Below are 115,343 nucleotides of genomic sequence, written 5' to 3' on the forward strand. Positions count from 1 at the left end.
TTGCATAACGGTTGCATTCGAGATGACAACATTACTCGTCATCAGCAACTCATCAAATTTTTGTATCGCAGCGTTATAAACTTTCTGCACGCTGTCTAATTGCCGTTGATAGGAACTGATGACATCGCGGTGCTTTTTGTTTTCAAAAGTTTTTTTCTGATAGCCCGCTAATTCTGCCTCCATCACTTTTTCTTGTTGTGCCAGCCTGCTTTCAACAGTCAACTGGGATTGAAATGCCGTTGCCGATTCCTTTTCCAGCTTATCCATCAAAGCTTTTCGTTCATCCTGAATCGCGATGTAACGGGGGTGTCTGACTCCCAAAGTGGTTTTAGCGTTAGCCAGTTGCGTATCAAGAGAAATCAGGGCTGCCTTCAGGCCAGATATATGACCAATACCTGCGATTTCGGGGATATCAGAATTTAAATTACCCTGCTTCAGTAATTTTTCTAAAGATTGTCGCTTTGCCTGCGCCTCAAGCTTTTGCAATTGTATTTCCATCAGCTTGGTACTCAACGCTGACATTTGCCGGGATTCCAGATCGGCACGTTCGTCAACGTCAACGATCTGAAATTCCTGTTGATATGCGGTCAGTTTTTTTTGTATCTCATCCATCTGACGACTTAAGGTTTCCAGTTGCGCGTTGTACTGATCTTTGCGCGCACGCGCCGGTGCGTTCATCATTTCCAGTGATAAATCAATATAAGATTTCACCACCGCATTCACGACTTCTTTTGCATGCTGCGGTGTACCGGCGGAATACTGAATACCAATGACACGACTATTTTTATGCGGTGCGACTTCGATATTTTTTGCGATCGACTCTGCGAGTGCACGTAAACCACCCTGCTCGCCATATCGGGCAATCAGACGCCGGCTGTCTGCTGAATTTTGCAGATGTAACTCGGCAATCACACGTTCAGCCACCTGCACACTTTTAATGACGTCAAACTGCGTCTGCAAATAGCTTTCATCCTGCAGAGGATGAAACTGACGGCCGCCGATAGGATCATTAACTCTGTAATCAATGAAAATATCTGCTGTCGCCACATACGTTTTCGGCAGTAACATGCTGGTGACACCTGCGCCGAGCACCGCAATCATCGTCACAATGAAAATCAAATAGCGACGGGCACGCAGCATCGCGCCTATTTGTGTAAATGAAAGTATTAATTCAACCGAAGGATTTTTCATCTTATTCATTAAAAAATCCGTTCTTTAATCATGACCACATCACCCGGCAATACAGTATCTGATATCTGTGCCGGAATTTCTTTCAACTCTCCGTTATCTGATTTTCGATGAATAATAATTCTCGAAGCAGAGCCACGCTCGGTAACGCCACCGCCGATAGACAATACGCGCACGATATTCAGATCATCCTCCATCGGATACATTCCGGGACGGCGGATCTCTCCGTACACATAGAAATTCTTTTGCTGCCCGATGATCAGCACATCATTCGGCAGAATTTTTTGCATCAGACTGTCATTGTTTTTCTCATCGTCAAAATCGAGCTTCAGCGAAGTAAACTCGCGCAACTCTGTGTGACCGTTCTGACTAGCCCTGCGCAATACCTTCAGATGTTTATCCGCTCTTGGAGTAACGCCACCAGCGAGACTCAACGCTTCTACAATACTCATCTGCCCCTGCAGAGGGAAGCGCCCGGGACGCAGCACTTCGCCTATCACTGAAAAACTGCGACTGACTTGCTGGTTGATTTTGACTGAAACTTTCGGATTCAGTAAGTATTGGCCCTGCTCCAGTTTGCGGGAAAAAATACTGGCTACCTCATTTGCCGTCTTTCCTTTTATGTCTATCGTTCCCACCAGAGGCAAGGTGATAATACCGGTAGGACCAACGATCACATCAGCGCTCAGATCAGGTTGCCCGAACACGGTAATCAACAGTTGATCGCCTTCTCCTACCAGGTCGGAAGAGAAATCAGGTACAGATAAAGCAGATTGTTCCTGCTGAATGGCGGGTGTTTTCTCTGCGGGCAAAGTGGAGAGTTGGCTTTCCACCTTCAGCTTTGGACTGATCGCTTGCTCAGTCTCTTGTGCAAAAACATTAGCAAATAATGAAATCAGCAGAATTCCGGCACAAAAACGCCTTAAAAATTTTGCTTCAAATTTCAAAATAGAAGTAAAAATCATTTAAACCTAAGCTTAGAGGGAAAACCGTTTTATTTTATATTGCCAGAGTAAATAAAGATGCAAATTTTTGTCATACACACAAAATATCTTGCGTTTGAAATGCATCCGCATATCCATGACTTAAAACACAAACATAACAATTATTAACTATTAACAATTGTTCGCACGACACTCGCTACGTTAATATTGCACAAAATGAATGAAAGCAAACTATGGTTCCATCCACAACAGAGCAAGTCCCGCAGCATCCCGTTTTGAATAACAACATCAAGGTTGACTCCAGTGGCTATCAGACAGTACCGCTGGTCATTATCGCTCCTGTTCGCGACGAAGCAGACTTAATCCGTCTGACTCTCGATTCTATGGTTCGCCAAACCATACGTCCTGTTGAGTGGATCATCGTCGATGACGGATCACAAGATGCAACGCCAGACATCGTTCGTGAGTATGCAGAAAAATATGATTTCATCCGTCTGGTGCAAAGACCGGACCGGGGATTCCGCAAAGTCGGTGGCGGCGTTGTTGCCGCCTTCAAGTATGGCGTATCGCAGATCAAACACCAGGATTATCAATACATCGCGAAATTAGATGGCGACATGTCATTTGGGTCGCGCTACCTGGAAATGATGTTTGATCAGTTTGCGAAGGATGAAAAGTTAGCCGCGGTTTCCGGTAAAGTCTTTCGCGAGGAAGATGGAAAAAAAATTGAAGAAATCATCATCGACGAACATGTCGCAGGTCAGTTTAAGTTGTACCGACGTGTCGCGTTCGAACAGATAGGCGGCTTCGTCGAAGAAGTATTGTGGGATGGAATTGATGTACACACAGCAAGGATGAAGGGGTGGAATACCCTGAGTTTTTATCATCCGGAAGCCATCCTGATGCACCACAGGCTGATGGGCTCCTCAGATAAAAATGTCTATCGGGGACGCCTGCGCTGGGGCCGAGGCATCTGGTTTATGGGATATCACCCGCTGTATGCAATTGCATCAGGCATCTTCAGGATGCGCGAAAAGCCCTTCATCATTGGTGGCTTGCTGATTATCGCCGGTTATCTGCAAGCAGCCTTGAAGCATGCTCCCAGATATGACAATCCGGAATTCAGAAAACACCTGCATCAATGGCAGTTAGCACAAATCAAAAGATTATTTTTCAAAAGTAAAACCAAATAAAAAGAATCAGCACTTATGTTCAATTCTCACTCGCATGCTAACTCATCGCAACCGGCACATTTGCTCTCTGTGTTGACGGGAATAGCATTCGGTACCGCAATTTGCCTGACCTTGTTTGCTATTTTGCATCAGGTCGAAGAAACAGATGTGGATGTGTTTGGCATCCGCATCATTATTGCAGGCTTTACCAGCATCATCGTTTTCTCAAGTCACCAGTTACTCAATTCACTGCAGGCTAAAGACGCACTTCCTTTATTTCCCAAATTGAGCTGGCGCTGGTTTATCGTCTTCATGGTCGTGTTGCTGACGGCCTATATCGATAAGGCATCGGAACAACTGTCTCGTAAAGTCATGTTCTTATGGCTGGTGATAACGCCATTTGTTCTGATGAGCGTCGCCATGCTGATAAGGTCTGTTGCCAAAGCTTACTATTCCAACCCCGCCCGCCGCAGAAAAGCAGTGCTGATCTGGTCAAATTCAGCTTCTGCTGGATTAGTCAATGCTTTAAGGGATTCGCCGTTGGCAGCGATAGACCTGATCGGTTTTTTTGATAACAGGAATGAGTTACGCCCACCTATCGATATTAAAAAGCTGGGAAATATCGAAGATGCGGTTGACTGGATCGTTGATCAGGAAACCGGGAAAATGAATGTGGATATCGTCTTTATAGGTATGAGCAGTAAAGAGTCGCCGGAACTTGAAGAGATTATTGAAGTTCTGTATGACAGCACGGCGACGACTTATTTTGTTCCGGAATCTTTAATTTTCGGTATGCCTGGCATTCAACTACGCGAATTAGCAGGTCAGCCGGTGCTGGCATCGACCGAGACGCCATTCATCGGCTTGGCAGCGCTACCCAAAAGGATACTGGATTTTACCGGGGCACTGATAGGTCTGATTCTGTTGGCTCCTGTTTTACTTGCGATTGCCATCGGCGTCCGTCTGAGTTCGGCCGGCCCTGTACTATTTAAGCAAGTCAGATACGGCATCGCCGGGCGACCGATCAATGTGTATAAATTCCGCAGCATGAAAATAGCACCGAAAGATGTTCCGGTGATTCAGGCAAAAGTCGGAGATTCCAGGGTCACTAAATTTGGTAGCTTCATCAGAAAAACATCGCTCGACGAATTACCACAGTTGTTTAATGTGCTGAAAGGTGAAATGAGTCTGGTCGGGCCACGGCCACACGCTGTTGAGCACAATGAACTGTACAGAAAACTGGTGACTGGCTACATGTTCCGCCATAAGATCAAGCCAGGGATCACCGGCTGGGCGCAGGTTAACGGCCTCAGAGGTGAAACGGAAACACTGGAAAAAATGCAGGCGCGTGTTGACTATGATCTGTACTACATGCAGCACTGGTCTATCTGGCTCGATATCGTCATTATCTGGCGCACTCTGAAAGTCGTTTTTGGCGATAAAAATGCTTATTGAGCCGTCATTCATTCGTCTTATTTTTTAGCATTTTTCCAAGCGCGGATCGTTTTTCCCAGATTGGATTCTTTCAGATGCGCCCTTGCCAATAAGTAAGCGCCCTGCGCTTTACTTATCGCTGCAGGAGCAGATACCGCACCCTCGCAGAGAGGAATGAATCCAGTTGCAAAGCGCTGCTTATATGCCTGCTCACCACGTCCCAGGTCTATCAGCTCAATCTGATGCGCCTGCGCCTCTCGGGCGCAGGATGCCAACAAAATCAAACCTGGTGAAAATTCTGCGTAATCCGTGTCGTACCAAGGAAACCAGTAGTGCAAAACGTTACCCGAGCGCGCACCAAAATGGGCAGCGATCATCTTATCGCCCGCATATAGACTTGAGAGTATTCCGCCAAAATCTGTGCTGTGCTGCGAAAAAATTCCATACACAACATCACGTATCCATGGCGTCGCAAAAATATCATGCTCAGCACTCAGCGTTCTGGTGAATTGCGCCGATTTACCCACTAACAAAGCATCAAATTCCGTTGCGCTTCTTGAATCCATGGTGAAAGACAGGGCCCCGAATTTCTTTGCCAGTTTGCGCTCATTGGTTTCCACTTTTTTGAGCAAAGATGCATCACGTTTATCATTCAGACGTTGAGCATAGGCTGCAAAACCACCTTCCAGATTCAGGGTCAATGAACGGCTATGACTCCATGCGCATGCAGAGAAATCAAGCCGTTCCTGCGGCATATGATTAAAACCCATGTAAGCGACACCCATTGTTTTCAGCATTTCACCGATCGGCAAACGATGCTGAAAAGAACAGATTGGGCCCTGATAATCAGTGAGTCCACCACCAATGACATCGGCACGGAAACGATTTGTTTTGTGATAAGGGAAAAACCCGATCACCTGCCCGGCGTCTTCTATCACCAGAACACGCACGTCCCGCCACGCAGCTGCGATAATCTGAGAATATTGCGGATGATAATAAGGACTGCGATAAACGGGAGATACCGACTGTAAATGCTGCCATTGCGTGAGCAAGCCAGGATCTAATTCCGAGGTAGTGATCTGACTAAATTTCATTTTTTTGCTCTTGCGTCAGAAAATACTCTTGCAGATTTTTTTGCAAACTCACTTCGATGACATCTTCAACGAGGACAGATAAGCGGCTGCCTTGCACGGGCTCAAACACAAATACTTTATAGACATCGGCCATTGTCAATAAAGAAGGATTGGCTGCCATCGTCCATAAATCACCACCATCGCTGTTGCGAGCCCACAAAGTTGAAGCGGATGTTACTGTTGGCGACGACACCTGCGCGACCCATCCCGCTTCCAGCATACGCTGCAACAAGCCTTCTATCTCATCGAGCCCGAACCTTGTTTGCGCGCGGATCTGCCCAGCATTAACAATCGCGTTACTTGTGCTGTGCCGGGCAAAAAACAGTACCTGCAATATTTTGATCGCATCTTCAAACGCGCTACCGGGCGTCGGCACATGCCACCAACGCTCATATTTCACAATCGGCAGCGCAGCAGCAATCACCGCACCGATCAAGGTGACTAACCATGACAGATAAATCCAGATCAGAAAAATAGGTACCGCCGCTAACGCGCCATAGACGACGGTGTAAGTAGAAAAATGCGTAATGAAGGCAGCGAAGCCGCGCTTTGAAATTTCAAATACGCATGCAGCAAACAAACCGCCCCAGGCTGCGTCACGCAAATTAACTTTTCTGTAAGGCACAGCAAGATACAGCAAGGTAAACGCGCCCATCGTAAAGACAATAGAAATCGTGGTATAAAAAATTCCACCGATAAACGGAACTGATTTCACTACACCACTGGTGGCCGTAAATAAATAAGACGTCACTGAAATCGAAGCACCTATCAGCAAAGGCCCAAGCGTGATAATGGCCCAATACACCAGAATGCGCTGAAAAATGGGGCGGGAACGCTTAACCTGCCATATCTGATTAAATGTCTTGTCTATCATCGCCATCGTTGCAATCGCGGTGATCATCAGTGCAATACCGCCCACGGCCGATAGCCGGGTCGCTTTTGTTGCGAACTGTGTGAGATAGCCGAGGATAGTGTTGGCTATCCCTTTCGGCATTAAATTCTGGATGAAATAGGCTTCCAGCGAAGTCCTGAAAGTATTAAACAGAGGGAACGCCGTGAATATAGCTAGCGCAACCGTCAGAATCGGCACCAGCGCCAGTACGGTGGTAAACGTCAGACTGCCTGCCACCTGCGACAACTGCCCTTCCCGCAATCGCTTGCGGGCAAACTGAAACAAATTCTGCAAATGCTTCCACAACGGTCCGTGCATACATTTCTTAAATAAAAAATACAAGTCCTCTATTTTACTGAGAGAGTCACAATAAAGCCCAATATAATAATAAATATGAACACAACTAACCTCACCCTACTCGTTTTATATTACTCACGCCATGGAAGCACACGAAAACTGGCAGAATTTATCGCACAGGGAATTGAAAGTGTTCCCGGTTGCGATGCCAGATTGCGTACTGTGCCATCCGTGTCGCCGACAACAGAAGCCAGCGAATCCGACATTCCCGCCAGCGGTGCACCGTATGTCGAACTCGCAGATCTGAAGGAATGCGCAGGCATCGCACTGGGTTCGCCTACGCGCTTCGGCAATATGGCGTCGGCAATGAAATATTTTTGGGATGGCACCGCCGCCGACTGGCTCTCAGGAACACTGAGCGGAAAACCAGCCTGCGTATTCACCAGCACCGGCAGTCTGCATGGCGGTCAGGAGTCAACTTTATTAAGCATGATGTTACCGCTGCTGCATCACGGCATGCTGATCACTGGCCTGCCTTACAGCGAAGCTGAACTGATGACGACATCCACAGGCGGCAGCCCTTACGGCGCCACTCACTGGTCCGGATTGGATGGGAAAAACACGATCTCCGAAGATAGTCGCCGTCTGGCAATCGCACTGGGCCGCAGGCTTGCGGAAACAGCTGTCAAACTCAATACAGCATCATGATTACAGCGCGCCAAAAGCAATTTCACCTGCTCGCCTGTGTCAGTCTGATTGGATTGATTTTGCTGTGTATTTTATGGGAAGCCTGGCTGGCACCAGTCAGGGCGGGCAGCTTCTGGCTCATGCTGAAAGCATTACCTTTGTTCATTCCTTTGCGCGGCGTTTTACGCAAAGATAATTACACGATGCAATGGACCTCGATGCTGATCTGGCTGTATTTCACTGAAGGTATCGTCCGCGCCTATAGCGACATCAATCTGCTGTCAGTTAAACTGGCCTGGATGGAAGTTATACTCTCTATCACTTACGTCACCGGTGTTCTGGGCTATTTACGTCCGATTAAAAAGGAAGCGAAAAAAGCCAGAAAGATTCAGAATGACTGAATTCATCCAGCAATGCCGTAACGCTATCGGTGCCAGTTACGTTCTGACGGATAAAGAAGACACATTTGCCTACGAGCAGGAATGGCGTCAACGTCTGCGTGGGAATGCCTTAGCGGTTTTACGGCCAGCGTCAACGCAGGAAGTCGCCAGGCTGATCACCATTTGTAAATCTTTCGGTGTGTCCATCGTTCCTCAGGGCGGCAATACTGGCCTGGTTTTAGGCAGTATCCCCGACACCAGCGGCAAATCAGTGGTGCTTTCACTCAAGCGCTTAAACAACATCCGCGCAATTGATACGGCAAACAATACATTGACCGCGGAAGCTGGCTGCCTGCTTAGCGCGATTCAGCAAGCAGCAGCAAAGGTGGACAGACTTTACCCCTTGTCGCTCGCATCAGAAGGAAGCTGCACCGTCGGCGGCAATCTCTCTACGAATGCTGGCGGCACTGCTGTACTGCGCTATGGCAACGCACGCGACTTATGCCTCGGGCTGGAAGTCGTCACTGCAAACGGTGATGTCTGGGATGGTTTGCGAGGCTTACGTAAAGACAATACAGGTTACGATCTGCGCGATCTTTTTATCGGAGCCGAAGGCACTCTGGGCATCATTACCGCCGCGACACTCAAATTGTATCCTGCACCGGTGGCCAATATGACGGTCATGGTGGCACTGGAAAGCCCTGAAGCCGCCTTATTATTACTGAATGAAGCGAGTAAAAAACTCGGTCCCACCCTGACCGGATTCGAATTGATTTCCAGGATTTGCCTGCAACTGGTGATCAAACATATTCCCAGCCAGTCTGATCCGTTCATGCAACAATATCCGTATTACGTATTATTAGAGACATCCGAGCATCAATCCGCGGAACTCGCAAAAGTGTTCATCAGGGATTTTCTGGAAGCACAGTTAAATCAGGGGCATATCCTTGACGCCGTCCTGGCAGAAAACCTGACCCAGGCAAATGCCTTGTGGAACCTCAGGGAAAACATTTCCATGGCGCAGGCAAAGGAAGGGAAAAATATCAAACACGATATTTCTGTGCCCATTTCCAGCATTCCCGCCTTCATCGCAACAACGAATCAATTATTAGCGCACCATTTCGCAGGAAGCAGAGTAGTCTGTTTCGGCCACATGGGTGACGGCAACTTGCATTACAACGTTTCACCTGCTATCGGGCAATCGGCTGACGTATTTTTGCAGAGCCAGGAAGCAGTTAACCGGCTGGTGCATGATCAGGTTCACCATTTTCATGGTTCGATCTCAGCCGAACATGGCCTCGGTGCTCTAAAGAGAGAAGAAATTCAACGTTATAAATCGCTTATCGAAATGAATCTGATGCGTTCGATAAAGCAGGCTTTAGATCCTCACAATCTGATGAACCCGGGAAAAATTATCTGATCAGGGAGATGTAAATGAAACGTTTTCTGATGGTTTTCTTACTCAGTATTTCTTGCGTCCAGAATCTGTCTGCGGCGGAAATTTATCAATGTGAAAAAGATGGGCGGATGCAATACAGCCAGACGCCCTGCTCCCATGATCAGAAAGCCATAGGAAAAAAAGTAACGCAAGACTCAACGGACAGCGAAAGCGAAAAACAGCATCGCATTAATCAGTTAGCACAAGATAAAAAAGAAGCCGCCAGATTAGAACACGAACGGCACAAAACAGAAGATAAACGAGACAAAGAAAACAGTCGGCAAGCTGCTAAAACAGAAAAACAAAAAAGCCAGTGTGACAAAGCGCACTTGCAAGTAAAATGGGCCGAAGAAGATGCACGCAATGCATCACCCAAATCAGAAGCTAAAGCACGACAAAAATTGAAACGCACAAAGGAAAAAGCAGATCTTGCGTGCAAACACTAGCGGCATTGCCAGCCAGGTCAACAACCAAAAAAGACAGATCTGAAGTGCCAAGATCTAAGGGTGCTTGATCGATAGTATGTATGTCGAAAACTCAATCAAGACAAAGGTTTCGAGTTGATTTTTCTGGCTTATTTTGAATGTGCATGCAAACTCAGTTTGATTACATTCCATGCAGTGTATCGAGATGGGCCTTACTCCGTTGGGTCGCGCGGCTCTTGAACCTAATGCAGCACTTGGTACCAACCCATTCGCAAGGTCTTTCTGAAGCAAAGTATGCGGGAGCGACGTTTGTGCTGACTGGCAAGGTCTCCTTCATTCAGCGTTTGCGTCGCACCCTAAGCGAAACTGGTATTTCACCCGCCCGGCTAATGTGCAGAGCGTATTGGGCACCATGCAAGACTGGACTGAATGGAGGTACAGCCACGTGTGGCACAACAAAGTATCCAAGATAATCCATGAAATGGATTGGTATCGAAGAACATTTTCTTACAGCTGAAGTTGAGCAAGCCTAGAATGCAATTGATAGCCGCCTGTTTGCTCTCGCCGATCACCGACTGGCGTTGATAGATGAAACCGGGCTGGGCGCTCAAGTCTTGTCGCTTATCTGTGCGGTGCGCAATTGACTGAGGCGAATAGCGGTTACAAAAATTTGTCAGAGTATCTGCGCGATTTACATTAATCACCATGCATCGCTGACAATGTGTTCGTCGAACACACCAAGGTACATTACTACGCCAGTCATGAAAGCATTGATCTGACTCGGATTATCCCGTCTGGCTCTGGGCTCAATTTTAATGCACCGTATGATCGTGAACCGTAAGTGTAACGTTGCATTCTGTTCGATACACAAAATACCGTCCCGTCAGCATACTTTTGATAAATAGCATCAAGATTGCGGCACTATGCGAGAGTCTTCGTGATTCTTGCGCCATTCACGGGGCGAGGTTCCTGTTTGCGTACGAAAAGCACGTGACAAGACTGCTTCGCTGGAGTAACCCACCTCATCGGCAATCTGGCGCATTGAATGCCCCTCTACGAGTAGTTTTTGCACCAGGCCGACGCGCCAATTTTGCAGATACTGTACCGGCGTTACCCCCACCACATCACGGAAGGTATTGGCAAACGAAGTCCGTGACATCCCAGCCTCGACTGCTAAATCATGCAAAGACCAGTTGCGTTTTGGCTGGTCATGCATAGCAACCAGAGCCCGGCGTAAACGCGGATGCCCCATCCCGGCCAGCATGCCGGACTGAACAAGGTGGTGTTCCATGAGTTCGCGGAGAATTTGTATCAGTAGCACTTCAAACAGACTGTCGAGCATCTTTTGTCGTCCACAGTTAGTGCCTGCTGCTTCGGCAAAAAGTAAATCCAGCACGGGCTTACTATCGCGCAAACTTGATAAGGGCAAGCAGACAAAAGCAGGTAGTGCGGCTCTTACAGGATTAGCCTTCCCGCCTTCGAAACTGAGGTCGGCACAGACGAACTCTGCCCCTTTCGTTTTGTCAGTCAAAAAACGCCGGGCAAGTGGCTGCGCATACAGCAGCAGACTGGGCTCATTGATGTGGACAACGAGCTTTGAGCCATGCATGACCTTGACTTCACCTTGTCGGATCAAGTGCAACTGGCCCAGCCCGTCACTACCGGTCATTGAGTTGATGCCGCATAAGGCGCCGGCATGAAAGGTTTTGGCACTGATGCTGAAGTGTGCGAGTAGTGAAGCTAAACGATCTGTCATATCTGTTATCTTTGAACTATTTGCAAAATAATGTGCACTCAATGCTACATATCATACATCAAAGACAGGCAAACTCTGTTCTGCCGATTGGCAAACAAACTTACAGATTCGAAAGTGAACATCATGAAAGTCTTCAAAAACATCTTCCTCGCTTCAAGCATCGCAGCTGCCAGCCTGACTGCAATATCCGCACCTCAAACCGCCATTGCCGCGCCAAGTGTGAGCCAGCCGTCTTCCATGTTCATCGCAGCCAAAGACGGCACGCCGCTGTATTACAAAGACTGGGGCCCGAAGGAGGGCAAAGTCGTTGTCTTCAGCCATGGATGGCCGCTGAACTCCGATAGCTGGGAAGCCCAAATGCTGTTCCTGGCCGAGAAAGGTTACCGGGTGATTGCGCATGACCGCCGCGGCCACGGTCGCTCTGGACAATCATGGAATGGCAACAATATGAACCAGTATGCGGATGACTTGGGCGTCGTACTAGAGACGTTAAATGTGAAAGACGTAACATTGGTGGGTTTCTCAACTGGTGGGGGCGAGGTGGCACGCTATGTCGGCCGGCACGGCAGCAAGCGCGTCAGCAAAATTGTTCTGGTGAGCGCAGTGACGCCGTTGATGCTGAAAACCGAGGCGAACCCGGATGGCGTTCCGCTGGAAGTGTTTGATGGCCTGCGTAAAGGATCAACCACAAACCGCTCGCAACTCTACAAAGACATTGCCAGTGGTCCGTTTTTCGGCTTCAACCGCCCCGGCGCAAGCGCTTCCGCCGGTTTGATCGACGCGTTCTGGCTGCAAGGCATGACGGCCTCGCACAAAGGGACTTTTGACTCGATCAAGGCATTCTCCGAGACCAATTTTGTAGAAGACTTGAAACGCATCGACGTGCCGACCCTGGTCATTCATGGTGACGATGACCAAATCGTTCCGATTCAAACCTCAGGGCGAGCGACCGTCAAATTAGTCAAAGGTGCGAAAATCATCGAGTATCCAGGTGCACCTCACGGTATCACAGACACGCACAAAGACCGCTTGAATCAGGACTTGTTGGATTTCATCAGTCAGTAATGTTGGTCAGAAAAATTAGTCAGTAAACTGACACTTAGATGGCACTGGAGAGCTGACTTCAGTGCCCCTTTTGCACTCGCCCCACGTCAGAGCCACAAGCAGCGCGCAAAAGATTTGAAGCAGAGGCATCAGCATTCATTTTAAGAACGATTGGTCTATATCTGAGCGGATCGGCACAATGTTCTTACCCTGCAAGGGACTACTTTACGAAGCAGTCGACGAGGGTAAAGGGTAACCTTGCAGATTTAAGGCGAATCAGGCTTGCAAGAAGTGAATTATGAGGATTTGCACCATAGCCGACACCCATACGCTCATTCATTTCGGCCTGTAAAGCATGTTTCAAAAGCCTTCCGGCGGCTTAGGTATTTCTATGGGCAGAAGCGAAACGAATTTTGCGCCATGCGTCGATTTTTCCGTCAGTGTTCTTTAGCGTACTACATTGCTGCACGCGCAAACATCGCCGCCAAGTGATCGATAAACAGTCGCACCCTCGCCGGCAAATGTCTGCGCGATGCGTACAACACTTGCACAGGGGCGCGCTCACCAGTCCACTGTGGCAGCACTTCCACTAAACGGCCACTGGCTAACTCGCCCGAAACGTCGAGGAAAGACCTGCGCACCAAGCCCATGCCTGCCAGCGCCCAGTCGTGGGCAAGTTCACCATTATCCGTTGCAAATCGCCCCTTGACCCTTATGGTCGTCTGCAGACCCGTATCGCGCTGCTCCAAACGCCAGTCTGCATGGGATGCACTGCTGCGACTCATTACGATGCAATCATGCGCAACCAACTCTGCCGGCGTCTGAGGTATGCCACGTTGGTTCAAATAGGTTGGTGCTGCACAGATGATACGGCGATTATCCGTGAGATACCGCGCGATCAGCCGCGAATCAGGTGCGCCACCAATACGCACAACGCAATCCAGACCGCCCTCAATCAAATCAACAAGTTGATCTGTCAGCGTCAGTTGAACAGACAACCTTGGTGCCATCAATGCCAACTCAGCCAAGGCGGGTCCGATCCAACGACGACCCAACGCCACTGGGGAAGATACCCGCAACACGCCCTGCGCCTCTTGCCGGACACTGCCCACGGCGGCCTCCGCATCAGCTACATCGGCCAAAATCGCCTGACAGCGTTCATAGTAGATTACCCCCTCCTCCGTCAGCGTCAAACGACGAGAGCTTCGCTGCAACAGTCGAACTCCCAAATCCGCCTCCAGACGCGTTAGTCGCTTACTACCCACTGCCGGAGAAAAACCAAGCTCACGCCCCGCCGCAGACAAACTACCACAAGCCACCGTGCTCACAAACAGACGCATATCGGCTAACTCTACCATGGAAGCCTCTCAATCTTTTCTAAAATGGAACAGATGCTTATATATTTTCATCCATTTTATTCCAATTTAATAAAGATAAAAATAGCGATACGTCAGCAAGTGGCTGACGAATAATCGTTAAAGGACATATCCATGACCACTTTTCAACTTCACCAACTAATCATTGCCGTCACGATCACATTCATGGGCAACGCCGCCAGTGCGGCCGATAGTTCCGCTCTGCCTGACGCACCCTCCGTTATCGTCGATAAGGGCATTGCACCCTCGCAGCAGGAGTCTATGAGCCTCGCCGCCCGTCGCTACTACGCCTTTTGGAACACGGGCGATGCCAGTTTCGCCAAAGCGGCGCTTGACAGCAACTTTATCGACCGTACTTTGCCGACCGGCCGCCCACAAGGAATTGAAGGTCCCTTATTTGCGTCCCGCAATTTTCGAGCTGCCGTACCCGATCTCGTTACTTCGGTCGATGAAATGCTCCTTGTCGGTGACCGCGTGGTGGGCCGTCTGCATTTCACCGGGCACTTCACCGGGCACTTCAACGGCGTACAGGGTAAGGGCCAAAAAGTAGATTTCATCGCAACCGATATTTATCGGATTGCCGACGGGCGTATCGCCGAGAACTGGCACCTGGAAGACAACCTGACGTTGTTGCAACAGTTGGGCATTGTCGGTCACTAATTCCAACAACTAAAACCTAGGAACTATCATGTCACTCAAAGACAAACGAATTGTCGTCATCGGCGGCAGTTCGGGTATCGGCCTGGCCGTTGCCCGTGGCGCTGCCGCGCAAGGCGGGAAAGTCCACATCGCTGGGCGGGACGCCCACAAGCTAACCGCAGCCGCCCAGGATATCCCTGGAATCATTACCGAAGTGCTCGACATACACGACGAAAACCAAGTCGCTGATTTCTTCGAGCATATTGGTACGTTTGATCACCTCGTCGTCACCGCTGCAGCCCCCATCGGAGCCTCGCCACTCGTCACACAAGATTTCTCTGCCCTACATGATGCGGTGGACAGCAAGCTCTACGGTAGCCTGCTGGCGGCCAAGTACGCAGCACCGCGCATCCGTGGCGGTGGTTCCATCGGCTTCACCTCCGGCATGTTGGCTCGCAAGCCTACGATCAATGCCCTCGCCAAAACGCTCATTAACGCTGCACTCGAAGCAGCCGTCCGGCAATTGGCAAAGGAACTAGCTCCATTGCGCTTTTACGCCGTCAGCCCGGGGCCCGTCGATACTCCCAACTGGGCCCATCTGGACGAGAATTCCCGTGCCGCCGTATTTGACAAGCTCAGTAGCACTCTCCCAGTTGGCTTTGTTGCCAGCCCCGAAGACACAGCCGCGGCCTACCTCTTCGCCATGCAAGCCCGTGCCCTCACCGGCACGGTAATCGATCTCGACAGCGGCGCATTGATCGCCGGATAAGGAAATATGCATGCCAACTCCACACACCTTTTGGCCCGATAACATCCGGCTAGTAATTTCCATCTCCATGCAGTTCGAAGCAGGTGCCCAAAGCGAACACAATAATGGCTCACCATTCCCAGTCATGGAGCAAAGCCTGCCCGATCTACCCGCACGGACATGGTTCGACTACGGCATCTATGAAGGTATCCCGCGCCTGCTCAACTTATGGGACAAACACAACATCAAAGTCACCTCGCACATGGTGGGTGAAGCGGTGCGTAAACATCCTGAACTAGCGCACGAAATCGTCGCCCGCGGCCACGAAGCGGCCGCACACGGGCAAACCTGGACTCCACATTGGACAATGGACAACGCGACCGAACGTGCTTCCTACGAAGCCAATATTGCTGCCATTGAAGCCGCCACTGGCACACGTCCTACTGGCTTCAATGCGTTTTGGCTACGCGGCACCCCAAACACGCTGAGCATCCTTGCCTCGCTCGGCTTTCGCTATCACATCGATGATCTGTCGCGAGACGAACCTATGCGCACCCAGATCAATGGTCTACCCTTCGCCGTCGTACCCTACACACTGCGCATGAACGATATTGCTCGCTTCGGCGCTGAAGGTCCGCTCACCGCTGCTGCATTCGGTCAAGAGCTCCGTGATGAATTCGACCAGCTCTACTCAGAATCTGCCAGCCGGCGTCGGATGATGTCGATATCCACCCACGACCGCATCGCCGGCACGCCAGGCCGCGTCAAAGCTCTGGACGACTTCATCACCTACGCCAAAAGCCATTCTGGAGTCGTCTTTCTGCGGAAGGACCAAATTGCCGACCTCGCTCTCACCTTGCCCAACGTACCAGAACGTGTCTATCGCGATTGAGTTATCTACTGTTTAAAGGTGTTCGTGCAAAATAAGGCGCAGCGGCAACTTCGCGCTGCGCACGTTAACAAGGTCTTCGTAAAATCACGGTAAATAACATACAGCCCAGCTGCGTTGATGCTGAAACTGGCCTTTCCCGACGTCACAGATACTTCCGCCAGGCGCACTTTAGATTTTCAAACTGAACCAGGTTGAGATAGCCCACGGTGGAATGTCGCCAGTGTAGATAGTAAACCTTTCTACTTATTCGACCTATTGGCTATCAATGGATCTCCAGCCACTAGTGCGGGAAACGGTAAAGCTAAGGACGCAGGAGTCGTTAGTTGAGGTGTGAAGGCGATGGAGAGGCTGCTCAATGAGCATCGATTTTTTGCTTTCGGTGTTGTGGCGAGTACGTGATCGAGTACATCATTCGCACGGCCAGCGGCATTTTATCGATCGCCAGATCACCAACTTTAGAAATAAATTGCTCAAGCGATGTGATGGTCTGATGCCGACGTTTTGGATTGGAGAGCGAAGGGACTTTCTTTTCAAGCCACTCCAGCGCAACCTCGCGAAATGTCGGCGCCATCTTTACGCGCTCAACCGGGGCTTTTTTATGCTCAAGATTTCTCAGGCGGGCCTCAGCAAGAGAAAGATCGGGATATTTTCCATACGTGATCGTCGTGCGCCGACCATCAACATCACCATCGCACTTCCATGATTTTGATCCGGCGGCAGAAATATAGAGATATAGCCTCTCGATGTCGCGGATTTTATAGGGTTTGTCCTTGGGTTTTGCAGCGTCAATCTGCTTTGCAGTCAGGGTCACGGCAAAAGTAGGTAACTTTTTTAAGTTACCTACTTTTTACCTACTTCCTACCTTTTACATAGCTTTACGTCAATTTGCAAAACATAACGCTAAGAGGTTGATTACACAAAGAAAAAAGGGTGAAATCTTACTTGATTTCACCCTTTTTTACATGTTTTTGGCAGCTGTGGGAATCGAACAACATCATAAGAAGCTTATATATAAAGGGTTCGTCTTCTATATAACTTTCTCATGGATGCATACATGGATGCAAAAAATATCAGTTCAGCAAACCATAGCATTTAACTATCACTTAACGCAATTAGATAGTCCATCAAGTATTGCCATCGCAAAAAGTGTCTGTGTCCGAGCCTCCACGCTCCCTCAAACTAAACCAGACCTGTAGGAGCCTCCTAAGCCATTTGCAGCCATCCTAAAAAATTGTTTCATTTCGCGGGTGTGCGTAAAAAGGTAGCCAAACGGTTTCCGTAAAGCGTTCTTCTCAACATTTTCCCCGCCCCCTCCACCACTATCCAACCTGTCAGCGGCTTGAACCTCATCGCGTACTGTGCCAATGTGATGCTCACATCTGAGCGTCGCTCCGGCGCTACTCCATTCAACCAGCAAAGACATCTACAAATTGACATTCGCTTTCATGGGGTTCGTTTTGAAACGAAGGGCGCATACAGCCTCCGGACGCCCTGCATTGCAGGATATCAAAGCGCCTCGCGCGCGTATTGCTCTGATTATTCAACCGACCAAGTTATCGGCAAGTTGGTGTTTTCTTTCATGCTGCATTTGCAGATGCTTGCGTGTCATTTTCTGCGCACTTATCTGCGCGGAAATTCCACAGCATCTGACGTATTTTCGTTAGCGTGATTCGGCACATTATCTCATCGCGTTTCACTATAACCCCGAACGAAACCGTATCAAATACTGTTTGCTTGTGCGTGGTTGAGTTTGAATTTTCCGAGGCCATAAAAGGCACATCAGGTGCGTACTATCTGCGTACCATCAAACAGCAATTGTGCGGCTGGCGCTGGGGTCGCCGCCGAGCTGTATTTTTGCCTTCAGGTGTTTTCCAACAAAGGCAAATGCTCGTTTTGTTGGGCAGGGTTATTCGAGGTATTTACCATCAGCGCCAACATGCTTTTTGTGATTTTCGATATTGTGCGTCATGCGGCTATTCCTTTTTCCCCCCACTTTTCATTCTTGTATAGAGATGGTAAATCTATAGAGGTGTCCACGTGCTGAACACTACAGCGAGATAAAAATACCCGTTTAGGTACACCTCCTGTACTTAAAAGGCATTTATGCCTATCCGTCTAGTACACGTGCTGTACCTAAATCTGTGTTTTTGCGTTGTATCGGTACACGTGCTGTACTGGGCGCTTTATTTTCTTTTGGTTTGATCGGGTCTAACCAATTGTTCATGGGGCGGGTCGTTGCTTGTATGTCGAGCTTGCCGCCACAGGTATCGATTGCCAGCCAGCCCAGCGCAAACAAGCTGCATTGATGGAGTGAGCCTAGACGCGTCTGCACGATCAGGCCAGACGCCAGCAACTCCCGTAATGCCTTATGCAACGTCGTTTTAGAACGCCAGCCACGAACACGTAAGACTTTTTCAAACGCTGTGCTTGAGTCACCATTCCAGCCTAACCGCCATTGACTGGCAATATCAAGCAACAACTTACACGCGTAGGGCGAGAGATTGGCGAGGGCTTGGCTTTGGAGTACACCAACTGGCAGCGCGAGAAATTGCCCGCCGCCGCGTGCCTCCTTTGCGGCCTTTAACGCACGGTCTTTTGATCGGCTCATGCTATCCCTCTGCCAATCGTCGCAAATAGTGATAAACGCCCCATAGCTCGATTAAATCCATCGATGCCAGGTCTTCACCTATCCCCAAATAGGAAAACCTCTCCAGCAGGAAATGTAGCTGATCTATCCAAGAATTAGTGGTCATAGACGCCCCCTAAATCCAGTTCACCTTGAGGACTTTTAATATCACTTTCCCGAAGTAAAACGTAGCGGGCGATGCCGTTATGTATCAGGCCGTCAGCGCCAATGATTCCCTCTCTCTTTGACAAGATGCAATGCCCCATTTCCTTCAGCTCTTGTATGCGTGTGGCGATCCTGAAATAGCCGCAGCCTTCACCCTCTTTGGTGTTGATGCCGCGATCACCAAGATACTTTAAAACCTCAAGTAAGGTCGTTATTTGCGCTTCACCGGATGCTGATTTCAGCCCCAGATTATTAGCTTCTAGTTCTTGCCGGAGTTTGCTGATATGCTGAACGCCACATCGAAAGATATTGCTTTTTAATTTCACACCGCCCGCCAGCTTAGTGAAGTATTTGCCTCCCTGACCGGAGGCATTTTGTTTTTCAGGGACGCTCATACGCTTCCCCTTATCGCCAAACACAAGGCCAAAACAACCACGGGCGCAAGGTCTGGAATGATCTCCAACAAAATGCAGGTGGACAATATGCGGTCGCTCATTTGCTTACCTCCGCGCGGTAGTTCAAAGGGTCAGCTATAAAGCGGTTTATTTCTGCGAGGCTGTATGCCGTGCATCTTTCCGAAAACTTAATCGGCTGCGGTGCGCGGCCGAGTTTAACTAATTGTCTAAATTTTTCTCTTGAAAAGGGAAGATGGGGTTTTAACTGATTCCAGCGCCACATTCCTTCGGCTGGGAGGGTTTTGCTTTGTGGTGCTGGGTTTGATTGGTTGCTCATGGTTTCCTATCGTTTGCAATTTATCGCCTGTATTGGCTTGATGCAAAGGATAAGAACCAGCTAAATTTTGGTCGAGGGACGAAAAAAGCTATTTTTTATACCGGTACGAGAAATGATCAAATTCATTCCGCTTGTCCCGTTCGGATTTGAGCAAATAAAGAATAAACAAAAGATTCCGTCATCATTTCTTTTGCTTTGGGCGCTACTGTTTTGCGTATTCGCTCAGCATCATTGACATCACATTCAGGGAACAGACATTCGCCCATTAGTGCTTGAGTAATATTTAGATCATTAAAAAGTGCCCATATTGTAAGATCAAGATAAGGTAAGATTGCTTTTTCAGTCCATTCGTTAAAATCTTTATCCGTAAATTTCTTTTTTTTCGCTGGTAAATTCTCAATAGTCCTTTTACTTTTAAGCCATGCTTGAAAGTCAGACATCAACTTTTCGTCGGTTGAGGCAATGTCAACACTTACGAAAAAATCTGTGCCAAAAATAATACCTTCCTCTTTGTATAAATCACGGATAGAAGTGCCTAGTAAGGTTTGATTTTCCCTCTCCATTAAGCACCTTTCAAAAAATGAATTTTCTTCTAAATCGTCATCGGAAAGCACTGCATTGACCAAACATAAATATTTAGATCGAGAGGGCTTTGCAAAAAATGAAGATTGATATCCAAAGTCCATAAGCGTCATATCTCGCACAGAACAAATGCTATCTTCGTTTATGGCTGCGTTAATATCAATGGAAAGAGGAGATTCCATCTGCTTAAGCCAGCGCTTTTTTAATGCTTCAAATTCGTGATATTGAATATTGTCATTACAATGTCTACACCCCTCGTCTGAGCATTTTTTAGCCTTTGATTTGTCATAATCTGATTTTAGATATTTTTGACTTACCCAATAATCGAATCTGTTATTTAAAGCCGCAGCCCATCCTTTTAGATCAAGACGGCAAGCGCCTTCGTATTTTTTTAAACTAAATTCTTTCGGCAGGTCATCCAGCCGCTTAATATCCTGCAACATTAATATTTCCCCTATCCCCTTTAAAACGGAAACCATGCCAGCAAGCAAAGGTGCAATGCTTGTTTTCCCGCCGTCGCGGTAGGCATGGTTAAACTGGTTATCTTGCTTGGTGCGCTCTAAACTCGATCAGGTCGCGTATTTCTACGCCAAACCTTGCCGCTGCCTTAGTCAATGACTCATTCGCAGCATTCTTTCGTATGACAAGGTATGTCGGCTCATCGCACGACTGTTCATAGCGAATTGAATCATCAGAAACTTGCGCCAGTCTCTTATCGTCATAGGTGGTGAGAATTACACGGCGGTCAGAAAAGTCGGCGGGGCTTGTAGAATCTTGATTAGCCATTTTTACTACTCCCGTTAGTGATTTTGGTCAGGCGGCCTAAGTGTTCCTGCACCTAGTCCGCCGCTTTGCCTAATGCCGTCAGGCTCGGTGAAACTCTGTTTATGCTGCTGTCTTACCAAATGAGGCAATAATCACATTCCCACGTTCGATCTGTTCCAGATAGTCGGCATAGTGTTGCATCATCTCTTTGCGCTCTTGCAAGAAGTCCTCACGGTCATAAGCACCGCCATAAACCTCGCCGGACGCATGGGATAGCTGGCGCTCGATGCGATCAACAGGGTATTTCAATGTCTTTAACACGCCCTTAGCAAGCGATCTAAAGCCGTGTCCTGTCATCCGTCCACCGTAACCCATGCGTTTTAAGGCTTGCAAGATCATGCCATTACTCAATGGCTTTTCATGGTCGCGCCGGTTCGGGAATAGGTATTTACTGCCGCCGGTGTATTGGTGCAACTCTCTCAGCAACTCCCACCCTTGACGCGGCAAAAATGGATGGTGATCGACCATACGCGGGTTAATTCGTTTCGCCCCCATTTTCATACGCTGCCACGGGATAACCCATTGTTCATTCTTAAGATCAATTTCACTCCACGGCGTTTCTATCAATTCACTGGTACGAACGAAAGTTAGCAACATCAAGCGCAAGCCTATGCGGTTAGGCGGGTACATCCGGCCTTCATTTTTACTAATCGCCTTCAGCAAGTCCGGCAACTCTGCCACCACAATTGATGCATGGTGTCCCTTTGCTCGTGGCTTCAAGTGATCTTTTAATGCTGGTATAGGATCGTAGTTGCGAAAGCCTTTCACAATGGCATATTTGAATATACCGCTAGCTAACGCGGCAATGCGCTTTGTTACTTCTAACGCTCCCCGCTTCTCCACCTGCTGCAAGACTTCCAACATGAGAGGAGTTTCTATTTCCGATATTGGCAATCTGCCGATTTGGGGAAATAAATCCCTCTCCATTGCTTTAATGTTCTGCTCAGCAGTCTGGGGCTGCCATGCGCTTTCAGCTTTCTTCTTATGCCACTCTCTTGCGATGACCTCAAAAGTATTCGATGCCAATGTATTTGCAGCTCGCTTTTTTTCCTCGCGGTCTTTGGCAGGATCTATACCGCCCTTGAGTAACTTTCGAGCCGCTAGGCATTTATCCCTCGCATCAGCTAGGGAAACCAAAGGGTATTCACCAAAAGTTAAGCGATTATTCTTACCATTAGGCTGCCTATATGCCATGCGCCATCTTTTCTTACCCGTGGGCATTACTTCTAAGTACATACCATTACCATCAGCTAAGGTATAGGTCTTGTCCTTAGGCTTGGCATTTCTAACTTGAATGTCAGTGAGTGGGGTCGCTAGTTTTGGCATTTTGCATCCATGAGTTTTGCATCCATGAGTTTTGCATCCATGAGGCTATGGATGAAAGCATGGATGCAAAAAACATGGGTGTCAATAGGCAAACTTTGGCGCTACAGGCGTAAAAAAACCCCTAAGCGTTTGATTTCTTAGGGGTTTTTTGGCAAACTTTGTTAAAGTTTGCGGTGTTCTTGGCGGAAGCTGTGAGATTCGAACTCACGAAGGCTTTAACACCTCGCCAGTTTTCAAGACTGGTGCATTCAACCGCTCTGCCAAGCTTCCGAGCCTCGCATTATATCCTGATAGCGATACGCAAAACAAGCCTCGGCGACGATTTTTTGCCTTAAAAGACTTTACCGATCAGTTTCACAATCTCTTGCGGGGATGTCGGCCTTGAAAACAGGAAGCCTTGCACTTCATCACAAGATGTGGCACTCAAAAATTGATACTGATCCGTTGTCTCAACCCCTTCCGCAACAACCTTCAGCTGCAGTTGGTGCGCCATAACAATAATCGCACTCGCAATCGCACAATCACTTGCATCAGCAGGGATGCCCTGCACAAAAGAACGGTCAATTTTGATGGATGAGATTGGAAAGCGCTTCAGATACGAAAGACTGGAATAGCCAGTGCCAAAATCGTCCAGTGCCAGACTAACGCCGAGTGCAACCAGTTGCTCCATAATCGCGATCACACTCTCGGTGTTGTGCATCAGCATACTTTCAGTGATTTCAAGTTCCAGCCAGTCTGGTGAAATCTGATATTGCCGCAGTACCGATTCAATTTTCGATGGTAAGCCACTGGTGAATTCATTGGCCGACAGATTGACTGCGATTCTGAACGGAGTCAGGCCTGCATCCTGCCATGATTTCGCTTGCTGGCAGGCTGAGTTTAAGACCCAGGCATCAATTTGCAGAATCAGCCCAGTCTCTTCAGCAATGGAAATAAATTCCACTGGAGAGATTAAACCGCGCTCAGGATGTTGCCAACGCAGCAGAACCTCAACGCTAACCAGGGTGCGCGTCTGCACGTCGATCTTCGGTTGATATACCAGGAAAAACTCTTGCTGATGAAGCGCTTTGCGTAAGCCAGACTCAAGGAACAACTTTCCGGCAATGTGTGCATCCATACCCTGACTGTAAAACGCATAACTACCCGAAATGCCAGCACCATTGCGCTTTGCTTTAAACATTGCAATATCTGCACGTTGCAACAAACTATCCGCGTCCATTCCATCTTCCGGAAACAGACTGATACCGATACTGGCGCTGACGCGTAGCTCATGTGTGCCGATATCAAATGCAGAATCAAGGGATGAGAGAATTTTTTGCGCGACAAGACTGGCGTGATAATACTGATTCACATCGGTTAAAGCGATGGCAAATTCATCGCTACCCAAACGGGCAATAATGTCTTCGTTTCGCAGAGTTTGCTGGAAACGTCTGGCAACCTGCATCAACAAAGCATCGCCAATCTGGCGCCCGAATGTATCGTTCACAGGCTTAAAGCGATTTAAATCGATAAAGAGCAACGCACCACTTGTTTGTTTACGTCGCAATTGCTGCAAAGACTGATCAACCAGTTGTTTAAACAAACTACGATTGGGAAGCTGTGTCAGGGTATCGAAATAAGCAAGGCGATTAATTTTTAGTTCTGCCTCTTTGCGTTGAGTGATATCACTGAGATATCCGACAATGCCGACCGGCTGATTATCCTGACTAATGAGTGTAGACAAGGTCAGGCTGGCCCAGAACACCTCTCCTGACTTTTTTCGGCGGCGCACCTCCATCTCGCGACCGCCATGTTCCAGAAAATGATCGAAAAACGCTGGCGATCCTTCATCTGACTCTTCATTGTTGTACAAGAACAGAATATTCTTCCCGAGCACTTCGTCAGAGCGATAACCAAATAATTTTTCGGCACCACGATTCCAGCTCAGTATGAAGCCAGCCAGATCCATCGTAATCACCGATTCATGAATCTGATCCAGTATCTGCGTCTGCAACATATGTTGTTGCAAATTCATATCTTGTTGCTGCAAAAGATGCTGACGTTTAGCAAACAGGCGGGCAGTCAACACGGCCAACGCATTCACTTTTTCCAGATCCGCCTCGGAATAAACACCCTGTTTAGCGGCGAGCAGATAATAAGTCTCCGGCGAAACAGAAACACAAAATCCCTGCCCGGACATCCCAGACGCAACGGTGCCTCGTTCGTAACTGACCGCCCCATCAGAAAATAAGGTATGCGCAATCCGGTTAATTTCACTGTCCAGATCACGCCCATTCAGGCTAAGAACAGCCTCACCCAAAGTGACGCCGAGACTCAGATTAAGTACATCAACAGATGTTTCCGTCATCACATATCCCGGCAGACCTGATTGACCCACACGTACGCGTCACAAATACAATCGTAATAGCTATCTGCATCTAATTCCAACAATCTCGTTTGTTCGTTTAACGCCATGGTGTTTGTGCGGTCCGCGAGTTCAACTAAACAAAGGCACTGCCCCAGTTTTCCAGATCTGTATAACAACGCGCGCAAAATATCCTCATGCAATTGCAAAGGCTGAAGTACCTCCGACAACGCACTGCCAAACAATTTATCCAACAAGGAAAACATACCGACCATAAATGCAGCATCCAGATCGTATTTACTTGCACCAAGCTTCTGAAATACAGCTTCCATCATACTGGCGCGAAATGCGGCTCGCGCCATCAAGGGGTTAAGCGCACCACCCAGATCCTGCTGACGCGCATATAACAGCAACTGTAACCAGCGCTGCAATTGCCTGCGACCTAATAAACTGATGGCTTGGCCAAAGGAAGAAACGCGCACCGATTGACTGAAAGCGGCGGAACTGACTAATTTGAACAGCATGAAAGACAAGGTGGGATCTTGTTTTATTAAATTTTCAAGTTCATCGGAGTCGGCATCACGGGAAAGCAATCCCAGTAATTTCAGCAAACGCGTGCGAGCCGAGCTATCCACCGCTTTATTTTTTGCTGGAGGATTAAACGCATAATCTCCTGAAAACAAAGTAAAGCCTGCTTGCTTTGCTTGCTCCAACTCTATCGAAGACGAGAGTTGTTTCGCCCAATGCTGACCGCTGCTAAGACGTGTGATCCAGGGTCTGCAACTTAATGGCACACCATTAGTACAGTCGACCGCAACGTGCCGGGCATCCGTCCAACGCAATTCTGTTTGCGCATTTAACTGATCAGTGACTATTCTGAGTCCGTTATTGACGATGTCATTCAACTTGGCGTGATTCGACTCTTCAGCACATAGTTCATCAGACACGCAGAGCACGATCCGGGAGCCAGACAGACTGGTATGCAAATCTGCTGGTATTTCTTGCAAATCCTCAACAGAAACGAAATAACTGATATCAGCAAGTCTGTCGAAAAAACTTGTGTTCTGCCAGTGCTCCAGCGTACTGAATACAACGCTCTGCGACATGGCACCAAAATCCGGATAAATCGCAGACAACTGCTGCTGCGAATTCATGACTGGCAAAAAAGAAGGGATAAATGATTGGTACATCGAATTACACGTCACGCAAGAAAATTTCCTGAAGATCATTCAAAAATAACCTCCCCGTCGGGGTCGGTGAAATTGTCTGATGATCTCTTTGTATCAGTCCTTTTTTCTCGGCAAGTTGCAATTCTTTCTCTATTGAATTCAGCAGCAGACCAGTACGATCCTGAAATAAATTGACAGGAAACCCCTGATTCAAACGTAAGGCATTCAGCATAAATTCAAATGGCAAATCGCGTGCATCGATCTCATTCGACTCCTGAACTGCATTACCAGCCATACTCGCCTCAATAAATGCTTTCGGCTGTTTGAAGCGAGCCTGACGAACTATGCGATGTGGAAACGAGAGTTTGGAATGAGCGCCTGCACCGATCCCCAGATAATCACCAAAATTCCAGTAATTCTGATTGTGCCGGGATGCTTTACCGGGTTGCGCATACGCCGACACTTCGTAGTTAACGTAGCCCGCGCCTGCCATCTTCGCGTGTATCAACTCCTGCATTTCTGCGCTTGTATCATCATCAGGAATTGCTGGCGGATATTTGGCAAAATAGGTATTCGGCTCTAACGTCAGGTGATACAGGGATAAATGTGGCGGAGCAAAAGACAGCGCCATCTCAATGTCTTGCTGCGTTTCAGTCAGCGTTTGCCCCGGCAACGCAAACATCAGATCGAGATTGAAATTATCAAAATGTGTTTTAGCAATATCAATTGCACGTTTAGCGTCATCACCGTTATGAATACGCCCCAAAGAAGCAAGGTGCTGTGAGTTGAAACTTTGTATGCCTACTGATAAGCGATTAATTCCGCTCTGTCTGAACGAGCGAAATTTTTCGGTTTCAAAAGTTCCGGGATTCGCTTCCAGCGTAATTTCTGCGCCACCATCTATCGGTAATAATGTACGGATATCCGACAACAAGCGATCAACACCCCCAGCCGACATCAGGCTTGGCGTGCCTCCGCCAATAAATACCGTATAAATTTTACGCCCCCAGATCAGGGGCAACGAAGCTTCAAGGTCTGCGCGCAACGCCGTCAGATAAGCGTCTTCGTCAAAACGTCCCTTTACTTCATGCGAATTAAAATCACAGTAAGGGCATTTACTGACGCACCAGGGAAAGTGAATATACAAAGACAGCGGCGGCAACACTGACAGACTCAGACTGCCCGGAGACAAAAATTTTGTCGCAACATCTTGTGGAATTTGGGAGATATCCGTCGTTGGTCGCACTGTGCCAGTTAACTGAGATACCGGTTTAATCGGAATCATTTATTTCAATTTCTCAAATAATGCACGCAATGCCTGTCCTCGGTGCGATAACTGATTTTTTTGCTCTGCTGATAGTTCTGCAACTGTTTTGTTCAGCGAAGGAATCCAGAAATGCGGATCATATCCGAAACCATTCTCACCACGCGCACTGGAAACAATTTCACCATTCCATATGCCATCAGCAATCACCGGCTGGGGATCGTGTTCTGAACGAACCAGAACCAGCACGCAATAATAATATGCTGATTTATCGGCCTTATTTTGCAGATCAGCGATCAGCTTTTGATTATTTCTGGAATCCGATTTCGGTTCACCGGCGTATCTGGCAGAAAATACCCCGGGAGCACCTTGCAGGGCATTCACGCAAATGCCTGAATCATCGGCCAGTGCGGGTAAACCTGTCAGTTTTGATGCGTGCCGGGCTTTGGCAAGCGCATTTTCGACAAAACTGAAAAAGGGCTCATCCGCTTCCGGCACATCAAACTCTGACTGCGAATACAGCTCAACGCCAAGTGGCGAAAGTATCTGGTAAAACTCTTTCAGCTTGCCTTGATTATTGGAGGCCAGTACGATTTTTTTTGTCATTACAATCTACTCAGTTTTCCAACAAACCGAGTACCTGTTTTTGCAAGTCGATGAGATCATTAATGCCACTCTCAGCAAGATCAAGCAATTGATTCATCGTGCCACGATCAAACGCGACGCCTTCGGCGGTTCCCTGAACTTCGATGAAATGCCCTGCATCGGTCATCACCACATTCATATCGGTATCACAACTGGAATCCTCAGGATAATCGAGATCCAACACCGGGAGCCCCTGATAAACACCGACAGAAACTGCAGCGACAAAATTTTTGAGCGGAACCTGCGCAATCACGCCATTTGCAACCAGTTTGGAAAAGGCGTCAAAGGCTGCGACCATTGCGCCAGAAATAGCAGCAGTACGCGTTCCGCCATCGGCCTGAATCACATCACAATCGAGATGCAATGTACGTTCACCAAATGCATTCAGATCAAATGCTGCACGTAAAGAACGACCTATCAGCCGTTGAATTTCCTGAGTACGTCCAGATTGCTTACCCTTGGCCGCTTCGCGGTCCATACGCGTGTGCGTGGATCTTGGCAGCATACCGTATTCTGCAGTGAGCCAGCCCTGCCCTTTTCCTTTCAGAAAGCCAGGAACTTTATCTTCAATACTGGCCGTGCAAATCACGCGGGTATCGCCAAACTCTATCAGTACAGAACCCTCGGCATGTTTCGTAAAATGGCGGCTGATAACGACAGGCCGCAAAGCGTCCGCTGCGCGGCCGCTAGGGCGTTGAATATGAGACATAAATTAATCTTTAGAAGTAATACGGGATGACTTATGGATCGCATTGCGGATTTCAGCAATCGCTTTTTCGATCTCTGCATCATTGAAAATATCGTGTTCTGCACTATCCGAAGCGACATCTGGATCAACAGGTGCCTGTATGGTAGTCGTAATGGAACCAATAGGTAAAGTATTAGTGGAAATAATGGAGGAATCCTCCAGTCTGTTATCGCCTTCCCACATCATTGCCAGCGCCGTCGTGTTATCACTGTGTTTGCCAGCAATACTGACCGCTGAGCGTATCAGTTCCGGAATTGCACGAACAATGGTGTGTTCGTGCAAACGTTGAGCCAGCATATGATCTGGCAACATAGACCAGAAACCGTCTGAGCAAAGCAGAATAATATCGCCCGGCTGCAACGCAGCACGCCGTGAGAGTTCAACAATAGGGGCATTCGGCGCTCCCAGACAGTTGAACAACTTATTGCGATCAGGATGTGTGTGACGCTCCGATGGGTCCACCTTCCCCTGTGCAATCAGGGTTTCCAGACGAGAATGATCTTTCGTACGCAAGAGTATCTGCCCTTGACGCATCCAGTACAAACGGGAATCGCCACAATGTGCCCAATAAGCGTACCCATTCTGAATCAGACAAGCAACGATGGTGGTGCGCGGGGTTTCCGGCAAATTATTCAACGTATGATAACGATGTATTTCCTGATGTGCCGCTAAAAAACTATCCTCCAGAAATCGCTCCGGGCGTCCAACCAAAGGATGTGCCTGCTGCTGAAATAGCGAGCCTATCGTCTGCATAGCGATGGCTGCCGCCATCTCGCCAAGGATATGACCGCCCATGCCATCTGCCAATAGCAACAAAATCGCATCACGGGTAAAGCTATATCCCATGCGATCCTGATTGACCTTGCGGCCGCCAATGTGACTTTCTTGATAAACGGAAAAGCGCATGAACAGTAGTAATGCTTTAAATAACAATTAATAAAAAAGGTAACCTGACAGTACGAGCACAAACATCGTTAATTCAATGTGCTTTCTTGTATCGTTGTATGGTCACTCTCTGGCTTCTTTTTCTTATATTTTTTAAGAAAAGACGTAATTTTCAATTTCATTTTGCCAAACGAACTCAGCTCTGGTGCCGGCTGTGCTTTTATCGCCAGTGCTTTCTGCAATGCAAATACGCTCTGTGGTCGCTCCAATGGATCAAGCTTCAGGCACCAGCGGACAACTTCAATCAGCTCAGGAGAATACATACCTTCCAGCTTGCGGAAATGCGCCTCCATCTTATCGTTGGTCAATCGCTGATCTGCAGGTTGAGGTGGAGCGCCTATCATGCACGCAAAAATAGAAGCTCCTATGCTGTAAATATCAGTCCAGGGGCCAAGGCTACCATTTTTTTGATATAACTCCGGAGCTGCAAAGCCGGGAGTGTACATTGGATACAATTTCGGGATATCTGTTTTCAATGTCTGACGCGCAGCGCCGAAATCCAGCAATATCGGTGTACCGTCAAGACGCAGATAAATATTTGCGGGTTTCAGGTCAAGATGCAGCAACTTATTGGTATGCACTTCGCGCAAACCATTCATCACCTGATTGAACATACGGCGGATGAAACGCTCTGATACCAGCGGTTTTTCACCTTTATCGCGACGACGTAAAATATGCTCCTGCAATGATCGTCCTGACTCATACGCCATCACCATATACACGGTTTCGTTCGCGCGGAAAAAATTAACAACGCTGACCACATTCGGATGTGAAATACGAGCAAGCGCCCGGCCCTCTTCAAAAAAACATTTCAAGCCGATGCGGTAGATCGGCAGATTTTCATTTGAAATTGCAGGCACAAGCTCACCTTGCTGACGCAAAGCAAGCGAACTCGGCAGATACTCTTTAATAGCAACTGCATTACCGTCTTCATCCGAAGCCAGATAGACAATACTGAAGCCACCGGAGGCAATTTTCTTTACAATGCGGTAACCGGCGATTTCCAGACCATCTGGCAAGGGGGCGTTATTTTGTGCAGCCATTGTTGTTTCCATCCTTTAGACAAAAGCGATTGTGTTGATAATCGCACTGTTTGTAAAGACTATAATGGTTTGTAACAACTTCTTACTCCCTTTTGCGCCCATCAGCATACTCTCTAAAAGGAAACAACTTGAGCATTTACAGCATGACTGGTTATGCGACCAGCACCCAGGAAACCGATGCGGGCACGATTACCATAGAAATCAAAAGTGTCAACTCCCGTTTTCTCGATCTGCAGTTCCGCATCAATGATGATTTTCGCTCGGTGGAATCATTATTCCGCGATGCGATCTCGCGCAAGTTAGCCCGCGGCAAGGTTGAATGTCGTTTCAGTTTCGGGAAAAAAACCACCGAAACCAGTAACAAAGCGCTGAATACAACCATACTCGGACAACTGATCAGCTTCCAAAACAATTTGAAGAGTCATTTTCCCGACGCTGCCCCCTTCACCGTGAATGAATTGTTACGCTGGCCCGGGGTCATAGAGGAAGCTGAAATCAATGCCGAAAGCCTGCAGAATACGATTATCCGTAGCATTAATGACACATTGGAAGCATTCATTACCAGCCGTGAGCGTGAAGGTGCAGCACTGGAGCAGGTACTGCTCAGCCGGGTAGCCGCGATGGAAGAAATCGTCGAAAGAATCAAACCTCTGATGCCGCAAATGTTGCAGCAATTTCAGCAGAAATCGGTTGCACGTCTCGAAGAGGCGCTGGGATTAGCACAACCCGCCAATGGCAACAACGCCGCCCAGACCATCACCCGCGAAGAAGCGTTCGACAGAATTCGTCAGGAAGTCACTGTGTACGGCATACGCGTCGATGTCGCAGAAGAACTTGCCCGTTTATCCGCACATCTGACAGAGACGCGCCACATTCTGAAAAAAGGCGGCCAGGTCGGCAAACGTCTGGACTTCATGATGCAGGAACTTAATCGCGAAGCCAATACACTGGGCTCCAAAGCGGCACTCAAAGAATTGGCCGACGCTTCCATGGAATTGAAGCTGCTGATAGAGCAAATGCGCGAGCAGGTACAAAACCTTGAATAACGCGGTACATTTGCTTATACTGCCGCCGATATTTTAAGAAGCGACAATTCCGGCGGCACACAATGCCGCCGTTGTGTTTTTGTTGCCTCATGTTTCACTGACGATACCAACCAGAGATCCGTATGCGCCCTATCACATCCACTGCAGGCAGCCTGTTCATTGTTGCTGCGCCATCAGGCGCCGGCAAATCCACGCTGGTGAATGCTTTACTGGCGCAAGAGCCACAAATCAAGTTATCCATTTCGTCGACGACACGTCCTCCGCGCCCGGGCGAACAGGATGGCCGCGAATATCATTTCACGACCGTTGAAGACTTTATTGCGCATGAAAAAGCCGGAGAATTTCTCGAGCATGCCGAAGTTCACGGTAATTACTACGGCACCTCCCGTCTGATCATTGAAGAGCAGATGCGCGCGGGTACGGATGTGTTGCTGGAGATTGACTGGCAAGGCGCGCAGCAGGTACGCAAACAATTTCCCGGTGCTGTCGGTATTTTCATTTTGCCGCCATCGATTCCGGCACTGGAAGAACGCCTGAAAAAACGAGGACAAGACGAGCCTCACGTCATTACACGCCGGATTTTGGCCGCTGGCGGAGAAATGGCGCACTCCCCCGAGTTCGAATATGTTATTATCAACCAAGACTTTACCACTGCGTTGTCTGAATTGAACGCGATCGTTAAAGCGACCCGCTGCAGATTTACTCAACAGGCGACACGGAACAGCGAATTGTTTGCCCAGCTTGGCATCCACGCCAACCCGAATTAATTCAAAAAATTATTTGTATCATTTGTATTTAGGAAAAAATATGGCACGTATTACCATTGAAGACGCGTTGAAACAAATCCCTAACCGTTTCCAGCTGACACTGTGCGCAACCTATCGCGCTCGCCAGTTATTGCAAGGTCACACACCAAAGGTTGAAGCAAAAGACAAACCAACCGTTGTTGCTCTGCGCGAAATCGCTGCCGGCAAAATCGGTATTGAGATGCTGAAAAAAGTTCCTATGTAATTTCGCGTTACGCGAAAAGTCAAAGTACCCACCTTTATCGGCCGGAAAAAACAGAATGAACGCAACAGAAACCTCTTCATCTCTGAGCAAACCGGCCGAACCTGATACTGCCCCCCCTCCATCAGCGGCCACGCCGCAGAGCAGCACAAAAAAAAACGCCGCAACTTCGACTGAAGCCAATGTAAAGGCCCCCACACCTGCACCTGTTGTCGGTGTCGCCTCAACGACGGCACTTTCTGCACGTCTCGCAGAATACATGTCGCCGGGCGACCTCAAGCTGATTAAGGAGGCTTATCGTTTTTCTGATGAAAAGCATCTGGGTCAGGTGCGTAAATCCGGTGAGCCTTACATTTCGCATCCGATCGCTGTCGCCGAAATCTGCGCCGAATGGAAGCTGGATGTGCAAGCCATCATGGCGGCGCTGTTGCACGACGTCATGGAAGATCAGGATGTCAAAAAAGAAGAACTGATAGAGCGCTTCGGTGCGCCTGTAGCCACCTTGGTGGATGGTTTATCGAAACTCGAAAAAATCGAATTTCAGAGCCAGATCGAGGCGCAGGCGGAAAACTTCCGCAAAATGTTGCTGGCGATGGCGCGCGATGTGCGTGTGATTCTCGTGAAACTGGCAGACCGCCTGCACAATATGCGTACGCTGGGCGTGATGCGCTCAGAAAAAAAACGCCGTATTTCACGCGAAACGATGGATGTCTATGTGCCGATTGCGCACAGACTTGGCCTCAATAATATTTATCGCGAATTACAGGATTTAGCTTTCTCGCATTTGTATCCGATGCGCTACCGGACTTTGTCCAAAGCCGTGAAAGCCGCACGTGGTAATCGTCGTGAAGTCGTCAGCAAAATCCTGGAAGCAGTGAAGAACTCGCTGAAAGAAGCGGGTCTGAATGCAGAGGTCTATGGCCGCGAAAAAACGCTGTATGGCATTTACAGAAAAATGCAGGATAAACATCTGAGTTTTTCTCAGGTATTAGATATTTACGGTTTCCGTATTGTCGTCGAAAATTTCCGTGAGAGTTATTACGCACTCGGTACCCTGCATGCGCTGTACAAGCCCATGCCCGGCAAGTTTAAAGACTATATCGCCATTCCCAAAACCAACGGCTATCAATCACTGCACACCACGTTGATCGGCCCGTATGGCACGCCGGTCGAGTTTCAGATTCGCACCCAGGAAATGCACCGCGTTGCCGAATCAGGCGTGGCAGCACACTGGCTCTACAAAGATGCTGAAGGTAGTCTGACGGATTTGCAGCAACGCACGCATGCGTGGCTGCAGTCTTTACTCGACATCCAGAAACAAACGGGCGATTCGGCAGAATTTTTAGAACACGTGAAGATCGATCTGTTTCCGGATTCGGTCTATGTATTCACACCGAAATCCAAGATCATCGCCCTGCCACGTGGCGCCACGGCACTGGATTTTGCGTACAACATTCACACCGACATCGGCAATCAGGCGATTGCGACGCGCATCAATCACGAACCGGTACCATTGCGCTCAGAATTAAAAAATGGCGACATCATCGAAATCATTACATCACCCGGCTCTCGCCCGACGCCGAACTGGCTGACTTATGTGCGTACCGGTAAAGCCCGTTCTGCGATTCGCCATTATCTGCGCACGATCAACCTGAATGAATCGACCGAACTGGGTAAACAGTTGCTCGCTCAGGCACTGGTGGCAGTCAATCTGAATCCGGAGTTACCGGGCACGCTGGTCGATAAATTACTCAATGAATCCACCGCCAAAGAGATGGATGAAATCTATACTGATATCGGTATAGGCAAACGTATGGCAACGCTGGTCGCACGACATATTCTGGATCTGGTCGAAGACGATTCGCCTTTCCCGTTCCAACAGTTTGGCGACAAACAAAATTACAAGCGCGAGCCTGTCATTATTTATGGCAGTGAAGGTTTATCAGTACAACTTGCGCCATGTTGTATGCCTATTCCGGGCGACAACATCATCGGCCAGCTCAAACGCGATCAGGGGCTGGTGGTGCATACCGATGACTGTGAACATGCAAAACGTATGCATTTCAAGGAACCTGACCGCTGGATCGACGTCACCTGGGGCGAAGAACTGAACCGCAGTTTTGATACCCGCATCATCGTCACTGTGAATAATGAACGCGGCGCATTAGCACGCATTGCCGCTGGCATCGGTGAATCGGAAGCAAATATCAGCCACGTGAATATGGAAGATGGCGACGCCAATGATATGACGAACATCCATTTCACGATTCAGGTGGAAGATCGCGGCCATCTGGCAAAGATTATGCGCAGCATCAAGCATCTGAGTGGCGTCATCCGCGTCGTGCGCGTCTGAACCATTTTCTGAATTACACCCCGCCACATTCCGTCTGAAAACAGCAGTTTTTAATATACTCCCCCTGTTTTTAAAGAAAAACCCCTTATTGTCAGCGAATTGACTGGGCCTTTAAATATACTCCGGGGAGTATATTTACGTCAGTTTCCAGGGTTTATCGTTCAATCATCCAGTTGCCGCAGACTAAATTGCCCCGGTTGCGCCATTGATCCCTGGGGCAATTCCCTTGCAGAGCGCTGTGTTTATCGGCAGACCAACGCCCCGCAAAAAAACCGTTCAATACCATTCAATGCAGTTTTTTATGCATGCGCCGCAAGCCCAGCCAGACACAGACGGCAATCACGGGTATCAGGATTCCGGTCAGCAAATCTGGATTAATTTCCAGCCCCATGGCTTTCATGCCTTTGCCGGTGTACAAAAATAAGCCGGCAACGTAGTAACTGATCGCGGCGACAGACAAACCTTCGACTGCCTGCTGCAAACGCAGTTGTTGTGCTGCCCGCGCATTCAGACTTTGCAGGATTTTGCGATTTTGCTGTTCCTGTACGATGCCGACACGGGTGCGCAATAAATCATTGGTATGCGCAATTCTGGCAGCCAGCGCTTCCTGTCTGCGTACAATTGCCTCGCAGGTATGCATTGCCGGTGCGAGGCGACGCTCCATGAATTCTTCTATCGTAGGGATACCATCAATCCGCGACTCGCGCAGCTCGCCGATACGCGCGTTCACCAGACTGAAATACGCTTTGGACGCCGAAAAACGATAGCTGTTTTCCAGCGCCAGCTTTTCTATGCGCGCCGCCAGATCAATAATTTGCCGTAAGACACCCTGTTCAGCATCGGTATCAGCCAGCTCACCGTCACTGCCGCTTGCCAGCGTCATGGTGGACGTGATCTGTACCAACTCGTTTTCAATTGCATTCAATACCGGCGCTGCCGCCTGCGCTTGTGGCAGACCAAGTAAGGCGATCATGCGGTAGGTTTCAATTTCCAGTATGCGCTGCACAGTACGTCCCGCCTGCTGATCGAGAAAGCCCTGATCCTTGACGATGAAACGGCTAAAACCGTCAGCCTGAATCAGAAAATCTGTCCAGACCTGACCGCGATCAATCACCTGGCTACCGACTAACACACTGCCTTCAAACATCCCGCGCATCGTTACCGTACCGGCCGGCGGCGTGGCATCGACAGGCGTAGTAGCAGGAATCAAGGCCACGTGGGCAGCCACCATCACTTTTCCTTGCAAACCAGCCAGCCATTGTTGCGGCACATGACGTAGCGGCACCTTGGCAAACACTTGCGCAATATCCGCTATCGCTACGGCTGCCAGGGTTGGGTCTTCCGGATTATCCAGAAACGTATAGGTCGCAAACTCGGTATGACATTCCCATTTCAGACGGAAGCGACCAAAATCATGGAAAAAATATTTAGCATCGCCACCGGGACAAGCGACACCGAAATATCCGCAAAATTCACTGAGTATCTGCAATTGCACATGCAGATTATCGCCGTCGATGCGACCCTGATTATGCGCAAAGACCGCGATATGGGTCAGCACCTCAGGCGCATTCAGGCGTAATGATGGGCGCGAATGGACTTCGGCAGCCAGAGGAATCCGCAAAGGATGGTTGATATCGGTATAGTTAAGTGCCATCGTGTATGCCGTATAAGTAGTAAATGAGGTTCGCAGTACGCTGATCGTTCTGAGTCAATTTACGCTGGATAAATGACATCCAGTATCGTCAACTCATCGACTCCCGCCGGTGTTTTCAGTATCACAGTGTCCCCCGTACGCGCTTTGGTCAGCGCGCGGGCAACCGGAGAAATCCAGCTGATTTTTCCTTGCAGCGGATCAAACTCATCCACGCCGACAATAGTGATCTTAATTTCTTCACCCTGTAAATTTTCATAAACAATAGTTGCCCCGAAAAATATCTGATCGGAACCATGATGCACGCGAGGATCAACCACTTCCGCGATATCCAGACGCTTACTTAAAAAGCGTATGCGCCGGTCGATTTCACGCAAGCGTCGCTTCCCGTAGATGTAATCGCCGTTTTCAGAACGGTCGCCATTCGAAGCGGCCCAGGAAACAATACTCACCACTTCCGGGCGATCAACATCGATCAGACGCAAGAACTCGTCTTTCATCCGCTGATGGCCTTCCGGCGTCATGTAATTCTTCGCACCGGCAGGAATGGCAGGAGCGCCGACCTCTTCATCGTCGTCCTGCTCAGATTCTTTTATAAAAGCTTTACTCATTTATTTTATCTTCTGCCGAAGCAGATCAAATTAATCATCATCTTCTTACCGCAGCTCTGCCATCCCTTATAAAATAAGCGATCGCGCTGTTCTGATCAACTCTGAACAATGATCACAGCGCAGATTCTGGCGAGTACCAAGACTTCTCACTGTAAAGTAAAACTCCCATAATAGCGAAGGTCTGAGATAGAAATGGAATATGCATGGCTGAATATGCGTCAATTAAGTTAATGATTGTGGATGACCGCGTGGTGGTCAGAGAAGGAATTAAAGGAATCATTGCCGCCACGCCTGATATTGCGGTCATAGGCGAAGCAAGCAACGGGCTCGATGCGGTGCGTTTATCCAGAAAACTCGATTACCATGTGATGGTGCTCGACATCGCACTGCCCGATAAAAATGGCATAGAAGTTCTGAAGCAAATTAAAGCCGAAAAGCCGGAAGTGAATGTTTTGATGTTTTCGAATTTTCGCGAAGATCAGTATGCGATACGGTGCCTGAAGGCTGGCGCATCCGGTTATCTCAACGAGCATTGTGGCAGTGATGAGATCCTGGCTGCCATCCGACAAGTTTCGAATGGCTTGAAATACATCAGTACGGCACTGGCTCAGGAGTTAGCAAACAACCTGAATCAGGAGCATGAGGATGAGCCACATAAAACACTGTCAGATCGTGAATTTCAGACTCTGACGATGATCGCATCAGGTAAATCGGTGAGTGACATTGCCAAAGAATTATCTTTGTCAGTAAAAACCATCAGTGAATACCGCGCGAGGATTTTGTTAAAGATGAAATTGCGGCACAATGCAGAACTGACACATTACGCAATCAAGAATCAGCTTGTCGATTGAGTATTTTTTGTTGTTTATCGTTTTGTTGTTTATCGTTCACCGCTTATCGTTTTTGACCAGACTACATGTCGACCAAACCTCCTTCGTCACAATTCAAAAGTCCCTCAGACATCGCACGTGAGACGTTTCGTCAATTAGCGATACAGAGGATTGCGCCGACCCCCGATGCTTACCGAAAACTGTATAACGAAGTAGCAGGCATCAGCGAGGAAGCGCCTGCCACAACGACTCCCGGAACGATACAACAAACCGATAAACCTTCAGAGGCCGAAAATCTGTTGGCAAACTTTGCCAGCAGCCTGCAAGCATCACAAAGCGATTTATCTACTTTTGGCCATCGGTTCAGCCGCGCCGTTAAAACTGGCAACTGGGATGATTACAGTAAAGGCCTGGAACTGCTGACGCAACGCATTACCGAACCACCTGCTCCTACCAATCAGATCAGCCTCGTTGATCCTGCGCCTTCCGTGATCAGCAACTCTGCGCCGATTTCTTTGGTCGATATACCGGCGCAAGATGACCCATGCCGACGCGTACTGAAAGACTTACTGTATCGTACGCTGACATTAGCTCTTAGTTCCTTGCTGAAACCCAATCCGGCTCTTGCGACCGAATCGGAAGCATTGGGTCTGGCAGTCAGAGAAGCGAATAATGAGCCTGAATTAAATCAGGTTGCCAGCCGCCTGAAGCAACTTTGCTTTCAGATTGAACTACAAAGCGGCGACAGCGCTGAGCAACATGAATTACTGCTGCGTTTATTCGATTTGTTACTGACGAATATTCACGATCTGCTCGACAACGACAACTGGCTGCGCGGTCAGATTGAAGTCGTGCAAAATCTGATTTCCGGCCCGATAGATCATCGCGCACTGCAGGAAGCAACCCGCAACCTGAAAGACGTCATCTACAAACAGGGCGTGCTTAAAAATAGTATTGATGAGTCGAATACCTCTGTCAAAAATATGATGGCGGCGTTTATCGACAGACTCAATGCAATGGCAACCAGTGCCGGCGTCTATCAGGACAAGATGGATCTCTACGCAAACAAAATCAGAAACACCAGCGATGCCAACGAAGTCAGCAACATCATTGGCAACATTCTGGATGAAACCCGGGTCGTGCAATCAGAAACCCTGCGCTCACGGGACATCATCGTCGCCGCGCAGAAAGAAGTGACCGAAGCTGCAGAAAAAATTAAAGGTCTCGAAGATAAGCTGGCACAAATGAGTGAACTGGTGCGCGAGGATCAGTTGACAGGCAGCCTGAACCGGCGCGGCATGGAAGATATTTTTGAGCGTGAAGCTGATCGCGCTGACCGGCGCAGCACGCCGCTTTGCATCGCCATGCTGGATCTGGATAACTTCAAAAAACTCAATGATACTCACGGCCACAACGCCGGTGACGAAGCGCTGGTGCATCTGGTGCGGGTAGTAAAACAAACCTTGCGCTCCATTGACGTCATCGCCCGCTGGGGCGGTGAAGAATTCATCATTATCATGCCAGAGACCGGCTTAGAAGAAGCAGCCCAGGCGATGGTCAGAGTGCAGCGCGAACTGACCAAGCATTTCTTCACTGCAGATGAACAACGCCTGTTTATCACGTTCAGCGCCGGCGTCGCCCTTCGTATGCCGCACGAGGCTCAGGAAACGCTGATCAAACGTGCTGACAAGGCGATGTATGAAGCAAAACAATCAGGGAAAAATCGGGTGGTCAAAGCAAACTGATACTGATACGCATAAACGAACGAAACAAAAAGGCCGCGATATCGCGGCCTTTTTTGTATTCATCATATCACTCAGCGGAACAACCCCCCCCTGTTTGTGAGCGCCGCTGCTTTGTGCATCACATTAAGCAATCCGCTTCAAGAAGCCATCCGGTGCGACCGTGATTTGCAATTTATGTTGCATCGCCTTGTCGATCTCAAACTCAGGATGTGTTTGCAAATATTGACGCACTGCTGTTTTTGGGCTATTTCCCGGCTGCCATGGGCGGCTGTCGAACACATCTGCCGGAACATCTTCGACAAAGGTATCAAACACTACACAGTAGCTGTCTTTGCTGACCAAAGGTGCATACGCTTCGAGTTCGGCCAGGACGTGTTCATGGGTGTGATTCGAATCGAGAAAAACGATCACTTTTTGCTTATCTTTGGCGGCAGCACGTACTTGCGCGACAATTTCCGGTGCCACGCTTGAACCTTGCAGCATCGTGATGCGTTTCGACATCGGGTGCTCCAGTATCGCCTGCTTATTGTGTTCGCGAATATCGATATCAATGCCCAGAACGCGTGCATCGGGGTTGCCGCCACATGCAGCAATCAGCTCCAGCATAGACGCAGAAAAAATGATGGAGCCGCCATGCGCAATACCTGTCTCAATGACCAGATCAGGCTGCACCGTCCACATCAGTTCCTGCATCGCCAGTATGTCGATGGGATTCTGGATGATAGGACGTCCCAGCCACGAAAAATTATATACATACTGTTTGCGCATGCTCTGCTCCAGCCAGTCGCGGGACTGCGCCTGAAACGCATGGTCTTGCCCAAGTTGTTCTATGCGCGCTGCGCGTTCGGCTTCAAATTGCTGAATAGGGTTCATGGTGTCTCGCAATAGTGTGAGTAAAGGGTAGGCAAATCCGTTGCCAGTTCGTGGTGAGACGCGCCGCAAAGCGCATGTAATTTTGCAACGTTCATGTTGGGAAACAAGATATCTGGCGCATTGTTTTGAAATTTGCAGCGTACTCCTTGCCTCTGTAAGATGCTGGCGATTTCGGCATTTGACACATTGCAGCCGCTGGCCAGATTATAAATTCCTGCTTCGCCGTGTTGTGCAATGATGGGCAGACAGCGCACCACATCCTGTACCGCGATGTAATCTTTTTGCGATTGCGGCGAACTGCGGAAGACAACACATTTGTCTTTGGCTGCTGATGTCAGCACTTCGGACAAAAAATTCTGCGTTGGCATATGTAATCCATAGACATTCGATAAGCGCACGATCCGGACATCGCGCTGACTATTCAGACACAAGCTTTCGCCCATCAGCTTGGAAATGTTATACAGATCGCCGGAAACGTGGGAGCGTACCTGTAACGCCGCCCCCTCATCCGTCGTGCTTGCCCCGGCATATACCCGCGTACTGGATAAGTAAGTCAAGCTCAGAAAAGAAGCCTGTTGCAATACGTTCGACAACAATGCGACATGCGCTTCCACAGTGTCATACGGCCGCTGACGAAAATCTGCCGTCAGACCAGCGCAGTAAAAGACGTGTCCGAGATCGCGTTGAAACAAGCTCACATCATCGCGCAACGGCACATCGCAGGTCCAGCCAAGACTGCGCAATTGCGCCTGCAAATGCCGCCCGACAAATCCATGACCGCCAATCAGAGTGGCATGCATCGCTGCGGTCGGCACGCTCATTCACGCCACCCGACCCGGCGTAAAGGAACGCCGACATTAATCGAAAAGGCCGGCACCTCAGAGCGCACGACAGAACCCGCGCCAATGACACAACCCTGCCGCAGCACAGCGCCATCAAGAATCACGCAATTAGCACCGATCCAGACATCATCTTCAATCACAATACCGCCCTTGCTTGGCAAGAAACCCTGCTGATTGATCCGTCGGCTTTTATCCTGATACGCATGATTGACGGGGGCAAAAGTACAGTTTGCCGCAATCGCCACATCGTTGCCGATGCGAATGCCATTGCCTGTGTAGAGCACGCAACCGGAATTAATCGTGGTGCGCTCTCCGATCACGACATCACCGCTGCCGCCCGCAGGTTTGAATTTGACAAAGCTATCGATACTGGACAACGCACCGATAACGATGCGGGTGCCACGCACAGAATCTTCAATATCTGCCAGCTGGGAAATACGCGCATCGGGATGAATCTCGATCACAATAAACTCCTTTACAGAAGATGCAATTGTGGAATAGCGACGACAAAACGGGCATTCCATTCTTTGACGGCAGCCAGATCATGCATGATTTCTTCCTGCAAATTCCACGGCAAAATCAGAATTCTGTCAGGTTTGTCGGCCAGCAAATGCGCCAGACTGACAATCGGAATCCGGCTACCGGGAAGAAACTTACCCTGCTTGTGCGGATTAATATCCACCACATAAGGTAATAAGTCAGGCCGGATGCCGGAAAAATTCAGCAAGGTGTTTCCTTTGGCAGCAGCACCGTAGGCAGCAACGCACAGATTCTGGCGTTTGCAATCGAGCAGGAACTCCAACAAATCAAATTTCGCCTGCTCAGCCCTGCTTTGCACATCACGGTAAAACGGCAGCGCATTCATACCGGCATCACGTTCTTTCGCCAGAATATCGCCAACGCCAGGCTGCACGGCTCTGGCTTTTACATCGGCACGTTGCGCCAGCACACGCAAACTGCCGCCATGTGTAGGCCACTCCTGCACATCAATGATCTGCAGACCATTGCGCTCGAATATCGTTTGCACCGCATGCAAAGACAAATACGAATAATGCTCGTGATACGCGGTATCAAACTGATTTTGCTGCACCATGTTGAGCAGATGCGGAAACTCAAAACTAGCAACACCTGCGGGTTTTAACAACAGTGCAAATCCTGCGACAAAGTCATTAATATCAGGCACATGTGCCAGCACATTGTTGGCCACGGTCAGATCTGCCGCCTGCCCTTGCACGACCAGTTCCGCAGCAAGCTCACACCCGAAAAAGCGCTCAACTACCGGAATGCATTTGGCTCGCGCAGCATTGGCGGTGCTCTGCGTAGGCTCAATACCCAGACAGGGAATGCCTGCCGCCTGAACGTATTGCAACAGATAGCCATCATTCGCGGCAACTTCCACCACCAGACTCTGGGAATCAAGCGCCAGTTGCGCGCGCATGGTCGTGACAAATTGTTCGGCGTGACGCAACCAACTCGACGAACATGAGCTGAAATAAGCATAGTCGGCATCAAACAGATTTTCACGTCCGGTAAAATCCAGCGTCTGTACCAGCCAGCATGCATCGCACACCATCAGTGTCAATGGCAGCCAGACTTCAGCCTGATGCAAGGCTTCCGCAGTCAGGTAAGCATTCGACGGCGGCGCGCTCCCCAGATCCAGAAAAGGCTGTGTCAGAGCCTGACCACAATGCCGACATTTCATACGCTCACTCCCTCAAAATCATCATCCAGCAACAGCCACTGCCGGTCTTTGTCAGACATCGCCGTCACCGGCAAAGGCCAGCCTATCGCCAGCCGCTCGTCAAACACATTCAAGCCCATTTCCGCCGTCGGCTGATAGGCGTGACTATGGCAATACAACATTTCCACATGATCTGTGAGTGTCTGAAAACCATGCGCAAACCCTTGTGGTATCAGGAATGAGCGCTTATTCTCGGCAGACAGCACTTCGGCATGCCATTGCAAAAACGTAGGGGAATCTTTACGCAGATCGACGGCGACATCCCAGACCGCGCCTTGCAGACAGGTAATCAGTTTCATTTCAGCGTGCGGAGGCAATTGCAAATGCAAGCCGCGCACACTGCCCTTTTCCAGCGTCTGTGTGTGATTCACTTGCGCGACACCCTGCGTCCAACCGAATTCCACCAGCTCTTCGGCGCAAAACAGGCGCTGAAAATAGCCGCGCGCATCCGCCAGCGGCCGACGCTGCAAGAGCGACAAACCGATGATCGGTGTCGTCAACAGTTCAAATCGTTGTGCCATACATTTTTATCTTCATCAGCCCGACATTCACTATCCTGATTTGGCGTTATCGCTGCCTGTTTTCATATACTCCCCCCACTTTTGAGAAATTTCCCTCTCATCTCCTTGAAAACAAAGGAGCTTAAAATATACCCGGGGGAGTATATAGAAGCCATTTTCCTGCTTTTTTCCTCTTTCTACTTACCTTTGCACCGGATTTTCTGGCAGCGTCCTTATTCTGTACCGAGTAAAAATGCGTCCAGATCGCGCTCGCACAAATCGCTGGCACTCACGCCTTGCTCAAAATCGCGATACCAGCACATCGTTCGGCGCACCGCGCTCTGCAAATCCCAGCGTGCGCGTATGCCCAGTTCACACCGAGCCTTGCTGACATCCAGCGCCAGCAAACCTGCTTCATGCGGACCAATGATGTCGTGAGCGAAATCGACCTCTCCGCCACCATAAGCGCCCTGCGCCAGTTCAACAACTTCACGCACGGTGGCAACTTCGTCCGGCCCAAAATTCCAGGCTTCGCCCAGCCCCGGCAAATGGTAAGCCCGTTGCGCCAGGGTCAGATAAGCCGAGACGGGCTCCAGTACATGCTGCCACGGCCGCACCGACTCTGGCCTACGAATCTGCAGACGTTCATGCCTTTGCCATGCACGCACTGCATCCGGCAACAAGCGATCTTCCGACCAGTCACCGCCACCGATCACATTACCCGCTCTGGCGACCGCAACCGTCACGCCCTGCTCTGCCAGAAATGCCGAGCGATAACCAGCGATTACTAATTCAGAAGCAGCTTTACTCGCGCTGTACGGATCATGGCCGCCCAACTCTGCTGTCTCTGGATACGGCGTCAGTAACTCGCGGTTACGATAGACTTTATCGGTCGTCACCATCAGCGCCACGCGAACGCTGTCGACGCCGCGCAAAGCATCCAGCACGTTGGCGGTGCCCATCACATTACTGGAGAAAGTATCGAGCGGGTCTTTATAACTTGGCCGCACCAGCGCCTGCGCCGCCAGATGCAAAACGATTTCCGGCTGACTTTCGGCCACAATCTGACGCACCAGCGCAGCATCGCGGATATCACCGATATGACTTTGCATGCGCCCGGCCAATCCCAGCGCATCGAATAAATCCGGCGAGGTACGCGGTGCCAGCGCCAGTCCAGTCACCGTCGCGCCCATACGCAGCAACCAGAATGCCAGCCATGCGCCCTTAAAACCGGTGTGCCCGGTCAGCAAGACCCGCCGCCCCTGCCAGAAGCTGGGTTCAGGTGCAGGAAATGCGCTGATTGCCCCAGGACTGACTACGCTGGTATTTACCATGTTCGCCACGGCGCCTGCCCTGATTGCCACAAATCTTCCAACAGATTTTTCTCGCGCAGCGTATCCATGGGCTGCCAGAAACCAGCGTGTTCGTAGGCCATGAGTTGCTGCTGTTGCGCTAATCTGGCCAAGGGTTCCGCTTCCCAGCTGACGCTGTCGTCACCAATAAAATCGAGCACTTTGGGAGACAGCACAAAATAACCACCATTAATCCAGCCGCCATCGCCGCGAGGTTTTTCCGTAAAACCGGCGACCTGATCGCCGTCACGCTCCAGCGCACCGTAGCGCCCCGGTGGTAATACCGCCGTGACAGTTGCGAGCTTGCCGTGATTTTTATGAAATGCGATTGAGGCAGCGATATCGAGGTCAGACACACCATCGCCATAAGTAAAGCAAAATGCTTCCTCGTCTTGTACATAGCGCGCCACACGTTTGAGCCGCCCGCCTGTCATCGTGTCTTCGCCGGTATCCACCAGCGTGACCTTCCAGGGTTCGGCATGTCTTTCGTGCACTTCCATGCGATTGTGCTGCATATCGAAGGTGACGTCCGACATGTGCAAAAAGTAGTTCGCAAAATACTCTTTGATCAGATAGCCTTTATAGCCGCAGCAGATCACAAATTCATTCACCCCATGTGCCGAATAGCTCTTCATGATGTGCCACAAAATCGGATGGCCGCCGATTTCTATCATCGGCTTCGGCTTCAGATGGGTTTCTTCTGATATCCGCGTTCCCAGACCACCGGCCAGAATCACTGCTTTCATTGCGCATTCTCCTTGCAGTAAATCTCCCACATGCCGCGATAGGCTTTTTCAACATCGCGGGCAAAACCTGGCTCATCCATCAATGGAGAGGCTTCCATCTCGGCGCGCAGCGTCTGCCGTAAATGCACAAGGCCATCAACATCATGGGCGAGGATCAGCGCTTTCTGCGCATATTCCATTTCGGTTTGTGCCACCCATTCGTCGCGGCTCATCCCCCTTAATACGCTGGCACCAATTCGTCCGACGGATGGACGATCAGCCAGCGTAATGAAAGGAATACCCATATAAATACTCTCCAGCAGCGTCGTGCCGGAATTATGCGGAAAACAATCGAGGCCGATATCAATTTGCTTCAAGACTTCCCATGATGGGCTGGTAAAACCGATCTCCAACCTTGAACGGTCGATACCATATTGCATGAAACGCGAAGCCATTTCATCCTGCACTTTGACGTCTTTAAAGTCGCCGCTATTAATAATCAGGCGGGAATTCGGCATCGCGTCCAGTATCGCTGACCACACCTTCACAACCTTATGATTGATACGGACTGAGCGCGACAGGCTACCAAAAGTAATCACGCCCGTTTCCAGCACAGGCGGTGGCACCAGCTCCGCTTTACGTACATCCGGACGATAGGTATACGCTGGGCCATCCAGACACCAGACTTTTTCAGAAAACAGGTGAGCGCAGTTATCAGTAACCGTAGCTTTGTCCGTCAGGTAATAATCAATCGCGGTCAAACCCGTGGTGTAGCCGTATTCCAGCCAATGCAGCGAAACCGGCGCAGGTTTGCGCGCAAAGACACCCAGTCGGTTACTGTTGGTGTGCCCCGCAACATCAATCAACACATCAATACCATCTGCGCGGATACGTTCTGCCAGTTCTGCATCGGTCATTTCGCGGGTGTAGATCCAGTGATCAACCGACTTTTTGTAATATTCCGTTGTTTCATCTTCAAACGGCGGATTCGCATACGCATAAACTTCGACCTGACTCTTATCGTGCTTTTCCAGCAAAGGCAGCAGAAAATATTTACAGACCTGGTTATAAAACGCCTGCGCGACATACCCGACCTTCAAACGTTTATTTGGATCGCGTACGTTATCAAAAGGACGCCAGAAGACTTTATTTGGCAAACCAAAACGCTGATCGAAATCCTGATATGCGCCAAAAATGGCTTCTGCGGGTAAATCGGGGTGGTAATTTAAGCAGAACAGCAAATTGCTGAATATTTTGCGATTAAACGAAGACTGCGAGTCTTTTTTAAATGACAGCGCCCGCATATAGGCCTCAATCGCAGGATCGAGATGATTAGCCTCGCGCAGGGCATCGCCGTAGCCACCCCAGAATTCCGGGATATTCGCGCAACGATCCATCGCTTCATTACCGCATTCAATCGCACGCTGCACCTCGCCATTCTGTCTCAGGGCATCGATCAGGTTCGGATACACCTGAATCAGATCAGGCTGCAATTCCAGTGCAGTATAAAAACACTTGATGCCCTCGCTGTATTGATTATTCTCACGATATGCCAGGCCTAAATTATTGTGAACATAAGCAAGACCGGGATTAAGACGTACCGCAATCTGCAAAGTATCTACGGCAGCCTGCGTCTGCCCTATCATGCGCAAGGCATTGCCAAGATTATTCTGTGCCACCACCATCGCCGGATCAATTGAGACGGCTTTCCGTAAATAAGTAGCTGCCTCGGCACAACGCTCCAAAGATATCAGCGCGTTACCAATATTCGCCAGCACATGAGGATTGTTCGGCAATAGCGCCACGGCGTGTTGAAGCGCTTCGTAGGCTTCGGGATATTTCCCCTGTTCCAGGCGGCTGATGCCAAGGTAATCCCAGGCAATACCATCTTTTGGATTAAATCCGGTCAGCCACAGGCTGGCAATTTCCATTTGTTCATATGAACGACTCTGTATATACCGATTAAGAACCTGATAATAAGCATGCTTATCTGCGTTGAATTGCTGCGCGCCCGAAAACGCTTTTTGTAAAAAAAGTAGCGATTCCTCATTCAAGCCGCCTTCAAAAGCTAATTTGGCGAGAAAGTAATTGGCATCCTGATGCAAAGGATATTGCTGAACAATCCGGAGACAGAGTGCTTTCGCTTTTTCTGCCTGATTAGCCTTATACAAAGCCTTTGCTTCTTTAAATGCATTTCCGGGGTGCAAGCCGACTTTACTCATTATCTATTCTCTTTAAGGTGGCAAAGACCAAAAACATGACCAAAAAATAATTCCCGAGGACATTATGATCATCGAAATTCATTTTAAAGGGAAAAAATAAATGCTTAAGCCCGAATAAAGGGGTGAAAGATATTTAAATTAAGCCCTCAAGAAATTTTAAAAGCTGTCGTTGAGCGGAATATCGCGAAAAACTTAAGCAAAAAAAATAGTATTTATTTGCGGAAACTAGCTAAAAGTTTTTGATTCCCGTCCGTAACCCTTTACAACGGCGGTGCAACAGTCAACAGACAGACCGAAGTTTGAGGTTTTAACGCCGAATTTAATAACTTAGGTAAGGAGTATCAAAATGGCTTCATATATCAATACCAATATTGCATCCATGAATGCACAACGCAGCCTGACTACATCTCAAGGCTCTCTGCAAACATCCATGCAACGTCTGTCATCCGGTCTGCGTATTAACAGCGCAAAAGATGACTCCGCTGGTCTCGCAATTTCTCAACGTATGACTTCGCAGCTGAATGGTCAAAACCAAGCTGCACGTAATGCGAATGACGGTATCTCTCTGGCTCAGACAGCTGAGGGCGATCTGCAACAAATCGGTTCCAACTTACAACGTATTCGTGATCTGGCAGTTCAGGCAGCCAACGGCTCTAACAGTGCATCAGACCGCGCATCCCTGAATAACGAAGCCAGCCAGTTGATCTCTGAAATCAACCGTGTTGCAAGTTCTTCTAACTTTAACGGCGTGAATCTGCTTGACGGTAGCTTTGCAAACCAAACATTCCAGGTTGGTGCAAACGGTAGCTCAAACGATCAGATCAGTATTTCAGCAATCGCCAGTGCAAAATCGTCCTCTCTTGGTGTTGGCTCAACATCCAGCTACAAAGCAACTGTAGCAGGTGCAGGTGCTGTAACAACGACAGCTCTGGCATCTGGCGATTTGTCTATCAATGGTTACCAAGTCGGCGCATCTGCTAGTGATGGCGTATCCTTCTCTAACGCAACTGGCAGTGGTATCGCTAAAGCCGCAGCAATTAACGCAATCAGTGGTCAAACTGGTGTGACAGCAACAGTTGGCTCCACAGCAGTGGCCGGTACAGCATCGACAAGCGCAACAGCAATCGCTTCTGGCGACATCACAATTAACGGTGTCAATCTGGGTGCATTGAGCGCCTCGACTTCCGGCGCTCAACGTGGCGCACAAGTTGCTGCTGCTGTTAATGCGATCAGCTCACAAACTGGCGTATCAGCTACATTTGATACAACAACTGGTGCTGTTGCCCTGGCAGCTGCTGATGGACGTAATATCACAGTTACAGCAAGTACTAATGCAGCTGCAGCTGCAGCCAATACAGGTATCACCGTATCTGCAACTGGTGCGACAGACATTGCTACATCAACACTTTCCCTGTCTTCCACAAGCTCTGCTGGTATTACTCTGGCAAATGGTACAGGTACAGGTTTGACAGCTGCAAACTTGACAGGTGGCTTCACTTCAGCAGCAGTCACAGTCGGGGCAGGTGTATCCTCTCTGAATCTGAGTACGGCGGCAGGGGCGCAGTCAGCTCTGGCAACCATCGATTCGGCGATTGCATCGGTCAATAGTTCACGCGCTTCTTTGGGTGCGATACAAAACCGCTTCACTTCTGCTGTCAACAGCTTGCAAACATCACAAGAAAACTTGGCATCAGCACGTAGCCGTATTCAAGACTCCGATTTTGCTTCGGAAACAGCAAATATGACTCGTTCTCAAGTGTTGCAACAAGCTGGTACTGCAATTTTGGCTCAAGCTAACTCATTACCTAACGGTGTTCTCGCACTGCTGCGTTAATCAATAGCTTCAGTTTTCTATTGATGTAGATAATTCCCCTGATCAGTTATGATCAGGGGAATCTAACTTTGAAGGAAATGATCATGGACATCCCATCGATTGGCAACCCGCCTCAATCGGGGCAATTGATCAGTGACAAAACTGCCGTCACCAACGTACGGTCAGCCCCTCCTGCTAATAACATTAGCGCACCCACGGCAACTGCAGCCGACAATTCTGAGAATAAGAAATTTGACAGCACCGAAGTTAATAAAGCAATCGCTCATATTAACGATGCGCTGCAGGCTCGCTCACAGGATTTACGCTTCAGCGTCGATACTGACAGTAAGCGTGTTGTTGTCAAAATTATTGATCAGCAAACAAATCAGGTGTTACGCCAGATTCCAACGGAAGAGGCACTTGAAATATCTAAATCCTTAGATAAATTAAAAGGATTACTCATTAAGAACGAAGCTTAATCGGTAACGATCTTTTTAAAATAGCAGGTAAAACCCCTTCTTTCATCTCAATTGAACAAGAATCAGATTTGATATAGTAAGGACCTCAAAAGGAGAATTATTGTGGCCATACAATCCACCGGTGTAGGTTCTGGACTTCCCGTTGACACCATTGTCAGCAAGCTCATGGCCATTGAGAGTCTGCCGCTAGCATCTATTCAGAAAAAACAAACAAGTTATCAGGCAGATGTCACTGCATTAGGCGCTTTAAGTGGTTCTGTCAGCTCCTTCCAGTCTTCCCTGATTGCACTGAGCAGTGCGTCCACCTTTAAGACGCTCGCAGCAACAGCAAGTGATACAGCAGTTGCCTCAGTCACAGCAAGCAGCACCGCCAGTGTTGGCAATTACAACGTCAATGTGACGCAACTTGCACAGTCTCAGACTTTATCCAGCGCAGGACAAATCAATACTACAGCCTCCATCGGCAGTGGTGCCAGCACAACGTTAAGCTTTCAGTTCGGCAGTATTTCAGGCGGCACTCAGACTGGCGGAATATATAGTGGAGCAACGTTTACGCAAGATGCCAGCCAGGCAACAGGCACAGTAACGATTGATAGCACAAATAATTCGCTGCAAGGCATCCGGGATGCCATCAATAACGCAAAAATCGGCGTGAATGCATCCATCGTCGGTGACGGCAGTGCGACTCCTTATCATTTAGTGCTGAATTCGACCTCAACAGGTGCAACATCAAGTTTGAAAATCAGTGTTGCCGGGGATGCGAATCTGCAAAATCTGCTTTCTTATGATCCAGCCGGCACACAGAACTTCAAAGAAGTGACTACTGGTCAGAATGCCAACCTGACCGTCAACGGCATTGCCGTATCCAGCGCAAGCAATAAGGTCGGAACGGCCATTCAGGGTGTGACAATCAGCGCCCAGAAGATAGGCACCACGTCGATTGCAGTCAATACCAATACATCGGCAGTACAAAATAGCATTAACTCTTTTGTCTCTGCGTACAACAGTCTGAACAGCACGATTGCACAACTGACTTCATATAATCCAACGACAAAAGCTGCGGGGGCGTTACTTGGCGACCCAACTGTCCAGGCAATTCAAAATCAGGTACGAAACACTTTGTCAACCGCAGTAAATGGTCTGGGTGGAGGCTTCACCAGTCTGGCGCAGATCGGCATCAGCTTTCAGAAAGACGGATCGCTGGCAGTTGACTCCAGCAAACTGCAGACCGCATTAACAAATAATTTTAATGATGTCGGCGGATTGTTTTCGGCAATGGGCAAAACAACAGATAGTCTGACCAGTTTGTCCGGCTCCACGGCCGCAACACAGCCTGGCGACTATGCAATCAAAGTAACGCAGATTGCCACGCAAGGTGTGTTAACCGGTGATGTCAACTTGAATTCGGCATCAACTACGATTGCTGCGGGAACAAAAATTGATGTCAAAATTGACGGCCTCTCCGGCACAGTGAGTTTAGCGGCAGGAAACTACACCGCATCACAACTCGCTTCGATGATACAGTCGTCTATCAATGGTACTGCCAGTTTCTCCAATGCAGGTGTCACGGTTACCACCTCAATTGACAGCAATGGCTTCTTGAATATTACTTCGGGCAGTTTTGGTAGTGCATCCAATGTCAGCCTGACCAGCAATGCTGGCACGAGTGTCAGTGCATTGACTGGAACAGTCAACACGGGAACAACGGGTAAAAATGTCGCCGGTACATTAAACGGCGTCTCAGCTACAGGTTTAGGTCAAATATTGACTGGCGCATCCGGCTCACCTTCTGAAGGCTTGCAAATCTTAGTGAATGGCGGTGCAACGGGTGACCGCGGCAAAGTCAGTTTTTCTCAGGGTTACGCATACAAACTGAATAATCTTGTCACCAGTTTCCTTGGAACGACAGGCACGATCAGTAGTGCAACAAAAGGTATTAACACGACATTAGCGTCACTACAGAAACAAACCGACGAGCTGAATGCGCGCTTGCTTAAAACTCAGAACCGCCTTCAGGCGCAATATTCTGCTCTTGATTCCGTCATCTCGAAATTAAATGCAACTCAAAGCTTTTTAACTGCTCAGATTGGCATTCTGAACGGTTCAACGAATAAGTAACAAGCAACTGATAATTTAGAAAACTCAAAGGACTAGCTATGTTTGGCTCATCAAAATCCTATGGTGCAAGTGCATATACAAAAATTGGTGTGGAAACCGGCGTCATAGCTGCCAGCCCCCACAAACTGATCGTCATGTTATTCGATGGTGCGATCACAGCGATTGGAAATGCTTTACAGCAAATGCAAAAGGGAGAAATTGCAGCAAAAGGAAAATCAATTTCTCACGCCATTTCCATTATTGATAACGGCTTGCGTGCCAGCCTGGATAAGCGAGTCGGCGGTGAAATTGCACTCAATCTGGATGCACTGTATGAATATATGAGCAGACAGCTATTGCTGGGAAATCTGAATAAAGATGAAGAAAAATTACTGGAAGTGCAAACTTTATTACGTGATCTGAAACAAACATGGGAAACCATAGAACCCGCAGCGCAAGCACCAACGCAGCCGGCTATCAGCGAACACGATCCTTTACAACCACGACAAGTTCACGTTTTTGAGGCCTGATTCATAATGGAAAGCATAGAAATTATTAAGCTGTACGAGAATATTGCCGTACTCACTGATCAAATGTTGAATGCCGCCCGCAACCGCGACTGGGAACAATTGACGGAGCTGGAAAACGATTGCAGCTCAAAGGTTCAAAAAATTCGTGATAATGAGAGTCCGGCATTCTTACCTCCGGAACTCAAAGAGCGAAAAATTCGTGTCATAAAAAAAATACTGGCTGACGATAAAGAAATTCGCGACATTACAGAACCGTGGATGGCTGAATTGTCTAATCTGATGAAAGCGTCAAGTGCCGAACGCAAACTGAATCACACTTATGGAGCCGCAAGCTCGGCGTAACCGATATGCCATACCGCCTCGATAATTCGATTACGACTGCCGATATCGAGGCGGCATCAGCGAGTTCGGGACTCCATTCGCTCAAGCAGGAAGTTGCCTCAAAACTTGCACAACTCGTTGTAGGTCAACAACTCAAAGGGGAAATCCTTACCCGACAAAAGGACGGCAGCTTTACTGTCCGGGTCGCTAATTTTAGCGTTCGCATGCAACTCCCGGAAGGCGTTAAGGAGGGAGACTCAGTCTCGTTGCGTTTAATTTCAACAGATCCGAAACCAACGTTTGCCTTAGAAAGCAAATCTCAAATCACAGAAAGCTTCATTGCCGGGCAAACCTACACACCTGGCAAAAAAACGCTATCTGATTTTTCAGCTTCGCCTCAGGCAAGACTGGAAGATGCGGGCAAGTTAGCACAAATAAAAACAATTCCCCAATCCACGTCAGCCCTCCCCCATCTGGAGGCTGGCATTCAATCGGACAGCAGCGTTACTTTTTTAAGTACGGCCAGCAAACTGATTGGCACCATTCTGCAGTCTGGAGATGGCAGTACCGAAGGCAACGCGATTGTCGGAAAAACTGCAATACTAAACTCGCAAGCCGATTTAAATAGCATCGAAAAAACGGCTGTATTATTAGAAAAAAAAATCAGCCAGAGTGGCCTCTTTTACGAATCTCACCTCGCAGAATGGGTGGATGGGAAAAAGAATTTAAGTGACTTACGAACAGAGCCCCAGGCTGTACTTTCAGCACTAAGTCAGAATATTGTCAGCGAAGAAAGCAGTCTTACCTCTGGAAATAAAGAATTAATTCAACTCATTCAGCAACAGTTACGAACCTTGGAAAATCAAAGCCTGCGTTGGCAAGGCGAGCTTTTCCCAGGACAATATATGAAATGGGAAATCAAGAGAGATAAGCCTTCTCATCAAACCAGCGAATTTTCACCTGACGACAATAATTACTGGCAAAGTACCGTCAAGTTTGATTTACCCTCTCTGGGCACAGTTTCAGCAACGTTTAATTTTCGTGCAAATCATTTAAGCTTAAATATCAATGCAGAAAATGAAGAGACTGTAAGCGCTCTTAAAACTCACGCTGGGCAACTATCGTCCGCCCTGTCCTCTTTAGACACGATTCTGGATAGCCTGAGTGTCAGAAAAAATGACAGTAAATAAGCCCACCGATAAACACGCAGTCGCACTCGCTTACCATAGCGGGGATAGTGCTCCACGGGTTGTTGCCAAAGGCAAGGGAATAATTGCTGATGAGATAATCAGCAAGGCGAAAGAACACGGAGTCCACGTCCACGAATCAAAAGAGTTGGTATCTTTATTGATGAAAGTCGATCTGGACGAAAACATTCCCCCAGTTCTATATATCGCTGTTGCAGAACTGCTCGCTTGGCTTTACCATATAGACAAAGAAAAGTCCGGGGTCGAGCAGGAGACGCCCTGAACCGTACCACCTCTACCATCTTAAAATTTTGACAGATAAGAGCAAATAAAAAACATGCAATCCCCTCCTTCTCTCGGGACTGAAAACCAAAGTCCTTTTCAGGTCGACTCTCGCAGGGAAATTATTTCCTTATTACGCGGCCTGAAAGATAGCAACCAGCTCATCAGCATGTTGATTCACGATGGCGCGGAAGTATTTATCACTTCCATTCTAGACGTTGACGATAACAATAATACGGTAACAGTTGACTGCGCCCCCGGCCAATTGGCCAATCAGAGAATAATTGAAGCACACCGGGTTTCATTTGAGGGTTTATTGGATAAAATCGGCATTCAGTTTTCCACGACAGGTGTCCATAGTGCCGAATTTGAGAACCGTCCAGCTTTACAATTCAGCATCCCGTCAAACCTGATCCGACTGCAACGACGTGAGTATTATCGAATCAATACTCCAGTCTCAACGCCGATTAAAGTAAGCTTTTCTGTTGAGGTGAACGATAGTGTTGAAGTTTTAAAATTATCTCTGGTCGATATCAGTTGCGGTGGTATTGCCGTGCTTGATGAGAAAAAAATCCTCGACTGCACTCCAGGAAAAATCTATGAGCATTGCAAACTGGATTTACCGACAATTGGTCTGATCGATGTAGCGCTACAAATCAGAAACTCTCAAGATCTGGTTTTATTAAATGGAAAAACGAATCGTCGTATAGGCTGCCAGTTTTTCAATTTATCAAATTCAGTGCTGACCAGCGTTCAACGCTACATCATGAAATTAGAAAGAGAGCGGAATTCCAAAATGACTGGAATCCGCTGAAATACCGATCACTTCAATTGTGCTTAAGGTCAGATCTGCATATTCATGATGTCATGATATGCAGTGATTAATTTGTTTCTGACTTGCACCGTCGTCTGAAATGAAATGTTTGCTTTTTGCATTGAAATCATGACATCAGACAAACTGACTTTATCGTCTCCTAAGGCAAATTTTTCTCCCAACTGCTGCGATGTCAGTTGAACTTTGTTTACCTGATCTAATGATGCTTTCAGCGCATCTGCAAAGTCTAAGCGTTTTGGCGCATCACTTTCTTCGGTACGATTGATTCCGCTACCCGCCTCCATTTTCGCAGCCGTCGCTTTTAACTGGGCAACCATTGCGTCAATGCGACTGCTGTCAATGCCAGCCATTTTCATACATTCTCCATAGTCAATAAAGATTGATCTAGCATCTACCTTACCACCTGAAAAATTATCCATTTCGATAAAAAGATGTACTAATTGATGCTTACTCTCCTGATTGAAATTCAGAATTCAGTGCAAAATCAGTAGTAAGGAAAAAACCAAAATGGCTTCGTAACATGATGCAAATACACTTCTTAATTTTCAATGCTGATCAGGTGATTTATGGCAACCGCTGAAAATATGATCATGGCTCCTGATGAGCTTGTGGAACCCAAAAAAATATTTGGGATTTCGCAAACGCCAGGTGTCCGCACAGCGATGCTTTCAGCGGGTGCCGCGCTGATACTGGCGATTATGGCCGGGATCTGGCTGTGGGGGCAGCAACCTGAATACAAAGTGCTGTTTTCAAACTTTAACGACAGGGATGGCGGCGCGATCGTCGCATCCTTGCAGCAAATGAACATTCCGTATAAATATTCGGAAACTGGCAGTGCGATTCTCGTACCTGCGAGCCAGGTACATGATGCTCGCCTGAAACTCGCTTCGCAAGGTTTGCCCAAAGGTGGCAATGTCGGTTTTGAATTAATGGAAAATCAGAAGCTAGGAATTTCCCAGTTTCTCGAACAAGTCAATTTCCAACGTGCACTTGAAGGTGAGTTGGCACGATCAATTCAGGCAGTATCAGCCGTGCAGTCAGCAAGGGTGCATCTCGCGATTCCGAAATCTTCGGTTTTTATACGTGATCAGCAAAAACCAACAGCATCGGTATTATTAAATTTATATCCAAGCCGGATTCTGGATCAACAACAAGTCAGCGCTATTCTGCATCTGGTCGCCAGCAGCGTTCCGGAACTGTCGACCAAAAACGTCTCGATTGTGGATCAAAACGGTAATTTGCTTTCGGATATGAATAAACAAGCTGGAAGCAACAATCTTGATCCATCCCAGCTCAAATACGTACAGGAATTTCAACAAAATATTGTCAAACGCATCGAATCTATTATTTCTCCGATAGTTGGCGCGAATAATGTTCGTGCAGAAGCAACTGCAGATATCGATTTTTCAAAAACTGAACAGGCAGCGGAAAGTTATCGTCCGAATTCGCCACCCGAGGCATCCACAATACGCAGCCAGCAATCCAGCGAAAGCTACAATAAAAACAATAATGCATCCGGCATTCCCGGCTCACTGACCAATCAGCCACCAGTGCCAGTAACAGCGCCGATAGTGGCCAGCGGCACTGCAACGTCTGCTTCAGCATCAAACGCAGGGCTTGTACAAAAAGACTCCACCATCAACTATGAAGTTGATAAAACTATCCGCTACACGCAGCAGGGAATGGGGGGCGTAAAACGATTGTCCGTCGCCGTTGTTGTGAATTACAAGAACGAGACCGATAAATCCGGAAAGATTACGACCAGAGCGCTGACGGATATTGAGAAGGCACAGATTACCGATCTGGCACGCGAAGCGATGGGATTTAATAAAGACCGTGGCGATACTCTGAATGTTGTTAATAGCCCATTTGCCGGTCCGGAAAAAGAAACTATAGTAGAAGTACCATTCTGGAAACAACCAGAAACAATCCAGTTAGCAAAAGAACTGGGGAAATACTTATTAATCGCCGCAGTTTTCGCCTATTTATTCTTTGGCTATCTGAAACCCATGTTGTACAAAATTATGGGCAAAGACGTCGCCGAAGAAAAAGCCAAAAAAGAAGCTGAAGAAGCGGAAAAACTCACCTCAGCTGAAAAAGAATTACAGCAGGAGGAAGACGATGATGCGTATGTCAATCTCTCCAGCGAAGAAGAAATACAAGCCGCAAAACAAGGAAACAGTTATGAGTTAACCTTGGACATGGCTAAAGAATTAGCAAAAAATGACCCGAGAATTGTTGCTAACGTAATCAAGACATGGATTAACAATGAGTGATGATGGCGTACAAAAAGCAGCAACCTTCATGCTTGCGCTTGGTGAAGACGGTGCTGCAGAGGTAATGAAATTTCTGGGCCCACGTGAGGTGCAGAAAATTGGCGCTGCTATGGCGACAATAGGTGCAATCCCCCACGAGCGCATAGCGAAGGTTCTCGACGAGTTTAAAGCAGCCGCAGATCTCAGCTCATCTGTCGGTTTAGACTCTGACGAATATATCCGCAATGTCCTCACCAAAGCACTGGGTGACGACAAGGCGTCGTCTTTATTGAATCGCATCCTGGGTGGAAAAGACGCCAGCGGCATTGAAAGTCTGAAATGGATGGACTCAGCGTCGGTTGCCGACCTGATCAAAAATGAACACCCTCAGATCGTCGCAACAATTTTAGTTCACCTGGAAAGCGATCAGGCGTGTGAAATTTTAAATAATTTCTCAGAGCGCTTAAGAAATGATGTTGTTTTGCGCATCGCTACGCTCGATGGTATTCAGCCAGCTGCACTCAGAGAGTTGAATGACGTTCTCACCAAACTGCTGACTGGTAATGAAAGCCTGAAGAAAAAATCAATCGGTGGGGTCAGAGCCGCGGCAGAAATATTGAACTTCATGAGCGGTGAAAACGAAGCGTCTGTTATGGATAATCTGCGCAAATATGATGGTGATATGGCAGAAAAAATCATGGATGAGATGTTCGTTTTTGACAACATCATGGAAATTGATGACAAGGGTATTCAGTTGCTGCTGCGCGAAGTGCAATCCGATTCGCTGATCATCGCGCTCAAAGGCGCCAATCAGGATATGCGGGAAAAAATCTTTAAAAATATGTCTCAGCGTGCCGCTGAAATGATGCGCGAAGATCTGGAATCCAAAGGGCCAGTCAGATTATCTGAGGTGGAAGCGCAGCAAAAACAAATTCTGCTCGTTGTGCGTCGACTCGCCGATGAAGGCCAGATTATGTTAGGCGCGAAAGGTGAAGACTCTTATGTCTAGTGTCTTACGAAAAAACGACGTTTCGGCTTACCAACGATGGGAAATGGCATCATTTGGTGAGACGCGCCCTCATCACATTCCAGAGCCCAAACACGAACCCGAGCCAGCCAGGTTCGTTCCGACTGTATCGGAACATGAACTGGAAGAAATACGTGAAAAAGCAAGACAGGAAGGCTATGCCGTTGGCTATCAGGAAGCCTATGAACGCGGCCTGATCGAAGGACAAGAGGCAGGACAGCGCATGGCGACAGAAAATATGCAGCCCGACCTTCAAAGCATGCGTGACTTGTCAGAAAAATTCTCAACTGAATTAGGTGAAGCAGGAAAAGCGACAGGCAAAGACTTACTTGATCTGGCGATCAGCCTGGCATCAACAATTTTAAAAACGCGGATAGAATTGGATGAAAATATTATTCTCCCTATCGTTGAGGATGCGATCGCGCAATTACCATCAGTACAAACAAATGCAAGCATCAGTTTAAATCCAGCCGATGCAAGCATCGTTAAGAATAACCTTGGCGACACGCTGATCGCCAACGGCTGGCGTATTGTCTCCGATCAACAACTGTCTCGCGGTGACTGCAAAATTGAAACATCTCAAAATCTCATCGACTCCAATATTGAAACCCGATGGGAACGCTTAACAGCCTTGATGCGAAAAAATGCATCGGATTCTGAGTAAATCCCATGGACACTGCTTTCACAGACCAATGGAAATCTATTCTGACTGGCAGCAAAGATCTGCTGGCCGGAAATGATGCCGTTCAACCCGCCGGCAGAGTCACTAAAGTCACAGGCTTAGTCATGGAAGCCGTCGGTTTGCGCTTACCGGTAGGAAGTGCCTGTTCTATACATTTAGCGGGCGGTGCAAAAATCGAAGCAGAAGTTGTCGGTTTCGATGGAGACAGGCTGTTCCTGATGCCTCATAGCGACCTCGAGGGGGTTACTCCCGGCGCTCCGGTTTTTGCCGAAGAGTCGCGACAAACATCCAGTCACCCACTCAGAAGGCCAAGCGACAGAAGCCGTCAACTTCCAGTCGGTTATCAACTATTAGGACGTGTGCTAGACGGCAATGGACGTCCGCTAGATACACTTGGCGCCCTGAAAACGACGGAATCCGCGCCACTTGCGGCGCGGATTTACAACCCTCTGGAACGGGCACCGATTGTCGACACACTTGATGTTGGCGTTCGCGCTATCAATAGTATGCTCAGCGTCGGACGAGGACAACGTCTTGGTTTGTTTGCCGGTTCGGGTGTTGGTAAAAGTGTGCTGCTCGGAATGATGGCACGGTTTACTACCGCAGACATTATCGTCGTCGGACTGATTGGTGAACGGGGGCGCGAGGTAAAAGAATTTATTGAACAGATTCTTGGCGCAGAAGGGCTGGCAAGGTCAGTAGTCGTAGCGGCGCCAGCGGATGCTCCGCCACTATTGCGTTTGCAAGGCGCGGCGTACGCAACAACGATCGCCGAATATTTCCGAGATCAAGGACACAGCGTTCTACTGATCATGGACTCATTAACACGATATGCGATGGCGCAACGGGAAATTGCTCTGGCGATCGGCGAACCGCCTGCGACCAAAGGCTACCCTCCTTCAGTTTTTGCAAAATTACCTGTGCTTGTCGAACGGGCCGGCAATGGCAAAGAAGGCGGCGGTTCAATTACCGCGTTTTACACAGTACTGACTGAGGGCGATGATCAACAGGACCCTATCGCGGACTCTGCGCGTGCAATTCTTGATGGTCATATAGTCTTGAATCGTACATTGGCTGAGAGCGGTCATTACCCTGCCATTGATATCGAACAATCTATCAGCCGGGCGATGCACAGCATCACGACTCCGGAACATCAGCAACTTGCCAGGAAGTTGAAACAACTATATTCAAGATACGAGCGCAGCAGAGATTTGATCAGCGTTGGTGCTTATGCGCCAGGCTCAGATCCCTTGCTTGACGAAGCGATTCGGCTGCATCCGCGAATCATCGCATTTTTACAGCAAGATATTACTCAGAAATGCAGCATATCAGAGAGCTTGGATGGACTTCGGGCTCTATTCCAAGGATAGATAATTTTAGTTAGCTCTATACTTAGGTACAGATGGCAAAGAGATCACCAATAAACACTTTAATTGAGATTGCGGACCGGGAAACCGATGACGCGGCGAAGCGCTTGGGACAAGCCATTCGGTATCACGAAGAAACGCAAAGTAAGCTGAATTTATTAATCCAGTATCGAGATGATTACGACAGCAAATTCCAGGCCGCCGCCGCCGCTGGTATCAGTGCCAGCCAATATGGAAATTTTCTAGGGTTTTTAGCCAAACTGGACAGTGCCGTTGAAGGTCAAAAAGAAGTGATACGAAATGCTGAATCAAAAGTTCAGGCGGCGAAACTTGATTGGCAAGGGAATGAAAAGAAACGGCTGTCATATAACACCCTCGATCACAGGGTAAAAATGGTGCAGCAAAAAAAGGACGCCAAATCGGATCAGAAACAAACCGACGATTTTGCTGCACGGGCGTATTTTTATAAATCAGAGTAGCAACTTAATAACGGCAACATCTATGCAAACACTCAATATTGTCAGCGCACTCAATAATCAGAACAGTGCGGCGAAAACGAGCAAGAGCAATCCGGTGGTGAATGCTGATAACTCTTTTAATAAGCTGCTCAAGAAAGAAATAAGCGGAAATAAAGCGACGTCAGCGCCTGCCCCAAGGGAAACCAATAGCAAATTGCCTACAAAAAATGTTGAGCCACCTAAGCAAGACGCTGCAACGCCGCCTGAAGAATTGAACGACGCTAGCACTGCGCTGAAGAAAAGCGAAGATACTGAAAAAGAAGACACTCAAACGGAAAAAAAAGAAACGGATGACGGCGATCATCAGTTGATACAATTATTTAACGCCTTAAATGATATTTCCAAGTTGGTACCGGCAAAATCTGGCGATGATGCCGTGTTGAAAAGCGACACAGGCGTCATTTCGGATGCATCAAACAGCGGCTTATCGCTACAGCCGTTGAATGAAAAAAATGTGTCCCCGTCTGCGGGAATATCAAAAGAAACCGCCTTTGACGTCGTCGTCAGCAATACCCTATCAGCCCGCCTGGAAACAACTGCCCCCGAGCTCACAGCCGAAACTCCAGCGACAGATACTTCCCAGATTGTAAAAGACAAAGGAATAGGATCTGACACATCAACATCGTTTGCAGATCACCTGGACCTTAAATCAGAAAAAGGTGAGCCGCTCAAGTTGCAAACAAGCACTCCACAGGATGTATCGCCGAAAACAAATGTCTCTGCCGATAAACTGGAACGATCTATTGATCAGCTTACGTTAAGTTTACGAAAAGATGAAGCGATGAGCCCGGCCAACGTCCAACAAGCGCCGCCACAACAACAGCTTAACGCTACGCAGAATGCGACGCTCACCGGTGCCGTTTCTGCTAACCAGATATCACCTCCACTGAATTCGTCCGCATGGGATAAAGCGGTGGGACAAAAAGTAATCTGGATGGTGGGCGCCAGCATGCAATCGGCTGAGTTAACTCTGAACCCACCTGATCTGGGTCCATTACAAATCGTATTGAATGTCACGAACGATCAGGCAAACGCAACTTTTATCTCCGCACATCCAGATGTCAGGGAGGCACTGGAGGCTTCTCTGCCTAAATTGCGTCAGATGATGGATGATGCCGGAGTCCAACTATCAGGTTTCTCAGTCAACGCAGAAGCATCTAATCAGGGGCAGCAAGGTAGCGAATTCAGACAAACAAATCCATCCACCTCAGTTGCCAGAAATGGTGGGAACGAAAGCGTTATCAGCAACCAACCTATATCCGACGTCAAAACGACCAAAATAATCTCTCGCATTGGGGCTGTCGATACGTTTGCATAGTGCTTAGTTGAAAAACTTGTCTCTCAAACAGGTAGAATAAAGAAATAAAGCATTTAACCGGGAATAATGCGTTCTTCATGCATAGACCGCATTATTATTTTTTCAGAATTGAAAAGATGAGTGGTATTTGTCCGTCTTTTCTACTGTTATTCGGTGCTTTTTTTCGAAGATAATATAAGAAATAGCGGAAAAATACCGCTGCTTGAGAGGAAAAATATGGCGAAGAAACCTGCTAAGGCAGCTCCCGAAACCGGTGAAGCTGCTCCAGCAAAATCAAAGAAAAAATTAATTATTATCATTGCGGCCGCGGTACTTGTTCTCGGTGGTGTCGGTGGTGGTGCTGCTTTCTTTTTATCGAAAAAATCTGCGTCAAAAGAAAAAGAGCACAAAGCAGAACCAGCGAAGGCGCCGGTATTTCTTCCTTTAGATGCTTTCACAGTAAATCTGCAATCAGATAGCGGCGATAAGTATTTGCAAATCGCGATGACACTTCAGGTAGAAGGTGAAGATCAGTCATCACTGATTAAAGCAAATATGCCTCAGGTGCGCAGTCGCTTGCTGTTACTTTTATCGAGCAAAGATGCCAATGATATTCTCTCCACTGAGGGCAAAGATAAACTGGTAGACGAAATCATTGAAAAAGTTAATCAACCTTTTACTGCGAAAGGTGAACCGCAAAAAGTAACTGGCGTTTTCTTTACTTCCTTTGTAGTTCAATAGCACTATGTCAGATAATTTCCTCTCCCAGGAAGAAGTCGATGCGCTGTTAAAGGGCGTCACGGGAGATCAAGATGACTCTCAGTCTCAAGAAGACACGTCGGGCGTACGTCCCTATAACCTTGCGACACAAGAGCGCATTGTTCGCGGCCGTATGCCGACGCTGGAAATTATCAACGAAAGATTTGCCCGTCTTTTACGCATAGGGTTATTTAATTTTTTACGCCGTAGCGCAGAAGTTTCCGTTGGAACGGTCAGAGTTTCCAAATACAGTGAATTCATCCGTAATCTGGTTGTACCGACCAATCTGAATCTGGTACACATGAAACCACTCAGGGGAACTTCGCTGGTGGTGCTCGACCCTGGTCTGGTATTTCTTTTGGTCGACAATTTATTTGGTGGTGACGGTCGCTTCCACACTCGTGTTGAAGGACGTGATTTCACACAGACTGAGCAAAGAATTATTCAACGCATTCTGGAAATTATTTTTGAAACCTACGCAAAATCGTGGGAGCCAGTCTATCCAGTTGAGTTCGAGTATATTCGTTCTGAAATGAATACCCAGTTTGCCAATATTGCTACACCAAACGAGGTAGTGGTATCGACAACCTTCACCATAGAATTGGGGCCAGTTAGCGGTGAAATGCATATTTGCATGCCCTACTCCACGATTGAGCCTATCAGGGATATTCTGACGAGTAGCCTGCAAGGTGAAACACTGGAAGTTGACAAACGCTGGGTTCGTTTGATGACGCAGCAGATTCAGATTGCGGAAGTGGAAATAGTTGCTGACTTAGGCACAACCCGTGTCACACTAGGTGACATTCTGAATATGAAAACTGGAGACATCATTCCCTTAAATATTCCGGAAGTGATCTCTGCCAAGGTTGATGGCACCCCAGTAATGGAATGCAAATACGGTGTATTCAACGGACAATATGCGTTACGTGTGGAAAAACTGATCAGTTCCAGCGTACAAGAAGTAGCAGCACAAGGAGAAAACCATGGATGAAAATACAGATAGCCCGATCAGCGAAGACGATTGGGGCGCAGCAATTGCAGAGCAGGAGAAAGCCGATGCCGCTGCGGCAGCAGCAGCGGCGAGCCAAAAATCCGAACCGCCAGCAAATCCCGCGATATTTAAAGAATTCAGCGCAAAAGGAAGTTCGACTGAAACACACAACGATATCGACTTCATTCTCGATATCCCTGTGCAGCTGACAGTTGAATTAGGAAGAACCAAGATCGCGATTAAAAATTTGCTGCAACTGGCGCAGGGTTCCGTCGTGGAACTTGATGGTCTGGCAGGTGAACCGATGGATGTACTGGTGAACGGCTGCCTGATCGCTCAAGGCGAAGTTGTGGTTGTTAATGATAAGTTCGGCATTCGTTTGACTGACATCGTGACCCCCGCAGAACGAATTCGCAAACTGAATAAATAATGAAACCTCACAGTAAATTCATATCGTTATTTTTACTGGCTGCGTCTGACCATGCCCTCGCTGCAGATGCTGCTCCGCTGACGCCCGGAGCTGGCTTGTTGCAAATCACCTTGGCCCTGCTTTTTGTTCTCGGTTTAATGTTTTTCGCGGCCTGGGCTTTCAAGCGGATTGGCCCGGCAACCTCTGCAAATAAGATTCCAATGAAGATTCTGGGCGGTCTGAATGTAGGAAATCGTGAACGAGTAATGGTTATTGAAGTTGGAGATCAATGGCTGGTGCTTGGCGTCACAGCTTCAAATATCACTAATTTGACGACACTCCCAAAACAGGAGTCCTTATTGCAAGTCACACCGGCAAATCACAGCTCTTTTCAGGATTGGCTGCAACGAACAATCGAAAAGCGTGTGACTACGCCAACTGATACAAATACGTAAATTCCGCATGAAAATCCTGCGCACTTCACTTCTTTATTGTTGTCAGATTGTCGTTCTGATTTCGCTCATATTTCCGGATATCGCCCTGGCTCAGTCTAGCGGCGCTTTACAGGCGATTACAAGTACTCCAGCTCCGGGCGGTGGACAAAATTACTCCCTGAGCATACAAACACTTTTATTCCTGACTGCGCTCAGCTTCATTCCTGCAGCGTTGCTGATGATGACGAGTTTTACCCGCATCATCATCGTCTTATCTTTATTACGTCAGGCATTGGGAACACAGTCGGCACCGCCGAATCAGGTCATGGTCGGACTCTCTTTGTTTTTAACGCTATTTGTGATGGGACCTGTGCTCGACAAAATTTATACCGAAGCCTATACACCTTTTGCGGAAAATAAAATTTCCATGATGGAAGCAATGGACAAGGGAGCTGCGCCTCTGAAGCAATTCATGATGAAGCAAACCCGTCAGGCCGATCTCGCGTTATACGTCAAATTATCGAATACCCCTCAATTGCAAGGCCCTGAAGAAGTATCTTTGCGGGTATTGATCCCAGCTTTCATTACCAGCGAATTGAAAACGGCATTCCAAATCAGCTTTGCTATTTTCATTCCATTTTTGATTATTGATATGGTCGTCGCCAGCGTCCTGATGTCTATGGGTATGATGATGGTGTCACCGTCCATCGTATCATTACCATTTAAGCTCATGCTTTTTGTATTGGTGGACGGTTGGCAATTAATCATAGGCTCTCTGGCGCAAAGCTTTTACTAAGGAAAAATATGACCCCCGACAGCGTAATGATGCTTGGCAGGCAGGCAATTGAAGTGACATTACTGGTTTCAGCACCAATGCTGCTGGTTGCGTTGGTCATCGGCCTGTTAGTCAGTATCTTTCAAGCGGCGACCCAGATTAATGAAACCACGCTTTCTTTTATTCCGAAACTGGTCGGAATTTTCGTCACATTAATTATTGCCGGCCCGTGGATGTTAACCATACTCACTGACTATATGAGACAAGCATTCACCAGCATTGCAACGATGGCTGGGTAGTATCGCAACTATGCTTTCCGTTGGCAGCAGCGAGTTAATCGCGCTCATTACGTCGTTCATCTGGCCTCTTACAAGAATTCTGGGGATGATTGCTATCACCCCTCCTTTTGGCAATAACACTGTTCCTGTACAAATTAAGATTGCACTGGGAGTCATGATTGCCCTCATTGTCGCGCCAACGATTCCTGTGCACCCTGACGTCGATCCAGTCTCACTGACGGGGATGGTGATCCTTGCTCAACAACTTGTTATCGGTTTAGGCATGGGGTTTGTTATACGCATCGTTTTTGCAGCTGTCGAAATGGCTGGTGAGGTATCAGGTTTAACAATGGGCCTGGGTTTCGCCACTTTTTTTGATCCCTTGAGTCAGGGACGCTCTTCTGCCATTGCGCAATTTCTGGTGTTGCTGACAACCTTAATCTTCCTGACATCGAATGCGCATCTTGCACTGCTCAGCGCGTTGATTGAGAGCTTCAAAACGATACCCATCTCGACAACGCTACAAAGCGGATTCAATGTCCATAAACTGGTTATTTGGGGCGAGCAGATTTTTATCACCGGACTCAGACTAGCGTTGCCAATTGTTGCGGCACTACTCGTCATTAACGTTGCTCTTGGAATACTGACCCGCGCTGCGCCTCAGCTCAATTTATTTGGTATCGGTTTTCCAATTACGATCGGTGTTGGTTTCCTGATGGTGGGTTTGATATTGCCTTACCTACTACTACCGATTGAAAATTTATTTCAACAAGGTTTGGAAACAATACAATCCTTAGGGGCGCCAACCGCAACTTCAACGCAACAATTAAAACCTCCCTCCAGTAAATAATGTGACGGATAAACCAATGCCTGACTACTTAACACTTTTTTCCTCAAAACAAATCAGGGAACTGGAAACGTCAGGAAAAAAACAGCGTCCCGGGACATCGTTAATGCAAAAAGCTGGCGAAGCCGCCGCCAATTTTGTGATGTCATTACTGGGACAAGTCTGCGCGCCGATTCTGGTTGTGGCGGGACCAGGGAATAATGGTGGCGATGCTTGTGAAACTGCCGCCAATTTATCCTCACATGGGTACGACGTCAGCATTTTACTTTGCGCAAACTCTGAAAAATACTCACCTGATGCGCTGTTTTGCTTCGAGCACGCTGTCGCCAACGGTGCACGAGTTATTTCACCAAAAGATTTTCAAGCAATACTGGAACCGCATTGGCATCTGATCATTGATGGACTATTCGGTATCGGCCTGACACGGGAAATCACTGGTGTCTGCGCCGATATCGTCGCCAAGCTAAACTCCATATCGAGTGAAAAAAATATTCCCATATTAGCCCTCGATATTCCCAGCGGACTCGATGCAGATACCGGAGTTGTACTCGGTGAACACAATATTGCGATACGGGCAAACTATACGCTGACGTTTATAGGAAACAAACCGGGATTACATACCGCCGACGGTAAAGACTACGCGGGCAAAGTAACCGTTGCTGATTTAGATATCCCAGAATATCTCTACCCGATAAGCACCTGTCTTTTGAATTGTCCTGAAAGTTTCGAATTCTCTGTGCCTGACCGCAAACAGAATAGCCATAAAGGAAGTTACGGCGAAGTCGTCATTATCGGGGGAGCGAACGGCATGACTGGAGCCGGAATACTCGCTGCACGCAGTGCACTATTTTCAGGCGCGGGCAAAGTTTTTATCGGATTCATCCATTCAGCGATAACTTACGACTCATCCTACCCAGAAATCATGTGCAGGAACGCGAAAGACATTCAGTATGCAACGGGAGTTATTGTTGCTGGCCCTGGCATGGGAATCTGTCAAACCGCCAAAGACATTCTGCATTCAATATTAGATTCAAATGCGCCATTGGTGCTTGATGCAGATGCACTTAATTTAATCGCATCGGACGTAGCGCTTCAAATCAAACTCAGCAACAGAACGACGGCAACGATTCTGACACCACATCCACTGGAAGCGGCACGGCTGCTCGGGGTGACCGCAAAAGAAATTCAAAGCAACCGCTTATCTACAGCAAATCAATTATCCGCTAAGTTCAATGCGGTCGTGATATTGAAAGGTGCTGGTAGTATTATTGGACTCCCTGACGGTTCTTTGCGCATCAATACAAGTGGCAATCCGGGGTTAGCGACAGGTGGCACTGGCGATGTTCTGGCGGGTCTCTGCGGCGCTTTGTTAGCGCAAGGATTCGATTGTTTTCATGCAGCGCAACTGGCAACATGGGTACACGGCAATGCCGCCGACATTCTGGTTAGCAAAGGAGTCGGACCTTTAGGTATATGCGCGAGTGAATTACCGGTCGAAATCAGAGCGGGTCTCAACTCACTGGTAAATTCACACCGTAACCAGGTATAAAATTTACTCAACCAGACTATTTATTTGTTCTGGATTTAATTTTTCTGTCGCCTGCTCGCAAACAATCCCTGCACAAGAAATCGCGGCGGTTAATTTTTCAATTTGCTCTTGCTGCGATACCGCGTGATCAATCAACTTATGCAATACCTTTGAGACAGGATCATCACTACTCTGCGTAACACCATACGCTGAAAACAGACTGTCACCGACTTGGTCAGTCGCACTGGGTTCTTTTTTGACGATATGCGCAGGGTTACCAACTGCAGTTGCACCAGCGGGAACCGGTTTCAGCACAACAGAGTTAGAACCAATTTTTGCGCCAGCACCTATCGTAAAGCTCCCTAACACCTTAGCACCAGCACCAACAATAACACCAGGCTCAAGAGTAGGATGCCGCTTTGCTCCGCGCGATAAGGATGTTCCACCTAAAGTCACACCTTGATAAATCGTGCAGTCATCACCTATCTCTGCGGTTTCGCCGATCACAACACCAAACCCATGATCGATAAATACTCTGCGGCCGATTGTTGAACCAGGATGGATTTCGATACCGGTAATTACGCGGGCGATATATGAAATAAAACGCCCCAACCACTTCAGACCATGAGTCCAGCACCATTTTGCCCAACGGTGCATCACGATAGCCTGAAAACCCGGATAGCAAGTCATTACCTCCCACGCATTCCGGGCGGCCGGATCTTTCTTAATAATGCTGGCAATATCTTCACGAAAATGGCTGAACATGTGGGAGTGCAATAAATAGACGGACTAGGATAGTAGCTTATTCAGAAAAAGTGCGCCGAAGCGCACTGAAATAGCATTAAAGATCAATTTTGGTTTTAAACAGCTTTAATTAAGCGTTGACGTCTCGCCTCGTACAAACAAACACCTGAAGCCACTGAAACATTCAAGCTTTCAACCGAACCAAACATGGGTACGCTAACCAGAACGTCGCAGGTTTCTCTGGTCAGCCTGCGCATCCCCTCACCTTCAGAGCCCATCACCAGCGCACTGCCACCCGTAAAATTCACGTCATAAATGGTTTGATCGACATCATCAGATGTCCCCACCAGCAAAATATCGCGCTCTTTCAACTCTCTCAATGTGCGTGCAAGGTTGGTAACAGTGATATAGGGCACAGTTTCAGCAGCACCACTGGCAACTTTTGCTGCAGTCGCATTCAATCCTACGGCCCGGTCTTTTGGTGCGATAACGGCATGCGCACCAACACCATCGGCAACGCGCAAACAGGCACCAAGATTATGCGGATCAGTAATTCCGTCCAGTACCAATAACAATGGCGGGCCATCAATCGCATCCAATAACTCATCAAGATTGCGAGCCAGAGATAACTCTCCTGCTTTTGCGACGACACCTTGATGGCGACGGGTACCAACGATGTTCGATAAGCGCTGATCATCTGCAGGAATAACCCGGATACCTGCAGATTTTGCTGCATGCAACAACTCCTGCATACGCCGGTCGCTACGCCCGGAATCAACATAAATCTCTTCCACCGACGACGCTTCGTGACGAATACGGGAAGTCACCGCGTGGAAACCAAAAATCATTTTACTTTTCATATTGCTCTTTACTAATTAACTTAACGTCTTCTTTTTGCAGTTTTTCCTGCCGGTTTACCATTCGATGGCAATTTATTTTTTCCGACTACAGGAGATTTTTTGGATGATTTAGAAGGACGACCGCCTGAAGATGCGCGTTCCAATTCCACATACTCAGTGGTTGATCCTCGTCTTGCCCCTGAAACCGTTTTACCCGCAGATGCAGAAAGTGATGGGGAATTTCTTTTTGACTTATCTGATCCTGAGCCACGATTAGCAACCGTACTACCGACAACATTTTGAACCAGGCTCAAGTCAATTTTACGTGCATCAAGATCTACGCGACTAACCTGCACTTTTACCTTATCGGTCAGTTGGTAACGCTTTCCGGTACGTTCACCGCGCAGCTCATGTCTGGCTTCATCAAACTGAAAGTAATCAGCGCCAAGCTCGGTGATATGAACCAGGCCCTCAATAAAAATATCGTCTAACTGAACAAAAATACCGAACTGCGTAACCCCGGTAATCGTGCCCGTGAATTCTTCGCCCAGCTTATTTTTTATAAAGTAGCACTTCAACCATGCTTCAACATCTCTGGATGCTTCATCAGCGCGACGTTCATTTGCAGAACAATGAGTTCCCAAAGCGTCCCAGATGGTGAGATCTTTCTCGGGCTTCTTTTTACCCGCTGCTTTATCCGCAACCTGCTGCTTACGCGCAGCATTAGAAATTGTCGTATTTAACAAGCTCAGATTGATGCCTTTGGGCTCATAAACCTTTCCTTGCAAAACCGCTTTGATCGCTCTGTGCGTCAGCAAATCAGGGTAACGTCGGATCGGGCTGGTGAAATGCGCATAAGCCTCATAGGACAAACCAAAGTGACCTATGTTGTCTGGGCTATAGACTGCTTGCTGCATAGAGCGCAGTAGCATGGTCTGCAACAACTGCGCGTCAGGTCGTCCTTTTACCTTTTCCATCAGCGCAGCATAATCAGACGCCGACGGGCTGTCTCCACCGCCAAGAAATAAGCCGACTTGTTTCAGAAAATTTCTGACTTGCGTTAACTTCTCTTTAGTCGGGCCGGCATGAATCCGGTACGTGCCCGCATGCTTGTAGGTTTCGAGTAAATTCGCAGCACATACATTGGCAGCCAACATACATTCTTCGATCAACTTATGCGCGTCATTTCTTGTGCGTGGAACGATTCGTTCTATCTTACCCGCGGCATTACAGATAATGTACGTTTCCGTGGTTTCAAAATCAATCGCGCCGCGCGCTTGACGGGCTTTCAATAATGACTGAAACACTGCGTATAAATTGCTCAGGTGTGGCACCAGCAACATGCGCTTGGCAGCGGCCGTTCCTTTCGTATTTCCGAGAATCTCAGCCACCTCAGTGTACGTAAAACGCGCTGCCGAATGAATTACTGCAGGATAAAACTGATAAGCCTTAATATCGCCATCTTGTGTTATCACCATATCGCAAACCAACGTCAATCGATCTACCTCTGGATTCAGTGAACACAGACCGTTAGACAGTTTTTCCGGCAACATGGGAATAACACGACGTGGAAAATAAACGGACGTACTACGCAACAACGCATCCTCATCCAATGCGTCATTCGGCGTCACATAGTGGCTGACGTCAGCAATAGCGACAATCAGGCGATGTCCATTGCTACGCCCTATCTTTACGGGTTCACAGTAAACCGCATCATCAAAATCACGCGCATCTTCACCATCAATCGTGACCAACGGAATATCACGCAAATCTACCCTGCTTTCCAGATCCTTAGCCAGCACCTCAGACGGTAATTTGGACGCCATTTTTTTTGCTGCATCCGAAAACTCGTGAGGAACACCAAATTTTCTGACAGCAATTTCTATTTCCATTCCAGGGTCGTCAATATCACCCAGAATCTCAACAATTTTACCGACCGCCTGCGCATAGCGAGTCGGCTGCTCAGTCAACTCTATACTGACGACCTGCCCGGCCTTAGCTTTACCAGGAGAGCCTGCGAGTAAAATATCCTGGCTATAACGTTTATCTTCCGGTGCGACGATCCAGACACCATTTTCGTTTAATAAACGTCCGATAACATGTGTATTTGCACGTTCCAGTATTTCAACAATGCTGCCTTCGAGACGCCCACGTCTGTCGGTTCCTGTAACTCGTGCTGTCACACGATCGCCATGCAGTACCTTCTGCATTTCCCGTTCAGGCAAAAACAAATCTTCACTGCCGTCCTCAGGAATCAAAAAGCCGTAACCGTCTCGATGGCTGCTGACCTTACCCGAAATAAAATTATCCTGATTCGCCAGCACGAAATTTCCAGATTGATCTAATGTAATCTGACCATCGCGTTCCATCGCGTTTAATCGTCGCGTCATACCATCAAGCTCCTCGGTTTTTACGCCTAACTTCGCTGCAATAGCATTCGCCGTCAGCTTTACTTTAGTTGTACGCAGAACACCTAAAATATCTTCGCGACTCGGAATTGTGTATAAATGCTTATTCAAATGTTGTGAATTTCTCTAAAAGTTAAATCTTGCCCCGAATATACAAGACATCGTTACAGTTTACCGGAGCGCACGTTATTTAGCTAACTATTCTAATCTGATCAGGCTCACGTCTTGACATAATACCGAAACAATCTATAATAAGCGCCTTCTGTCGCCCACGTGGCGGAATTGGTAGACGCGCATGGTTCAGGTCCATGTGCCGCAAGGTGTGGGGGTTCGAGTCCCTCCGTGGGCACCAAATTATTGAAAGCCCGTTGATTTTATCAACGGGCTTTTTCTATTTCATAATTCCAAAGTTCACTCATCTCGCATCATCTCCCGAAAAAGTAATTCAAATTTTCGACTGAAAGTCGTAGTAAATTAATCCTGATTACTCTATAATTACGCCTTCTGTCGCCCACGTGGCGGAATTGGTAGACGCGCATGGTTCAGGTCCATGTGCCGCAAGGTGTGGGGGTTCGAGTCCCTCCGTGGGCACCAAATTATTGAAAGCCCGTTGATTTTATCAACGGGCTTTTTCTTGCTCAAAATAAATCTTTAAATTAAGCATAGCAATCAACCAAATAAAAAAAACGGGAGTAAATAACTCCCGTTTTTTATTTCACATCATTAAGCCGTCTCACCTTTTTTCAGCCAGGCATTTAACTGATGCGGCCTGATACTATCGTACTCTTCAAATGGTTGATGAATCCATGGATTCGTCGCCAGATAATCAAGATGAAAATCAGGTGCGACAGAAGAACAAGCTTTATACCAGATCACCGCGGACTTAACGTCCGTTACCGCTGGAAAATTTTCGCGCAAGTGATGCAGAACACGCTCAAGCGTCACACCGGAATCAACAAGGTCGTCAACAACCAAAACACGGCCTTGCAAAGCTCCCTTGGTCATAGAAATATATTTACCGATATCCAGAGAACCTTGGACGGTACCAGCATCCTCACGATAAGAACTTGTCGAAAGAATTGCCAAAGGGACATCGAAAATTCTGGAAAAAATATCGCCGGGCCGCAAACCGCCACGGGCAAGACACAAGACCTGGTCAAACTTCCAGCCTGACTCATGCACTTTAAGCGCCAACTGCTCAATTGAACGATGGTAAGCATCCCAAGAAACCCACAGATCCTTATCCGTAGAAGCAGGTGTATTCATTTTTATTTTTCCTTTAAATAAACGGATGGCGCAATACGATAGTCTCCTCACGGTCAGGACCGGTAGAGACCATATCAACTGGCACTCCCACGAGCGCCTCTATGCGCTTGATGTAATTGCGGGCATTTTCGGGCAAAGCTTCCATGCTCTTCGCACCTACAGTTGACTCAAACCAACCAGGCATTTCCTCATAGATGGCCTCGCACATCGCCGCCTCTTCTGCACCAACCGGGAAAATATCAACAATTTTTCCACCCAGTTTATAACCAGTACACAGCTTCAAAGTTTCAACACCATCCAACACATCCAACTTGGTCAAACACATGCCAGAAACGCCATTAATCTGAACAGATCGCTTCAACAGTGCAGCATCAAACCAACCACAACGACGGGCACGCCCAGTTACTGTGCCAAACTCATGCCCAACACTCGCCAGATGCTTACCAACGCCCTGATCCGTCGGCAATTCGGAAGGAAATGGGCCTGAGCCAACACGTGTCGTATACGCCTTAGTAATTCCAAGAATGTAATGCAGCATATTTGGACCAACGCCCGTACCTGCGGCAGCATTGCCTGCCACGCAATTACTTGACGTAACGAAAGGATAAGTACCGTGATCAACATCCAGTAAGCTGCCTTGCGCGCCCTCAAACAGAAGACTTGCGCCAGCTTTGTGCGCTGCATACAAAGCACTGGAAACATCAGTAACCATAGGACGAATACGCGGAACTAAAGCCAACGTGTCATCCAAAGTCTTCTGATAATCAACCGCTGGCGCCTTGAGATAATTTGTTAACACGAAGTTGTGATAATCCAGGTTTTCCTTCAACTTCTCAGCAAAACGCTCTGCATTTAATAAATCAGCGACACGAATTGCACGACGTGCAACCTTATCCTCGTAGGCAGGGCCAATACCTTTACCTGTGGTGCCAATTTTGGCAGCACCACGAGCAGCCTCGCGAGCCGCATCCAACGCGGCATGGTAAGGAAGAATGACTGGACATGCCTCAGAGATTTTGAGACGGGAAACAACCTCTACGCCGTTTGCCTGCAATTTATCGATCTCGCGCAACAAATCTGGAACGGACAAAACCACGCCATTACCGATATAACAAGCCGTACCCTCACGCATAATTCCAGAAGGAATTAATTGCAACGCAGTCTTTTGCCCACCTATCACCAGCGTATGACCTGCATTGTGGCCACCTTGAAACCGAACCACACCTTGAGCATGATCCGTCAGCCAGTCAACAATCTTTCCCTTACCCTCGTCGCCCCACTGGGTACCAATGACAACGACATTTTTTGCAATTTTATTGTTTGACATTACTCAACCTACATTTTGAAGAATCCATTGTTCACCATCGAATACGACCACACGATTGCAGTCAAATTCATCTTGTTCATTCTCATGCCCAGGGAGATTTTGAATCACCACCTCCCCTTCACTACGTAACGCTGCAATTTTCGACAACAAACCTGCATCACGACTCCAAGGAGCACGGATCGCCCCTTTTCTCTCGGCAACAGGCATCAGACGTGCCAATTCGCGTAAATCCAAAGAAAAACCCGTTGCAGGCCTGGAGCGCCCAAAAGCCTCACCCACGTGATCGTAACGCCCACCACGCGCAACGGCATTAGGCAAACCTGGAACAAACGCACTGAACATAACACCACTGTGATAGTGATAACCCCGCAGGTCTGCCAGATCTATTGTTACCTTGTCGTTACCAACCAAATTAGCAAGATACTCAAGCTCAGATAACGCAGACATGACACCACCCAGATTAGGTAGCTCTTTTCTTGCCCTAGTAATGACAGACACATCACCATACAAAGTTGGCAAGACCTGCAAAGCACGCCTGACCTCGGGAGAAAAACCTTCACTGACACTTTTTATACTCGGAATATCCTTGGACTCTAACAGAGCAAACAAAATATTCTCTTGTTGCTTCGCAAGTGGATCTGTTTCGAGTATTGCACGCAACACACCCACGTGACACAAATCCAGGCGCACTTGCTCAATGCCAGCCAGCCTTAAACAGGCAATCACCAGCTCCTGAATCTCTGCATCCGCCTCGAGTCCTGCATGTCCGTATATTTCAGCACCGATCTGAATCGGTTCACGCGTTGCATGTAACCCTGATGGCTTAGTGTGCAAGACGTTGCCAGCGTAGCATAGGCGAGTCACCGAACTGCGGTTTAAAAGATGGGCATCAATACGTGCCACCTGAGTAGTCATGTCTGCACGCACACCCATCGTACGACCAGATATCTGATCAACTAGCTTGAAAGTACGTAGATTCATATCCTGACCTGCACCGGTCAAGAGTGATTCGATATATTCCAGCAAAGGAGGCATAACTAATTCATAACCATACAAACGGAAATGATCTAGAAAAACACGACGCAAGTCTTCAATCTTGCGGGCCTCAGAGGGCAAGACGTCAGCGATATTTTCAGGTAAGAGCCAGTTCGGCATGAAAAACAATCAAAAATTAAGAAAACGAGAGAATGAACTTTATTGGGCTCATCCGGCAAACAGCGACCTGCGCCAAAGCTGGCGTAGATCGCTGTTTGATCAAAATATATAAGTATTACTTAGACTTTGCTGCCGAGCCACCATTAACAGAACTGCCGGGAGCTTTAAAATATTTGAAAAATTCAGAACTAGGATCAACGACAACGACGTCACTCTTAGTTTTGAAGCTGGCCCGGTAAGCCTCCAGACTTCTGTAAAATTTATAAAACTCAGGATTTTGTCCAAATGCCTGCGCATAAATCCGCGACGCCTCTGCATCACCTTCACCGCGCATTTGCTCAGCTTCACGGTAAGCCTCAGCAAGTATCACAACTCTCTGCCGGTCTGCGTCAGCCCTGATTTTCTCCGACTCAGCCGAACCTGTAGAGCGAAGCTCATTCGCAACACGCAAACGCTCTGATTTCATGCGGTCATAAACCGAATTATTAATCTGCTCAACATAATCAACCCGCTTCAAACGGACATCGATAATATCAACACCAATTTGTTTAGCTTCGTCAGTAACTTTGCTTTTGATCGCCTCCATTACTTTGCCGCGCTCGCCTGAAATCACTTCACGCACAGTCCGCTTTGTAATTTCGTCGTTCAGTGCCGCTTTTACGATCTGAGACAAGCGATCTTTTGCCCGGCGCTCATCACCGCTGAAGCTCACGTAATACAGCTTCGGTTCAGTAATCTGCCATTTAACATAGGAATCGACAAGAATGTTTTTCTTTTCCGCTGTAATGAAGCGATCTGCCTCAGCTGAATCAATCGTCAGAATCCGTTTATCAAGCAACAAAACGTTTTGGAATGGCGGAGGTAATTTGAAATGCAAGCCGGGTTCGCTGATTACCGACTTGACCTCTCCAAACGCGAACACAATCGCATGCGACTTCTGATCAACAATAAAAATTGTCGAATAGGCGACTAAAAGTGCTGCGATTACAGCCAGAAAAAATGAAATCAGCTTATTCATCAGCGCACCTCTCTGTCACGTGAATCACGAGTATCTCTGGCACGCCCATCTTTATTGTAACGCATCTCCACAGATGGAATTTGTTCTGCAGTCGTTGGAGCAACAGGCTGTACAACAGCTGGTTTAACACTATTTGCTTCTTGGGAAATCATTTTATCAATCGGCAGATAGATCATGTTGTTGCTTTGTTTTGTATCCATCAAAACTTTACTCGTACTGGTAAAAATCTGCTGCATTGTTTCGAGATACATCCTATCCCTGGTGACTGCCGGCGCCTTCTGATATTCACTCAATACCTGCTTAAAGCGAGAGGCATTCCCCTCAGCATTCGCCACAATTCGTGACTTGTAACCTTCAGCCTCTTGCAAGGTACGGGAAGCCTCACCACGCGCCTTTGGAATCACGTCATTAGCATAGGCCTGACCTTCATTTTTTTGCCGCTCTTTATCCTGTCCCGCCTTTACTGCGTCATCGAATGCTGCCTGCACCTGTTCCGGTGGCTGAACGCCTTGCATAGTGATATTCGCGATCTGAACGCCTGCCTTATAACGGGTCAGTATCTGCTGCATCAGTGCGCCAACATCCATTGCAACTTTTTCCCGACCCTCGTAAAGGACGAAATCCATTTTACTTTTACCGACAATTTCACGAATCGCAGTTTCCGCGACCTGTCGGATCATTTCATCCTGATCCCGGTTGTTATAAAGCCACTCAGCGGCACTTTTCAATTTGTATTGAACTGCGAACTGGATATCGACAATATTCTCGTCATCAGTCAGCATTAAAGATTCATGCGCCTGCTTATTTTTCACATTTGAACGATAGCCGACTTCGATAGTACGAACCTGTGACACATTCACAATTTCGTGATTCTGAATCGGATAAGGCCAGCGCCAATTCATACCCGCGCCATTCACGTGACTATACTTCCCAAAGGTCGTGACAACAGCATTCTGCCCTTCCTGGACAATAAAAATACCGCTTACCAGCCAGACAAAAACAAAGACAAAAACAATCGCACCGATACCAAATCGGGTAGTGGATGAGTCAGGATTAAACCCTCCGCCACCATCACCGCCGCCGCTTTTTTGTCCTAAGAAACGGGATAAACGCTGATTCAAATCTTTCCAGACCTGATCGAGGTCAGGAGGGGTTTCCGGTGACTTCTTGCCATCCTGATTATTTTTTGATCCACGTCCCCACTGAGGATCATTCAGCGATAACGTAACACCAATTTTTTTTAGAAATGAACCAATCATTCTTTAGATATCCAATGAGTAATTTTCGAACTACTGGAGATTAAAACGAACGTCATCGAATTGAGAAGTCAATTTTTCATCTGACATTTGTTGCGCTTTAACAGAAGCGAAATCAGCGATTGCGTCGCGTAACAGACTTAGTCCGACGCCGGTACGGGCACTCAAAAAAATCCGGTCAATTTTACCATATTCATTCAGGGCAACTGATGGTTCCAGACCCGCCAGATCAATCTTATTAAACACAATCAACTGCGGAATATGGTCAGCGCCAATCTCTTTCAACACCTGATTGACCTGAAAAATCTGCTCTGTCCTGACGGGGCTGTTTGCATCAACTATGTGCACGAGCAAATCAGCGTGAATAGTCTCTTCAAGCGTTGCACGAAATGCCGCTACCAGTTGATGCGGTAATTCACGGATAAATCCAACCGTATCTGAGATAACAACATTTCCAGCCTCGCCGAGATAGAGGCGTCTCGATGTCGTATCCAACGTCGCAAACAATTGATTTGCAGCGTAGGCACCAGCCTTCGTCAGAGCATTAAACAGTGTCGACTTACCAGCATTTGTGTAACCGACCAATGAAACCGAAAAGGTTTTACTGCGATCACGTGAGCGCCGCTGAGTTTCCCGCTGCTGACGCAGCTTATCCAGCTTCGCCTTGAGCATTTTGACTCGCTCTCCCAGAAGACGCCGATCCGTCTCTAACTGAGTCTCACCCGGCCCGCGCAAACCAATACCACCTTTTTGCCGCTCAAGGTGAGTCCAGCCACGAATTAAGCGCGTCGCAAGATGCTGCAGCTGTGCCAACTCGACTTGAACCTTTCCCTCGTGACTCTTCGCCCTCTGGGCAAAAATATCAAGAATGAGACTAGTACGATCAATCACGCGAGTTTTGAGACGACGCTCAAGATTTCTTTGTTGAGCCGGAGATAAAGCGTGATTAAAAATGACCAAATCAAGCTCAGAATCAGCAACAGCAGCAAGCACCTCATCAGCCTTGCCAGAGCCGATAAACAATGCGGCATCCGGCCCTGATCTTTTGCAGGTGATTGTCGTTACAACATCCGCTCCGGCAGACTGTGCCAGCAGTGAAAGCTCTTCAAGACTATCAGCAAAACCATCTTTGCCGAAATCAACACCGACCAAAGCGGCGCGCATATTTAAAGACATGTATCCAAATTATCAGGAGCCAAAAATTACTCAGCCTCAGTTTCAGAATTAATACTCACAGCGCGCGCAGGCACAACAGTGGAGATAGCGTGTTTATATACCATTTGCGTAACGGTATTTCTCAGCAACACGACATACTGATCGAAAGATTCAATATGTCCCTGTAACTTAATACCATTCACCAGGTAGATAGATACTGGAATATGTTCTTTACGCAGCGCGTTCAGAAACGGGTCTTGTAACAGTTGCCCTTTGTTGCTCATGACAGCTCCATTGTGTTGTTGTGATCAGGAGTTTGGGATTATCTTGTATTTTTCAAGCAATCCATCCGAAATTACAGATATCTGTAATGTTTTTTAGTTCAATTCGCAGAAATACTGCGTCATACAAAACCGTGAAAACTAATTACTTCGTTTTATCAAACGGATTTTTACCGGAGCGCATTTCTATTCTCAAAGGAGTTCCCACCAATGAAAACGTTTCCCTGAAATGCTTCTCCAGATAACGTTTATATACATCACCGACGGCGTCCAGCGCATTACCGTGAATCACAATGATAGGCGGATTTTGTCCGCCCTGGTGAGCATAACGTAATTTTGGCCTGATCGAACCTTTGCGCTTCGGTTGCTGATGCTCAACCGCCTCAATCAGAGCACGAGTCAATTTCGGCGTTGATAAATTCGCCATCGCAGCAGCGTAAGCAGAATCTATCGACTTCATTAACGGGCCGATGCCTGTCGATTTCAGGGCTGAGATGAAATGGAATTTTGCAAAGGTGAGGAAATTCAACTTCCGCTCAATGTCCATTTTAATTTCATCTCGTCGATCACTTTGCAAGCCATCCCATTTATTCACACCGACAACCAAGGCTCGGCCTGACTCGAGAATGAACCCAGCAATATGCGCGTCTTGCTCAGAAATATCCTGCTGCGCATCCAGCAATAAAAGAACGACGTTCGCTTCAGAAACAGATTGCAGGGTTTTGACCACTGAAAATTTCTCAATAGCCTCAAAAACCTTACCGCGCCGGCGAATACCAGCAGTATCGATTAAGGAATAATGCTTACCATCCCTCTCAAACGGAATCTCAATTGAATCCCGCGTTGTCCCTGGCATATCAAAGGCAATCACACGATCTTCGCCAAGCAAGGTGTTCACCAAGGTTGACTTACCGACATTCGGGCGCCCAACAATAGCAATCCGGATACCTTTAACCGCATCCTCAGCTGGCTCCGATTCTGGTGGTCGCTGTGCAAATGCAATATCGAGCGATTCTTCTACAAGATCAACGACACCATCCCCATGGGCGGCTGAGATCACATACGGATCACCAAGTCCAAGCTCGTAAAAATCTGCTGTTACTGAAGAATACTTCATACCTTCGGCTTTATTGACAACCAACATCACCGAACGACCAGACTTACGTAAAAAATCTGTGATCGTTTTGTCGTGCGGCGTCAAACCCTGACGTCCATCAACGATAAAAATAATGACATCAGCTTCAGCAACTGCCTGCTTGGTCTGCTTTGCCATCTCATGCAAGATACCTTCTTTCGCTACTGGCTCAAAGCCACCAGTATCAATTACCAGAAAAGGTCGCTCACCAATACGTCCCTCGCCATAATGACGATCACGAGTAAGCCCTGGCAAATCAGCCACCAAGGCATCACGTGAACGGGTAAGCCGATTGAACAGCGTGGATTTGCCGACATTTGGTCGACCTATAAGTGCAATAACCGGCTTCATTTAATATTACTCAGTTGCGATAGCAACCACTAATCCTGATTTTGTTTGAACAATCAAATTTGAGCCAACCACAACAGGCGCAGCTAAAATCTGACTACCATCAGTAGGCAACCTACCGATGAAAGAACCATCTTCTCTGGAGAGAAAATGCACGTAACCTGCCAGATCACCCACGACAACAGAGCGACCGAAAGAAACAGGTGCTGACAAGCGCCGATTGGCAAGCTTATCATTTTTCCAAGCACTAGAACCTGACTCACGATTATAAGCAGTCACAGCACCACCAACATCTGCAGCAAAGACAAAACGCTCATCGACACCGACACCAACCTCACTGGATAATTTCTTTACCCAACGAACAGCGCCTGTATTCAGATCGAAGCAACCGACCCGCCCCTGATAAGCACTGGCGCAAACATCACGCCCAATGATCGCAGGAAATCCTGAAACATCCGCAACACGCTCAAGTTCAGTCGCACCTTTTGGCTCTCCAACCACGGCTTCCCAGCGCAAGCTGCCATTGGCGAGAGATAAAGCTGCCATACGCCCACCTGGCAAAGCGATGATCACCTGATCACCTGCAACGACCAAACCTGGGAACGCACGTAACGTTAAAGCGGGCAAAGTACGCTCAACCACCCATTTACGGGCGCCGGTTTCAACGTCATATGCGCTAATTTTATTATCAATGCTACGAACAACAACTAAACTATCAGATAATGCCGGGGCTGATAAAATTTCTGTGGAATCCTGATTTTTCCAACGCAGCTTGCCTTCATTATCGAAAGCAAACAAACCACCCTTATCACCTGCAACGACGACCGTTCTGGCATTCGCTCCGACACCGCCCGTCAAACGCACGCCAGCGTTAATACGCCAGTCTGCACGTCCACTGGCCGCATCAATCTTCAGCAAGGTTCCATCAGCGGCAGCAACATAGAGCTGCTGCCCAACAATTGCCGGCGAGAACACGTAGTTTTGAGCCGAACCGACCTGAACGGACCATAACTGTTTAACAGAAAGAGTCGGTTTTATCTCTAACAATGCTGCCGGTACATTTTTTTCAGATTTTGAGGAGAATGGATTCCACGAAGAACATCCTGCCAAAACACACAATGCAGCCGCCGAAATTATTTTGGCAGAAAAATGCATAAACACTCCTGTTATTTGCTTACTGACTCAACAGATCCACCAATCGCATCCAATTTAATTTGAATTAATTGTTTTACTGAATTTTTTTCTGTCGCCTTGTCCAATGCAACCTGGTAGGACTTTCTAGCGTCGTCCAATTTAGCCTGCGCAACGAAAATATCGCCTTTTCTGTCAGCAACATCTGCTTGCAGCTCAGGCGGAAATTCACCTGACAACTGTTTCAACGCTTCATCAAATAATTTTTCATCCAACAAAATACCAGCCAGACGTATCTTCGCTAAAGCCTTGTACTCGTCGCCTTTACCAGAGTCAATTACCCACTGGAGCTGACTTTTAGCAGACTTCAAATCATTTGCATCAAACGATGTTTTAGCTGACACCAATGCGGCCATCGAAGCGTACGACGTCGCCGGAAACTTCTCTTTTAAGTCACCCACAGCGCGCTGAATCTTTGCCACATCTTTTGCTGTTACAGACTTCTGCAACTCTTCATATAACTGTGAGGCTTGCCCCGCCTGATTCGTTTGATAGTTATTCCATTGCATCCATCCTGCATAGGCAGCAAGCGCGATGATCAAAACCCAGGTAATCAAATTACCATATTGCTTCCATGTTGCTTTCAGTGTTGCGAGTTGCTCTTGTTCTTCGAGATCGTATGCCATGTTTTTATAAGATTAATGGTTAATATGAATATGATTCGGGTCATCGCAGCAAGAGCTGTCATCACCAGTGCCTGCGATCTGATCAACCAGATAATCTACCGCAGCATCAAACGGAACACTGATTTGATTATTTTCAGCAATATCGGATCGCATGGATTTTATACTGACATTATTATTGGCAACCTCGTCTTCACCAATAATCACCGCGTATGCGCAACCACTGGCGTCTGCCTTCTTCATTTGCGATTTAAAACTACCAACCCCGGTCGCGGTTGCGCAATGTAGCACAACATCAAGCCCGGCATCGCGTAATCGCTCACCAAGAACCAAAGACTGCATTTGTCCCTCATCAGTCTGGTGAACCAGATAAACATCACACAAGGAAGGCTGATGAACATCGCCAGCAACCTTCATCAATTCAATCAGTCGTTCAATCCCCATTGCAAAACCACACGCGGGAGTTGGCTTTCCACCAAAAGTTGAGAATAAAGTATCATAGCGTCCACCAGCACACACCGTTCCCTGTGACCCCAACTCGTCTGTCACCCATTCAAAAACAGTGCGATTGTAATAATCCATACCTCTTACAAGACGCGGATTAATCGTGAACGGAATACTATTGTGACGCAGTATTTTTTGTACTCCATCAAAGTGAGCCAGCGACTCAGCACCGAGATAATCCAACAGTTTTGGCGCAGCATTAACCATTTCTTGCATCGCTGGATTTTTTGTATCAAGTATCCGCAGTGGATTGCTATGCAAGCGACGCTTCGCTTCCGCATCGAGAATATCAGAGTGACTCTCAAAATAACTGATTAACGCTGCACGGTGCAAATTTCGCTCGTTTGCATCACCAATCGAATTTAACTCAAGACGCACATTCTGCAAACCGAGATCATCCCAGAGCCGCTGACACAGCATAATCAATTCAGCATCAATATCTGGCCCACTAAAACCCAAGGCCTCAGCACCTACCTGATGAAACTGACGATAGCGTCCACGCTGAGGCTTTTCATGGCGGAACATAGGACCCGCATACCAAAGACGCTTAGGGCCATCATAAACAAGATTGTGCTCAATTGCTGCACGCACCACACCCGCAGTTCCTTCTGGGCGCAACGTCAGCTTATCGCCATTCATCGAGTCTTCAAATGAATACATTTCTTTTTCGACGATATCTGTCACCTCACCAAGTCCGCGGGCAAACAGCGGAGTAGGCTCAACTATCGGTGTACGAACCTGTTGAAATCCATAGCTCTTTAATACCGAGTGAACCGTATTTTCGAATAGTTCCCAGAGTGCGGAATCGTCAGGGAGCAAATCATTCATTCCCTTAACACCGACTATTTTTTCTATTTTTTTATTTTCTGACATAAGAAACTCAGTTCAATTATTCAACTACTGTTGGTGCATAACGTTTTGCGACATAGTTCAGCACAATTGCCTGAAATTCTTCAGCAATTCTATCTCCACGCAATGTCATCGCTTTTACACCATCAATAAACACTGGTGCAGCTGGCGACTCACCTGTACCCGGAAGACTGATACCGATATTTGCGTGTTTTGACTCACCAGGACCATTCACGATACATCCCATGACAGCAACATTCATACTCTCAACGCCAGGGTACTGCTTCTTCCAGGCAGGCATCTGCTCACGCAAGAAAGTCTGAATATCGTCTGCCAATTCCTGAAATACCGTGGAAGTCGTGCGACCACAACCAGGACAAGCAATCACCATCGGCGTGAATTTTCGCAACCCCATGGTCTGCAAAATTTCCTGACCCACAATCACCTCACGGCAACGGTCTCCTCCAGGCTCGGGAGTCAACGATATACGTATGGTGTCGCCAATCCCCTCTTGCAACAATACCGAGAGCGCAGCGGTGGAAGCAACGATCCCTTTACTTCCCATTCCTGCCTCGGTCAAACCCAAGTGTAAAGGGTATTCGCAGCGTGTCGAAAGTTCACGGTACACCGCAATCAGATCCTGCACACCAGAAACCTTGCACGATAAGATAATTTTATCCCCAGCCAGCCCCAGTTCCTCTGCGCGCTGCGCATTTTCTATCGCAGACGTAATCAACGCTTCATACATGACAGATTGCGCAGTCCAAGGTACGGAACGGCGAGCATTCTCATCCATAATTCTTGCCAACAGGGTTTGATCCAGACTACCCCAGTTAACACCGATACGAACCGGTTTATCATAGCGGCAGGCCAACTCTATCATCTGAGCAAACTGAGATTCCCGCTTTGCCCCCTGACCTACATTACCCGGATTAATTCGATACTTCGACAAGGCTTGCGCACACTCAGGAAAATCCTGTAGCAAGGTATGGCCGTTATAATGAAAATCACCGACAAGAGGAACATCAACCTCCATTTTGTCGAGTTGTTCGCGAATTGCCGGAACCGCCGCAGCCGCCTCAGAATTATTGACAGTGATACGGACCAACTCAGAACCCGCCCGCGCCAGATCCTTGATCTGAATTGCGGTCGCAATTACATCGGCAGTATCTGTATTTGTCATTGATTGCACAACAACCGGCGCGTCACCGCCGATTAAAACTTTGCGCTTTCCGTAGACGATGCTTGCCGCACGGCTAAGACGCCTCTGGCGAGGACCAGACAAAATTTCGGACAAAAGAGACTCCATACTTACTTGACAATCAAATTAACGACATTCGAGTCTTTGCCGGTTGTGATATCCATTGCATTACCACGAAGCGACGCATCAACACCCGCGGCGTTGCCCAATCTCAGTTGCAAGGTTTCTTTCACCTCAAACACTTCTTCAGTCCCCGCTTTTGCCAAATGTGAAGTGAGAACTGTGCCATTTTCTTTTTTAACCTGTACCCACGAATCCTGGCGAAACTTCAGCCGCAACTTATCATTACCTGCAGCAACAGGTTGAACCAAAGGCGCATTCTCAGCTGTATTGGATGTAGCTACGGCAGCAGCGGGATGACTGGTAGATGTCACTTCGACTAAGGTTTTAGCAGGCTCACTGCGTTCAGCATCCGCACTATTGGCAATCTCGGTAACCGCAGAAGACGGCGCTGAAACAGAATTGACTTTTTCAACAACGGGCACAGATGCAGAAACTGCATCTACAGAACTTGCCGAAACAGACAGAGCATCAACCTGAACAGATGGTCTCGCGAAAAAGGCCTTCACATAAGAGGATTGTTCGACATATTGATACGACACAAATAACAATGCAGCCACCGCAAAAAAGGCGGCAGCTATCAAATATTTGCGATTATTATTTTCACTTCTTCCCAAAAATGGCGAGCGCGATTCCTGAAAAGGAGTTGCCAGCGTAGGTTGCAGACCAGCATCCAGCGCTTGCCCGGTTTGCTCATCAGGCAAACAAGCAATAAGCTCGGCAGGATCCAGTTTAAGCAGCTTAGCGTAGGAACGTACAAATCCCCGCACAATCACTAACTTTGGCAACTGTTCAAAAGCATTATTTTCTAACGCAATAATCTGACGAGGAGACAATTTCAGCTGTCCAGCTACCTGCTCAACGCTCAGACCGGCCAAAGTGCGAGCTGCAGATAACAGACCACCGGCAGTCTGAACAACACTTAGCACAGGCTTAGACTCACTTCCAGAAGGCAGCACCTCTGACGCTGGACTCAATCCCACATCACTCATCAAAAGATCCCCGCTGCAAAAGGCCAAATTCACGCGAACCCGGATGACGCCGGCGCAATTGCGTCGCATAGCCAGTCATTGCAGCCTCATCTCCGAGTCGCTTTTCAATTTTAATTGCAAGCCACAAAACATCTGCAGTTAATACATCAAACTTAATTACTCTGTTGATGTAAAAACGAGCCTGACCATATTCACCACGGTCATACAGAATTTTGGCGAGATTTGCATTAATACCCGGATTTGAGGGATCTTGCTTAAACCCCTCGATGAAATATTTCTCAGCGCGAGGCGAGTCCTTCATCCTCAGACTACAAAGACCCGCATTGTTATAAGTTTTGCCTAAATTGGCATATGCAGGATTATTTATAACGCGATCAAGATAAGCCAAGCCCTGTTTTTCGCGACCATTCTGACAAAGAAACCAGCCATAATTATTCTCCACATCGACATTACCAGGAGATAGCTTCAGTGCCTGCAAAAAATTATCTTCCGCCAGTTGCTTTTCACCCGTATCCATAAAAATAACGGCACGAACAGCGTAGGCATCAACCATATCCGGATAAATCAATAACGCCTGCCTGATCTCTTCCAATGCAACTTTGTGCTGTCCTTGCTGATAATAGCCAACAGCCAATTGCATCCTGATGGATGCACGCTTCTGCAGTTCAAGCTTTTCCGCTGAGACAGCGGACTCGTCGACACGCGCATCCAAATGCCTGGACGCACAAGCAGAAATAGACAAAACCAGAGAAAGGAGCAATACCTGTTTTGCACGAGAGCCAAATTCAAAAATTTTCACTGTGTGATCTCCACGATCTTGCCAAAATTTTCGCCAAACTTCTTTTGATATTCCGCCATTTTTTGCATGCGCTCCTGCACACGCGTCCTATCCTTTACATCACCCGCCAACTGACCACATGCTGCATCAATATCATCACCCCGCGTTTTACGTGTCGTTGTGACGATACCAGCATCCATCAACACCTGTGCAAATGCTTTAATCCGTGGATTGGCAGAACGCTTCAGCCCCGACTCCGGAAATGGATTAAACGGAATCAGATTAAACTTACAAGGCACATTTTTAACCAATTGAATCAGCTCCCGTGCATGCTGATCCGTATCATTGACGCCATCCAACATGCAATATTCAAAGGTGATGAAATCTCTCGGCGCAAATTCCAGATAACGTTTGCACGCCGCCATCAACTCACTTAACGGGTATTTTTTATTTAACGGTATCAAACTGTCGCGCAGCACGTCATTCGAGGCATGCAAAGAAACTGCCAGTGCAACCGGGCACTCCTGCGACAACTTATCCATCATAGGAACAACACCACTGGTCGACACCGTAACACGCCGACGGGACAAGCCATACGCATTGTCGTCCAGCATTAAACGCAACGCGGCGACCGTGGGCTCGAAGTTTAACAGCGGCTCCCCCATCCCCATCATCACCACATTCGTGATCTGACGCTCACCTTTTGGACCAGGAATTATGCCTTTAGTTTTTCTTAACTCAAACTCTGCCATCCATAACTGACCGATGATTTCCCCTACAGTCAGATTACGATTAAATCCTTGCTTACCAGTGGAACAAAAGCGGCAATTCACCGCACATCCCGCTTGCGTCGAGATACACAAGGTCCCACGATTCTCTTCAGGAATAAACACTGTTTCAACAGCATTCCCCTGTCCTACATCAACCAACCACTTACGGGTACCATCAGAAGAAGTGTGATCACTAATTACTGAGGGAGCAGCAATAACCGCTCTGGTTGCCAACTTTTCTCGCAAAGACTTCGCAAGATCAGTCATCTCATCAAACGTACTCGCGCCAAACTGATGGATCCAGCGTTGCAACTGCTTTGCACGGAACGGCTTCTCACCCAACTCGCCGCAATATGCAGTGAGCTGCGCAGGATCTAAATCCAATAAATTAATGAGTGCCGTCATGCGTTTTTCTTTCTTACACCCCGCACCACAACATTTTGTGGCGCAGGGAGATAATTTCTAATTACTAATCAATCTACTTCAAATTAACGTGAATACACGTTTAATGCTGGGAAGAAGTAAGCGATTTCAACTGCAGCTGTTTCAGCAGCATCAGAACCGTGCACTGCATTGGCATCGATAGACTCAGCGAAATCAGCACGAATAGTACCTTTTTCTGCTTTCTTAGGATCAGTTGCGCCCATCAGATCACGGTTTTTCAGAATCGCGCCTTCGCCTTCCAGAACTTGCACGAATACAGGGCCGGAGATCATGAAGTCAACCAGATCTTTGAAGAATGGACGTGCTGCATGAACAGCGTAAAAGCCTTCTGCTTCAGCGCGGGACAATTGAGTCAGGCGAGCAGCAACAACTTTCAGACCTGCGTTTTCAAAACGGCTGACAATTTGACCAATTACGTTTTTCGCAACTGCGTCAGGTTTAATAATAGACAATGTACGTTCGATAGCCATCAAAAACTCCAATAAAAAGAAAGGGTTAAGACAAAAACTCAAGAATTCATCTAACCTTCGATTTTAGCATGAAACACTTGGCAGAACATGTCTTTAGAGTAAGCCAAAGCCAAATGCTTCACGTCAACGCAATCTGACTTAGTTAATCAGATCAAATACCGCCATTGATTCGACATGCGAGGTATGCGGAAACATGTTCACCACGCCAGCATAACTCAGCTTGTACCCTGCATTTCCTACCAGCATACCTGCATCCCGGGCCAGCGTGGATGGACTACACGAAACATAGACAAGTCGTTTCGGTTTTAATTCAGGTTTTTTCTCGGTCAAATCAATCAAGGCCTGACAAAGAGCCATGGCACCGTCACGCGGCGGATCAATCAGGAAGCGATCAAACTTGCCCAAGGCAATCAAATCGTCCGCCGTCACCTCAAACAAGTTCCGCGTACTGAACGAGGTTTTCTCCGCCAAGCCATTATGCACTGCATTTTCAAGAGCACGCTCAGTCAGAGCAGTACTACCTTCAATGCCAACCACCTCTCTTGCCATCGTTGCTATCGGCAGCGTGAAATTACCTAATCCACAAAAAAGATCTGCAATACGCTCATCTTTCTGCACATCCAGCAAACGCAAAGCGCGTGCCACCAATACGCGATTAATGTGATGATTCACCTGCGTAAAATCCGTCGGCTTGAAAGGCATCTTAACGCCAAATTCTGGCAGCAAATAATGCAAATCACTTTCCGCCGGGTAGTAAGGCACAGCAGTATCCGGCCCTTTCGTCTGCAACCACCATTGAACACTATGCTCATCTGCAAACGCTTTTAACTTCACTTCATCGTCCGGAGTCAGCGGCTCCATGATGCGCAGCACCATTGCGGTCACACCCTCGCCTATCGCCAATTCAATTTGCGGCAAGGATTCAATAATCGACAACGAGGCAATCAGTGAGCGCAACGGCACCAGCATTGCAGAAACATGTGGTGGCAGTATCTGACAGGTTTCCATATCAGCCACATAGCGGGATTTTTTTTCGTGAAAACCAACCAGCACCTTATTTTTTTTAATGACATGACGAACCGATAATCTGGCACGGTACCTATATCCCCAGGTGGGCCCATAAATTGGGCGCAGCATTGTCTCAGCTTTTACTTTTCCGATATGCCAGAGATTATCTTCCAAAATGCGTTGTTTCATCGCCACCTGCGCATCCGGCTCCAGATGCTGCATCGAGCATCCGCCGCAAGTGCCAAAAAATTCACACTTAGGCTGAATACGTTGAGAAGATGCGTGAACGACATCCGTCAGCGTCGCCACTTCCCAGCTTGGTTTCTTTTTATAGCTACTAAAAGTAACCGTCTCACCTGGCAACGCACCCTCGACAAAAATAACTTTACCTTGCGTACCATCTTCATTTTGCAAATGCCCGACGCCACGCGCGTCCATATCAAAAGCACGTATTTCAATTTTATTCATGGGAATGTCGGCGCGAAAAACAGCTGCGCCATGTTAATGATCGATTTCAAAAGCGGAATTATAAAAGAAGTGAGAGACTCTACCCTAGCAATAAACAACTAAAGTGCAGAATATCCAGAACGAATACCCGTCACAGCAAAGAATCCCGCCCCAGTCCGCGCGATGAAAATGAGCGCTTCAACTTAATCAAGGCTTCTTGCTGAATCTGACGAACACGTTCTCTTGTGATACCCATTTCATCAGCCAGAGCTTCCAGAGTGGCCGGATCATCATTATCCAGCCCAAAACGCCGGATAACGACTATACGCTGCTTATCGGACAGCCGCGAAAGCCAGTCTCTGACAAGTATGGTCATTTCATGATGCTCAGCCAGAGCATCAGGAGCCGTATCACTATCGCCTGGCAACAAATCCATCAAGCTAGATTGCGGGTCATTATCCAAAGGCATGTCAAGAGAAGTTGCATGTTCAGACAATGCAAGGATATCCTGCACTTCATCCGCTGGCCGATCGACCAGTAATCCGATATCCTCAGCTTTTGCCTCGCGGCCATCACTCTGACGTGACTCAAGGTGATACTTTGCCCGAAGAATCTGATTCAGCTCACGAACTACATGAACTGGTAAGCGAATGGTCCGCGCCTGATTCATAATTGCCCGCTCTATACTTTGACGTATCCACCAGGTTGCGTAGGTAGAGAAACGAAAACCACGCTCAGGTTCGAATTTGTCAATTGCATGCATTAAACCGAGATTCCCCTCCTCTATCATATCGAGCAGAGCAACACCGCGATTAATGTAATGCTTGGCAATCGAGACGACCAGCCTGAGATTGTGCTCTATCATTTTCTGTCTGGCGTCGAAATCTCCTTGTTTTGCCAGCGTCGCAAAATGCAGCTCCTCCGCAGAGTTAAATAAGGGGCGAGTGCCGATTTGATTCAGATAATACTGGGTAGTGTCAGTAGATAATTCACTCGCCAGTACAGTCTTGAGCTCATCGATAGGCGCGACAATCAAAGAAATGGGATCGACTTCGCGCCCATTGGGCTCATCAACATCGTCACTTACTTCGACATCCAAAACAATACCTGTCTCAGCATTATCCAGATAATCTTCAGGAGTGATTTCAGCGTCTTCGTGTGCGGCGACATTTAACTTGCGGTCGATCGTATTTTTTTGCATAGATTTCCATCTGAATAAAATATGTATACGAAACGGACAACTTTAAGAAATGACCAACCTCAACAAAAAAACATTACCAACAACACTCTTTAAACAAATCACCAATAAAACCAGACAAAATAAATCTAGCGCGCAGGCAAATAACGTGATGGATCAACCGGCTTTCCCTGCAAGCGTATTTCAAAGTGCAACTTAACGCCATCGCTATCCGAGTTCCCCATCTCAGCTATTTTTTGCCCTTTAGTGATGGACTGCCCCTCTTTGACAAGAATTGTCTTGTTATGTGCATACGCTGACAACAAGCTGTTGTTATGCTTCACAATCACTAAATTTCCATAGCCACGGATACCACTACCGGCATACATCACTTTACCAGCGCCAGCTGCGAAAATATCCTGCCCCATACGCCCAGCAATATCGAAGCCTTTATTCTTATCGTCAAACCCGGCTAACAGCTTGCCATCAACTGGCCACATCCAGTCAACCGCATCAACATCTGCAGCACTCTCTGCAGATCTTTCTTGCGGCTTTACTACTGCAACTTCAGTTTTGACGGGTGCAACTCCACTACCTTCTGGCTTCTGAAGCTCCGCAAGATTGCTTTCTGAATATGGACGTTTATCTCCCTTAGGTGTCATCTTGGTCCCACTCGAACCTGCAGACAGCGGCTTCACCTCAATTGAGGACGAGGATGCGATTGCCACTGGCTGTGCTCCATTGATTTCAGGAGGCGCAACCCGCAACACCTGATCCACCTTGATGTCATTCGGATTTTTCAGATTATTCCAGACGACCAGATCACTGTAACTCTGCCCATGATCTAAAGCGATTCGGTACAAAGTATCACCGCGCTTGACCACATAATTCCCGCGCGCGGATTCAACTGGTTTAACCACCTGTTTAGGCGCTGGTGGAGGCACATAAACCTCGTTGGACGAGGACATACCGCGCTCAACCACTGGCGCTTTATTCGGCGTCGAGCTACACGCTGCCAGAAGCGAAGCGACGCATCCCAACGCCATTAAATTTTTCAGGCTTTTTATTTTGTTCATTCTCATTACAAATTTACAGGTGAATTACGATCTTGTGCCACGACCTCAAATGACTCCGGAGCGCAAAGGAACGAAGTGACAATTTTCTACCATAGTGCTGTTCCAGTCATTTACTGAAACACGCTCGATTAGCTGTAAAACCTGATGCCGATCACCGACTGGCGCAATCAAGCGCCCACCGATTTTCAGTTGCGTCAGTAAGGCGTGAGGCACTTCCAAGCCGGCAGCAGCCAATATGATACCGTCAAACGGGGCAACCTGAGGCATACCTAACATGCCATCACCATAATGCAAACGGATATTCGCAATGCGCATTGGCCGCAGATTATTTTTCGCCAATTCGTGCAAGGCCTTGATACGCTCAACAGAATAAACATCTTTCGCTATTAGCGACAACACTGCGGCCTGATAACCACATCCGGTTCCTATTTCCAGCACTTTATCAAGAGCTGCTCCGTTCCGCAAAATCTCCAACATCCGGCCAACAATGTATGGCTGCGAAATAGTCTGATGATGACCAATAGGAAGCGACGCATCAACATACGCCTGACTGGCGAGACCGGAGTCCAGAAACATGTGCCGGGGAATCGCTTGTAATGCTGCTAAAACCAGAGTATCACTGACTCCCTGCTGCGCCACCCTTGCAACCATTGCACGTCGGACGCCATCAGAAACCAAAGGACTGGCGAACGGCACAGCTTGTTCAGGTGCTTTTTTCCCACCGTTTTCCGCAGAGCTTATGCGGGCAGCCAGATTAGCACCCTGCCTTGCATTTTGCGTTGCCGTCTGCGTCGATGCACTGCGACCTGAACGATCGCCACGCCCTGCCTCACGTTGATCAACAACCGACGATAAGGAGAGAGGGAAACGCTTTTCTTTCGTTGTCATTGAATGTTCATGGCCAGCATGTCCAATTGTCGCGTATTGGTTAAATCAACTTGCAAAGGTGTGACGGACACGTAATTTTTCGATGTCACGTCAAAATCAGTTCCCTTACCACCGTCAAGAACACCTCCTGGTGGTCCTATCCAGTAAATATCACGTCCGTGCGGATCTCTCATCGGAATAACGGGCTCAGAACTGTGTCGCTTCCCGAGGCGCGCCCGGCGTATTCCTTTTATGTCACTCTTGGGTAGATTAGGAATATTCACGTTCAGCAAATAAGGTGAAGGCAACTCAGGAAACCCGCGCAGAACCAATTCAGCAGCCACTGCCGCCGCCGCATCCAGATGCTGCCACCCCTTATGCACCTGAGAAAACGCGATTGCGGGAATTCCAAATAAGTATCCCTCAGTAGCCGCGGCCACTGTACCGGAATACAAAGTGTCGTCGCCCATGTTTTGTCCCTGATTGACGCCTGAAACAATCAAATCAGGTCGTTCAGTCATAATCGCCGTTAATGCGATATGCACGCAGTCGGAGGGAGTACCGTTCACAAAATAAAAGCCGTTTGCTGCCCGTTGCACCGACAACGGTCTGTCCAGCGTTAAGGCATTCGAAGTACCGGAGCGGTTGCTGTCTGGCGCAACAACCGTAATCTCGGCAAAAGGCATCAGCGCTTCCGCCAGAGCAACGATGCCAGGGGCAAGATAACCATCATCATTACTAATTAAGATTTTCATAAGCCACATTCTACCTGATGCGGAAAAACAAATTCCTCCTGTCATCAATTTTTACGGCATAATCAAAAAAATTAAACGGTCGTACTATTTTTAAAACTGGAGACTTCATATGAAAGCCGTTGTATGTAAAACCTGGGGCACCCCGGACACCTTGGAAGTAATCGAACTCCCGGACCTGACACCCGGAGCCGGAGAGGTGGCGATTGCCGTCAAGGCCGCTGGTGTTAACTTCCCTGACTTCCTCATCATACAAAACAAATATCAGTTCAAACCTGAACTACCGTTTACGCCGGGCAGCGAGTTGTCCGGAATTGTTTACGCTGTCGGTGAGGGTGTAAAACATATCAAGACTGGTGACAAGGTAATTGCCTTTATCGGTCAAGGGGCGTTTGCCCAACAAGTTTTAGCGCCCGCCAACGCTGTTATTCCTATGCCGGAAGGAATGGATTTTGATATAGCTGCTGCAATCACGCTGACTTATGGCACATCACATCATGCGGTTGTTGACAGAGCGCAACTGAAAGCGGATGAAACCATGTTGGTACTGGGTGCTGCAGGTGGCGTCGGACTGGCTGCGATTGAGATCGGAAAAGCGATCGGTGCCAAAGTCATTGCAGCAGCGTCAACAGATGAAAAACTCGACATCTGCCGCCAACATGGCGCCGATATGACGATTAATTACAGCAACACTGATCTACGTGAGGCGATCAAAAACGCGACCGGAGGCAAAGGACCGGACGTGATATATGACCCGGTTGGCGGCATCTACGCTGAGCCTGCATTCCGCTCTATCGCTTGGCGTGGACGTTATCTGGTCGTCGGTTTTGCAAATGGTGAGATTCCGAAATTACCACTGAATCTCGCCCTGTTAAAAGGCGCATCTCTGGTCGGTGTGTTTTGGGGTGAATTTGCCAAGCGCGAACCCAAAGCCAATATGGCGGCAATGAGCGAAATGATAGGCTGGCTGAGGGAGGGCAAAATCAAGCCCCATATTTCTGCCCGATATGCATTGAACGAAACAGCCAACGCGTTGAACGATATCGCAGCCCGCAAAGTGACCGGTAAAGTAGTGATACAACCAGAAAGATAATGCATCACGCGTTATTGAAAAAAACTCCACGCTATGCCGTGGAGTTTTTTTATATCGAATCAAATGAAACCGTACAAGTCAATGTGGAGCAGCATCACCAAGCCAATAGCGATTGATGTCTTTTAACCCCCACTTCGATGCATCTTCTCTTGCGACAATTTTATCTTGCAAGCCCGGACCAGCCAGATCCAGCAACTCAGGAACGATATAACCCATAGATTTGACAGAAAAAAACACCCTGACTTTGGGCGATAACAAAGACTTGCCGACCTGTTGTTCAACAACGACGCCGAGTCGCCCGGACTCCATCCGCACCAGAGTACCTACAGGATAGATGCCTATACTCTTTACAAATGCCTGGAATACTTTTTCATCGAAATGGCCCTTACTCCACTCGGCCATTTTCCGTAAAGATTCTGCAGGACACCAACCTTGTTTGTATGGACGGTCTGAGGTGATCGCATCATACACATCACACACCGCTCCCATCCGCGCAAACAGGCTGATTTCTTCACCTTTCAGACGATCCGGGTAGCCGCTGCCATCCATTTTTTCGTGATGATGCAAACACACATCGAGCGCAACCTGACTGACGCCATTTGCCTCCAGCAGCATTTTGTATCCAGCCGCCGGATGCTCTTTGACAGAGACAAATTCCGCATCAGTCAACTTACCTGGCTTATTCAGGATGTCAGGGTCAATGCCCATCTTACCAATATCATGCAACAAGCCTGCCAGCCCTGCCTCACGGGTGTCCACATCACTTAAGCCTAATTGCTTGCCCAACGCGACCATCAACGCACAGACCGCAACCGAATGCATGTAGGTGTAATCGTCCTTGGTTTTCAGTCTCGCAAGGCCAATCAGAGCACCGGGATTACGCATCACCGAGTCGGCAATTTCCTCGACCATTTCCTGCGCATTACCGACGTCAACGGCTTTTCCCATCCGAGCTTCACTGAACATAGAAAAGACCGCCGCACGCGATTTATTCACAATCAAGGATGCTCTGTCGATCTCCTCTGCCATAGAAACCGGTGCTGTCTGCCTTGGAACTGGCTGTTTTACGACAACGGTTTCGACGACAGGTTCAGGTTCTTGCTTTGCTTCGGGCTCGGCTTGAAGAACATCAAGGCCTTTGCTTGTGTCTATCCACGCTTCCTGTATCTTTGATTTCTGGATCTCCAGCAATTCCGCGGAATCAGAGAGAAGAAACGATTTTTTCCAGAATGGCGTATCTATCCATGAGCCGCATAACTCAGTGACAAACATACCCACTCTCAATTCAGATGTTTTAATTTTTTTTAGCATAAAGAAACGAGTGGAAGCGATAACTGACGACGTGAAGCCTGTAAAAACCCAAGCTTAGATTATTCTACAAAGGCAAGAACTACGCCACAATAAGCGCATGCTTCTAACAAAAATTTTCCTTTGAGCAATTATGTAGTAATTGCATAGGACGAAAAAAATCCTGCATCTCTTTGTTTTTGATAAAACTCAGGTTATACGGGTGTTCTGCAAGGATTTGCGGAAAGTGCGCCGTTTCCGGAATCCGCTTCAACTGTTCTGCAATTTTTCCCCACAAAACAAGGGATGGCAGAGATGTAGAAGACTTCTGCCTCAGTAAACTGGCAAAAATGGCTTGTAAAAACGGCTGCCAGGATTTGCCATCCTTGACCGGTGCCACGTTATCACGAAAAACCAGCGTCGCATTCAGTAGCAGAAAGCCATGCTTGTGCATATTTTGTTGCAAATCAGCGAGTTTCCGGATAAACCTTGCACCATCATTCAAAGCAGAGGTGGCAACAGTTTTCATCACATCACCACTCGTATGCTCCTGATTGAGATCGCCGGTAGCGACCAGCAGCATTTTCATAAAGTTGCGTAACGACGTCGCACGATTGACTTTTTTAGATAAGCCAGAACCATCTTCAGCCCACAGACTGTCGACCGCACCATCCATAAAACAAACACCAGTTGCACTATCAGCGCGCGGATAAGGTCCCTCACCGATCAACACATAGCGAACTTCATTTAACGGTTGTTGAAACGCTGCAAACAAACGCCCTTCCGTCGGTAAAAATTCAGTCGAGCATAAGCGCGAAAAATATGTGGCATCTGCTGCATGCATCGCCTGTAAACCATTCAATATCGCAGGATGCCAGGATGGATGGGCGAGTTGTATGCAATCGGTAATCTGCGCTGGTAAATTGTCGGGACTGCGTACAGTCATTGTGCAGCACCAGGTATGCCAGGCATCACTGCAGGCAACGAGGCGGTAGAAAGCCCCGGAGTGACAACCGGACTCGGAACCGGTGCCGGACCGCCCGGCGGAACCGGCTGCGCCTGATGCGCAGGAAATGCCACCGGTGCCACAGGGTTAATGCCGATAATCTCGGTTGGCGGAGGACGAACCGGATTTGCTGCGATATTCACGACCGCATTTTGTAGCAGATCGACTCGACGAACCACGCCGTTATCTGAAATCAGCACATACTGCTCGTGCACTTCCTTCAATACAACACCGGGCGCAATCTGCATCTCAATCGCGACTGACTGCGCAGGTTTGCCATTGGCACTGACAATCGCCAGACTTTCTGCTGATCGCTTTGCGATGATCACACCTTTCAATTGATAATTGCTGGCTGCCATCTGACTTGCGGGCGCAGCACCGAACAAGCTGCCCCACTGCCCAGAACCAGGCTCTATGCTGTTCTGCTGAGTTGGTGCAGCAACACTACGGTTCTGTGGATTAAAAATACGCAAGCCCCAGAAACTGACAGTCACGCACAATAATGCAAATGCAATCACACTACACAAAAGAGGTAAACGCTTCATTTCTATCCTTGTCAGCGTACCAGCTGATTAATTTCAATAATAGGCATCAGGACTGCCAACACGATCAGCAAAACCACCGCGCCCATTGCGAGTATGAGTACAGGCTCCAGCAAACCGGCGATCGTCAGCGCCCTGCGTTCCAGATCCTGCTCCTGCGCATTCGATGCACGTTCCAGCATAGCAGGCAGCTCACCCGTGACTTCGCCTGCGCGTATCATATGAATCAGCATAGGTGGGAAATATTTATGCGCAGACAATGCCCGTGCCAGACTGACGCCCTCACGGACACTTGCCGTAGCATCCTCGACCTGAGCGCGCATTGCGACATTCGATAAGGTCTCCCGGCTCGTTTGCAGGGCACGTAAAATCGGCACGCCCGAACCTGTCGTAATCGCCAGCGTGCTGGCAAACCTGGACGTGTTTAAACTGCGCTCAAACTTGCCATAAACGGGTGCCGTCAACAACCACTGATGCCAGCGCATTTTTATTTCGGGATTTTTCAACGCAAGACGCCAAACTGAAAAAACCGCAATACCAAGCAAAGCAACCAGCCAACCATACACCCGCACAAAATCTGAGACGGCCAGCATCAACACGGTCAGCAGCGGCAGTTTTTGTTTGGTGTTCGCAAACACAGAAACAATTTGCGGCACCACATACGTCAGCAAGAAAATCACAATCGCAAATGCCACGACCGTCACAATCGCCGGATAAGTAAAAGCCAGCTTCACCTTCTGCACCAGCGCGTTACGACGTTCGATGTAATCGGCCAGACGCGACAAAACACGCGCCAGATGACCAATTTGTTCGCCTGACGCCACCAGAGCGCAATAGATATCGGCAAAATCATCCGGATGCTGTTTCAGTGCATCAGATAAGGCGGCGCCAGCCATTACCTCTGAGCGCACAGAAGCAATGATGTCGCGGATAAAGGTACGCTCAGATTGTTCCAGCAATGCTGTTAATGACTGTTCGAGCGGCAATCCTGCTTCCAGCAAACTGGCAAGCTGGCGGGTAAATAAAGCCAGCTCCACGCTGGATAAGCGCTCGGAGAAAAAAGAGCGTCGCTGACGGGCACCGCCGTCAGCATTGTTATTGATAGCCTCAACCGACACAGGAACAAGACCCTGTGCTCGCAAATCACTGCGCGCCGCTCTCGCACTATCGGCGTTTAACACACCGGTACTGCTACTGCCATGACTATCTATCGCTTCATATCGAAATGCCGGCACGGTAATTATTCCTTAGTGACGCGCAATAATTCTTCAGGCGTTGTCACGCCACTCTTCACCCAGCGATCGCCATCTTCGCGCATGGTTCTCATACCATTATGCTGAGCGGCAAGCCGGATTTCTGCCTCCGATGCCTGATGGTGAATCTGCGCACGGATGTCTTCCGTCGTCTGCAACAATTCATACACACCGACGCGCCCCTGATAACCAGTATGGCCGCAGTGTTCACAGCCGGTCGCATGCCATTGCCCACCCTCTTCACGACGGCAATGCGTACAAAGTTTGCGTACCAGACGTTGTGCGACGACGCCCAGCAATGACGAGGACAACAAGAAAGGTTCTATCCCCATATCCAGCAAACGGGTCACTGCGGCAGAAGAATCATTCGTATGTAAAGTCGCCAGAACCAGATGGCCTGTCAATGAGGCTTGTACTGCAATCTGCGCTGTTTCCAGATCACGGATCTCACCGATCATGATCACATCCGGATCCTGGCGCAAAATAGCGCGCAGCGCTTTGGCAAACGTCATGTCTATCTTCGCATTGACCTGCGTTTGCCCAACACCGGCCAATTCATATTCAATCGGATCTTCGACTGTCAGAATATTGGTTGTGCCGGCATTGACGCGAGATAGCGCAGCATACAGCGTCGTCGTTTTACCTGAACCAGTCGGCCCGGTAACCAGGACGATGCCGTGCGGCTGCGCGATCAGCTTATCAAAATTTTCAAGAACATCCGGACTCATGCCAAGATTACTCAGATCCAAACGCCCGGCTTCCTTATCCAGTAAACGTAACACGGCACGCTCACCATGACCGGTCGGCAAAGTCGAGACACGCACATCAACGGGCTTACCGCCAATCCGCAATGTGATGCGCCCATCCTGAGGCAAACGCTTTTCTGCGATATCCAGTTGCGCCATGATCTTAATACGTGAGATCAGGGAAGCATGAATTGCTTTACGCGGCCGAACGACGTCCCGTAACGATCCATCGATACGAAAACGCACGACTGAAATCTGTTCAAACGGTTCTATGTGAATATCGGAGGCGCCATCACGTAATGCCTGCGTCAACAGAGCATTAATCATACGAATGACGGGTGCATCGTCAGCCGATTCCAGTAAGTCTTCTATCGCTGGCATATCCAGCATCAGCTTCGCCAGATCAAGGTCGGACTCCACCTCGCCGACAACATCAGCAGCATCGCCGCCGGAGCCTGCATACGCTTTGGCAATCAGGTCACTCAGCGCATCGTGGCTAAGCATATTCAGCTTGATCGTGCCAAATTTACGCCCGACCTCAGCGATCGCAGCAGGGCTGGTTTTATTCGATACGGATAACTCTACCGGTGCCCCTGCGACAGCATTGTCGCGGCTGGCCAACACAGAAAAATCCCGCGCAAACCCGTATGGCAATAAGCGATTCTCCATCATGGCTTACTTGCTTTCCTGACCGCCGGACTTCGGCTTATCTGACGGTAGCGAAGTCAACGTCGACATCAGCTTGCCTTTTTCCATCTCAGGCAACTGCGCAGCCGGTACCCCATCCTTATTTGGTGCGATTTGCGTACGCATATAGTCGTAGCGATCAACAGAAACACTGTTGCTCTGATCTGCATTACGTATCACCGTCGGGCGCAAAAATACCATCAGATTAGTTTTGCCGCGCTTGGCCGTCTGATACTTAAACAAATTACCTATAACAGGAATATCCGCCAGACCCGTCACCTTTTCAACGGAGTCAGAAGTACTGTCTTCCATCAGGCCACCCAGCGCCAGAATCTGCCCATCTTCAACCAGCACATTGGTGGAAATGGAACGTTGTTTGGTAATCAGGCCTGACGAGGTCACCGTCGCAGATTCGTCAATACTTGAGCTTTCCTGATAGATCGCCAGCTTCACCGTACCGCCTTCGGAAATTTGCGGTTTGACAGTCAGTTTCAGACCAACTTCCTTACGTTCTATGGTCTGGAAAGGATTCACACCAGCCGTGCCTGTCGAAGCAGAAGTGGTGAACTGGCCGGTAATGAAAGGCACGTTTTTACCAACTACAATTTTTGCTTCTTCATTGTCCAGCGTGACCAGATTCGGCATCGACAAGATATTTGCATTGCCGCTGCTATTGAGGATATGCGCCACAGCCCCCAAACCCAGTTTACCGTTGATCTGCTTGAACACACCGATAGACAAACCATTGCCTGGTGTCGGCGTCGCTGCTGTGGCAAGACTGAGTATGTTATTTCCAGTTGTCGTAAATGCAGTGCCGCCACCAACACGATAATTGCTATTACTATCGCCAGACAACCCCAGCCATTGCACGCCGAATTCATTCGCTTTATCTGCACTGATTTCAACGATCAGCGCCTCGACATACACCTGCGCACGTCGTGCATCTAACTGATCAATCACGGAACGCAGGTTTTTATACACTGCTTCGCTCGCCGTAATGATCAATGTATTCGTTGCCGCATCGGCCTGAATGAAGCCGGCTGCACCACTGGAATTACCCGATGCAGAGCTGCTGCCGGACGATTGCGGCAACCCGCCAGTGACACCGGTATTACTTGTACCTGTAGAGGAATTAGACGTCAGCGGGCTATTCGTTCCATTCGCAGCGCTGCCTGTATTCGACAAACCGGTACTGGCAGGTAAGGCGCTGGTATCGCCGGAAATAATGGAACGCAAAGTCTGCGCCAGCTTCACCGCCTCGGCATTTTTGAGATAAACCACATGCACATTACCAGGCAATGCCGTTGGCTGATCCAGTTTGGCAATCAGCTCTTTAACCAGATTTGCACGCGCTGCCGAAGGGGCGCGCAACAAAACGGAATTGGTGCGCGGATCGGCCAGCAAGACTGCACGTCCACCTTCCGTCGCAGCGCCGTTATCGCTGAGTTTACTCACCAGTGCGGCGATATCACTCGCCATCGCGTGTTTGATAGGAATCACATCCATATCCACCGTCGCGGGAACATCTAAAGACGCAATAATTTTATTCAGACGTTTTAAGTTATCGGCGTAATCGGTAATCACCACCGAGTTATTACCCGGATTCGCATTAATCGTATTATTAGGCGAAATCAATGGCCGCAAAATCGTCACGACATTGGTCGCTGACTCATAATTCAGACGGTAAATCTGCGTTGCCACCTGATCGCCTCTGACCGATTCACCTTTCTCATTCTGCACAGACTGCGTAGGACCTGGTTGCAGCTTGGCGTCAGATTCCGGCACCACTTTGTAATAGCCATCTGCATACACAACCGCATACCCTTGCAGACGCAATGTCGACGTCAGCAGCTTGAACGCCTGTTCTTTTGTCAGCGGTTTTTCCGAGACTAACGTGACCTGACCTTTCACCCGTGGATCGATGATGAAAGTCGATCCTGTGTAATGACCAATCGCTTTAACAACAGATTCAATATCGGCACCGACAAAATTTAAATCCGCCGTATTTTGAGCTGGTGTTTGTGCCAACACAGAAGAGCTGATGAGACAACCGGCACTCAATACTGCCGCCCCTGTCATGACGGACAAGTGACGCATCGGTTTGCGTAAGGAATTGCTGATCATAGCTGCCTTGTTTTTTAATGGATATTTTTTCATTTGAACTATTTAAACTCTAAAGCGATGACATCCTGATCGCCGTCCTTACGGCGCTGCCCCAGCAAATTCAATAAATTTGCCAATCTTGCCTGCTGCCCTTCTTCTGCCCAGGCTTTGCCCGAAAACTGGAAATGGCCTCCGTTTAATGTACCGCTGCCGGCCAACATCATCGGCCCTTTTAAGGTATTCAGATGCAGATCGGCATTTGCGCCGTGTAAATCAAACGCCATGTTGTAGCTACCCAAAGGTTTGACCGGCGACAGACGCGATGCCATTTCCGACAATTCCAGCTGCAACTGCCCATATCCGTTCAGTCTGCCAGCATCCCGGGCAAAGCGTAAATTATTCCACGACATCCGCAATTTCCCGGTAGGCCCTATCGTATTCAGCGGAGCCCCCAGTCCTTCCAGCCGCTCTGTCGGCAACAGCAAACTTGCCGGACTCACCTGCAACTCTGAAAAATTACCCTGTATCTTGACGATGGCCGACAGCGATTCAGGATTATCCAGCTCAGCTTCGACTTGTGCCAGCAAGATCAGCGGTGAAATTTTCCACGCAAAGCGCCCTGCAAACAAAGGCGTCACCGGGCCACTGACACCGGAAGCAACGCCGACAAACGCCGAGCCACGCCAGAACGAACCTTGCACGTCACCAAGACTGAGTCGCCCCTGCGTTTGCTTTTCCAGTAAAGCACCAAGCCAACTGGCAGGCAAAAAAAACAAGACGGATAACGTGATACTGACGATGCCAGTCAAAATCCAAACCCAAGATCCCGCTGCTGACTTTACCGCCATAATTCAAAGTCCACCGCGTTGCTGTTTCAATGTCAGGCTGACGTTCACCTGCGCCGGTTCTGGCAAGGCGGTAAAACGCGCTTCCTCAACGGTCAAACGCGAAGATTTTTGCGTTTCCATCAGCCACTCCATGATATTCGCATAGGCGACCGTCTGAATTTGCAGGCGCACGATATCATCCGTCACGCTGAGTGTTTGCGCCTTAATGCCGCGTGTCGCCAGCGATGCCTCTACACTTTCACGGGTAACGGGCTCAGTCATCTGCGACAAACCCGCCGCCAGTTTGGATTGCTGTACGCTGAGCGCGCTGATCTCGGCAACTTGCTGGCGCAAAACAGGAATCTGTTTCAACAATTTAGTCCGCCCCGATAACGCCGGATCAAGAAAAATCTGATACACCAGCGCCAGCAAAATCACCGCAGCGGCAATGCTCAGCATACGGCGCTCGCGCGCATCGCGTTGTTCCCAGAACAGCGCAAACTCTTGCGTCAATTGCTTCTTCATCAGTTTTTTCCTCCCATGGTGATATGCAATATCCCATCGGGTGTGGCTTCCATACGCATAGACTGTTCCGCCAGTGCGCCGCGCAGCTGATCCAGCGGGATCTGCCCCGGCGATTTCACTTTGACATTCAAGCCGCGATCTTTATATTCCACCGACACCACGTCGGCTGGTTTGCCAAGCATCACACGTTCCCACACCTGGCTAAACTGCGCCGCCATCACAGCAAAATCATTCGGTGCAAACTGACCGGACAAGCGTTTCGCCAAATCCACTTTTTGCCGCATCTGCACTAAAGGATCGGGGATTGTCGTCTCTTTAGGAAAGCTGTTTTTATACGTCTGCATCAAAGCTGCGCTTAAATTTCTGGCTTCACGTTTCAGAGTGAACCATTCCATGTTTAAGGCAGCGATATTCAGTATCACCATCACTGCCAGCAAACGCAAAGGCCAGCGCCACAATGACCAGTCGATTGATGGTTTATGAACCGCGCCGACATCTGACATCAGATCCAGTGTTTTCAGACTGATGCCGCCAACTCTGTTTTGCCAGCTGATTGCCCGCACCTGACAACGCTCGTTCAGCGCCAGTGTCTGCAACAGTGCCTGATATTGCTCGACTTCATTAACGCCAACATACAATTCGACATTGGTTTCCGGTGCCAGCAAATTCAGCATGGCAATTGCACTATCACGCTCAGTCTCGGCCAGATTGAGGCCCATGCCTTGCAATTCAGATTGCCGGATCGTCAGCGCCAGCACGCCATCCCGGTTTTCAATCAACGCTGCAGCGTGATTTTCCTGACCCGGCAACGTCAGTGCGAGTTGCGATGGAAATGCGGCGATTTTCTTGACTGGCCAGTCTTTGACCTTCGCTGCAATCGTTTCCAGCCAAGCCCGGTCTGCGACGGCAACCGTTGCCTCACCATTCAGCACCGGTGTCGCTACCAGCGCCACATCGGCAGGGTCGGAAGTCAGTTGTTCCTCGAGCAGATTCGGTAACGCAGTTTTGAATTTCGCTGCCGACATGGGCGGCACTTTAATCGCGAGTAAACTGACATCACTGGCGGCCAGCAGTAAATGGAGCTGGCGGGCACCGACCGACAAGGCGCGTAACTCTGTCAGCGTTTGCAGACCCTGCTGCAATATATTGCCTTCTGCCGAAAATAAGGCGAACGGAAATGTCTGCGAAAACCAGTCCGGGCTGCTCTGAGCAGCCACCCGCGAGGGTAAAGAAATAGTGAGTGTACTTGCCATGTAATTTAGTTGTCTCTTACCCAAAGCACCGTCGTCGATGCGTCCTCTGCCCGCTCTATCAATGCGCTGACATCCATCAGCGAGCGGTTCATTTTAACCTTACCGTTCACCACAAAATAATTGGTTGAGGTATCGACCTCTTTATTAGAAGTCATTTTTGCCTTATCAGGAAAATGCGACTCAAAATCGGCAAAATTTCTGATATAAGCACGATCGCGGCTGGCAACCACCATTGCCGCATCCGATAAACTCATGCCCTCTATCCGCGCCGCCAACACCTCGGCGGGAGCCGTGTTCAGATTAATCGTCGTGATAACGGATTTGCGGGGCAAGGCGATCACATACGAACGCAATTTATTCACCATCTCTGGCGTATACCCCGGGATGGACAACAAATCATCGACCTGTGTAAACCGCAGGAATTGTACTGCAGCTTGCGCGTCTTCCGATGTAGTTTTTACATTACCGCCAGAATTGGCAGGCGCACTGGCGGGTGCGCTGTCCGGTGCACCTTTCGGTACCACCGCTTTCGGCTGGCTTTGCGCAATCGCGCTGGCAGTGCGCTGCGCCAGATCACCGGAGAAACGCAAATTCGTCAGCAAGCGCGCAAAGACGGCGGTTTCACGGCCATCCACGACGCCGTCCGTCGCCAGATTATTTAAGTTATATAAAGACTGCGCATCGATCACTTGCCCGGACAAACTGGCATCGCTGGCATCGGTGTCGGCCCGACCATTTTCAACATACTGATCCAGGCGCGTATCTTCGAGTCTGACCGCCCATGGCTCACCCAGATGATCGACATTGCTCTGTTTTTTATCTTCGCGCAGGATCAGCCTTGCCCAGTCGATCGCGCCACGCAATATCCATTTCTTTTGCAACTGCATGCGCTGATTTTCTATCGAACGCACCTGCACCTGTTGCTGCCAGAACAGGCTGGCAACAATCGTGATCGCCAGCGTCGTCAGCAACAGTGCGGTCACAACAGCGACGCCACGTTGCCGGGAATGATGAAAGGCAATCTGCATCAGCTTGCCCCCAGCAAAAATACTTTTGTCATCGGTGCTTCGCGCCCCTGCACTTGCATGGACACTTCCAGTCCGGCCAGTTTCGCACTCTTGATCGCGGGATTCTTTGCGGCACCATCCGTCGCAGCGTTTTGTATATCAGTGCCGTCGATCCGCCAGCCAGTCTCGCCCTGCGTCCAGGTGCGCATCGCCAGCGATGTCACATCGGTCTGCAACTGTATAACCGGCGTTACATCGGTATCAGCAGCGGCACTTTGCCAATCGTTTTCCAATGCCGCAATTTCACGGGTCGGCATCAGTTCACGCCGCCCCAGTTTGCCATCGACCACGCTATACACAATCACCTGAAAACGCAGCGGCTGATTATCTTCCAGTACCGAGCGTATCAACATCAGCTTGCTGCCCGCCGCACGCAATACGCTGCGTCCTTGCAGCAAGTTCGCATCCATCAGATGCGCGCAGTCATTTTCTATCTGGGCAAATGCCAACTGAATACCGCGTGTCTGCGCCATTTCCGCATTCAAGGCAACACGCGCGCGCACAATACCGTCCAGACCGCGCCAGCCAAGCACGGCAACAATGGCGAGTATCGTGATCGCCACCAGCAATTCAATCAGGGTAAAACCGCGCATTGCGGCTGATCGGCGATTACAATGCATTCGGCACCACCTGAGTCAGCTTAATAATGCGTCGTGCGGGTTTATCTGTTTCATAAACGAAGACTTCGACGCGCCGAAATGAGGGATTCGGTGTCGCGATCACATGTTCTTCGCAGGTCAGTTTTAAATCAGCCTGCGGACATTCAAACGTACGTTCCCCCAGTGAAGGCCATTCGCGCGCCAGACGGATTTGCGACAAGCGGTTTTCCGCTGACCACGTCGCCATCAGCGAAATGCGCAGGTCATTGCTGTTTTGCGTCAGGCTGCCGACCGCACGCAGGCTCGCGCCCAGCGCAGTACCAACGATGACCAGCGCTACCAGCACTTCCAGCAAGGTAAAACCAGCGTGACGAGGGAGTTTCAGACGCATCTCATTCCACGGAAAAATGTCCGACGCCATCGGCGCGGATACGCACACTGCCATCCGGCACACGTAAAGTGATAATAAAAGGCTTATCGACAGGCTCGCGGCCAAACACAACCCGCACCGCTGCCGCCTGATTGCTTGGCGGCTCCATACTCAGTTCTACCGGAGAAATTTCAAATGCGCGATCACGCAACATGTCATCGCGCAGCGGCAACCAGACCCGGTCTTCGCGTACCTGAAAACGGTAGCCGTACTGATCCGCTTCAAATGCGACTGGCAAATTGCGCAGAATGGCCTCATCCCGCGCCAGTTGCAACAGCAAGGCAATGCGATTCGCGTCTTGTTCGACGCGCTGACGTGGACTCGGCATCGCGTTAAACGCGACCGCGCCCAGCATCAGACCGGCGATCACCATCACTACCAGCAATTCGAGTAGTGTAAAGCCGTGCTGCCTGCTTCGCAGTGTCATGAGTGGGAAACGATGCAGAGTTTACAAATCCCAGGAGCCGATATCGGCATCTTTTTCAACACCACCCGGCTGACCATCCGCACCGAGAGAGAAAACATCGACTTCACCTTTAATGCCTGGTGACAGATACTGATACGGACTACCCCATGGGTCTTTAGGTAATTTATCGATGTATCCACCAGTTTTCCAACCGTTCGCCGCAGGACCGGAAGTCGGCTTGGTAATCAAGGCCTGCAAACCCTGTTCTGTGGTGGGATAGCGCTGATTGTCGAGGCGATATAACTTGAGTGCCGACATCAGGGTAGAAATATCCTGCTTCGCCGCCGAGATACGCGCATCATCGGTACGACCCATCAGCTTAGGCACGACCAGTGCCGCCAATATACCCATAATCACGACCACGACCATAATTTCGATCAGCGTAAAACCACGCGAACGACGGGATTGACGAGATGCCGCTGGCAAAACTGAAATCGATTGAGAAGTAAACATAAGCCTATCTATTAATTCGGTAAATTCTAATAATTCGGTTAATTCTGTCAATCCGCTCTGAGAGGGTCTCTGCACAACCAAGGAATCCTGAACACCAAAACACTGGCACCCTGCATTAGCTTGATTATCTGCTTTGCGATTACCCGTCTCATCCGGAGCGAAGCAGTATAAAGCGGGAACATGACAACATGATTATTTGTTACTTAAAAATAACAAAAAAAGTGAACTTTTACTATACTCCCCCCTGTTTTTCTGAAAACCACCTTAATGTCAGCATAAACAAAGGGGCTAAATAAATACTCCCCCCCAGTATATTTAGGCCATTCAGGCCAGTTTCAGCGGCAAACTGCGTAGTCGCTGGCCTGTCAGCTTAAATACCGCATTCGCCACCGCTGGTGCAATTGGCGGCACGCCCGGTTCACCGATGCCCTCAGGCGGCTCTGCACTCGGAATAATCACGACCTCAATCTGTGGCGCTTCGTTGATGCGCAACACCGGGTAATCGTGAAAATTACTCTGCACGACCTTGCCGTCTTTGATCGTCACTTCGCCATACAATGCCGCACTCAGACCAAAAATGACTGCCGATTCCATCTGCTGCGTAATGATATTGGGATTGACGGCAATGCCGCAATCGACCGCACAGACCACCCGGTGTACGCGGATTTGTCCGTTCTGCACCGAGACTTCGGCCACTTCCGCGACGACACTGCCGAATGACTGATGCAAAGCGACGCCATGCGCACGACCTTCGGCTGGCTTTCCCGCTTTATTCATCGCGGCATCGAGCACCGTCAGATGACGTTTCCGGTTCGCCAGCAAACCACGCCGGAAATCCACCGGATCAGCGCCCGCAGCATGCGCCAGCTCATCGATAAAACTCTCTTTAAAAAAGGCATTATGCGAGTGCCCGACCGAACGCCAGAAGCCGACAGGCACAGGCGTAGGCACAATCACATGGGCAATTTTCTGATGTGCAATTTGATACGGCATATCAAATTCACCTTCCGCCGTCGTCTTATCCGGCCCCGCCCCCGGCAAACCAAAAGTCCGTTTCAGCACCTGATGCATGATAGATCCAGACGCCGATTTATTATCGTAGGCCAGTACCTTACCCTTATCGTCAAGCGCCGCCGCAAACCGCGCCAGCGCTGCCGGACGATACATATCATGCGCCATATCTTCTTCGCGGCTCCAGATCAGCTTGACCGGCAAGCCCTGCGTCTGCTTTGCAATCGCCACCGCCTGCGCCACCATATCCACCTCTAAACGGCGACCAAAGCCACCACCCAGAAAACACATGTGCAACTGCACCTGTTCAGCACCGATGCCCGCAGCTTTGGCGGCCACCGCCACGGCAATGCTTGGCACCTGGGTGGATACCCACAAATCCAGCTTGCCGTCTTTCAGTTGCGCCGTGCAATTCATCGGCTCCATCGTGGCGTGTGCAAGAAACGGGGCACGATATTCGGCCTTGATGGTTTTTGCGACCGAGGTGCCAGCTACAGCCACTTCCTTAGAGTCGGCCAAAATCGCAGCAGCATCACCTTGTTTGTAATAAGTGAAGCCAGATTCGCTATCGAGTTTTTCTGCCAGCTCTTTGAATACAGACTCCGTCGATAACTGCGCATGCGCACCGGCATCCCACTCCACCGGCAATGCGGCTAAGGCCGTTTTCGCCGTCCAATAGTTTTTGGCGACGACAGCCACACCAGCAACACCGGCCTCGCCAACGGCGGCGGAAAAATCGACGACATGCGTGACGCCAGGCATCGCCAGCACCGGGGCCTGATCCACGCGTTTAATCTTGCCGCCGATGACCGGGCTTAATTTCAGTGCCGCGAACAGCATTCCAGCCGGATGCGCATCGATCCCGAACTGCGCACTGCCATCCACTTTAGCTTTGGCATCGGTGCGCGGCTCGGGATGGCCGATCAGCTTAAATTCTGCAGGCGCTTTCAGCCGTATCTGCGCAGGCTTAGTTTCAGCTGCACTGGCTGCCAGCTCACCGTAAGACTTTTGCTTGCCGGATGCGTGCTTCACCATACCATTCGCGGTCGTACACTGATCTGCAGGCACGTTCCACTCTTTCGCCGCTGCGGCAATCAGCATCGCACGCGCTGCCGCCCCCGCCTCACGCATAGGCAACCACGCATCCTTGACGCTGGAAGACCCACCCGTTACCTGCAGGCCCAGTTCGCGCGCGGTTTTCAATGTCATCCACTGAGCGAATTGTTTGATCACACCTTGATCGTCAGGATGAAAAGGCAGGCCATCGGCCAGCATAGAAAGATTGCCGTAGATTTTATCGATGGGCGCTGGCATGGTTTTGACTTGCGCCATCGCGACATCAAGTTCTTCGGCCACCAACATTTGCAACGCGGTGTGTATACCCTGCCCCATTTCGCTGCGATGCATGGCAACAGTGACGCTACCGTCTTTGGCGATTTTTATCCAGCCATTGAGTGCGACTTCATCATTCACCACAGGCAAAGAATGCGCCGCATTCAAGCGCTGGCGCGGCGGCATGATCCCCCAACCGACAAGCAAAGCACCAGCAGCACCGGCTGCGCCTAAAATAAAGCGGCGACGCCCTGTTTTCTTGATGTCTGACATTACCTGGTCTCCATTTTCAGTATTTTTTATTTTTTAAATTAAGAGTGATCAAGGATCAATAAATTTGCCTCGGTTGCCGTCTCAGCTATTCCTTCGCGGATATCCTTGCGACAAAATACGTTGCCAGACGACTTCTTTTTGTTCTGCATTCATAAACACCCAGTCCGCCACTTCGGTGACAGTGCGGCCGCAGCCGCGACAAATTTCATCGAAGGTCGTGGAACACACCGCCACACAAGGCGTATCCGGGCGTTCTTTTGTTCCACTCATGATTCATACCATCCAGCGCAACTCTGCTTGTCTTTACCGTACAAGACGAAGCAGACACATTCAAAAAAATAAAAGACAGGCATGCACCTATCCGAGGAGTAATAGTAACGCTAATTATGCTGTATCGCTCTGGTGCGAAAGTTCTATTTCCGGCAAAACCGCCGACTAGCCGCTGCTTTGATTGACAGCCACAGTCAAAGCACAGGAAAATTGAGCCTCTTCAGCTTGCGACTCAACATAAAAGGCACTGCAAACTGATCAACACTGACCATCTGTAGCACCAGTTCCTGTCATCACTACCGCAGCGACACAGGTCGCAACCATCAGAATATTCTGGTTTCACTATTCAATAGAAAATGTAATTCATGGCACAAGATTTTTTTCAAACCCTGATCCTTCTGGTCATCGTTACCGACCCGTTCGGCAACGTACCGATTTTCGTCAGCGCACTCTCACACGTTTCGCCAGAACGGCGTTGGCGCGTGATCGTACGCGAATGCGGCATTGCCTTTATTTTGCTGCTGCTGTTTATGTTTTTCGGCAAAAATTTTCTGACAGCCTTGCAATTATCAGAAATTTCCATCCGCATCGGTGGCGGCGTGATTCTGTTCCTGATCGCATTGCGTATGGTATTTCCGCAGGAAGGCGGGATTTTTGGCGACACTGAGGACAATCACGAACCCTTCATTGTGCCGCTCGCCATTCCGGCGCTGGCGGGTCCGTCTGCACTGGCAACGGTGCTGCTGTTTTCATCTGACAATAATCAGGAAATGCTGGTGCATCTGGGCGCGCTGACCGCCGTGGCGGTGGTCTGGCTGATCGTCTTACTAAGTGCAGAACGTATGCAACGAGTGTTAGGTGCTCACGTGATGACGGCATTTGAACGCCTGATGGGCTTAATACTTGCCGCGATGTCGATAGAAATGCTGCTGGCCGGCTTCCGCGAATATATCAAAACGCTGAGCTGACGAAACATTCTCTAAGTCAGAAACAGAAAGAAGACCACGCGATCAGCCTGAGTTTTTAATTGATTAAAATTCAGGCTGATTTTCTCTGATGAATTCTTACTCTGACGCTCTCAGATTTCAGCCGACAACAGCCATATTCGCAACTGGCGGCAACTCTGCCGCAAACAACTTGCTGTTAAACGTGAAGTAGCCCAATAAAAATAATACCAGGGCAATCAGGAACTGCTTCCAGAACTGACGATTCATTGCGATCTCCGTTTAAATAATTTTTTTATTTTGTAATTCTGCGATGTCTGCCTCAGAGTAACCAAGCGCAGATAATACCTCGTCGTTGTGCTCACCAAGCTCAGGGCCCAGCCAGGCGGTTTGTCCCGGTGTTTCTGATAACTTAGGCGAAATCGCGGGCAACTTAATTCCCTCGCCATCCGCGAAATGATGCTGCTCAAACATCTGCCGCGCCTGAAATTGCGGATCATTCATCATATCGCGCACCGAGTATATTTTGCCGACCGGCACATCCGCCGCTTTCAGTATTTGCAAGGCACTATCGATATTCTGTGTCGCACACCAATCCTGTATCGCTGCATCAATTTCCGCCGTGCGCGGCACGCGGCCGTCATTCCGTACCAGCGCGTGATCATGCGCCAGATCTTCGCGCTGTATCGCCTTCATCAGGCGATGAAAAATCGCATCACCATTGCCTGCGATCACAATATTTTCGCCGTCACCAGTGGTATAGGTATTCGATGGCACAATGCCGGGCAACGCACCACCGGTACGTTCGCGCACAACACCGGCAACATCAAATTCCGGTACCAGCGATTCCATCAGATTAAAGACCGACTCATACAAGGCAACATCCACCATCTGCCCCTGCCCGCCAACACTGTGTTCACCGCTTTTTCCATTCCAGCGACCACCTGTGACATCACGATGGCGCAACGCCATCATCGCACCAATGACACCGTGCAACGCGGCGACAGAATCACCGATAGAAATACCCACCCGCACCGGCGGCCTGTCAGCGTGGCCGGAGACGTAACGCAAGCCGCCCATAGATTCACCGATAGCACCAAAGCCAGGTTGATCTTTCATTGGCCCAGTCTGGCCATAACCAGACAAACGCACCATGATCGTCGCCGGATTCAGCGCCTTCAACTGTTCATAGCCCAACTGCCATTTTTCCAGCACGCCTGGACGATAATTTTCGATGATGATATCGGCATCCAGCGCAAGCCGACGGGCGATCTCCTGCCCCTCCGCGCTTTTCATATTCAGGGTGATACTTTTTTTATTGCGTGCCTGCACACTCCACCAGAGTGAAGTCCCGTCTTTTAATACACGCCACTGACGCAAAGGATCACCACCATCCGGCGACTCAACCTTAATCACATCAGCACCGAATTCTGCCAGCATGCGAGCGCAAAAAGGCCCTGCAATCAGAGTGCCCAATTCAAGAACTTTGATACCTGCCAAAGGGCCCTTGCGATTTTGTGTCATGAGGTGGAAGAAAGTAAAAGGAAGTCAGGGAAGAAAGAAAGTTAATGGATTTCCGGGTCTGGATTGCGCCTCACAGATTCATCAACATCGATAGAAAAACAATCACTGAAACAATGCAGTGCACTCGCACGAACAGAACAAGGCAGTGGCATCAGCACAGACATTGTGATTGCTTCAGGTCGTACGCCGATCCAGCATGGCGCGGGCAATCGTGCCAGCATCAACGTATTCAAGCTCGCCGCCAACAGGAACGCCTCGTGCCAGACGGCTGACTTTCAGACCACGTGCTTTCAGAGTTTCGCTGATGTAGTGCGCGGTTGCTTCGCCTTCGTTCGTAAAATTGGTCGCCAGAACCACTTCTTTCACAATGCCATTGGTCGCG

Annotated in this window: 114 protein-coding genes and 3 tRNA genes (2 of these 117 running past the window's edge); 42 read left to right on the top strand and 75 right to left on the bottom strand. The window is 48.6% G+C overall.

Features of this window, described 5'->3' with window-relative positions; genetic code table 11:
- Both H8K26_RS06635 and H8K26_RS06640 read right to left on the bottom strand, forming a co-directional pair.
- Window positions 1-1,200, bottom strand: the 5' portion of a protein-coding gene (locus H8K26_RS06635; RefSeq protein WP_190478262.1) for a Wzz/FepE/Etk N-terminal domain-containing protein. Its footprint begins 252 nt before the window's first position; only the first 1,200 of its 1,452 coding nucleotides appear in the window; the start codon lies at window positions 1,198-1,200; the stop codon falls past the left edge of the window.
- Window positions 1,200-2,153 carry an SLBB domain-containing protein gene (locus H8K26_RS06640; protein ID WP_190478263.1) on the bottom strand — a complete coding sequence of 318 codons (954 nt, stop codon included), beginning with the start codon at window positions 2,151-2,153 and terminating at the stop codon, window positions 1,200-1,202. Before H8K26_RS06640 ends, H8K26_RS06635 begins: the two co-directional genes overlap by 1 nt.
- A 212-nt stretch (window positions 2,154-2,365) precedes the next feature.
- On the opposite strand from H8K26_RS06640, the gene H8K26_RS06645 reads away from it, so the two are divergent.
- Together H8K26_RS06645 and H8K26_RS06650 are read left to right on the top strand one after the other, a co-directional pair.
- A complete protein-coding gene (locus H8K26_RS06645) occupies window positions 2,366-3,325 on the top strand; it encodes a glycosyltransferase family 2 protein (RefSeq protein ID WP_190478265.1) in 960 nt (319 codons plus the stop codon).
- A 15-nt stretch (window positions 3,326-3,340) separates the two neighbouring features.
- The gene (locus tag H8K26_RS06650; protein WP_186883471.1) at window positions 3,341-4,759 is read left to right on the top strand and encodes an undecaprenyl-phosphate glucose phosphotransferase; all 1,419 of its coding nucleotides are present in this window, start codon (window positions 3,341-3,343) and stop codon (window positions 4,757-4,759) included.
- A gap of 17 nt (window positions 4,760-4,776) precedes the next feature.
- Here the strand turns inward: H8K26_RS06650 and H8K26_RS06655 are convergent, their stop codons facing one another.
- Both H8K26_RS06655 and H8K26_RS06660 read right to left on the bottom strand, forming a co-directional pair.
- Window positions 4,777-5,832, bottom strand: a complete 1,056-nt coding sequence (locus H8K26_RS06655) for a GNAT family N-acetyltransferase (protein WP_190478267.1) — start codon at window positions 5,830-5,832, stop codon at window positions 4,777-4,779.
- Window positions 5,822-7,081 (bottom strand): YihY family inner membrane protein, encoded by a 1,260-nt coding sequence (locus H8K26_RS06660; RefSeq protein ID WP_190478269.1) that lies wholly within the window; start codon window positions 7,079-7,081, stop codon window positions 5,822-5,824. Before H8K26_RS06660 ends, H8K26_RS06655 begins: the two co-directional genes overlap by 11 nt.
- Before the next feature lie 75 nt (window positions 7,082-7,156).
- Between H8K26_RS06660 and wrbA the strand changes: the two genes are divergently transcribed.
- Genes wrbA through H8K26_RS06680 form a run of 4 tightly spaced genes read left to right on the top strand, consistent with a single transcriptional unit; the run spans window position 7,157 to window position 10,011 of the window.
- Entirely contained in the window at window positions 7,157-7,768 is a 612-nt protein-coding gene (wrbA, locus tag H8K26_RS06665) for an NAD(P)H:quinone oxidoreductase (protein WP_190478271.1), read from the top strand.
- Window positions 7,765-8,148 carry a DUF2069 domain-containing protein gene (locus tag H8K26_RS06670; protein WP_190478272.1) on the top strand — a complete coding sequence of 128 codons (384 nt, stop codon included), beginning with the start codon at window positions 7,765-7,767 and terminating at the stop codon, window positions 8,146-8,148. Before wrbA ends, H8K26_RS06670 begins: the two co-directional genes overlap by 4 nt.
- On the top strand, window positions 8,141-9,547 hold the full coding sequence (locus tag H8K26_RS06675; protein WP_190478273.1) for an FAD-binding oxidoreductase: 1,407 nt from the start codon (window positions 8,141-8,143) through the stop codon (window positions 9,545-9,547). Before H8K26_RS06670 ends, H8K26_RS06675 begins: the two co-directional genes overlap by 8 nt.
- Before the next feature lie 29 nt (window positions 9,548-9,576).
- On the top strand, window positions 9,577-10,011 hold the full coding sequence (locus H8K26_RS06680; protein WP_223826920.1) for a DUF4124 domain-containing protein: 435 nt from the start codon (window positions 9,577-9,579) through the stop codon (window positions 10,009-10,011).
- 886 nt (window positions 10,012-10,897) lie between these two features.
- Here H8K26_RS06680 and H8K26_RS06685 read toward each other — a convergent pair.
- Complete coding sequence (locus H8K26_RS06685; protein ID WP_190478277.1) at window positions 10,898-11,746, bottom strand: AraC family transcriptional regulator; 849 nt, start codon at window positions 11,744-11,746, stop codon at window positions 10,898-10,900.
- 123 nt (window positions 11,747-11,869) lie between these two features.
- On the opposite strand from H8K26_RS06685, the gene H8K26_RS06690 reads away from it, so the two are divergent.
- Complete coding sequence (locus tag H8K26_RS06690; RefSeq protein ID WP_190478279.1) at window positions 11,870-12,811, top strand: alpha/beta fold hydrolase; 942 nt, start codon at window positions 11,870-11,872, stop codon at window positions 12,809-12,811.
- Between the two features lie 434 nt (window positions 12,812-13,245).
- On the opposite strand, the gene H8K26_RS06695 is transcribed toward H8K26_RS06690, so the two are convergent.
- The gene (locus H8K26_RS06695) at window positions 13,246-14,148 is read right to left on the bottom strand and encodes a LysR family transcriptional regulator (protein ID WP_190478282.1); all 903 of its coding nucleotides are present in this window, start codon (window positions 14,146-14,148) and stop codon (window positions 13,246-13,248) included.
- Between the two features lie 132 nt (window positions 14,149-14,280).
- On the opposite strand from H8K26_RS06695, the gene H8K26_RS06700 reads away from it, so the two are divergent.
- From H8K26_RS06700 to H8K26_RS06710, 3 genes are read left to right on the top strand one after another with little or no spacing between them, the layout of a single operon-like run.
- Window positions 14,281-14,826, top strand: coding sequence for an ester cyclase (locus tag H8K26_RS06700; RefSeq protein ID WP_186897492.1), 546 nt, complete (start codon window positions 14,281-14,283; stop codon window positions 14,824-14,826).
- Between the two features lie 28 nt (window positions 14,827-14,854).
- Window positions 14,855-15,574 (top strand): SDR family oxidoreductase, encoded by a 720-nt coding sequence (locus tag H8K26_RS06705; RefSeq protein ID WP_190478284.1) that lies wholly within the window; start codon window positions 14,855-14,857, stop codon window positions 15,572-15,574.
- 10 nt (window positions 15,575-15,584) lie between these two features.
- Window positions 15,585-16,445, top strand: a complete 861-nt coding sequence (locus tag H8K26_RS06710) for a polysaccharide deacetylase family protein (RefSeq protein WP_223826878.1) — start codon at window positions 15,585-15,587, stop codon at window positions 16,443-16,445.
- 352 nt (window positions 16,446-16,797) lie between these two features.
- Here H8K26_RS06710 and H8K26_RS06715 read toward each other — a convergent pair whose 3' ends face one another.
- From H8K26_RS06715 to H8K26_RS06785, 15 genes are all read right to left on the bottom strand, one after another.
- Window positions 16,798-17,256 (bottom strand): Arm DNA-binding domain-containing protein, encoded by a 459-nt coding sequence (locus H8K26_RS06715; protein ID WP_190478286.1) that lies wholly within the window; start codon window positions 17,254-17,256, stop codon window positions 16,798-16,800.
- Window positions 17,257-18,552: 1,296 nt separating this feature from the next.
- Window positions 18,553-19,053, bottom strand: a complete 501-nt coding sequence (locus tag H8K26_RS06720; protein WP_190478287.1) for a hypothetical protein — start codon at window positions 19,051-19,053, stop codon at window positions 18,553-18,555.
- A 1-nt stretch (window position 19,054) separates the two neighbouring features.
- Window positions 19,055-19,198, bottom strand: a complete 144-nt coding sequence (locus H8K26_RS06725; protein ID WP_190478291.1) for a hypothetical protein — start codon at window positions 19,196-19,198, stop codon at window positions 19,055-19,057.
- Window positions 19,188-19,631, bottom strand: coding sequence for a helix-turn-helix domain-containing protein (locus H8K26_RS06730; protein ID WP_190478292.1), 444 nt, complete (start codon window positions 19,629-19,631; stop codon window positions 19,188-19,190). The genes H8K26_RS06725 and H8K26_RS06730 overlap by 11 nt, the downstream gene beginning before the upstream one ends.
- A gap of 459 nt (window positions 19,632-20,090) precedes the next feature.
- On the bottom strand, window positions 20,091-21,041 hold the full coding sequence (locus tag H8K26_RS06735) for a DUF6387 family protein (RefSeq protein WP_190478293.1): 951 nt from the start codon (window positions 21,039-21,041) through the stop codon (window positions 20,091-20,093).
- A 49-nt stretch (window positions 21,042-21,090) separates the two neighbouring features.
- The gene (locus H8K26_RS06740; protein WP_190478294.1) at window positions 21,091-21,336 is read right to left on the bottom strand and encodes a hypothetical protein; all 246 of its coding nucleotides are present in this window, start codon (window positions 21,334-21,336) and stop codon (window positions 21,091-21,093) included.
- Window positions 21,337-21,435: 99 nt separating this feature from the next.
- The gene (locus H8K26_RS06745) at window positions 21,436-22,701 is read right to left on the bottom strand and encodes a tyrosine-type recombinase/integrase (protein WP_190478295.1); all 1,266 of its coding nucleotides are present in this window, start codon (window positions 22,699-22,701) and stop codon (window positions 21,436-21,438) included.
- Between the two features lie 180 nt (window positions 22,702-22,881).
- Window positions 22,882-22,971, bottom strand: a tRNA-Ser gene (locus H8K26_RS06750).
- Window positions 22,972-23,032: 61 nt separating this feature from the next.
- The gene (locus tag H8K26_RS06755; protein ID WP_190478297.1) at window positions 23,033-25,048 is read right to left on the bottom strand and encodes a putative bifunctional diguanylate cyclase/phosphodiesterase; all 2,016 of its coding nucleotides are present in this window, start codon (window positions 25,046-25,048) and stop codon (window positions 23,033-23,035) included.
- Window positions 25,048-26,235, bottom strand: coding sequence for an HDOD domain-containing protein (locus H8K26_RS06760; protein ID WP_190478299.1), 1,188 nt, complete (start codon window positions 26,233-26,235; stop codon window positions 25,048-25,050). Before H8K26_RS06760 ends, H8K26_RS06755 begins: the two co-directional genes overlap by 1 nt.
- 4 nt (window positions 26,236-26,239) lie before the next feature.
- Complete coding sequence (gene hemW, locus H8K26_RS06765; RefSeq protein WP_190478302.1) at window positions 26,240-27,499, bottom strand: radical SAM family heme chaperone HemW; 1,260 nt, start codon at window positions 27,497-27,499, stop codon at window positions 26,240-26,242.
- Window positions 27,500-28,084, bottom strand: a complete 585-nt coding sequence (gene rdgB, locus H8K26_RS06770) for an RdgB/HAM1 family non-canonical purine NTP pyrophosphatase (protein ID WP_190478304.1) — start codon at window positions 28,082-28,084, stop codon at window positions 27,500-27,502.
- A gap of 10 nt (window positions 28,085-28,094) precedes the next feature.
- The gene (gene rph / locus H8K26_RS06775; protein WP_186883489.1) at window positions 28,095-28,832 is read right to left on the bottom strand and encodes a ribonuclease PH; all 738 of its coding nucleotides are present in this window, start codon (window positions 28,830-28,832) and stop codon (window positions 28,095-28,097) included.
- A 3-nt stretch (window positions 28,833-28,835) separates the two neighbouring features.
- Complete coding sequence (locus tag H8K26_RS06780; RefSeq protein WP_186883490.1) at window positions 28,836-29,777, bottom strand: PP2C family protein-serine/threonine phosphatase; 942 nt, start codon at window positions 29,775-29,777, stop codon at window positions 28,836-28,838.
- Between the two features lie 68 nt (window positions 29,778-29,845).
- Window positions 29,846-30,859, bottom strand: coding sequence for a serine/threonine protein kinase (locus tag H8K26_RS06785; protein ID WP_186898405.1), 1,014 nt, complete (start codon window positions 30,857-30,859; stop codon window positions 29,846-29,848).
- A 143-nt stretch (window positions 30,860-31,002) separates the two neighbouring features.
- Here H8K26_RS06785 and H8K26_RS06790 point away from each other — a divergent pair, with 143 nt between their 5' ends.
- The 4 genes from H8K26_RS06790 (at window position 31,003) to H8K26_RS06805 (ending at window position 35,266) form a co-directional block, all read left to right on the top strand.
- Window positions 31,003-31,905 carry a YicC/YloC family endoribonuclease gene (locus H8K26_RS06790; RefSeq protein WP_190478825.1) on the top strand — a complete coding sequence of 301 codons (903 nt, stop codon included), beginning with the start codon at window positions 31,003-31,005 and terminating at the stop codon, window positions 31,903-31,905.
- Between the two features lie 122 nt (window positions 31,906-32,027).
- The gene (gmk, locus tag H8K26_RS06795; RefSeq protein ID WP_190478306.1) at window positions 32,028-32,672 is read left to right on the top strand and encodes a guanylate kinase; all 645 of its coding nucleotides are present in this window, start codon (window positions 32,028-32,030) and stop codon (window positions 32,670-32,672) included.
- Between the two features lie 40 nt (window positions 32,673-32,712).
- Complete coding sequence (gene rpoZ / locus H8K26_RS06800; RefSeq protein WP_186883493.1) at window positions 32,713-32,916, top strand: DNA-directed RNA polymerase subunit omega; 204 nt, start codon at window positions 32,713-32,715, stop codon at window positions 32,914-32,916.
- 55 nt (window positions 32,917-32,971) lie between these two features.
- Window positions 32,972-35,266, top strand: coding sequence for a RelA/SpoT family protein (locus H8K26_RS06805; protein WP_190478308.1), 2,295 nt, complete (start codon window positions 32,972-32,974; stop codon window positions 35,264-35,266).
- Between the two features lie 286 nt (window positions 35,267-35,552).
- On the opposite strand, the gene H8K26_RS06810 is transcribed toward H8K26_RS06805, so the two are convergent.
- Together H8K26_RS06810 and greB are read right to left on the bottom strand one after the other, a co-directional pair.
- Window positions 35,553-36,920, bottom strand: coding sequence for a DUF3422 family protein (locus H8K26_RS06810; RefSeq protein WP_190478309.1), 1,368 nt, complete (start codon window positions 36,918-36,920; stop codon window positions 35,553-35,555).
- Window positions 36,921-36,979: 59 nt separating this feature from the next.
- Window positions 36,980-37,528: a transcription elongation factor GreB gene (gene greB, locus H8K26_RS06815; RefSeq protein ID WP_190478311.1), complete on the bottom strand. Its 549-nt coding sequence runs from the start codon at window positions 37,526-37,528 to the stop codon at window positions 36,980-36,982.
- A gap of 203 nt (window positions 37,529-37,731) precedes the next feature.
- On the opposite strand from greB, the gene H8K26_RS06820 reads away from it, so the two are divergent.
- Window positions 37,732-38,379 (top strand): response regulator, encoded by a 648-nt coding sequence (locus H8K26_RS06820; protein ID WP_190478312.1) that lies wholly within the window; start codon window positions 37,732-37,734, stop codon window positions 38,377-38,379.
- Window positions 38,380-38,444: 65 nt separating this feature from the next.
- Entirely contained in the window at window positions 38,445-40,103 is a 1,659-nt protein-coding gene (locus H8K26_RS06825) for a GGDEF domain-containing protein (RefSeq protein WP_190478314.1), read from the top strand.
- Between the two features lie 123 nt (window positions 40,104-40,226).
- Here H8K26_RS06825 and H8K26_RS06830 read toward each other — a convergent pair whose 3' ends face one another.
- The 8 genes from H8K26_RS06830 to H8K26_RS06865 form a co-directional block, all read right to left on the bottom strand.
- Entirely contained in the window at window positions 40,227-40,976 is a 750-nt protein-coding gene (locus H8K26_RS06830; RefSeq protein WP_190478317.1) for a cephalosporin hydroxylase family protein, read from the bottom strand.
- Window positions 40,973-41,797: an NAD-dependent epimerase/dehydratase family protein gene (locus H8K26_RS06835; protein ID WP_190478320.1), complete on the bottom strand. Its 825-nt coding sequence runs from the start codon at window positions 41,795-41,797 to the stop codon at window positions 40,973-40,975. Before H8K26_RS06835 ends, H8K26_RS06830 begins: the two co-directional genes overlap by 4 nt.
- A complete protein-coding gene (locus H8K26_RS06840; RefSeq protein ID WP_190478322.1) occupies window positions 41,794-42,282 on the bottom strand; it encodes an acyltransferase in 489 nt (162 codons plus the stop codon). Before H8K26_RS06840 ends, H8K26_RS06835 begins: the two co-directional genes overlap by 4 nt.
- Before the next feature lie 11 nt (window positions 42,283-42,293).
- Entirely contained in the window at window positions 42,294-43,520 is a 1,227-nt protein-coding gene (locus H8K26_RS06845) for a class I SAM-dependent methyltransferase (protein ID WP_190478323.1), read from the bottom strand.
- Window positions 43,517-44,080: a dTDP-4-dehydrorhamnose 3,5-epimerase family protein gene (locus tag H8K26_RS06850; RefSeq protein ID WP_186883503.1), complete on the bottom strand. Its 564-nt coding sequence runs from the start codon at window positions 44,078-44,080 to the stop codon at window positions 43,517-43,519. The genes H8K26_RS06845 and H8K26_RS06850 overlap by 4 nt, the downstream gene beginning before the upstream one ends.
- A gap of 212 nt (window positions 44,081-44,292) precedes the next feature.
- Window positions 44,293-45,423: a CDP-glucose 4,6-dehydratase gene (gene rfbG / locus H8K26_RS06855; protein ID WP_317889256.1), complete on the bottom strand. Its 1,131-nt coding sequence runs from the start codon at window positions 45,421-45,423 to the stop codon at window positions 44,293-44,295.
- Window positions 45,387-46,157, bottom strand: a complete 771-nt coding sequence (rfbF, locus tag H8K26_RS06860) for a glucose-1-phosphate cytidylyltransferase (protein ID WP_190478325.1) — start codon at window positions 46,155-46,157, stop codon at window positions 45,387-45,389. The genes rfbG and rfbF overlap by 37 nt, the downstream gene beginning before the upstream one ends.
- On the bottom strand, window positions 46,154-48,358 hold the full coding sequence (locus H8K26_RS06865; RefSeq protein ID WP_190478326.1) for an O-linked N-acetylglucosamine transferase, SPINDLY family protein: 2,205 nt from the start codon (window positions 48,356-48,358) through the stop codon (window positions 46,154-46,156). Before H8K26_RS06865 ends, rfbF begins: the two co-directional genes overlap by 4 nt.
- A gap of 346 nt (window positions 48,359-48,704) precedes the next feature.
- Between H8K26_RS06865 and H8K26_RS06870 the strand changes: the two genes are divergently transcribed.
- The 8 genes from H8K26_RS06870 (at window position 48,705) to H8K26_RS06905 (ending at window position 55,881) form a co-directional block, all read left to right on the top strand.
- On the top strand, window positions 48,705-50,192 hold the full coding sequence (locus tag H8K26_RS06870; RefSeq protein ID WP_190478327.1) for a flagellin N-terminal helical domain-containing protein: 1,488 nt from the start codon (window positions 48,705-48,707) through the stop codon (window positions 50,190-50,192).
- An 83-nt stretch (window positions 50,193-50,275) separates the two neighbouring features.
- Window positions 50,276-50,650, top strand: coding sequence for a flagellar protein FlaG (locus H8K26_RS06875; RefSeq protein ID WP_223826880.1), 375 nt, complete (start codon window positions 50,276-50,278; stop codon window positions 50,648-50,650).
- Window positions 50,651-50,752: 102 nt separating this feature from the next.
- Window positions 50,753-52,768, top strand: a complete 2,016-nt coding sequence (gene fliD / locus H8K26_RS17940; RefSeq protein ID WP_190478328.1) for a flagellar filament capping protein FliD — start codon at window positions 50,753-50,755, stop codon at window positions 52,766-52,768.
- 38 nt (window positions 52,769-52,806) lie between these two features.
- A complete protein-coding gene (gene fliS / locus H8K26_RS06885; protein WP_186883509.1) occupies window positions 52,807-53,277 on the top strand; it encodes a flagellar export chaperone FliS in 471 nt (156 codons plus the stop codon).
- A gap of 6 nt (window positions 53,278-53,283) precedes the next feature.
- Window positions 53,284-53,619, top strand: a complete 336-nt coding sequence (locus tag H8K26_RS06890) for a flagellar protein FliT (RefSeq protein ID WP_186883510.1) — start codon at window positions 53,284-53,286, stop codon at window positions 53,617-53,619.
- 5 nt (window positions 53,620-53,624) lie between these two features.
- Entirely contained in the window at window positions 53,625-54,788 is a 1,164-nt protein-coding gene (gene fliK, locus H8K26_RS06895; RefSeq protein WP_190478329.1) for a flagellar hook-length control protein FliK, read from the top strand.
- Window positions 54,775-55,068, top strand: a complete 294-nt coding sequence (locus H8K26_RS06900) for an EscU/YscU/HrcU family type III secretion system export apparatus switch protein (protein ID WP_190478830.1) — start codon at window positions 54,775-54,777, stop codon at window positions 55,066-55,068. The genes fliK and H8K26_RS06900 overlap by 14 nt, the downstream gene beginning before the upstream one ends.
- A gap of 54 nt (window positions 55,069-55,122) precedes the next feature.
- On the top strand, window positions 55,123-55,881 hold the full coding sequence (locus tag H8K26_RS06905; protein ID WP_186898390.1) for a flagellar brake protein: 759 nt from the start codon (window positions 55,123-55,125) through the stop codon (window positions 55,879-55,881).
- Window positions 55,882-55,910: 29 nt separating this feature from the next.
- Here the strand turns inward: H8K26_RS06905 and fliE are convergent, their stop codons facing one another.
- On the bottom strand, window positions 55,911-56,258 hold the full coding sequence (gene fliE / locus H8K26_RS06910; protein ID WP_186898429.1) for a flagellar hook-basal body complex protein FliE: 348 nt from the start codon (window positions 56,256-56,258) through the stop codon (window positions 55,911-55,913).
- A gap of 210 nt (window positions 56,259-56,468) precedes the next feature.
- On the opposite strand from fliE, the gene fliF reads away from it, so the two are divergent.
- The 14 genes from fliF to H8K26_RS06980 all read left to right on the top strand — a co-directional run bounded on the left by fliF (window position 56,469) and on the right by H8K26_RS06980 (window position 69,090).
- Entirely contained in the window at window positions 56,469-58,178 is a 1,710-nt protein-coding gene (gene fliF, locus H8K26_RS06915; RefSeq protein ID WP_190478330.1) for a flagellar basal-body MS-ring/collar protein FliF, read from the top strand.
- The gene (gene fliG / locus H8K26_RS06920; RefSeq protein WP_186883514.1) at window positions 58,171-59,166 is read left to right on the top strand and encodes a flagellar motor switch protein FliG; all 996 of its coding nucleotides are present in this window, start codon (window positions 58,171-58,173) and stop codon (window positions 59,164-59,166) included. Before fliF ends, fliG begins: the two co-directional genes overlap by 8 nt.
- Entirely contained in the window at window positions 59,159-59,848 is a 690-nt protein-coding gene (locus tag H8K26_RS06925; protein ID WP_190478331.1) for a flagellar assembly protein FliH, read from the top strand. The genes fliG and H8K26_RS06925 overlap by 8 nt, the downstream gene beginning before the upstream one ends.
- Window positions 59,849-59,853: 5 nt before the next feature.
- Complete coding sequence (gene fliI, locus H8K26_RS06930) at window positions 59,854-61,236, top strand: flagellar protein export ATPase FliI (protein ID WP_190478332.1); 1,383 nt, start codon at window positions 59,854-59,856, stop codon at window positions 61,234-61,236.
- A gap of 32 nt (window positions 61,237-61,268) precedes the next feature.
- Window positions 61,269-61,712: a flagellar export protein FliJ gene (fliJ, locus tag H8K26_RS06935; RefSeq protein ID WP_186883517.1), complete on the top strand. Its 444-nt coding sequence runs from the start codon at window positions 61,269-61,271 to the stop codon at window positions 61,710-61,712.
- A gap of 22 nt (window positions 61,713-61,734) precedes the next feature.
- On the top strand, window positions 61,735-63,069 hold the full coding sequence (locus H8K26_RS06940; protein WP_190478334.1) for a flagellar hook-length control protein FliK: 1,335 nt from the start codon (window positions 61,735-61,737) through the stop codon (window positions 63,067-63,069).
- A gap of 216 nt (window positions 63,070-63,285) precedes the next feature.
- Window positions 63,286-63,789: a flagellar basal body-associated protein FliL gene (fliL, locus tag H8K26_RS06945; RefSeq protein ID WP_186883519.1), complete on the top strand. Its 504-nt coding sequence runs from the start codon at window positions 63,286-63,288 to the stop codon at window positions 63,787-63,789.
- Window positions 63,790-63,793: 4 nt separating this feature from the next.
- Entirely contained in the window at window positions 63,794-64,798 is a 1,005-nt protein-coding gene (gene fliM / locus H8K26_RS06950) for a flagellar motor switch protein FliM (protein ID WP_186883520.1), read from the top strand.
- The gene (gene fliN, locus H8K26_RS06955; RefSeq protein ID WP_186883521.1) at window positions 64,791-65,228 is read left to right on the top strand and encodes a flagellar motor switch protein FliN; all 438 of its coding nucleotides are present in this window, start codon (window positions 64,791-64,793) and stop codon (window positions 65,226-65,228) included. Before fliM ends, fliN begins: the two co-directional genes overlap by 8 nt.
- Window positions 65,228-65,662, top strand: coding sequence for a flagellar biosynthetic protein FliO (gene fliO, locus H8K26_RS06960; protein ID WP_190478336.1), 435 nt, complete (start codon window positions 65,228-65,230; stop codon window positions 65,660-65,662). The genes fliN and fliO overlap by 1 nt, the downstream gene beginning before the upstream one ends.
- 7 nt (window positions 65,663-65,669) lie before the next feature.
- Window positions 65,670-66,437 (top strand): flagellar type III secretion system pore protein FliP, encoded by a 768-nt coding sequence (gene fliP, locus H8K26_RS06965; RefSeq protein WP_190478338.1) that lies wholly within the window; start codon window positions 65,670-65,672, stop codon window positions 66,435-66,437.
- Between the two features lie 8 nt (window positions 66,438-66,445).
- On the top strand, window positions 66,446-66,715 hold the full coding sequence (fliQ, locus tag H8K26_RS06970) for a flagellar biosynthesis protein FliQ (protein ID WP_186883524.1): 270 nt from the start codon (window positions 66,446-66,448) through the stop codon (window positions 66,713-66,715).
- Window positions 66,716-66,725: 10 nt separating this feature from the next.
- Window positions 66,726-67,544 carry a flagellar biosynthetic protein FliR gene (gene fliR / locus H8K26_RS06975; RefSeq protein WP_190478340.1) on the top strand — a complete coding sequence of 273 codons (819 nt, stop codon included), beginning with the start codon at window positions 66,726-66,728 and terminating at the stop codon, window positions 67,542-67,544.
- A gap of 103 nt (window positions 67,545-67,647) precedes the next feature.
- The gene (locus tag H8K26_RS06980) at window positions 67,648-69,090 is read left to right on the top strand and encodes an NAD(P)H-hydrate dehydratase (RefSeq protein WP_223826881.1); all 1,443 of its coding nucleotides are present in this window, start codon (window positions 67,648-67,650) and stop codon (window positions 69,088-69,090) included.
- Between the two features lie 3 nt (window positions 69,091-69,093).
- Here the strand turns inward: H8K26_RS06980 and cysE are convergent, their stop codons facing one another.
- The 3 genes from cysE to rnr all read right to left on the bottom strand — a co-directional run bounded on the left by cysE (window position 69,094) and on the right by rnr (window position 73,171).
- On the bottom strand, window positions 69,094-69,834 hold the full coding sequence (gene cysE / locus H8K26_RS06985; RefSeq protein ID WP_186883527.1) for a serine O-acetyltransferase: 741 nt from the start codon (window positions 69,832-69,834) through the stop codon (window positions 69,094-69,096).
- Window positions 69,835-69,929: 95 nt separating this feature from the next.
- Window positions 69,930-70,673 carry a 23S rRNA (guanosine(2251)-2'-O)-methyltransferase RlmB gene (rlmB, locus tag H8K26_RS06990; RefSeq protein ID WP_186883528.1) on the bottom strand — a complete coding sequence of 248 codons (744 nt, stop codon included), beginning with the start codon at window positions 70,671-70,673 and terminating at the stop codon, window positions 69,930-69,932.
- A 20-nt stretch (window positions 70,674-70,693) separates the two neighbouring features.
- Window positions 70,694-73,171, bottom strand: coding sequence for a ribonuclease R (rnr, locus tag H8K26_RS06995; protein WP_190478345.1), 2,478 nt, complete (start codon window positions 73,169-73,171; stop codon window positions 70,694-70,696).
- 156 nt (window positions 73,172-73,327) lie between these two features.
- Between rnr and H8K26_RS07000 the strand changes: the two genes are divergently transcribed.
- Both H8K26_RS07000 and H8K26_RS07005 read left to right on the top strand, forming a co-directional pair.
- Window positions 73,328-73,412: transfer RNA gene (locus tag H8K26_RS07000), tRNA-Leu, on the top strand.
- Between the two features lie 157 nt (window positions 73,413-73,569).
- A tRNA-Leu gene (locus H8K26_RS07005) sits at window positions 73,570-73,654 on the top strand.
- 129 nt (window positions 73,655-73,783) lie between these two features.
- Here H8K26_RS07005 and H8K26_RS07010 read toward each other — a convergent pair.
- The 21 genes from H8K26_RS07010 to surE all read right to left on the bottom strand — a co-directional run bounded on the left by H8K26_RS07010 (window position 73,784) and on the right by surE (window position 95,273).
- A complete protein-coding gene (locus H8K26_RS07010) occupies window positions 73,784-74,326 on the bottom strand; it encodes a phosphoribosyltransferase (protein ID WP_186883530.1) in 543 nt (180 codons plus the stop codon).
- Between the two features lie 13 nt (window positions 74,327-74,339).
- Window positions 74,340-75,653: an adenylosuccinate synthase gene (locus tag H8K26_RS07015; RefSeq protein WP_190478348.1), complete on the bottom strand. Its 1,314-nt coding sequence runs from the start codon at window positions 75,651-75,653 to the stop codon at window positions 74,340-74,342.
- A 3-nt stretch (window positions 75,654-75,656) separates the two neighbouring features.
- On the bottom strand, window positions 75,657-76,808 hold the full coding sequence (locus H8K26_RS07020; protein ID WP_190478350.1) for an ATP phosphoribosyltransferase regulatory subunit: 1,152 nt from the start codon (window positions 76,806-76,808) through the stop codon (window positions 75,657-75,659).
- A 115-nt stretch (window positions 76,809-76,923) separates the two neighbouring features.
- A complete protein-coding gene (gene hflC, locus H8K26_RS07025; protein ID WP_190478352.1) occupies window positions 76,924-77,826 on the bottom strand; it encodes a protease modulator HflC in 903 nt (300 codons plus the stop codon).
- Window positions 77,826-79,085, bottom strand: coding sequence for an FtsH protease activity modulator HflK (gene hflK / locus H8K26_RS07030; RefSeq protein WP_190478354.1), 1,260 nt, complete (start codon window positions 79,083-79,085; stop codon window positions 77,826-77,828). Before hflK ends, hflC begins: the two co-directional genes overlap by 1 nt.
- Before the next feature lie 30 nt (window positions 79,086-79,115).
- Entirely contained in the window at window positions 79,116-80,246 is a 1,131-nt protein-coding gene (gene hflX / locus H8K26_RS07035) for a GTPase HflX (protein WP_190478832.1), read from the bottom strand.
- 38 nt (window positions 80,247-80,284) lie between these two features.
- Complete coding sequence (gene hfq / locus H8K26_RS07040) at window positions 80,285-80,521, bottom strand: RNA chaperone Hfq (RefSeq protein WP_190478356.1); 237 nt, start codon at window positions 80,519-80,521, stop codon at window positions 80,285-80,287.
- A gap of 142 nt (window positions 80,522-80,663) precedes the next feature.
- Window positions 80,664-82,004 carry a ribosome biogenesis GTPase Der gene (gene der / locus H8K26_RS07045; RefSeq protein WP_190478358.1) on the bottom strand — a complete coding sequence of 447 codons (1,341 nt, stop codon included), beginning with the start codon at window positions 82,002-82,004 and terminating at the stop codon, window positions 80,664-80,666.
- Window positions 82,005-82,010: 6 nt separating this feature from the next.
- Window positions 82,011-83,156 carry an outer membrane protein assembly factor BamB gene (gene bamB, locus H8K26_RS07050; protein WP_190478361.1) on the bottom strand — a complete coding sequence of 382 codons (1,146 nt, stop codon included), beginning with the start codon at window positions 83,154-83,156 and terminating at the stop codon, window positions 82,011-82,013.
- A gap of 11 nt (window positions 83,157-83,167) precedes the next feature.
- Window positions 83,168-83,818, bottom strand: coding sequence for a YfgM family protein (locus H8K26_RS07055; RefSeq protein ID WP_190478363.1), 651 nt, complete (start codon window positions 83,816-83,818; stop codon window positions 83,168-83,170).
- A 12-nt stretch (window positions 83,819-83,830) separates the two neighbouring features.
- Window positions 83,831-85,192 (bottom strand): histidine--tRNA ligase, encoded by a 1,362-nt coding sequence (gene hisS, locus H8K26_RS07060; protein ID WP_190478365.1) that lies wholly within the window; start codon window positions 85,190-85,192, stop codon window positions 83,831-83,833.
- Window positions 85,193-85,208: 16 nt separating this feature from the next.
- On the bottom strand, window positions 85,209-86,477 hold the full coding sequence (gene ispG / locus H8K26_RS07065) for a flavodoxin-dependent (E)-4-hydroxy-3-methylbut-2-enyl-diphosphate synthase (protein ID WP_190478367.1): 1,269 nt from the start codon (window positions 86,475-86,477) through the stop codon (window positions 85,209-85,211).
- Window positions 86,478-86,479: 2 nt separating this feature from the next.
- Complete coding sequence (locus H8K26_RS07070; RefSeq protein WP_190478369.1) at window positions 86,480-87,481, bottom strand: RodZ domain-containing protein; 1,002 nt, start codon at window positions 87,479-87,481, stop codon at window positions 86,480-86,482.
- Window positions 87,474-88,280 carry a type IV pilus biogenesis/stability protein PilW gene (gene pilW / locus H8K26_RS07075; protein WP_317889257.1) on the bottom strand — a complete coding sequence of 269 codons (807 nt, stop codon included), beginning with the start codon at window positions 88,278-88,280 and terminating at the stop codon, window positions 87,474-87,476. The genes H8K26_RS07070 and pilW overlap by 8 nt, the downstream gene beginning before the upstream one ends.
- The gene (rlmN, locus tag H8K26_RS07080) at window positions 88,277-89,434 is read right to left on the bottom strand and encodes a dual-specificity RNA methyltransferase RlmN (RefSeq protein ID WP_190478371.1); all 1,158 of its coding nucleotides are present in this window, start codon (window positions 89,432-89,434) and stop codon (window positions 88,277-88,279) included. The genes pilW and rlmN overlap by 4 nt, the downstream gene beginning before the upstream one ends.
- An 83-nt stretch (window positions 89,435-89,517) precedes the next feature.
- A complete protein-coding gene (ndk, locus tag H8K26_RS07085; RefSeq protein ID WP_176803749.1) occupies window positions 89,518-89,943 on the bottom strand; it encodes a nucleoside-diphosphate kinase in 426 nt (141 codons plus the stop codon).
- Window positions 89,944-90,081: 138 nt separating this feature from the next.
- Complete coding sequence (gene rlmD, locus H8K26_RS07090) at window positions 90,082-91,419, bottom strand: 23S rRNA (uracil(1939)-C(5))-methyltransferase RlmD (protein ID WP_190478373.1); 1,338 nt, start codon at window positions 91,417-91,419, stop codon at window positions 90,082-90,084.
- A gap of 130 nt (window positions 91,420-91,549) precedes the next feature.
- The gene (gene rpoS / locus H8K26_RS07095) at window positions 91,550-92,599 is read right to left on the bottom strand and encodes an RNA polymerase sigma factor RpoS (RefSeq protein WP_190478375.1); all 1,050 of its coding nucleotides are present in this window, start codon (window positions 92,597-92,599) and stop codon (window positions 91,550-91,552) included.
- Window positions 92,600-92,724: 125 nt separating this feature from the next.
- Complete coding sequence (locus H8K26_RS07100) at window positions 92,725-93,651, bottom strand: peptidoglycan DD-metalloendopeptidase family protein (RefSeq protein ID WP_190478377.1); 927 nt, start codon at window positions 93,649-93,651, stop codon at window positions 92,725-92,727.
- 45 nt (window positions 93,652-93,696) lie between these two features.
- Complete coding sequence (locus tag H8K26_RS07105; protein ID WP_190478379.1) at window positions 93,697-94,539, bottom strand: protein-L-isoaspartate(D-aspartate) O-methyltransferase; 843 nt, start codon at window positions 94,537-94,539, stop codon at window positions 93,697-93,699.
- Window positions 94,536-95,273: a 5'/3'-nucleotidase SurE gene (gene surE / locus H8K26_RS07110; protein ID WP_190478381.1), complete on the bottom strand. Its 738-nt coding sequence runs from the start codon at window positions 95,271-95,273 to the stop codon at window positions 94,536-94,538. Before surE ends, H8K26_RS07105 begins: the two co-directional genes overlap by 4 nt.
- A gap of 109 nt (window positions 95,274-95,382) precedes the next feature.
- Between surE and H8K26_RS07115 the strand changes: the two genes are divergently transcribed.
- A complete protein-coding gene (locus H8K26_RS07115) occupies window positions 95,383-96,363 on the top strand; it encodes an NADPH:quinone oxidoreductase family protein (RefSeq protein WP_190478383.1) in 981 nt (326 codons plus the stop codon).
- Between the two features lie 78 nt (window positions 96,364-96,441).
- Here the strand turns inward: H8K26_RS07115 and H8K26_RS07120 are convergent, their stop codons facing one another.
- The 16 genes from H8K26_RS07120 to H8K26_RS07195 all read right to left on the bottom strand — a co-directional run bounded on the left by H8K26_RS07120 (window position 96,442) and on the right by H8K26_RS07195 (window position 112,493).
- On the bottom strand, window positions 96,442-97,674 hold the full coding sequence (locus H8K26_RS07120) for an HD-GYP domain-containing protein (RefSeq protein ID WP_190478385.1): 1,233 nt from the start codon (window positions 97,672-97,674) through the stop codon (window positions 96,442-96,444).
- A gap of 103 nt (window positions 97,675-97,777) precedes the next feature.
- A complete protein-coding gene (locus H8K26_RS07125; RefSeq protein WP_190478387.1) occupies window positions 97,778-98,596 on the bottom strand; it encodes a uracil-DNA glycosylase family protein in 819 nt (272 codons plus the stop codon).
- Window positions 98,593-99,201 (bottom strand): type II secretion system protein N, encoded by a 609-nt coding sequence (locus tag H8K26_RS07130; protein ID WP_190478389.1) that lies wholly within the window; start codon window positions 99,199-99,201, stop codon window positions 98,593-98,595. Before H8K26_RS07130 ends, H8K26_RS07125 begins: the two co-directional genes overlap by 4 nt.
- 11 nt (window positions 99,202-99,212) lie before the next feature.
- Entirely contained in the window at window positions 99,213-100,433 is a 1,221-nt protein-coding gene (gene gspF, locus H8K26_RS07135) for a type II secretion system inner membrane protein GspF (protein ID WP_190478391.1), read from the bottom strand.
- A 5-nt stretch (window positions 100,434-100,438) separates the two neighbouring features.
- Window positions 100,439-101,869, bottom strand: coding sequence for a type II secretion system ATPase GspE (gene gspE, locus H8K26_RS07140; protein WP_370587052.1), 1,431 nt, complete (start codon window positions 101,867-101,869; stop codon window positions 100,439-100,441).
- A 3-nt stretch (window positions 101,870-101,872) separates the two neighbouring features.
- On the bottom strand, window positions 101,873-104,008 hold the full coding sequence (gene gspD, locus H8K26_RS07145) for a type II secretion system secretin GspD (protein ID WP_190478393.1): 2,136 nt from the start codon (window positions 104,006-104,008) through the stop codon (window positions 101,873-101,875).
- 38 nt (window positions 104,009-104,046) lie between these two features.
- On the bottom strand, window positions 104,047-104,796 hold the full coding sequence (gene gspN / locus H8K26_RS07150) for a type II secretion system protein N (protein ID WP_223826882.1): 750 nt from the start codon (window positions 104,794-104,796) through the stop codon (window positions 104,047-104,049).
- Between the two features lie 42 nt (window positions 104,797-104,838).
- On the bottom strand, window positions 104,839-105,339 hold the full coding sequence (gspM, locus tag H8K26_RS07155) for a type II secretion system protein GspM (protein ID WP_190478395.1): 501 nt from the start codon (window positions 105,337-105,339) through the stop codon (window positions 104,839-104,841).
- Window positions 105,339-106,592, bottom strand: coding sequence for a type II secretion system protein GspL (gspL, locus tag H8K26_RS07160; protein WP_190478397.1), 1,254 nt, complete (start codon window positions 106,590-106,592; stop codon window positions 105,339-105,341). The genes gspM and gspL overlap by 1 nt, the downstream gene beginning before the upstream one ends.
- 5 nt (window positions 106,593-106,597) lie before the next feature.
- Entirely contained in the window at window positions 106,598-107,620 is a 1,023-nt protein-coding gene (gene gspK / locus H8K26_RS07165) for a type II secretion system minor pseudopilin GspK (protein ID WP_190478399.1), read from the bottom strand.
- Window positions 107,620-108,252: a PulJ/GspJ family protein gene (locus H8K26_RS07170; RefSeq protein ID WP_190478400.1), complete on the bottom strand. Its 633-nt coding sequence runs from the start codon at window positions 108,250-108,252 to the stop codon at window positions 107,620-107,622. Before H8K26_RS07170 ends, gspK begins: the two co-directional genes overlap by 1 nt.
- A gap of 16 nt (window positions 108,253-108,268) precedes the next feature.
- On the bottom strand, window positions 108,269-108,649 hold the full coding sequence (gspI, locus tag H8K26_RS07175) for a type II secretion system minor pseudopilin GspI (protein ID WP_186883559.1): 381 nt from the start codon (window positions 108,647-108,649) through the stop codon (window positions 108,269-108,271).
- Between the two features lies 1 nt (window position 108,650).
- The gene (locus H8K26_RS07180; RefSeq protein WP_190478402.1) at window positions 108,651-109,115 is read right to left on the bottom strand and encodes a GspH/FimT family pseudopilin; all 465 of its coding nucleotides are present in this window, start codon (window positions 109,113-109,115) and stop codon (window positions 108,651-108,653) included.
- A gap of 21 nt (window positions 109,116-109,136) precedes the next feature.
- A complete protein-coding gene (gene gspG / locus H8K26_RS07185) occupies window positions 109,137-109,607 on the bottom strand; it encodes a type II secretion system major pseudopilin GspG (protein WP_186883561.1) in 471 nt (156 codons plus the stop codon).
- Between the two features lie 324 nt (window positions 109,608-109,931).
- Window positions 109,932-112,223 (bottom strand): xanthine dehydrogenase family protein molybdopterin-binding subunit, encoded by a 2,292-nt coding sequence (locus tag H8K26_RS07190; RefSeq protein WP_190478404.1) that lies wholly within the window; start codon window positions 112,221-112,223, stop codon window positions 109,932-109,934.
- Window positions 112,224-112,304: 81 nt separating this feature from the next.
- Window positions 112,305-112,493 (bottom strand): DUF1289 domain-containing protein, encoded by a 189-nt coding sequence (locus H8K26_RS07195; RefSeq protein WP_190478406.1) that lies wholly within the window; start codon window positions 112,491-112,493, stop codon window positions 112,305-112,307.
- Window positions 112,494-112,858: 365 nt separating this feature from the next.
- Here H8K26_RS07195 and H8K26_RS07200 point away from each other — a divergent pair, with 365 nt between their 5' ends.
- A complete protein-coding gene (locus tag H8K26_RS07200) occupies window positions 112,859-113,461 on the top strand; it encodes a MarC family protein (protein ID WP_186883564.1) in 603 nt (200 codons plus the stop codon).
- Between the two features lie 117 nt (window positions 113,462-113,578).
- Here the strand turns inward: H8K26_RS07200 and H8K26_RS17880 are convergent, their stop codons facing one another.
- From H8K26_RS17880 to recR, 3 genes are all read right to left on the bottom strand, one after another.
- The gene (locus tag H8K26_RS17880; RefSeq protein ID WP_263398849.1) at window positions 113,579-113,707 is read right to left on the bottom strand and encodes a hypothetical protein; all 129 of its coding nucleotides are present in this window, start codon (window positions 113,705-113,707) and stop codon (window positions 113,579-113,581) included.
- Window positions 113,708-113,719: 12 nt separating this feature from the next.
- Window positions 113,720-114,961, bottom strand: coding sequence for a CaiB/BaiF CoA transferase family protein (locus H8K26_RS07205; RefSeq protein ID WP_190478408.1), 1,242 nt, complete (start codon window positions 114,959-114,961; stop codon window positions 113,720-113,722).
- Window positions 114,962-115,135: 174 nt separating this feature from the next.
- On the bottom strand, window positions 115,136-115,343 hold the final stretch of the coding sequence (gene recR, locus H8K26_RS07210; RefSeq protein ID WP_186883566.1) for a recombination mediator RecR. The gene runs 389 nt beyond the window's last position; 208 of the gene's 597 nt are visible here — the last part of the coding sequence; the start codon falls outside the window, past its right edge; its stop codon occupies window positions 115,136-115,138.

The sequence above is a fragment of the Cognatundibacterium aquatile genome, from assembly GCF_014699135.1.
Classification (GTDB): domain Bacteria; phylum Pseudomonadota; class Gammaproteobacteria; order Burkholderiales; family Burkholderiaceae_D; genus Undibacterium; species Undibacterium aquatile.

What these genes read in the sequence shown, in the direction of transcription:
- H8K26_RS06640 (WP_190478263.1), bottom strand. Translation starts at nt 2,153, where the DNA reads ATGATTTTTACTTCTATTTTGAAATTTGAAGCAAAATTTTTAAGGCGT.
- H8K26_RS06645 (WP_190478265.1), top strand. Translation starts at nt 2,366, where the DNA reads ATGGTTCCATCCACAACAGAGCAAGTCCCGCAGCATCCCGTTTTGAAT.
- H8K26_RS06650 (WP_186883471.1), top strand. Translation starts at nt 3,341, where the DNA reads ATGTTCAATTCTCACTCGCATGCTAACTCATCGCAACCGGCACATTTG.
- H8K26_RS06655 (WP_190478267.1), bottom strand. Translation starts at nt 5,832, where the DNA reads ATGAAATTTAGTCAGATCACTACCTCGGAATTAGATCCTGGCTTGCTC.
- H8K26_RS06660 (WP_190478269.1), bottom strand. Translation starts at nt 7,081, where the DNA reads ATGCACGGACCGTTGTGGAAGCATTTGCAGAATTTGTTTCAGTTTGCC.
- wrbA (WP_190478271.1), top strand. Translation starts at nt 7,157, where the DNA reads ATGAACACAACTAACCTCACCCTACTCGTTTTATATTACTCACGCCAT.
- H8K26_RS06670 (WP_190478272.1), top strand. Translation starts at nt 7,765, where the DNA reads ATGATTACAGCGCGCCAAAAGCAATTTCACCTGCTCGCCTGTGTCAGT.
- H8K26_RS06675 (WP_190478273.1), top strand. Translation starts at nt 8,141, where the DNA reads ATGACTGAATTCATCCAGCAATGCCGTAACGCTATCGGTGCCAGTTAC.
- H8K26_RS06680 (WP_223826920.1), top strand. Translation starts at nt 9,577, where the DNA reads ATGGTTTTCTTACTCAGTATTTCTTGCGTCCAGAATCTGTCTGCGGCG.
- H8K26_RS06685 (WP_190478277.1), bottom strand. Translation starts at nt 11,746, where the DNA reads ATGACAGATCGTTTAGCTTCACTACTCGCACACTTCAGCATCAGTGCC.
- H8K26_RS06690 (WP_190478279.1), top strand. Translation starts at nt 11,870, where the DNA reads ATGAAAGTCTTCAAAAACATCTTCCTCGCTTCAAGCATCGCAGCTGCC.
- H8K26_RS06695 (WP_190478282.1), bottom strand. Translation starts at nt 14,148, where the DNA reads ATGGTAGAGTTAGCCGATATGCGTCTGTTTGTGAGCACGGTGGCTTGT.
- H8K26_RS06700 (WP_186897492.1), top strand. Translation starts at nt 14,281, where the DNA reads ATGACCACTTTTCAACTTCACCAACTAATCATTGCCGTCACGATCACA.
- H8K26_RS06705 (WP_190478284.1), top strand. Translation starts at nt 14,855, where the DNA reads ATGTCACTCAAAGACAAACGAATTGTCGTCATCGGCGGCAGTTCGGGT.
- H8K26_RS06710 (WP_223826878.1), top strand. Translation starts at nt 15,585, where the DNA reads ATGCCAACTCCACACACCTTTTGGCCCGATAACATCCGGCTAGTAATT.
- H8K26_RS06720 (WP_190478287.1), bottom strand. Translation starts at nt 19,053, where the DNA reads ATGAGCCGATCAAAAGACCGTGCGTTAAAGGCCGCAAAGGAGGCACGC.
- H8K26_RS06725 (WP_190478291.1), bottom strand. Translation starts at nt 19,198, where the DNA reads ATGACCACTAATTCTTGGATAGATCAGCTACATTTCCTGCTGGAGAGG.
- H8K26_RS06730 (WP_190478292.1), bottom strand. Translation starts at nt 19,631, where the DNA reads ATGAGCGTCCCTGAAAAACAAAATGCCTCCGGTCAGGGAGGCAAATAC.
- H8K26_RS06740 (WP_190478294.1), bottom strand. Translation starts at nt 21,336, where the DNA reads ATGGCTAATCAAGATTCTACAAGCCCCGCCGACTTTTCTGACCGCCGT.
- H8K26_RS06745 (WP_190478295.1), bottom strand. Translation starts at nt 22,701, where the DNA reads ATGCCAAAACTAGCGACCCCACTCACTGACATTCAAGTTAGAAATGCC.
- H8K26_RS06755 (WP_190478297.1), bottom strand. Translation starts at nt 25,048, where the DNA reads ATGACGGAAACATCTGTTGATGTACTTAATCTGAGTCTCGGCGTCACT.
- H8K26_RS06760 (WP_190478299.1), bottom strand. Translation starts at nt 26,235, where the DNA reads ATGTACCAATCATTTATCCCTTCTTTTTTGCCAGTCATGAATTCGCAG.
- hemW (WP_190478302.1), bottom strand. Translation starts at nt 27,499, where the DNA reads ATGATTCCGATTAAACCGGTATCTCAGTTAACTGGCACAGTGCGACCA.
- rdgB (WP_190478304.1), bottom strand. Translation starts at nt 28,084, where the DNA reads ATGACAAAAAAAATCGTACTGGCCTCCAATAATCAAGGCAAGCTGAAA.
- rph (WP_186883489.1), bottom strand. Translation starts at nt 28,832, where the DNA reads ATGTCTCATATTCAACGCCCTAGCGGCCGCGCAGCGGACGCTTTGCGG.
- H8K26_RS06780 (WP_186883490.1), bottom strand. Translation starts at nt 29,777, where the DNA reads ATGCGCTTTTCCGTTTATCAAGAAAGTCACATTGGCGGCCGCAAGGTC.
- H8K26_RS06785 (WP_186898405.1), bottom strand. Translation starts at nt 30,859, where the DNA reads ATGGCTGCACAAAATAACGCCCCCTTGCCAGATGGTCTGGAAATCGCC.
- H8K26_RS06790 (WP_190478825.1), top strand. Translation starts at nt 31,003, where the DNA reads ATGACTGGTTATGCGACCAGCACCCAGGAAACCGATGCGGGCACGATT.
- gmk (WP_190478306.1), top strand. Translation starts at nt 32,028, where the DNA reads ATGCGCCCTATCACATCCACTGCAGGCAGCCTGTTCATTGTTGCTGCG.
- rpoZ (WP_186883493.1), top strand. Translation starts at nt 32,713, where the DNA reads ATGGCACGTATTACCATTGAAGACGCGTTGAAACAAATCCCTAACCGT.
- H8K26_RS06805 (WP_190478308.1), top strand. Translation starts at nt 32,972, where the DNA reads ATGAACGCAACAGAAACCTCTTCATCTCTGAGCAAACCGGCCGAACCT.
- H8K26_RS06810 (WP_190478309.1), bottom strand. Translation starts at nt 36,920, where the DNA reads ATGGCACTTAACTATACCGATATCAACCATCCTTTGCGGATTCCTCTG.
- greB (WP_190478311.1), bottom strand. Translation starts at nt 37,528, where the DNA reads ATGAGTAAAGCTTTTATAAAAGAATCTGAGCAGGACGACGATGAAGAG.
- H8K26_RS06820 (WP_190478312.1), top strand. Translation starts at nt 37,732, where the DNA reads ATGGCTGAATATGCGTCAATTAAGTTAATGATTGTGGATGACCGCGTG.
- H8K26_RS06825 (WP_190478314.1), top strand. Translation starts at nt 38,445, where the DNA reads ATGTCGACCAAACCTCCTTCGTCACAATTCAAAAGTCCCTCAGACATC.
- H8K26_RS06830 (WP_190478317.1), bottom strand. Translation starts at nt 40,976, where the DNA reads ATGAACCCTATTCAGCAATTTGAAGCCGAACGCGCAGCGCGCATAGAA.
- H8K26_RS06835 (WP_190478320.1), bottom strand. Translation starts at nt 41,797, where the DNA reads ATGAGCGTGCCGACCGCAGCGATGCATGCCACTCTGATTGGCGGTCAT.
- H8K26_RS06845 (WP_190478323.1), bottom strand. Translation starts at nt 43,520, where the DNA reads ATGAAATGTCGGCATTGTGGTCAGGCTCTGACACAGCCTTTTCTGGAT.
- H8K26_RS06850 (WP_186883503.1), bottom strand. Translation starts at nt 44,080, where the DNA reads ATGGCACAACGATTTGAACTGTTGACGACACCGATCATCGGTTTGTCG.
- rfbF (WP_190478325.1), bottom strand. Translation starts at nt 46,157, where the DNA reads ATGAAAGCAGTGATTCTGGCCGGTGGTCTGGGAACGCGGATATCAGAA.
- H8K26_RS06865 (WP_190478326.1), bottom strand. Translation starts at nt 48,358, where the DNA reads ATGAGTAAAGTCGGCTTGCACCCCGGAAATGCATTTAAAGAAGCAAAG.
- H8K26_RS06870 (WP_190478327.1), top strand. Translation starts at nt 48,705, where the DNA reads ATGGCTTCATATATCAATACCAATATTGCATCCATGAATGCACAACGC.
- H8K26_RS06875 (WP_223826880.1), top strand. Translation starts at nt 50,276, where the DNA reads ATGGACATCCCATCGATTGGCAACCCGCCTCAATCGGGGCAATTGATC.
- fliS (WP_186883509.1), top strand. Translation starts at nt 52,807, where the DNA reads ATGTTTGGCTCATCAAAATCCTATGGTGCAAGTGCATATACAAAAATT.
- H8K26_RS06890 (WP_186883510.1), top strand. Translation starts at nt 53,284, where the DNA reads ATGGAAAGCATAGAAATTATTAAGCTGTACGAGAATATTGCCGTACTC.
- fliK (WP_190478329.1), top strand. Translation starts at nt 53,625, where the DNA reads ATGCCATACCGCCTCGATAATTCGATTACGACTGCCGATATCGAGGCG.
- H8K26_RS06900 (WP_190478830.1), top strand. Translation starts at nt 54,775, where the DNA reads ATGACAGTAAATAAGCCCACCGATAAACACGCAGTCGCACTCGCTTAC.
- H8K26_RS06905 (WP_186898390.1), top strand. Translation starts at nt 55,123, where the DNA reads ATGCAATCCCCTCCTTCTCTCGGGACTGAAAACCAAAGTCCTTTTCAG.
- fliE (WP_186898429.1), bottom strand. Translation starts at nt 56,258, where the DNA reads ATGAAAATGGCTGGCATTGACAGCAGTCGCATTGACGCAATGGTTGCC.
- fliF (WP_190478330.1), top strand. Translation starts at nt 56,469, where the DNA reads ATGGCAACCGCTGAAAATATGATCATGGCTCCTGATGAGCTTGTGGAA.
- fliG (WP_186883514.1), top strand. Translation starts at nt 58,171, where the DNA reads ATGAGTGATGATGGCGTACAAAAAGCAGCAACCTTCATGCTTGCGCTT.
- H8K26_RS06925 (WP_190478331.1), top strand. Translation starts at nt 59,159, where the DNA reads ATGTCTAGTGTCTTACGAAAAAACGACGTTTCGGCTTACCAACGATGG.
- fliI (WP_190478332.1), top strand. Translation starts at nt 59,854, where the DNA reads ATGGACACTGCTTTCACAGACCAATGGAAATCTATTCTGACTGGCAGC.
- fliJ (WP_186883517.1), top strand. Translation starts at nt 61,269, where the DNA reads ATGGCAAAGAGATCACCAATAAACACTTTAATTGAGATTGCGGACCGG.
- H8K26_RS06940 (WP_190478334.1), top strand. Translation starts at nt 61,735, where the DNA reads ATGCAAACACTCAATATTGTCAGCGCACTCAATAATCAGAACAGTGCG.
- fliL (WP_186883519.1), top strand. Translation starts at nt 63,286, where the DNA reads ATGGCGAAGAAACCTGCTAAGGCAGCTCCCGAAACCGGTGAAGCTGCT.
- fliM (WP_186883520.1), top strand. Translation starts at nt 63,794, where the DNA reads ATGTCAGATAATTTCCTCTCCCAGGAAGAAGTCGATGCGCTGTTAAAG.
- fliN (WP_186883521.1), top strand. Translation starts at nt 64,791, where the DNA reads ATGGATGAAAATACAGATAGCCCGATCAGCGAAGACGATTGGGGCGCA.
- fliO (WP_190478336.1), top strand. Translation starts at nt 65,228, where the DNA reads ATGAAACCTCACAGTAAATTCATATCGTTATTTTTACTGGCTGCGTCT.
- fliP (WP_190478338.1), top strand. Translation starts at nt 65,670, where the DNA reads ATGAAAATCCTGCGCACTTCACTTCTTTATTGTTGTCAGATTGTCGTT.
- fliQ (WP_186883524.1), top strand. Translation starts at nt 66,446, where the DNA reads ATGACCCCCGACAGCGTAATGATGCTTGGCAGGCAGGCAATTGAAGTG.
- fliR (WP_190478340.1), top strand. Translation starts at nt 66,726, where the DNA reads ATGCTTTCCGTTGGCAGCAGCGAGTTAATCGCGCTCATTACGTCGTTC.
- H8K26_RS06980 (WP_223826881.1), top strand. Translation starts at nt 67,648, where the DNA reads ATGCAAAAAGCTGGCGAAGCCGCCGCCAATTTTGTGATGTCATTACTG.
- cysE (WP_186883527.1), bottom strand. Translation starts at nt 69,834, where the DNA reads ATGTTCAGCCATTTTCGTGAAGATATTGCCAGCATTATTAAGAAAGAT.
- rlmB (WP_186883528.1), bottom strand. Translation starts at nt 70,673, where the DNA reads ATGAAAAGTAAAATGATTTTTGGTTTCCACGCGGTGACTTCCCGTATT.
- H8K26_RS07010 (WP_186883530.1), bottom strand. Translation starts at nt 74,326, where the DNA reads ATGAATACACCTGCTTCTACGGATAAGGATCTGTGGGTTTCTTGGGAT.
- H8K26_RS07015 (WP_190478348.1), bottom strand. Translation starts at nt 75,653, where the DNA reads ATGTCAAACAATAAAATTGCAAAAAATGTCGTTGTCATTGGTACCCAG.
- H8K26_RS07020 (WP_190478350.1), bottom strand. Translation starts at nt 76,808, where the DNA reads ATGCCGAACTGGCTCTTACCTGAAAATATCGCTGACGTCTTGCCCTCT.
- hflC (WP_190478352.1), bottom strand. Translation starts at nt 77,826, where the DNA reads ATGAATAAGCTGATTTCATTTTTTCTGGCTGTAATCGCAGCACTTTTA.
- hflK (WP_190478354.1), bottom strand. Translation starts at nt 79,085, where the DNA reads ATGATTGGTTCATTTCTAAAAAAAATTGGTGTTACGTTATCGCTGAAT.
- hflX (WP_190478832.1), bottom strand. Translation starts at nt 80,246, where the DNA reads ATGCGCGCCGCTTTGGTCGGTGTTGATTTCGGCAAAGATGGTTTTGCT.
- hfq (WP_190478356.1), bottom strand. Translation starts at nt 80,521, where the DNA reads ATGAGCAACAAAGGGCAACTGTTACAAGACCCGTTTCTGAACGCGCTG.
- der (WP_190478358.1), bottom strand. Translation starts at nt 82,004, where the DNA reads ATGAAGCCGGTTATTGCACTTATAGGTCGACCAAATGTCGGCAAATCC.
- bamB (WP_190478361.1), bottom strand. Translation starts at nt 83,156, where the DNA reads ATGCATTTTTCTGCCAAAATAATTTCGGCGGCTGCATTGTGTGTTTTG.
- H8K26_RS07055 (WP_190478363.1), bottom strand. Translation starts at nt 83,818, where the DNA reads ATGGCATACGATCTCGAAGAACAAGAGCAACTCGCAACACTGAAAGCA.
- hisS (WP_190478365.1), bottom strand. Translation starts at nt 85,192, where the DNA reads ATGTCAGAAAATAAAAAAATAGAAAAAATAGTCGGTGTTAAGGGAATG.
- ispG (WP_190478367.1), bottom strand. Translation starts at nt 86,477, where the DNA reads ATGGAGTCTCTTTTGTCCGAAATTTTGTCTGGTCCTCGCCAGAGGCGT.
- H8K26_RS07070 (WP_190478369.1), bottom strand. Translation starts at nt 87,481, where the DNA reads ATGAGTGATGTGGGATTGAGTCCAGCGTCAGAGGTGCTGCCTTCTGGA.
- rlmN (WP_190478371.1), bottom strand. Translation starts at nt 89,434, where the DNA reads ATGACGGCACTCATTAATTTATTGGATTTAGATCCTGCGCAGCTCACT.
- ndk (WP_176803749.1), bottom strand. Translation starts at nt 89,943, where the DNA reads ATGGCTATCGAACGTACATTGTCTATTATTAAACCTGACGCAGTTGCG.
- rlmD (WP_190478373.1), bottom strand. Translation starts at nt 91,419, where the DNA reads ATGAATAAAATTGAAATACGTGCTTTTGATATGGACGCGCGTGGCGTC.
- rpoS (WP_190478375.1), bottom strand. Translation starts at nt 92,599, where the DNA reads ATGCAAAAAAATACGATCGACCGCAAGTTAAATGTCGCCGCACACGAA.
- H8K26_RS07100 (WP_190478377.1), bottom strand. Translation starts at nt 93,651, where the DNA reads ATGAACAAAATAAAAAGCCTGAAAAATTTAATGGCGTTGGGATGCGTC.
- H8K26_RS07105 (WP_190478379.1), bottom strand. Translation starts at nt 94,539, where the DNA reads ATGACAACGAAAGAAAAGCGTTTCCCTCTCTCCTTATCGTCGGTTGTT.
- surE (WP_190478381.1), bottom strand. Translation starts at nt 95,273, where the DNA reads ATGAAAATCTTAATTAGTAATGATGATGGTTATCTTGCCCCTGGCATC.
- H8K26_RS07115 (WP_190478383.1), top strand. Translation starts at nt 95,383, where the DNA reads ATGAAAGCCGTTGTATGTAAAACCTGGGGCACCCCGGACACCTTGGAA.
- H8K26_RS07120 (WP_190478385.1), bottom strand. Translation starts at nt 97,674, where the DNA reads ATGCTAAAAAAAATTAAAACATCTGAATTGAGAGTGGGTATGTTTGTC.
- H8K26_RS07125 (WP_190478387.1), bottom strand. Translation starts at nt 98,596, where the DNA reads ATGACTGTACGCAGTCCCGACAATTTACCAGCGCAGATTACCGATTGC.
- H8K26_RS07130 (WP_190478389.1), bottom strand. Translation starts at nt 99,201, where the DNA reads ATGAAGCGTTTACCTCTTTTGTGTAGTGTGATTGCATTTGCATTATTG.
- gspE (WP_370587052.1), bottom strand. Translation starts at nt 101,869, where the DNA reads ATGATGGAGAATCGCTTATTGCCATACGGGTTTGCGCGGGATTTTTCT.
- gspD (WP_190478393.1), bottom strand. Translation starts at nt 104,008, where the DNA reads ATGATCAGCAATTCCTTACGCAAACCGATGCGTCACTTGTCCGTCATG.
- gspM (WP_190478395.1), bottom strand. Translation starts at nt 105,339, where the DNA reads ATGAAGAAGCAATTGACGCAAGAGTTTGCGCTGTTCTGGGAACAACGC.
- gspL (WP_190478397.1), bottom strand. Translation starts at nt 106,592, where the DNA reads ATGGCAAGTACACTCACTATTTCTTTACCCTCGCGGGTGGCTGCTCAG.
- gspK (WP_190478399.1), bottom strand. Translation starts at nt 107,620, where the DNA reads ATGCAGATTGCCTTTCATCATTCCCGGCAACGTGGCGTCGCTGTTGTG.
- H8K26_RS07170 (WP_190478400.1), bottom strand. Translation starts at nt 108,252, where the DNA reads ATGCGCGGTTTTACCCTGATTGAATTGCTGGTGGCGATCACGATACTC.
- gspI (WP_186883559.1), bottom strand. Translation starts at nt 108,649, where the DNA reads ATGCGTCTGAAACTCCCTCGTCACGCTGGTTTTACCTTGCTGGAAGTG.
- H8K26_RS07180 (WP_190478402.1), bottom strand. Translation starts at nt 109,115, where the DNA reads ATGACACTGCGAAGCAGGCAGCACGGCTTTACACTACTCGAATTGCTG.
- gspG (WP_186883561.1), bottom strand. Translation starts at nt 109,607, where the DNA reads ATGTTTACTTCTCAATCGATTTCAGTTTTGCCAGCGGCATCTCGTCAA.
- H8K26_RS07190 (WP_190478404.1), bottom strand. Translation starts at nt 112,223, where the DNA reads ATGTCAGACATCAAGAAAACAGGGCGTCGCCGCTTTATTTTAGGCGCA.
- H8K26_RS07195 (WP_190478406.1), bottom strand. Translation starts at nt 112,493, where the DNA reads ATGAGTGGAACAAAAGAACGCCCGGATACGCCTTGTGTGGCGGTGTGT.
- H8K26_RS07200 (WP_186883564.1), top strand. Translation starts at nt 112,859, where the DNA reads ATGGCACAAGATTTTTTTCAAACCCTGATCCTTCTGGTCATCGTTACC.
- H8K26_RS17880 (WP_263398849.1), bottom strand. Translation starts at nt 113,707, where the DNA reads ATGAATCGTCAGTTCTGGAAGCAGTTCCTGATTGCCCTGGTATTATTT.
- H8K26_RS07205 (WP_190478408.1), bottom strand. Translation starts at nt 114,961, where the DNA reads ATGACACAAAATCGCAAGGGCCCTTTGGCAGGTATCAAAGTTCTTGAA.